The 111,270-nt window shown below is 71.8% G+C and carries 108 protein-coding genes, 1 tRNA gene and 2 pseudogenes (1 of these 111 only partly in view); 54 read left to right on the top strand and 57 right to left on the bottom strand.

Translation table 11 applies throughout. From position 1 onward, the window contains the following. The first annotated feature begins 65 nt into the window (after positions 1-65). The 4 genes from ACFYPN_RS26240 to ACFYPN_RS26225 all read left to right on the top strand — a co-directional run bounded on the left by ACFYPN_RS26240 (position 66) and on the right by ACFYPN_RS26225 (position 1,956). Entirely contained in the window at positions 66-146 is an 81-nt protein-coding gene (locus ACFYPN_RS26240) for an Ms5788A family Cys-rich leader peptide (protein WP_350751515.1), read from the top strand. 163 nt (positions 147-309) lie between these two features. After that, positions 310-1,149 carry a sulfurtransferase gene (locus ACFYPN_RS26235; RefSeq protein ID WP_389301463.1) on the top strand — a complete coding sequence of 280 codons (840 nt, stop codon included), beginning with the start codon at positions 310-312 and terminating at the stop codon, positions 1,147-1,149. A gap of 52 nt (positions 1,150-1,201) precedes the next feature. Beyond that, complete coding sequence (locus tag ACFYPN_RS26230; protein WP_030925040.1) at positions 1,202-1,489, top strand: DUF1416 domain-containing protein; 288 nt, start codon at positions 1,202-1,204, stop codon at positions 1,487-1,489. Positions 1,490-1,683: 194 nt separating this feature from the next. Next, the gene (locus ACFYPN_RS26225; RefSeq protein WP_358759241.1) at positions 1,684-1,956 is read left to right on the top strand and encodes a DUF3099 domain-containing protein; all 273 of its coding nucleotides are present in this window, start codon (positions 1,684-1,686) and stop codon (positions 1,954-1,956) included. A gap of 24 nt (positions 1,957-1,980) precedes the next feature. Here the strand turns inward: ACFYPN_RS26225 and ACFYPN_RS26220 are convergent, their stop codons facing one another. After that, complete coding sequence (locus ACFYPN_RS26220; RefSeq protein ID WP_358759243.1) at positions 1,981-2,343, bottom strand: DsrE family protein; 363 nt, start codon at positions 2,341-2,343, stop codon at positions 1,981-1,983. Between the two features lie 57 nt (positions 2,344-2,400). Between ACFYPN_RS26220 and ACFYPN_RS26215 the strand changes: the two genes are divergently transcribed. The 4 genes from ACFYPN_RS26215 (at position 2,401) to ACFYPN_RS26200 (ending at position 4,929) form a co-directional block, all read left to right on the top strand. Then, positions 2,401-2,568 carry a hypothetical protein gene (locus ACFYPN_RS26215; RefSeq protein ID WP_389301459.1) on the top strand — a complete coding sequence of 56 codons (168 nt, stop codon included), beginning with the start codon at positions 2,401-2,403 and terminating at the stop codon, positions 2,566-2,568. Between the two features lie 283 nt (positions 2,569-2,851). Continuing rightward, complete coding sequence (locus ACFYPN_RS26210; RefSeq protein WP_389301456.1) at positions 2,852-3,424, top strand: FABP family protein; 573 nt, start codon at positions 2,852-2,854, stop codon at positions 3,422-3,424. 50 nt (positions 3,425-3,474) lie between these two features. Further along, complete coding sequence (locus tag ACFYPN_RS26205; RefSeq protein WP_358759246.1) at positions 3,475-3,915, top strand: transcriptional repressor; 441 nt, start codon at positions 3,475-3,477, stop codon at positions 3,913-3,915. 48 nt (positions 3,916-3,963) lie between these two features. Further along, on the top strand, positions 3,964-4,929 hold the full coding sequence (locus tag ACFYPN_RS26200) for a folate-binding protein (protein ID WP_358759248.1): 966 nt from the start codon (positions 3,964-3,966) through the stop codon (positions 4,927-4,929). A 76-nt stretch (positions 4,930-5,005) separates the two neighbouring features. Here the strand turns inward: ACFYPN_RS26200 and dtd are convergent, their stop codons facing one another. Further along, positions 5,006-5,455: a D-aminoacyl-tRNA deacylase gene (gene dtd / locus ACFYPN_RS26195; RefSeq protein WP_389301452.1), complete on the bottom strand. Its 450-nt coding sequence runs from the start codon at positions 5,453-5,455 to the stop codon at positions 5,006-5,008. Between the two features lie 115 nt (positions 5,456-5,570). Between dtd and ACFYPN_RS26190 the strand changes: the two genes are divergently transcribed. Next, the gene (locus ACFYPN_RS26190; RefSeq protein WP_358759252.1) at positions 5,571-6,269 is read left to right on the top strand and encodes an ABC transporter substrate-binding protein; all 699 of its coding nucleotides are present in this window, start codon (positions 5,571-5,573) and stop codon (positions 6,267-6,269) included. Positions 6,270-6,311: 42 nt separating this feature from the next. After that, the gene (locus ACFYPN_RS26185) at positions 6,312-7,301 is read left to right on the top strand and encodes an asparaginase (protein ID WP_389301449.1); all 990 of its coding nucleotides are present in this window, start codon (positions 6,312-6,314) and stop codon (positions 7,299-7,301) included. Positions 7,302-7,322: 21 nt separating this feature from the next. Here ACFYPN_RS26185 and ACFYPN_RS26180 read toward each other — a convergent pair whose 3' ends face one another. Continuing rightward, the gene (locus ACFYPN_RS26180; protein ID WP_358759256.1) at positions 7,323-7,688 is read right to left on the bottom strand and encodes a hypothetical protein; all 366 of its coding nucleotides are present in this window, start codon (positions 7,686-7,688) and stop codon (positions 7,323-7,325) included. A gap of 1 nt (position 7,689) precedes the next feature. After that, positions 7,690-8,196 (bottom strand): TetR/AcrR family transcriptional regulator, encoded by a 507-nt coding sequence (locus tag ACFYPN_RS26175; protein ID WP_358759258.1) that lies wholly within the window; start codon positions 8,194-8,196, stop codon positions 7,690-7,692. A gap of 167 nt (positions 8,197-8,363) precedes the next feature. Between ACFYPN_RS26175 and ACFYPN_RS26170 the strand changes: the two genes are divergently transcribed. From ACFYPN_RS26170 to rox, 3 genes are all read left to right on the top strand, one after another. Further along, positions 8,364-9,617 (top strand): GNAT family N-acetyltransferase, encoded by a 1,254-nt coding sequence (locus ACFYPN_RS26170; RefSeq protein ID WP_358759260.1) that lies wholly within the window; start codon positions 8,364-8,366, stop codon positions 9,615-9,617. A gap of 120 nt (positions 9,618-9,737) precedes the next feature. Beyond that, entirely contained in the window at positions 9,738-10,310 is a 573-nt protein-coding gene (locus ACFYPN_RS26165) for a hypothetical protein (protein ID WP_389301446.1), read from the top strand. Positions 10,311-10,591: 281 nt separating this feature from the next. Continuing rightward, entirely contained in the window at positions 10,592-12,019 is a 1,428-nt protein-coding gene (rox, locus tag ACFYPN_RS26160; protein ID WP_389301443.1) for a rifampin monooxygenase, read from the top strand. A 275-nt stretch (positions 12,020-12,294) separates the two neighbouring features. On the opposite strand, the gene ACFYPN_RS26155 is transcribed toward rox, so the two are convergent. Beyond that, positions 12,295-13,374, bottom strand: a complete 1,080-nt coding sequence (locus ACFYPN_RS26155; RefSeq protein WP_389301441.1) for a MerR family transcriptional regulator — start codon at positions 13,372-13,374, stop codon at positions 12,295-12,297. A 393-nt stretch (positions 13,375-13,767) separates the two neighbouring features. Further along, positions 13,768-14,376, bottom strand: a complete 609-nt coding sequence (locus ACFYPN_RS26150) for an SMI1/KNR4 family protein (protein WP_389301438.1) — start codon at positions 14,374-14,376, stop codon at positions 13,768-13,770. A gap of 411 nt (positions 14,377-14,787) precedes the next feature. Here ACFYPN_RS26150 and ACFYPN_RS26145 point away from each other — a divergent pair, with 411 nt between their 5' ends. Continuing rightward, complete coding sequence (locus ACFYPN_RS26145) at positions 14,788-15,207, top strand: NAD(P)-dependent oxidoreductase (RefSeq protein ID WP_389301435.1); 420 nt, start codon at positions 14,788-14,790, stop codon at positions 15,205-15,207. A 315-nt stretch (positions 15,208-15,522) separates the two neighbouring features. Here ACFYPN_RS26145 and ACFYPN_RS26140 read toward each other — a convergent pair whose 3' ends face one another. Further along, positions 15,523-16,215 carry a TetR/AcrR family transcriptional regulator gene (locus ACFYPN_RS26140; RefSeq protein ID WP_389301432.1) on the bottom strand — a complete coding sequence of 231 codons (693 nt, stop codon included), beginning with the start codon at positions 16,213-16,215 and terminating at the stop codon, positions 15,523-15,525. A gap of 58 nt (positions 16,216-16,273) precedes the next feature. Between ACFYPN_RS26140 and ACFYPN_RS26135 the strand changes: the two genes are divergently transcribed. From ACFYPN_RS26135 to ACFYPN_RS26120, 4 genes are all read left to right on the top strand, one after another. Further along, complete coding sequence (locus tag ACFYPN_RS26135; protein ID WP_389301429.1) at positions 16,274-17,392, top strand: FAD-dependent oxidoreductase; 1,119 nt, start codon at positions 16,274-16,276, stop codon at positions 17,390-17,392. Between the two features lie 267 nt (positions 17,393-17,659). Beyond that, complete coding sequence (locus tag ACFYPN_RS26130) at positions 17,660-18,157, top strand: helix-turn-helix transcriptional regulator (protein ID WP_358759278.1); 498 nt, start codon at positions 17,660-17,662, stop codon at positions 18,155-18,157. 18 nt (positions 18,158-18,175) lie between these two features. Beyond that, positions 18,176-18,847: a hypothetical protein gene (locus tag ACFYPN_RS26125; protein ID WP_358759280.1), complete on the top strand. Its 672-nt coding sequence runs from the start codon at positions 18,176-18,178 to the stop codon at positions 18,845-18,847. Positions 18,848-19,041: 194 nt separating this feature from the next. After that, positions 19,042-19,377 carry a DUF2516 family protein gene (locus ACFYPN_RS26120; RefSeq protein ID WP_358759281.1) on the top strand — a complete coding sequence of 112 codons (336 nt, stop codon included), beginning with the start codon at positions 19,042-19,044 and terminating at the stop codon, positions 19,375-19,377. Here ACFYPN_RS26120 and ACFYPN_RS26115 read toward each other — a convergent pair. The 3 genes from ACFYPN_RS26115 to ACFYPN_RS26105 all read right to left on the bottom strand — a co-directional run bounded on the left by ACFYPN_RS26115 (position 19,359) and on the right by ACFYPN_RS26105 (position 23,279). Then, positions 19,359-20,876 (bottom strand): SpoIIE family protein phosphatase, encoded by a 1,518-nt coding sequence (locus ACFYPN_RS26115; RefSeq protein WP_358759283.1) that lies wholly within the window; start codon positions 20,874-20,876, stop codon positions 19,359-19,361. The genes ACFYPN_RS26120 and ACFYPN_RS26115 overlap by 19 nt on opposite strands. Positions 20,877-21,197: 321 nt before the next feature. Next, complete coding sequence (locus tag ACFYPN_RS26110; RefSeq protein WP_358759285.1) at positions 21,198-22,265, bottom strand: NlpC/P60 family protein; 1,068 nt, start codon at positions 22,263-22,265, stop codon at positions 21,198-21,200. Positions 22,266-22,496: 231 nt separating this feature from the next. After that, positions 22,497-23,279 carry a class I SAM-dependent methyltransferase gene (locus ACFYPN_RS26105; RefSeq protein WP_389301423.1) on the bottom strand — a complete coding sequence of 261 codons (783 nt, stop codon included), beginning with the start codon at positions 23,277-23,279 and terminating at the stop codon, positions 22,497-22,499. A 273-nt stretch (positions 23,280-23,552) separates the two neighbouring features. On the opposite strand from ACFYPN_RS26105, the gene mshA reads away from it, so the two are divergent. The 3 genes from mshA (at position 23,553) to ACFYPN_RS26090 (ending at position 27,211) form a co-directional block, all read left to right on the top strand. Next, the gene (gene mshA / locus ACFYPN_RS26100) at positions 23,553-24,929 is read left to right on the top strand and encodes a D-inositol-3-phosphate glycosyltransferase (RefSeq protein ID WP_358759289.1); all 1,377 of its coding nucleotides are present in this window, start codon (positions 23,553-23,555) and stop codon (positions 24,927-24,929) included. 89 nt (positions 24,930-25,018) lie between these two features. Next, complete coding sequence (locus ACFYPN_RS26095) at positions 25,019-25,531, top strand: YbjN domain-containing protein (RefSeq protein WP_358759291.1); 513 nt, start codon at positions 25,019-25,021, stop codon at positions 25,529-25,531. Positions 25,532-25,633: 102 nt separating this feature from the next. Next, positions 25,634-27,211 (top strand): hypothetical protein, encoded by a 1,578-nt coding sequence (locus ACFYPN_RS26090; RefSeq protein ID WP_389301420.1) that lies wholly within the window; start codon positions 25,634-25,636, stop codon positions 27,209-27,211. A 40-nt stretch (positions 27,212-27,251) separates the two neighbouring features. Here the strand turns inward: ACFYPN_RS26090 and ACFYPN_RS26085 are convergent, their stop codons facing one another. Continuing rightward, entirely contained in the window at positions 27,252-28,238 is a 987-nt protein-coding gene (locus ACFYPN_RS26085) for a phosphotransferase family protein (protein WP_389301551.1), read from the bottom strand. 284 nt (positions 28,239-28,522) lie between these two features. Between ACFYPN_RS26085 and ACFYPN_RS26080 the strand changes: the two genes are divergently transcribed. Continuing rightward, a complete protein-coding gene (locus ACFYPN_RS26080; protein WP_389301418.1) occupies positions 28,523-29,332 on the top strand; it encodes a hypothetical protein in 810 nt (269 codons plus the stop codon). Between the two features lie 140 nt (positions 29,333-29,472). Here ACFYPN_RS26080 and ACFYPN_RS26075 read toward each other — a convergent pair whose 3' ends face one another. The 5 genes from ACFYPN_RS26075 to ACFYPN_RS26055 form a co-directional block, all read right to left on the bottom strand. Further along, positions 29,473-29,715: a hypothetical protein gene (locus ACFYPN_RS26075; RefSeq protein ID WP_358759298.1), complete on the bottom strand. Its 243-nt coding sequence runs from the start codon at positions 29,713-29,715 to the stop codon at positions 29,473-29,475. Next, complete coding sequence (locus ACFYPN_RS26070; protein ID WP_358759299.1) at positions 29,712-29,960, bottom strand: hypothetical protein; 249 nt, start codon at positions 29,958-29,960, stop codon at positions 29,712-29,714. Before ACFYPN_RS26070 ends, ACFYPN_RS26075 begins: the two co-directional genes overlap by 4 nt. 197 nt (positions 29,961-30,157) lie before the next feature. Beyond that, positions 30,158-31,126, bottom strand: coding sequence for a hypothetical protein (locus ACFYPN_RS26065; protein WP_389301414.1), 969 nt, complete (start codon positions 31,124-31,126; stop codon positions 30,158-30,160). Beyond that, positions 31,123-32,388: a glycosyltransferase family 4 protein gene (locus ACFYPN_RS26060; RefSeq protein WP_389301412.1), complete on the bottom strand. Its 1,266-nt coding sequence runs from the start codon at positions 32,386-32,388 to the stop codon at positions 31,123-31,125. The genes ACFYPN_RS26065 and ACFYPN_RS26060 overlap by 4 nt, the downstream gene beginning before the upstream one ends. Positions 32,389-32,631: 243 nt before the next feature. Beyond that, positions 32,632-33,393: a phosphoglyceromutase gene (locus ACFYPN_RS26055; RefSeq protein ID WP_266706002.1), complete on the bottom strand. Its 762-nt coding sequence runs from the start codon at positions 33,391-33,393 to the stop codon at positions 32,632-32,634. Positions 33,394-33,663: 270 nt separating this feature from the next. Here ACFYPN_RS26055 and ACFYPN_RS26050 point away from each other — a divergent pair, with 270 nt between their 5' ends. Next, positions 33,664-35,079: an MDR family MFS transporter gene (locus tag ACFYPN_RS26050; protein ID WP_389301409.1), complete on the top strand. Its 1,416-nt coding sequence runs from the start codon at positions 33,664-33,666 to the stop codon at positions 35,077-35,079. 121 nt (positions 35,080-35,200) lie between these two features. On the opposite strand, the gene ACFYPN_RS26045 is transcribed toward ACFYPN_RS26050, so the two are convergent. Both ACFYPN_RS26045 and phoU read right to left on the bottom strand, forming a co-directional pair. Continuing rightward, entirely contained in the window at positions 35,201-35,350 is a 150-nt protein-coding gene (locus tag ACFYPN_RS26045; RefSeq protein ID WP_266705998.1) for a hypothetical protein, read from the bottom strand. A gap of 227 nt (positions 35,351-35,577) precedes the next feature. Beyond that, complete coding sequence (gene phoU / locus ACFYPN_RS26040) at positions 35,578-36,255, bottom strand: phosphate signaling complex protein PhoU (protein WP_358759306.1); 678 nt, start codon at positions 36,253-36,255, stop codon at positions 35,578-35,580. A 196-nt stretch (positions 36,256-36,451) separates the two neighbouring features. On the opposite strand from phoU, the gene ACFYPN_RS26035 reads away from it, so the two are divergent. After that, on the top strand, positions 36,452-37,714 hold the full coding sequence (locus ACFYPN_RS26035) for an ATP-binding protein (RefSeq protein ID WP_358759308.1): 1,263 nt from the start codon (positions 36,452-36,454) through the stop codon (positions 37,712-37,714). Next, a complete protein-coding gene (locus tag ACFYPN_RS26030; RefSeq protein WP_275493488.1) occupies positions 37,711-38,391 on the top strand; it encodes a response regulator transcription factor in 681 nt (226 codons plus the stop codon). The genes ACFYPN_RS26035 and ACFYPN_RS26030 overlap by 4 nt, the downstream gene beginning before the upstream one ends. A gap of 99 nt (positions 38,392-38,490) precedes the next feature. Here ACFYPN_RS26030 and ACFYPN_RS26025 read toward each other — a convergent pair whose 3' ends face one another. Continuing rightward, complete coding sequence (locus ACFYPN_RS26025) at positions 38,491-39,132, bottom strand: DUF461 domain-containing protein (RefSeq protein ID WP_389301404.1); 642 nt, start codon at positions 39,130-39,132, stop codon at positions 38,491-38,493. A gap of 795 nt (positions 39,133-39,927) precedes the next feature. Between ACFYPN_RS26025 and ACFYPN_RS26020 the strand changes: the two genes are divergently transcribed. The 7 genes from ACFYPN_RS26020 (at position 39,928) to ACFYPN_RS25990 (ending at position 47,703) form a co-directional block, all read left to right on the top strand. After that, on the top strand, positions 39,928-40,410 hold the full coding sequence (locus tag ACFYPN_RS26020) for a CarD family transcriptional regulator (RefSeq protein WP_003953493.1): 483 nt from the start codon (positions 39,928-39,930) through the stop codon (positions 40,408-40,410). Between the two features lie 647 nt (positions 40,411-41,057). Next, positions 41,058-41,894, top strand: a complete 837-nt coding sequence (ispD, locus tag ACFYPN_RS26015; RefSeq protein WP_389301403.1) for a 2-C-methyl-D-erythritol 4-phosphate cytidylyltransferase — start codon at positions 41,058-41,060, stop codon at positions 41,892-41,894. Continuing rightward, positions 41,884-42,453: a 2-C-methyl-D-erythritol 2,4-cyclodiphosphate synthase gene (gene ispF, locus ACFYPN_RS26010; protein WP_389301400.1), complete on the top strand. Its 570-nt coding sequence runs from the start codon at positions 41,884-41,886 to the stop codon at positions 42,451-42,453. The genes ispD and ispF overlap by 11 nt, the downstream gene beginning before the upstream one ends. A 164-nt stretch (positions 42,454-42,617) precedes the next feature. Beyond that, a complete protein-coding gene (locus tag ACFYPN_RS26005) occupies positions 42,618-43,022 on the top strand; it encodes a PPOX class F420-dependent oxidoreductase (RefSeq protein ID WP_358759315.1) in 405 nt (134 codons plus the stop codon). A 216-nt stretch (positions 43,023-43,238) separates the two neighbouring features. Continuing rightward, a complete protein-coding gene (gene cysS, locus ACFYPN_RS26000; RefSeq protein WP_358759317.1) occupies positions 43,239-44,639 on the top strand; it encodes a cysteine--tRNA ligase in 1,401 nt (466 codons plus the stop codon). Between the two features lie 130 nt (positions 44,640-44,769). Continuing rightward, entirely contained in the window at positions 44,770-45,726 is a 957-nt protein-coding gene (rlmB, locus tag ACFYPN_RS25995; RefSeq protein WP_358759319.1) for a 23S rRNA (guanosine(2251)-2'-O)-methyltransferase RlmB, read from the top strand. A gap of 321 nt (positions 45,727-46,047) precedes the next feature. Further along, on the top strand, positions 46,048-47,703 hold the full coding sequence (locus tag ACFYPN_RS25990) for a DoxX family membrane protein (RefSeq protein WP_358759321.1): 1,656 nt from the start codon (positions 46,048-46,050) through the stop codon (positions 47,701-47,703). 258 nt (positions 47,704-47,961) lie between these two features. Here the strand turns inward: ACFYPN_RS25990 and ACFYPN_RS25985 are convergent, their stop codons facing one another. The 3 genes from ACFYPN_RS25985 to ACFYPN_RS25975 form a co-directional block, all read right to left on the bottom strand. After that, positions 47,962-48,678: a nucleotidyltransferase family protein gene (locus ACFYPN_RS25985; protein ID WP_358759335.1), complete on the bottom strand. Its 717-nt coding sequence runs from the start codon at positions 48,676-48,678 to the stop codon at positions 47,962-47,964. Positions 48,679-48,766: 88 nt separating this feature from the next. Then, positions 48,767-49,180 (bottom strand): hypothetical protein, encoded by a 414-nt coding sequence (locus ACFYPN_RS25980; RefSeq protein WP_358759323.1) that lies wholly within the window; start codon positions 49,178-49,180, stop codon positions 48,767-48,769. A 358-nt stretch (positions 49,181-49,538) separates the two neighbouring features. Then, positions 49,539-50,675 (bottom strand): sn-glycerol-3-phosphate ABC transporter ATP-binding protein UgpC, encoded by a 1,137-nt coding sequence (locus ACFYPN_RS25975; RefSeq protein WP_358759325.1) that lies wholly within the window; start codon positions 50,673-50,675, stop codon positions 49,539-49,541. 190 nt (positions 50,676-50,865) lie between these two features. Between ACFYPN_RS25975 and ACFYPN_RS25970 the strand changes: the two genes are divergently transcribed. Further along, positions 50,866-50,940 (top strand) — tRNA-Thr (locus ACFYPN_RS25970). A 16-nt stretch (positions 50,941-50,956) separates the two neighbouring features. Here the strand turns inward: ACFYPN_RS25970 and ACFYPN_RS25965 are convergent. The 3 genes and pseudogenes from ACFYPN_RS25965 to ACFYPN_RS25955 form a co-directional block, all read right to left on the bottom strand. Further along, positions 50,957-51,284, bottom strand: a pseudogene (locus tag ACFYPN_RS25965) (hypothetical protein); the annotation flags it as partial. Beyond that, entirely contained in the window at positions 51,221-51,577 is a 357-nt protein-coding gene (locus ACFYPN_RS25960; protein WP_389301562.1) for a hypothetical protein, read from the bottom strand. The gene ACFYPN_RS25960 and the pseudogene ACFYPN_RS25965, both read right to left, overlap by 64 nt. A 1,196-nt stretch (positions 51,578-52,773) precedes the next feature. Continuing rightward, a complete protein-coding gene (locus tag ACFYPN_RS25955; RefSeq protein ID WP_358759514.1) occupies positions 52,774-54,651 on the bottom strand; it encodes a BTAD domain-containing putative transcriptional regulator in 1,878 nt (625 codons plus the stop codon). 160 nt (positions 54,652-54,811) lie between these two features. Here ACFYPN_RS25955 and ACFYPN_RS25950 point away from each other — a divergent pair, with 160 nt between their 5' ends. The 3 genes from ACFYPN_RS25950 to ACFYPN_RS25940 all read left to right on the top strand — a co-directional run bounded on the left by ACFYPN_RS25950 (position 54,812) and on the right by ACFYPN_RS25940 (position 57,638). Next, positions 54,812-55,786, top strand: coding sequence for a UbiA family prenyltransferase (locus ACFYPN_RS25950; protein ID WP_358759513.1), 975 nt, complete (start codon positions 54,812-54,814; stop codon positions 55,784-55,786). 128 nt (positions 55,787-55,914) lie between these two features. Then, the gene (locus ACFYPN_RS25945; RefSeq protein WP_358759511.1) at positions 55,915-56,994 is read left to right on the top strand and encodes an ATP-binding protein; all 1,080 of its coding nucleotides are present in this window, start codon (positions 55,915-55,917) and stop codon (positions 56,992-56,994) included. Continuing rightward, positions 56,991-57,638 carry a response regulator transcription factor gene (locus ACFYPN_RS25940; protein ID WP_358759509.1) on the top strand — a complete coding sequence of 216 codons (648 nt, stop codon included), beginning with the start codon at positions 56,991-56,993 and terminating at the stop codon, positions 57,636-57,638. Before ACFYPN_RS25945 ends, ACFYPN_RS25940 begins: the two co-directional genes overlap by 4 nt. On the opposite strand, the gene ACFYPN_RS25935 is transcribed toward ACFYPN_RS25940, so the two are convergent. The 19 genes from ACFYPN_RS25935 to ACFYPN_RS25845 form a co-directional block, all read right to left on the bottom strand. Further along, complete coding sequence (locus ACFYPN_RS25935; RefSeq protein ID WP_389301391.1) at positions 57,632-59,293, bottom strand: DHA2 family efflux MFS transporter permease subunit; 1,662 nt, start codon at positions 59,291-59,293, stop codon at positions 57,632-57,634. The genes ACFYPN_RS25940 and ACFYPN_RS25935 overlap by 7 nt on opposite strands. Before the next feature lie 267 nt (positions 59,294-59,560). After that, positions 59,561-60,712, bottom strand: a complete 1,152-nt coding sequence (locus ACFYPN_RS25930; RefSeq protein WP_358759505.1) for a hypothetical protein — start codon at positions 60,710-60,712, stop codon at positions 59,561-59,563. Then, complete coding sequence (locus tag ACFYPN_RS25925) at positions 60,709-61,392, bottom strand: hypothetical protein (protein ID WP_389301388.1); 684 nt, start codon at positions 61,390-61,392, stop codon at positions 60,709-60,711. Before ACFYPN_RS25925 ends, ACFYPN_RS25930 begins: the two co-directional genes overlap by 4 nt. After that, on the bottom strand, positions 61,392-63,707 hold the full coding sequence (locus ACFYPN_RS25920; RefSeq protein ID WP_389301385.1) for a beta-ketoacyl synthase N-terminal-like domain-containing protein: 2,316 nt from the start codon (positions 63,705-63,707) through the stop codon (positions 61,392-61,394). Before ACFYPN_RS25920 ends, ACFYPN_RS25925 begins: the two co-directional genes overlap by 1 nt. A gap of 11 nt (positions 63,708-63,718) precedes the next feature. Further along, entirely contained in the window at positions 63,719-64,762 is a 1,044-nt protein-coding gene (locus ACFYPN_RS25915; protein ID WP_358759500.1) for an aminomethyl transferase family protein, read from the bottom strand. Between the two features lie 29 nt (positions 64,763-64,791). Continuing rightward, on the bottom strand, positions 64,792-66,759 hold the full coding sequence (locus ACFYPN_RS25910) for a GNAT family N-acetyltransferase (protein WP_358759498.1): 1,968 nt from the start codon (positions 66,757-66,759) through the stop codon (positions 64,792-64,794). Between the two features lie 66 nt (positions 66,760-66,825). After that, positions 66,826-67,347 carry a 3-hydroxyacyl-ACP dehydratase FabZ gene (gene fabZ, locus ACFYPN_RS25905; protein ID WP_358759496.1) on the bottom strand — a complete coding sequence of 174 codons (522 nt, stop codon included), beginning with the start codon at positions 67,345-67,347 and terminating at the stop codon, positions 66,826-66,828. Beyond that, positions 67,344-67,640 (bottom strand): acyl carrier protein, encoded by a 297-nt coding sequence (locus ACFYPN_RS25900; protein WP_266706315.1) that lies wholly within the window; start codon positions 67,638-67,640, stop codon positions 67,344-67,346. Before ACFYPN_RS25900 ends, fabZ begins: the two co-directional genes overlap by 4 nt. A 35-nt stretch (positions 67,641-67,675) precedes the next feature. After that, the gene (locus ACFYPN_RS25895) at positions 67,676-68,428 is read right to left on the bottom strand and encodes an SDR family NAD(P)-dependent oxidoreductase (protein WP_358759494.1); all 753 of its coding nucleotides are present in this window, start codon (positions 68,426-68,428) and stop codon (positions 67,676-67,678) included. Further along, entirely contained in the window at positions 68,425-69,453 is a 1,029-nt protein-coding gene (gene sbnB, locus ACFYPN_RS25890; RefSeq protein ID WP_358759492.1) for a 2,3-diaminopropionate biosynthesis protein SbnB, read from the bottom strand. Before sbnB ends, ACFYPN_RS25895 begins: the two co-directional genes overlap by 4 nt. Before the next feature lie 52 nt (positions 69,454-69,505). Next, a complete protein-coding gene (gene sbnA / locus ACFYPN_RS25885) occupies positions 69,506-70,519 on the bottom strand; it encodes a 2,3-diaminopropionate biosynthesis protein SbnA (protein WP_358759490.1) in 1,014 nt (337 codons plus the stop codon). Next, positions 70,516-72,822, bottom strand: a complete 2,307-nt coding sequence (locus tag ACFYPN_RS25880; protein ID WP_389301378.1) for a lantibiotic dehydratase — start codon at positions 72,820-72,822, stop codon at positions 70,516-70,518. The genes sbnA and ACFYPN_RS25880 overlap by 4 nt, the downstream gene beginning before the upstream one ends. After that, entirely contained in the window at positions 72,819-74,057 is a 1,239-nt protein-coding gene (locus ACFYPN_RS25875) for a PLP-dependent aminotransferase family protein (RefSeq protein WP_389301375.1), read from the bottom strand. The genes ACFYPN_RS25880 and ACFYPN_RS25875 overlap by 4 nt, the downstream gene beginning before the upstream one ends. A gap of 5 nt (positions 74,058-74,062) precedes the next feature. After that, a complete protein-coding gene (locus ACFYPN_RS25870) occupies positions 74,063-74,317 on the bottom strand; it encodes a phosphopantetheine-binding protein (protein ID WP_358759485.1) in 255 nt (84 codons plus the stop codon). Further along, on the bottom strand, positions 74,298-75,839 hold the full coding sequence (locus ACFYPN_RS25865) for a class I adenylate-forming enzyme family protein (protein ID WP_389301372.1): 1,542 nt from the start codon (positions 75,837-75,839) through the stop codon (positions 74,298-74,300). Before ACFYPN_RS25865 ends, ACFYPN_RS25870 begins: the two co-directional genes overlap by 20 nt. Beyond that, positions 75,826-76,776 carry an ACP S-malonyltransferase gene (locus ACFYPN_RS25860; protein ID WP_358759481.1) on the bottom strand — a complete coding sequence of 317 codons (951 nt, stop codon included), beginning with the start codon at positions 76,774-76,776 and terminating at the stop codon, positions 75,826-75,828. The genes ACFYPN_RS25865 and ACFYPN_RS25860 overlap by 14 nt, the downstream gene beginning before the upstream one ends. A 266-nt stretch (positions 76,777-77,042) precedes the next feature. Continuing rightward, positions 77,043-77,834, bottom strand: a complete 792-nt coding sequence (locus tag ACFYPN_RS25855) for an ABC transporter permease (RefSeq protein ID WP_358759479.1) — start codon at positions 77,832-77,834, stop codon at positions 77,043-77,045. After that, positions 77,831-78,787 carry an ABC transporter ATP-binding protein gene (locus ACFYPN_RS25850; protein WP_358759477.1) on the bottom strand — a complete coding sequence of 319 codons (957 nt, stop codon included), beginning with the start codon at positions 78,785-78,787 and terminating at the stop codon, positions 77,831-77,833. The genes ACFYPN_RS25855 and ACFYPN_RS25850 overlap by 4 nt, the downstream gene beginning before the upstream one ends. A gap of 615 nt (positions 78,788-79,402) precedes the next feature. Next, the gene (locus ACFYPN_RS25845) at positions 79,403-80,653 is read right to left on the bottom strand and encodes a sensor histidine kinase (protein ID WP_389301368.1); all 1,251 of its coding nucleotides are present in this window, start codon (positions 80,651-80,653) and stop codon (positions 79,403-79,405) included. A gap of 211 nt (positions 80,654-80,864) precedes the next feature. Between ACFYPN_RS25845 and ACFYPN_RS25840 the strand changes: the two genes are divergently transcribed. Genes ACFYPN_RS25840 through ACFYPN_RS25830 form a run of 3 tightly spaced genes read left to right on the top strand, consistent with a single transcriptional unit; the run spans position 80,865 to position 84,409 of the window. Beyond that, complete coding sequence (locus ACFYPN_RS25840) at positions 80,865-81,119, top strand: hypothetical protein (protein WP_358759473.1); 255 nt, start codon at positions 80,865-80,867, stop codon at positions 81,117-81,119. Beyond that, complete coding sequence (locus ACFYPN_RS25835) at positions 81,116-81,868, top strand: ABC transporter ATP-binding protein (protein WP_358759472.1); 753 nt, start codon at positions 81,116-81,118, stop codon at positions 81,866-81,868. The genes ACFYPN_RS25840 and ACFYPN_RS25835 overlap by 4 nt, the downstream gene beginning before the upstream one ends. Before the next feature lie 3 nt (positions 81,869-81,871). Next, positions 81,872-84,409 carry an FtsX-like permease family protein gene (locus ACFYPN_RS25830; RefSeq protein WP_389301364.1) on the top strand — a complete coding sequence of 846 codons (2,538 nt, stop codon included), beginning with the start codon at positions 81,872-81,874 and terminating at the stop codon, positions 84,407-84,409. A 207-nt stretch (positions 84,410-84,616) separates the two neighbouring features. Here the strand turns inward: ACFYPN_RS25830 and ACFYPN_RS25825 are convergent, their stop codons facing one another. Further along, complete coding sequence (locus ACFYPN_RS25825) at positions 84,617-85,123, bottom strand: GNAT family N-acetyltransferase (protein ID WP_358759468.1); 507 nt, start codon at positions 85,121-85,123, stop codon at positions 84,617-84,619. 265 nt (positions 85,124-85,388) lie between these two features. On the opposite strand from ACFYPN_RS25825, the gene ACFYPN_RS25820 reads away from it, so the two are divergent. Next, positions 85,389-86,048, top strand: coding sequence for a response regulator transcription factor (locus ACFYPN_RS25820; RefSeq protein WP_358759466.1), 660 nt, complete (start codon positions 85,389-85,391; stop codon positions 86,046-86,048). 199 nt (positions 86,049-86,247) lie between these two features. Then, the gene (locus ACFYPN_RS25815) at positions 86,248-86,742 is read left to right on the top strand and encodes a DinB family protein (protein WP_358759464.1); all 495 of its coding nucleotides are present in this window, start codon (positions 86,248-86,250) and stop codon (positions 86,740-86,742) included. A gap of 413 nt (positions 86,743-87,155) precedes the next feature. Here ACFYPN_RS25815 and ACFYPN_RS25810 read toward each other — a convergent pair whose 3' ends face one another. Further along, the gene (locus ACFYPN_RS25810) at positions 87,156-87,743 is read right to left on the bottom strand and encodes a hypothetical protein (RefSeq protein ID WP_389301360.1); all 588 of its coding nucleotides are present in this window, start codon (positions 87,741-87,743) and stop codon (positions 87,156-87,158) included. A gap of 105 nt (positions 87,744-87,848) precedes the next feature. After that, positions 87,849-88,553, bottom strand: coding sequence for an SDR family oxidoreductase (locus ACFYPN_RS25805; RefSeq protein ID WP_358759462.1), 705 nt, complete (start codon positions 88,551-88,553; stop codon positions 87,849-87,851). 79 nt (positions 88,554-88,632) lie between these two features. Here ACFYPN_RS25805 and ACFYPN_RS25800 point away from each other — a divergent pair, with 79 nt between their 5' ends. Beyond that, positions 88,633-89,007, top strand: a complete 375-nt coding sequence (locus tag ACFYPN_RS25800; RefSeq protein ID WP_358759460.1) for a helix-turn-helix domain-containing protein — start codon at positions 88,633-88,635, stop codon at positions 89,005-89,007. 762 nt (positions 89,008-89,769) lie between these two features. Next, on the top strand, positions 89,770-90,018 hold the full coding sequence (locus ACFYPN_RS25795) for a hypothetical protein (protein ID WP_358759458.1): 249 nt from the start codon (positions 89,770-89,772) through the stop codon (positions 90,016-90,018). A 210-nt stretch (positions 90,019-90,228) separates the two neighbouring features. On the opposite strand, the gene ACFYPN_RS25790 is transcribed toward ACFYPN_RS25795, so the two are convergent. After that, on the bottom strand, positions 90,229-91,380 hold the full coding sequence (locus ACFYPN_RS25790; protein WP_358759456.1) for a hypothetical protein: 1,152 nt from the start codon (positions 91,378-91,380) through the stop codon (positions 90,229-90,231). Between the two features lie 110 nt (positions 91,381-91,490). Between ACFYPN_RS25790 and ACFYPN_RS25785 the strand changes: the two genes are divergently transcribed. Then, complete coding sequence (locus ACFYPN_RS25785; RefSeq protein WP_389301356.1) at positions 91,491-91,898, top strand: RidA family protein; 408 nt, start codon at positions 91,491-91,493, stop codon at positions 91,896-91,898. A 100-nt stretch (positions 91,899-91,998) separates the two neighbouring features. Here the strand turns inward: ACFYPN_RS25785 and ACFYPN_RS25780 are convergent, their stop codons facing one another. Further along, a complete protein-coding gene (locus tag ACFYPN_RS25780) occupies positions 91,999-93,252 on the bottom strand; it encodes a cysteine desulfurase-like protein (protein WP_358759452.1) in 1,254 nt (417 codons plus the stop codon). Between the two features lie 206 nt (positions 93,253-93,458). On the opposite strand from ACFYPN_RS25780, the pseudogene ACFYPN_RS25775 reads away from it, so the two are divergent. Next, positions 93,459-93,881 (top strand): annotated as a pseudogene (locus ACFYPN_RS25775) (AAA family ATPase); the annotation flags it as partial. A 182-nt stretch (positions 93,882-94,063) separates the two neighbouring features. Beyond that, a complete protein-coding gene (locus ACFYPN_RS25770; RefSeq protein WP_358759450.1) occupies positions 94,064-94,330 on the top strand; it encodes a hypothetical protein in 267 nt (88 codons plus the stop codon). A gap of 49 nt (positions 94,331-94,379) precedes the next feature. Here the strand turns inward: ACFYPN_RS25770 and ACFYPN_RS25765 are convergent, their stop codons facing one another. The 3 genes from ACFYPN_RS25765 to ACFYPN_RS25755 form a co-directional block, all read right to left on the bottom strand. Next, positions 94,380-95,039, bottom strand: coding sequence for an HAD-IA family hydrolase (locus ACFYPN_RS25765; RefSeq protein ID WP_358759448.1), 660 nt, complete (start codon positions 95,037-95,039; stop codon positions 94,380-94,382). Positions 95,040-95,104: 65 nt separating this feature from the next. Further along, positions 95,105-96,526 (bottom strand): FAD-dependent oxidoreductase, encoded by a 1,422-nt coding sequence (locus tag ACFYPN_RS25760; protein WP_358759446.1) that lies wholly within the window; start codon positions 96,524-96,526, stop codon positions 95,105-95,107. A 65-nt stretch (positions 96,527-96,591) separates the two neighbouring features. After that, positions 96,592-97,290: a rhomboid-like protein gene (locus tag ACFYPN_RS25755; RefSeq protein ID WP_358759444.1), complete on the bottom strand. Its 699-nt coding sequence runs from the start codon at positions 97,288-97,290 to the stop codon at positions 96,592-96,594. A gap of 35 nt (positions 97,291-97,325) precedes the next feature. Between ACFYPN_RS25755 and ACFYPN_RS25750 the strand changes: the two genes are divergently transcribed. The 4 genes from ACFYPN_RS25750 (at position 97,326) to ACFYPN_RS25735 (ending at position 103,234) form a co-directional block, all read left to right on the top strand. After that, a complete protein-coding gene (locus tag ACFYPN_RS25750; protein WP_389301351.1) occupies positions 97,326-98,285 on the top strand; it encodes an aminoglycoside phosphotransferase family protein in 960 nt (319 codons plus the stop codon). A gap of 259 nt (positions 98,286-98,544) precedes the next feature. Next, positions 98,545-101,784: a TIM-barrel domain-containing protein gene (locus tag ACFYPN_RS25745; protein ID WP_389301348.1), complete on the top strand. Its 3,240-nt coding sequence runs from the start codon at positions 98,545-98,547 to the stop codon at positions 101,782-101,784. 193 nt (positions 101,785-101,977) lie between these two features. Then, the gene (locus ACFYPN_RS25740; protein ID WP_358759439.1) at positions 101,978-102,460 is read left to right on the top strand and encodes a GNAT family N-acetyltransferase; all 483 of its coding nucleotides are present in this window, start codon (positions 101,978-101,980) and stop codon (positions 102,458-102,460) included. Positions 102,461-102,586: 126 nt separating this feature from the next. Continuing rightward, on the top strand, positions 102,587-103,234 hold the full coding sequence (locus ACFYPN_RS25735; RefSeq protein WP_358759528.1) for a pentapeptide repeat-containing protein: 648 nt from the start codon (positions 102,587-102,589) through the stop codon (positions 103,232-103,234). A 57-nt stretch (positions 103,235-103,291) separates the two neighbouring features. On the opposite strand, the gene ACFYPN_RS25730 is transcribed toward ACFYPN_RS25735, so the two are convergent. The 3 genes from ACFYPN_RS25730 to ACFYPN_RS25720 all read right to left on the bottom strand — a co-directional run bounded on the left by ACFYPN_RS25730 (position 103,292) and on the right by ACFYPN_RS25720 (position 105,937). After that, positions 103,292-103,789: a hypothetical protein gene (locus ACFYPN_RS25730; protein WP_389301345.1), complete on the bottom strand. Its 498-nt coding sequence runs from the start codon at positions 103,787-103,789 to the stop codon at positions 103,292-103,294. A gap of 100 nt (positions 103,790-103,889) precedes the next feature. After that, the gene (locus ACFYPN_RS25725; protein ID WP_389301342.1) at positions 103,890-104,630 is read right to left on the bottom strand and encodes a response regulator; all 741 of its coding nucleotides are present in this window, start codon (positions 104,628-104,630) and stop codon (positions 103,890-103,892) included. Further along, on the bottom strand, positions 104,627-105,937 hold the full coding sequence (locus ACFYPN_RS25720; protein WP_389301338.1) for a sensor histidine kinase: 1,311 nt from the start codon (positions 105,935-105,937) through the stop codon (positions 104,627-104,629). Before ACFYPN_RS25720 ends, ACFYPN_RS25725 begins: the two co-directional genes overlap by 4 nt. 475 nt (positions 105,938-106,412) lie before the next feature. Here ACFYPN_RS25720 and ACFYPN_RS25715 point away from each other — a divergent pair, with 475 nt between their 5' ends. Both ACFYPN_RS25715 and ACFYPN_RS25710 read left to right on the top strand, forming a co-directional pair. Next, positions 106,413-107,054 carry a heme-binding protein gene (locus tag ACFYPN_RS25715; RefSeq protein ID WP_389301335.1) on the top strand — a complete coding sequence of 214 codons (642 nt, stop codon included), beginning with the start codon at positions 106,413-106,415 and terminating at the stop codon, positions 107,052-107,054. 165 nt (positions 107,055-107,219) lie between these two features. Then, positions 107,220-108,686, top strand: a complete 1,467-nt coding sequence (locus ACFYPN_RS25710) for a M1 family metallopeptidase (RefSeq protein WP_389301332.1) — start codon at positions 107,220-107,222, stop codon at positions 108,684-108,686. Between the two features lie 119 nt (positions 108,687-108,805). Here ACFYPN_RS25710 and ACFYPN_RS25705 read toward each other — a convergent pair whose 3' ends face one another. Further along, on the bottom strand, positions 108,806-109,381 hold the full coding sequence (locus tag ACFYPN_RS25705) for a TerD family protein (protein WP_328720996.1): 576 nt from the start codon (positions 109,379-109,381) through the stop codon (positions 108,806-108,808). 318 nt (positions 109,382-109,699) lie between these two features. Between ACFYPN_RS25705 and arfB the strand changes: the two genes are divergently transcribed. Beyond that, complete coding sequence (gene arfB / locus ACFYPN_RS25700; protein WP_389301330.1) at positions 109,700-110,125, top strand: alternative ribosome rescue aminoacyl-tRNA hydrolase ArfB; 426 nt, start codon at positions 109,700-109,702, stop codon at positions 110,123-110,125. A gap of 112 nt (positions 110,126-110,237) precedes the next feature. On the opposite strand, the gene ACFYPN_RS25695 is transcribed toward arfB, so the two are convergent. Next, a complete protein-coding gene (locus ACFYPN_RS25695; RefSeq protein ID WP_389301547.1) occupies positions 110,238-110,759 on the bottom strand; it encodes a flavin reductase family protein in 522 nt (173 codons plus the stop codon). 490 nt (positions 110,760-111,249) lie between these two features. Between ACFYPN_RS25695 and cdgB the strand changes: the two genes are divergently transcribed. Further along, positions 111,250-111,270: the start of a diguanylate cyclase CdgB gene (cdgB, locus tag ACFYPN_RS25690; protein ID WP_389301327.1), read on the top strand. 1,635 nt of this gene lie beyond the right edge of the window; only the first 21 of its 1,656 coding nucleotides appear in the window; its start codon is at positions 111,250-111,252; its stop codon lies off the right edge, out of view.

The following is a 111,270-nucleotide window of genomic DNA, read 5'->3' as shown; positions in this document are numbered from 1 at the left end:
CGATACCGTCTCATCATCCGACATGCCGGTGACATCCCCGCCTCCGGCTCCCTACGATCGGACACATGAAGCGACAGGCGGACCTCACGAAGCGGCGGGCAGTAGACCTGTGCCGCGTCGCCGCCATGCTCTGTCGCCCCTTCTGAGCAGGACGTTCCGTACCGTCCCGCTTCCCTCCGGCCCCTCGACCGTTGAACCGTCGGGGCCGGACCGTGCTCCCGGTGCACGCCCACGCCCGGCGTCCGCGTGTCACCCGCAGCACTCTTCACTCCGCATGACACCGCCGCAGACTGCCCCGGAGGAGAACACATGAGCCGCAGCGACGTACTGGTCGATGCAGACTGGGTCGAAGCCCACATCGACGACCCGCAGGTCGCCATCGTCGAGGTCGACGAAGACACCTCGGCGTACGAGAAGAACCACATCAGGAACGCCATCCGGATCGACTGGACGAAGGACCTCCAGGACCCGGTCCGCCGTGACTTCGTCGACCAGGCCGGCTTCGAGAAGCTCCTTTCGGAGAAGGGCATCGCCAACGACACGCTGGTGGTCCTCTACGGCGGCAACAACAACTGGTTCGCCTCGTACGCGTACTGGTACTTCAAGCTCTACGGCCACGAGAACGTCAAGCTCCTCGACGGCGGCCGCAAGAAGTGGGAACTGGACTCCCGCGACCTGACCGACGCCGTCCCGGCGCGCCCGGCCACCGCGTACAAGGCCAAGGCCCAGGACGAGTCGATCCGCGCCTACCGCGACGACGTCGTGGCGGCCATCGGCACCCTCAACCTGGTCGACGTGCGGTCCCCCGACGAGTTCAGCGGCAAGCTGCTCGCCCCGGCGCACCTCCCGCAGGAGCAGTCGCAGCGTCCCGGCCACGTGCCCGGCGCCCGCAACATCCCGTGGTCGAAGAACGCCAACGACGACGGCACCTTCAAGTCGGACGACGAGCTCAAGGCCCTCTACGAGGACGAGCAGGTCGACCTCTCGAAGGACACCATCGCGTACTGCCGCATCGGCGAGCGTTCCGCGCTGACCTGGTTCGTCCTGCACGAGCTGCTCGGTCAGGAGAACGTCAAGAACTACGACGGTTCGTGGACCGAGTACGGCTCCCTCGTGGGCGTGCCGATCGAGCTCGGCGCCAACAAGTAACCGGCTCCATCCCGTCATTCGCAGGACCCCCGACCCAGAAGGACTGAACACCATGTGTGGAGCAAAGGCCGGCGGCCCCGACGCTTCGACCATCAAGCCCGGCGAGACGACGATCCAGGGCAGCGTGACCCGCGACGGCGAGCCCGTCACCGGATACGTCCGTCTGCTGGACTCGACCGGCGAGTTCACCGCCGAGGTCCCGACCTCGGCGACCGGGCAGTTCCGCTTCTACGCGGCCGAGGGGACCTGGACGGTCCGCGCGCTGGTCCCGGGCGGCAGCGCCGACCGCACCGTCGTCGCGCAGACCGGTGGCCTCTCCGAGGTCGCCATCGCCGTCTGAGCGAAGTGAGCCGCTGATCGGTGCGGCGCCCCGGCGAGAGCCGGGCGCCGCGCCTTGAGGCAGGGCCGGAGGGCCGTACCCCAGGGGGTTGGACGCCACCTGTGACAGAAGGGGTACGGCCCTTCGCGCTGCCCGGACGGTGAGCGATCCGACGGGATCAGTCGGAACGGGGCCTTCCGGCCTATCCTGGAGGTATGTACGCCCGGCGCCGGCGCGGCTACTTCCTGCTGATGGGCGGATGCGTCGTCCTCTTCGTGTCCGCCTGGGCCTTCGTACGCCTCTGGTCGGTGCCGGTCGCCGTCGGGATGTGCGTGGTCGCCATGGTCATCCCGCCGATCGCGGCGATGGTCGCCAACCGCCGCGGCCCCGAAGACCGGTGGTGGGACGAGTACCCCTCCGGCGACCCGAAGTCCGACGAGTGGTGGGACGAGCTGGACGACAGGAAGCGTCGCCGGTACGACCGTTGAGCCCCGACGGAGGGTGACGGTCCGTCAGTACACCAGTGCCTGGGCGTCGTCCGCCATGACCTCCTGGACGAACACCTGCGCCCCTGCGATCCGCACGCCCTCCAGGACGTCCCGCTCCGTGATGTCCCGCCTCGCCGCGCACTGGGTGCAGAGGGTGATCCGGCCGCCCGCCATGATCGACTCGATGAGATCGGGCAGCGGTGCGGCGTGCGGGAGTTCGAAGTCGGCGGCACGGCCGGGCAGGGCGAACCAGGCGGACTCCCCGGTCAGCCAGAGCGAGACCTCCACCCCGCTGGCGACGGCGACCGCGGCCACCGTGAACGCCTGCGAGCACCGCTCGGCGGAGTCGGCCCCTGCGGTCACCTTGATCACGAGCTTCTTCGGCATGTGCCGAACTGTAACCGTCCGCCGTGCAACCTCCCCCGTGACCTGTGGGTCAGGCGGGTGCGCAGGGAATGGAACCCGCGCCGGGAGTCTCAGGAGCACGTCCGGGTCGCGTACGTCATCGCCGGGGACACCCTCGCGATGGTCGAGCAGTCCCGGGGCGGCGGGGAAGCGGTGAAGGTGCCGTTCCAGCAGACGCTGATCCTCCAGGACCAGCTGTCGGGCTGAGCCCGGCCCGGTACCCGGTCGAACCGCCGGGTACCGCGAGGACCTGAACGAGAGAGCCGGGCCCCCACCCACTAGGCTGGGGCCCGGCCCTGTATTGGCGCCATTGCCGCCATTCGCTCGTTACGAGGAGTCCCCGTGCTTGAGGCATTCTTCACCACCCTGCTGATCCTGGTCTGCGTCGGCGTCCTCGCCTTCGCCGCGGTGACCGTGAAGAAGCTGTACCAGGGCCAGCGCTGACCCTCGTCCACCTCCGCCATTCCCTCACAGATCGCCTGAGCCGCTCATGATCTCGATTCCGTCCGACCTCCACCGCGACCTCGTTCCGCTGGCTTTCCTGCTGGGCAACTGGGCCGGCGCGGGCGTCGCCGACTTCCCCGGTGACGAGAAGTGCAACTTCGGCCAGGAAGTCTCCTTCAGCCACGACGGCCGCGACTTCCTCGAATACGTCTCGCACTCCTGGGTGCTCGACGCCGAGGGCAACAAGGTCCGGCCGCTGGAGTCCGAGTCCGGCTACTGGCGCATCGACAAGGACCGCAAGGTCGAGATCGTCATGATCCGTGACCAGGGCGTCGTCGAGGTCTGGTACGGCGAGCTGGCCGACACGAAGCCGCAGATCGACGTCGTCACCGACGCGGTCGCCCGCACCGCGGCCTCCGGCCCGTACAGCGGTGGCAAGCGCCTCTACGGCTACGTGAACAGCGACCTCATGTGGGTCGGCGAGAAGGCCACCCCCGACGTCGAGCTGCGCCCGTACATGTCGGCGCACCTCAAGAAGGTCGTCACGCCCGAGGAGGTCGAGGAGATGGCGAAGAGCCTCGGCGACCTCCCCGACGACGGCATCGCCTTCTTCAAGTAGGAGTCGCCGCGAGGCAGGGGCGCCGCGCGGGGGCGCCGTACACTGGGCCCGTGGTATCCACCGACTGGAAGACCGACCTCCGGCAGCGCGGTTACCGGCTCACGCCGCAGCGACAGCTCGTGCTGGAGGCGGTCGACGCGCTGGAGCACGCGACGCCCGACGACATCCTCTGCGAGGTGCGCCGGACCGCGTCCGGGGTGAACATCTCCACGGTCTACCGGACCCTGGAGCTCCTGGAGGAGCTCGGGCTGGTGAGCCACGCCCACCTCGGCCACGGCGCCCCCAGCTACCACCTGGCCGACCGGCACCACCACATCCACCTGGTCTGCCGGGACTGCTCGGACGTCATAGAGGCGGACACCGAGGTGGCGGCCGAGTTCACGGCGAAGCTGCGCGAGACCTTCGGCTTTGAAACCGATCTCAAGCACTTCGCGATCTTCGGCCGGTGCCGCGACTGCGCCGCCGGGCCGGAGCGTGACAACGCCGAGTAGGCGGCGCCCGGCCCCACGGCCGTACGGCGCGCGCCGTAGGCTGGTCGCATGAAGAGCCCCTTGCTGTCCCTGCCCGGCGCCGTCCCCGCCGAAGGCCGCGACGAAGGTGTCGCCGCGCACTACGGCGACCTTTTCCGCGAGCAGCGCGCCCTCGCCGGCGGTGACGGGTTCGTCGACCTGTCGCACCGGGGTGTCGTCACCGTCTCCGGCGACGACCGGCTGAGCTGGCTCCACCTCCTGCTCACCCAGCACGTCACCGATCTCGCGCCGAACCGGGCCACCGAGGCGCTGATCCTCTCGGCCAACGGCCACATCGAGCACGCCCTCTACCTCGTCGACGACGGCACCACGACGTGGATGCACGTCGAGCCGGGGACGCGCGAGGACCTGGTGGCGTACCTGGAGTCGATGAAGTTCTTCTACCGGGTGGAGGTCGCCGACCGCACCGAGGACTTCGCCGTGGTGCACCTGCCGGCCGGTTCCATCACCGAGGTGCCCGAAGGGCTCGCGGTGCGCGAGGAGCCGCACGGCCGTGACGTGTTCCTGCCGCGCGCCGACCTGGAGACGTACACCGCAGGGACCGGACCGGCCGCGGGCATCCTGGCGTACGAGGCGCTGCGCGTGGAGGCGCACCGCCCGCGCCTGGGCTTCGAGACCGACCACCGGACGATCCCGCACGAGCTGGGCTGGATCGGCACGGCGGTCCACCTGCAAAAGGGCTGCTACCGGGGTCAGGAGACCGTCGCGCGCGTCCACAACCTGGGGAAGCCGCCGCGCAGGCTCGTCTTCCTCCACCTGGACGGCAGCGAGGTGCACCTGCCCGGCCACGGCACTCCGGTCCGGCTGGCCTCGGACGGGGCGGAGGGCCGTCAGCTCGGCTTCATCACCACCTCGGCCCGGCACCACGAACTCGGGCCGATCGCCCTCGCGCTGGTCAAGCGGAACGTCGCGGTCGACGCGGAGCTGCTCGCCGGGGACACCGCCGCCGCGCAGGAGACGATCGTCGAGCCGTAGGGCCGAGGGCCGTAGCCGTAGGGCCGTAGGGCCGTCGAGCTTCCCCGGCTTGTCAGACCTCGATGAGCGGGGCTCGTCAGACCTCGATGAGCAGGGTGAACGGGCCGTGGTTGGTGAGCGTGACGCGCATGTCCGCCCCGAACCGGCCCGTCTCCACCCGCGCCCCGAGCGCGCGCAGCTGCGCCACCACCTCGTCCACCAGCGGCTCGGCGACCTCACCGGGGGCGGCGGCGTTCCAGGTGGGGCGGCGCCCCTTCCGGGCGTCCCCGTAGAGGGTGAACTGCGAGATGACGAGAAGCGGTGCGTTCACGTCGGAACAGGACTTCTCGCCCTCCAGGACGCGCACCGACCAGAGTTTCCGGGCGAGTTGTGCGGCCTTCTCCGGGGTGTCCCCGTGCGTCACGCCGACCAGCACGCACAGGCCCTCGCCCATGATCTCGCCCACGATCCCGGTCTCCGGGGCGGCTTCCGTGCCCTCGGACACGGAGACGCTCGCGCCCTCCACTCTCTGTACCACTGCACGCATACAGACCAACCTATCTTGGGCTGAACGGGTACAGAACCCCTGCACCGGCCCCGTACGGAGTGGCACGATGCACGATGTCGGTGTGCCGACGCACCGGTCGAGGGGACTGAACAGTATGAGTACCTATGGAACGGGACAATCTCCCGGTGCCGTACCGACTACGCCCACCACCGTGAGGCCGCCCGTGCAGCGGAGCGTACCGGGACCGGAGAGCGGTCCCGGGGCAGGGGCCGCGGTCGCTCCGGTACGTGCGGCGCTCCCCGCCGCCTCGGCCGGCTCCGTACCCGAACAGGGCGCCGCACACCCGGGCCCCGAGGGGCTCGGGGCGGTCCGTCCGCAGGCCGGGTTCGGCGGGCTCCGGCTTCCGGCGCTGCGGACGATGCGCCGGGACGCCCAGCGGGACGAGGCCGATCTCAGTTACGTACGCCGACTGGTCCAGGGGCGCATCGACATCCTGCGGGCGGAACTGGCCCGTCGGCAGGCCCCGGAGTCCCCGGTGGTGGACCGGCTCCCGGAGATCCTCGCGGACGCCCCGTCGCGGCACCGCACCTCCGCCCGCCACGTCACGCTCCGCACGCCGCGCGGCGACGAGTACCGGAGGCTGGCCGCGGAGACGTTCGCCGAGGTGGAGCTCTCCGACCTCGAAGCCCGTACGGACGAGGAACTGCACACCGCGATGGGCAGGCTCGTCGGCTACGAGAAGCAGGTCTCGCGCCGCCGTCACCAGCTGCAGCGCACGGCGGACGAATGCGGCGCGGAGATCGCCCGCAGGTACCGTGACGGAGAAGCACAAGTAGACGACCTGCTCGCCTGAGGCGATCCTTCCGGGAGCGGGTCCAGCTCCCGGAAGGCCCTCATGACCAGCAATGAAGCCCTCGCCACCCCCTCCGGCTCCGGCGCCCCGCCCGCCGGCCCGGTTCTCGCGGAGGTCGTCCGGTCCGGGTTCCTGGAGGGCCGCCACCGGGGCTCGCTGGTGCTGCTGGCGGCCGACGGCAGCGTGGAGTACGCGCTCGGCGACCCCGCGGCGCCCGTCTTCCCCCGCTCGTCCAACAAGCCGATGCAGGCAGCCGCGATCCTGCGGGCCGGTCTCGACCTGTCCGGCGAACGGCTGGCCCTCGCCGCCGCGAGCCACTCCGGGGAGGACTTCCACCTCGCGCTCGTCGCCACGATGCTGGCCGAGCACGGGCTGAGCCCCGCCGACCTCCAGACCCCGCCCGATCTTCCGCTGGACCCGGTGGAGGCGGAGGCGTACCTCGCGTCCGGCCGGGTCAGGGAGCGGATCACCATGAACTGTTCCGGCAAGCACGCCGCGATGCTCGCCGTCTCCGCGCTCAACGGCTGGGACACCGCGACCTACCTCGACCCCGCGCACCCGTTGCAGCGCCTGGTGCACCAGGTGATCGAGGAGGCGGCGGGCGAACCGGTCGCCTCGGTCGGTACGGACGGCTGTGGCGCACCTCTGATGGCGATCGGGCTGACCGGGCTGGCGCGGGCGTTCCGCTCCTTCGTCCTGGCGGAGCCCGGTACGGCGGAGCGCCGGGTCGCCGACGCGATGCGCGCCCACCCGGAGTACGTGGCCGGCACCCGGCGGCCGGACACCTGGCTGATGCGCGAACTGCCCGGAACCCTCTCGAAGATGGGCGCCGAGGCCGTGCAGGCGCTGGCGCTGCCGGACGGCCGTGCGCTGGCCTTCAAGATCGACGACGGTGGCACCCGGGCACTCGGCCCGGTACTGGCACGCGCGCTGGAACTCCTCGGGGTGGACGCCCCGGTCGTGGCCCGCGTCGGCCGGGCGCCGCTGATGGGCGGCGCGGCGGAGGTCGGTGAGGTGCGGGCGGCGTTCTGACGCTGCGGGGCCTGGTTCTGGTCAGTCGCGGGTGATGGAGTGTTCGACGAGTGCCACGGTGGCCCGGGGGTCCGCCACCTCGATGACCAGGCGGTCGTAGGTCTCGGCGTCGGCGAGTTCGATGACGACCGCCTTGTCGGGGTTCCTCACGTCCCAGAAGAGGCGTTCGCCGTGGCGGATGAACCGGCCCGCGGTGATGACGCGGGGGAGGTTGGTGCCGCCGACCCGGATCCCCTTCGGTTCACGGGCGATACCGGGGTCGTGGGTGGCCCCGCGCACATGGGCGAGGGGGATCTCCAAGCGGCTCTTGAGGCTCCAGAGCTTGTCGAGGCCCTCGATTTCCGCGATCAGCAGGCCGCGTTCGCGGTCGATGGAGATCAGGGCCATGTCAGTGCTCCTTGGGAGTGGTGGGCTGGGTGCCCGGTGTGCTGGGCCGGGCGCGCAGGCGCAGCCGGGCACCGAGGACGGTGGAGGCGGTGTGCGGGGCGTCGTCGCCGTGGGAGGGGCGCAGGGCTTCCTCCAGCGCGGTGATGCCTTCGGCGACCAGCGCGGCGACCTCGGGGTCGTGCGGGGCGCGTTCGGCGGCGGCGAGGAGGAGGAGCCCGGCGGCCGGGCCGTTGTCGAACGAGCCGATCGCCGTCGACAGTGCCCGCGCGGGGTCCGTGACGGTGGCGAGGGCGGCGGTGGCCGGGTGGATCTCGTGGTCGAGGTGGTTCCGCAGCACGGTCAGATGGAGACTGCGCTTGGAGCCGAAGACCTTGTAGAGGCTGCCTCGGTGGATGCCGGTGGCGGTGACCAGGTCATCGACCGAGGTGCCCTCGAAGCCATGGGTGGCGAAGAGGGTGGCCGCCGTACTGACGGCCTGATCGGTGTCGAAGGCGCGGGGTCGTCCCATGACCAGGAGCGTAGGCGTAAGAGAACGATCGGTCAAGAATGAGCGTTCCTTTACGGAGGTGCTCCGGCGACGGGGGCGTCCGTAGCCAGGCTCTCCGGTGCGGAGGCGGCGCGGTGGCGGGCGAAATGCGGGAGACAGGGCGGAGCCCGCCGCCTAGCGTGGGCGGTATGGGCCTGGACATACGAGTGATCACCGCGACCGAGTTCCCCGCATGGCTGAAGGCCGTCCGACGGGGGTTTCTGGAGAGCTCGATGGAGGGTCTGGAGCAGGATGCGGCGGTGAGGCTGGCGCGCACCGACCTCTCACGGGTGCGGGGTGCCTTCGACGACGGGCGGTGCGTGGCGACCTTCCGCTCGTTCGCCCAGGAGCTGACGGTGCCGGGCGGCGCGCACGTCGCGGTGGACGCGATCAGTGGGGTGACGGTCGCCCCCACGCACCGCAGGCGGGGCCTGCTGAGCCGGATGATGGCGACGGACCTCGCGGCGGCGAAGGAGCGCGGCGAGGTGGCCGCCACCCTGATCGCGGCCGAGTACCCGATCTACGGGCGCTTCGGCTTCGGCCCCGCCACCTCGATCACCGAGTGGGAGGTGGACGTCACCCGCTCCGGCCTGGACCGCCACGACCCGCTCGCCGCCGCCCCGGACGGCGGCCGGATCGAATGCGTGGAGGCGGAGGACGTGACGAAGCTGGGCCCGGAGATCCATGCCCGGCTGGCCGCCCGGCAGCACGGTGTCGTCGACCGGCCGGCCTCCTGGTGGACCCGGCACACCGGTGTCGAGGTGCCGGCGGTGGAGAAGTGGACCGAGCCCTTCTACGCCCTGTACCGCTCCGCCTCCGGCGAGCCCGAGGGCCTGGTCACGTACCGCGCCGACGACAAGTGGGGCGACCGCAAGCAGCCGCTCAACACCGCGACGGTGAGCCAGCTGATCGCGGCCAACCCGGCGGCCGAGCAGGCCCTCTGGCGGTTCGTCTGCTCGATCGACTGGATCACCACGGTCCGCACCGGTGGGCGCGCCCCCGACGACCTGCTGCCGCTGCTGCTGCCCGACCCCCGCGCGGCCCGGGTGGTCACGCACGCGGACTGGCTCTGGATGCGGGTGCTCGACACCGCGCGCCTGCTCGCGGCCCGTACGTACGCGCAGGAAGCCACGCTCGTCCTCGACGTCCGCGACCCCGCCGGCCTCGCGGGCGGCGTCTTCCGCCTGGACGCCTCCCCGCAGGGCGCGGAGTGCGTGCCGGACACCCGGAGCGCCGATCTGACCCTGGACGTGCGGGACCTGGCCGCGGTGCAGCTCGGTGACGAGTCGGTGGAGCGGCTGGTCGCCCTGGGCCGGATCGAGGAGAACCGCCCGGGAGCCGCCGCGCTGGCGGACCGCACCTTCCGTACGGCCCGCCGGCCGTGGTGCCCGGACATGTTCTGAGCGGATGCCCGCGCCGGGTCACCGGGCTGGCGTGGCGGTGACGGCGGGGGCGGCTGAGGTGGCTGCGGGTGGCGGGGCGGCTTCGCGCAGTCGGCGGGTCCGGGCGGTTATCGTGCGGGCGTGAACGCTCCGGAGCCTCGATCCCCGCTTCGACCCCGGCGTCGGCCTCTGCTCTTCCTCGATGTCGACGGCCCTCTCATCCCCTTCGGTGCGACCCCGCAGGAGCTGCCGGGCGGGTATCCGGTGTACCGCTCGTCCTCCGGGCGGCCGGAGGACGACGGGAACCCGCTGCTGACCAGGATCAATCCCGCGTACGGGCCCCGACTCCTCTCGCTGGAATGCGAGTTGGTGTGGGCGACGACCTGGATGGCGGAGGCGAACCGCGTCGTCGCGCCGTGGCTCGGGCTGCCGCCGCTTCCCGTCGTGGACTGGCCGGAGGACGTGGACGACGCGGACCAGCGGGGCGGTCTCCACTGGAAGACCCGCACGCTCGTGGACCTGGCGGCCGGGCGCCCCTTCATCTGGGTGGACGACGAGATCACCGACATCGACCGGCGCTGGGTGGCCGGTCACTGCGCGGGGTGCAGGCTTCTCCACCGCGTCGATCCCCGACGCGGCCTGGCGGAGACGGACTTCGCGGCACTCGCGGAGTGGGTGCGCGCGGTCGGTGGCGGCGGCTGCGGTGGCGCGTAGGCCGGGTGCGTACGGCTCGCCCTGCTGCTCGTTCGGCTGCGCGCCCGGCTGCTCGTTCGGCCGCCCGGAAGGCGTCCCGCCTGCGGAAACAGCGAAGGCAGGAAGAGGACACTCTCCCTGCCACTCTCAAGATATAGCGCACCGGGGGGCTTGCGGCAAGGCCCCCCGTGTACCGCAGAATCGCCACTTCCACCGCTCTGGGCGCCCCTCCGGGCGTCGCTTCCGGCGGTGGTCCGGCCGGGGTGAACCGGCATCGCTTCTTCTCGTTCACTGGAGTGCTCATGACGGACGTGATCGTGGTCGGCGGCGGACCGACCGGTCTGATGCTCGCCGCGGAGCTGCGGCTGCACGGTGTGGGGGTGGTGGTGCTGGAGAAGGAGTTGGAGCCCACCCGGCAGTCCCGCTCGCAGGGTCTGCACGCGCGCAGCGTCGAGGTGATGGATCAGCGCGGGCTGCTGGAGCGGTTCCTCCGGCTCGGCACACAGGTCACCTCGGGCGGGTTCTTCGCCGGACTCGGCAAGGTCTGGCCCGAGCACCTGGACACCGCGCACTCGTACGTACTCGCCATCCCGCAGGCCACGACCGAACGCCTGCTGGCCGAGCACGCCGTCGAGCTGGGTGCCGACATCCGGCGGGGCCACGAGGTGGTCGGGCTGAGCCAGGACGACCAGGGGGTGACCGCCGAACTCGCGGACGGTACCCGACTGCGCTCGCGCTACCTCGTCGGCTGCGACGGGGGCCGCAGCGTGGTGCGCAAGCTGCTCGGGGTCGGCTTCCCCGGTGAACCCGCCCGGGTCGAAACGCTGTTGGGCGAGTTGAAGTTGGAGTCCACCCCGGCGGAGGTCGGCTCGGTGGTCGCCGAAGTCCGCAAGACGCAGCTGCGGTTCGGGCTGATGCCCCTCGGCGACGGGGTGTTCCGCGCCATCGTGCCCGCCGAGGGCGTGGCCGAGGACCGTACGTCCGGGCCGACCCTGGAGGAGTTCAGGCAGCGGCTGCGGCACTTCGCCGGAACCGACTTCGGTGCGCACTCACCGCGTTGGCTCTCCCGCTTCGGAGACGCGACCCGCCTGGCCGAGCGCTACCGGACCGGCCGGGTGCTGCTGGCCGGCGACGCGGCACACATCCATCCGCCGACCGGGGGGCAGGGGCTCAACCTCGGCATCCAGGACGCGTTCAACCTGGGCTGGAAACTCGCCGCCGAGGTCAACGGCTGGGCGCCCGAAGGGTTGTTGGACAGCTACCACTCCGAGCGGCATCCCGTGGCCGCCGAAGTGCTCGACAACACCCGTGCGCAGATGGTGCTGTTGTCCACCGACCCCGGCCCCCGGGCGGTGCGCCGACTGCTCTCGGAGCTGATGGACTTCGACGTGGTGAACCACCGGCTGATCGAGAAGATCACTGCCATCGGGGTCCGTTACGACCTCGGCGAGGGCCACGCCCTCCTCGGCAAGCGGCTGCGGGACGTGGACCTGAAGCAGGGGCGCCTCTACGGCCTGATGCACGCCGGACGCGGCCTGCTGCTCGACCGGACCGGCCGGCTCTCCGTCGACGGCTGGGCGGACCGCGTCGACCACGTCGCCGACGGCAGCGACGAACTGGACGTGCCCGCGGTACTGGTACGCCCGGACGGCCATGTGGTCTGGGTCGGCGACGCCCAACGGGAACTGCGCGACCGGCTCGCCCAGTGGTTCGGCGCCGCCACCGGGTGAGGGTGGGGAGGGGGTGGCGTACGCTTCGCGGTCATCGTGAGCGACCGGGTTTCCGGCGGGGTGCGTGTACGGCCTACGGGCCACTTCGGTGGTGGCGTCGAAGGTCGATGTGCCGGGCGATGCGCCCGGTGCCGTCGCGCGGCTGACGCGCCCCATGCCCTTCCGGTGCGTCAGCCGCGGCGGAGGAAATCCTCGCCGACGCCGGTACTACGGGCGAGGCCCGACCGTGGAGCGGGGGTTCTCGGTCCCGGTCGCCGCACGCGTTCCGGTCCGGTTCAGCCGAGTTCGTCGACGTCGGCGACCACGCAACTGACGTTGTCGGGCCCACCGGCTCCGTTGGCGAGGGCGACAAGTGCGAGGACCGCCTCCTCGGGCTCGCGGCTTTCGGAGAGCACCCGGTGGATCGCTCCGGTCGGCACCACCGCCGAGAGGCCGTCGGAGCAGAGCAGGTACCTGTCTCCTCGTCGGGCGTCGTGGAGTCGCACGTCGGGGGTGGCGTCGGCACCCTGGCCCAAGGCGCGTACCAGCAGCGACCGTTGGGGGTGTGAAAGGGCCTCCTCCGGAGCGAGGCTTCCCTCGTCGAGCATCGACTGCACCACGGTGTGGTCATGCGTGATCTGGAAGAGTTCTCCGTCCCGGAGGAGGTGTGCGCGGGAGTCACCGATGTGGACGAGGGCCAGTCGCGAGCCGGTCCAGAGCATCGCGGTGAGCGTGGTGCCTCCGTCTGCGTCAGTCGAATCCGCTTGCTGGGTGGCGTCGTTGACGGTTCGGGCCGCCTGTTCTGCGGCGTCTCCGAGGACGTTGAGGAGGTCACCGACCGGGATGCTCTCGGTCTGCAGGTGCTTGAGGGCCTCGACGGCGGCGGCGCTCGCAGGTGCTCCGTGACTGCCGAAGCCATCGGCCACGGCGAGCAGGCGCGGTCCGGCGTACGCGGTGTCCTGATTGCTCTCACGGATCAGGCCCCGGTCGGAGAGGGCGGCGTAACGGATGGTGAGGGGTTCGGCGATCGGGGACATGGTGGGGTCCTTCCCGGAGAGGTGATCGACGAGGAACGAAGCGAGGTCCCGCCGCGCGGCTGTGTCGGCTTCGACCTGCGCCCAGAACACGCGGATCTCCTGGGCTGCCGCAACCGCGTCCAGCGCGCAGACCCGCTGGATGCGGGCGAGGGGCATTCCCAGCCGCCGGAGCCACGCGACCAGCCGGGCTCGCTCCAACTGCTCCGGCGCGTAGAACCGGTAGCCGGATGCGGGGTCGACGTGCGCGGGTGGCAGCAGCCCGAGTTCGTCGTAGAGACGCAACGCCTTCGGCGACAGCCGGGACGCCTTTGCGAATGTCCCGATGGTCAGCAGCCCCATGCTCGTTCCTCCTCGTGCCGGGCGTGTTGTCCGGCACCACCGATGCTGTGGGCTGCCCCAGGGGGAAGGTCAACCAGGGGTTTGGCCCGACCCGCGGGCGCTCTCCCCGTACCTGCGCGCCGGGCGGTGCAGCCCGGTCCGGCCAGGGCTCCCGGCCCACCCGTCGGTCAGGCCGTACGTACCGCCATCAGCAGCCCGCTCGACCACGCCAGGCGGACGCACCGGAAGTCCTCGCGCCGGTCCAGCGCGGCCAGCAGACGGCGTGCGGAGAGCCCGGTCTCGCGGGGGTGGTCAAGTGTGTGGAGTGATGGCGGATTTCGGGCCGTACCGCGTCGTCGGTCAGGACGCCGGCACCGTCGACGAGCCGATCCGGATGGGCGGTAGGACGTGTGTTCAGTGGTCTGCCGCTTCCCACACCAGACCGCCCGCCTCGTCCACGAGAGCGACACACGCCTTTTCCGTGCCGCCCATGGCGGCGTGCCGGAGCAGGGCGGGCGTCCCTGATTCGAGAGCGGCAGCGATGTCCCGGAGCATGGACGTCACCGAATCCCACAGCGGCACTCCGAGTACCCATGTCTCGTGGTCCCACAGGAGAACCGCGCCGTAGGAATCACCGAGCCGTAGGTCGACGACGAGCCCGTCACCGCCAGGACTCAACGCGATCGGCAGGAACGACGGAAGGAACCGCGGTTCTGGCTCGCCGTTCGCGTCGAACGAGGCCCCTTCCTCTTCCGCCACCTGCAACCAGATCTCTCTCGTTTCCAGGGCTTCCTCCACGTCCACCGGAGCGAACGATCCAGGGATCCAGTAGTCCGCGCGGACGCGATCCAGCATCCACCAGTCGTGCACTTCGGTGGGGAGTGCTGTCCCGAGGCGCGACTCGATCGCACGGAGCCACCCCTGGTCCGTAGCAGCCCTTACCGGCGTCCGGTGGAGACGCTCTTCGAACCAGGCTTCGATACGGTCCCACGACTTCCGCACTCCGTGATCAATCGAGGTCATGGTCGGAAGTTTCTCAGGAAGGGTGGACCGGTGCGTTTCCGCGCCGGCGAAGGCGGCCCCGGTCGGACGAGCAAGTCGGCCGTGAGCGACGGGCGGCCCACCGGGACTCCCTACTCCGCAGCGAGGAAGGTCCGGACATCGGCCGTCAGGGAAGTCATCCGCCCGCCGGCCTCCAGCCAGGTCGTCATGTAGGTGCGGTATCGGGCAGGGCTTTGGCACGCAGGTAGGGCGGGTCAGCGGTTTCTCGCGGCCAGTTCCTCCACCGCAGTAGGGTCCAGGAAACTGGGGAGGGGGATCAGGTGGAACGGATGCGAGTCCTGTTGTTGGACGCGGCTCCTGGCCAGTTGCTCGACCGGGAGCTGGAGCGTCTGCTGGGCCACGGGCTGGCCGTCACGCTGAACCTCCGGCGGGATGATCGGTCGGTCGGAGCTGGCAGCGATGCGGTCGGGATCGATCCTGCTCAACACCGCCCGGGATGGGATCGTCGACGAGCAGGCGTTGGCCGACGCACTGGGCGACGCGGAACACCCCCTCGCGGCGGCAGCCGTCGACACCTTCGAGCACGAGCACGCCACCTTCGCCTCGCCGCTCTTCGGCCTGCCGAACGCCCTGCTCACCCCGCACCTTGCCGGGATGACCAAGGCCGCCATGGCTACGGCGGCGATCCGATGCGCGGACCACATCGCAGCCTTGCTCGCCGGACGCCCGGACGGTGTGCCCGTGGTGACCGTCGAGACGGAGCTGATCGCGCAGGGCCATGAGGCAGAAAGCGTTCGCGGGAGGCCCGGCCGAACGGGCAAGGAATCCGGGTTCCTCGCGCGACGCCCGTAGGCCAACCCCTGGAGGCGTCGCCACGCAGGTCGATGGGGACTCGTTCACTTCGCCGAGCAGATCCAGCGGGGAATCCTCGCAAGCACGGGGAACGGACACTTCGCGGCCGTCCCAGAAGATCTGAAGGGATGAGGTGTCTCCGAGCTGGGCCTTGTCAGTTCTGCTGGGGCGGTTCCGAAGCCGGGCGGTCCAGTGGATCTGCGCGGTGGCGAGCCGGCGTGTGGGCGAGCTGGGACGGTCCCACTTGTTCTGTCGGACGGCACGGCCGCGTCCTGGTGTTTTCGGTTCTGGTGGGACTCGTCCTGTAGGACGTCGTCACGCCGACGGCCCGGTGAGTTTGGCGGCCACGGCGTCGAGGACCCAGTCCAGGCCGATGGTGAAGGATGTCTGAGCGTCCACGTCCGTGCCGTCGTACACAACCCTGGACAGTGCCGGGAAGCGACCCGTGGCCAACATGCTCGTCATGTGCGGACCGTGGGCGCGCTGCCAGTCGTGCTTGGACAGGCCCGTGACGCGCTCGGCCCGCAGGTTTGCGGTCTCCCGCCTGATCGCACCGATGGAGTAGGCGTTGACCATCTCCACGGCGCGCATGACGGTGTCGATGTCGGTGAGGCTGTCGAAGGCAGACAGCGTGGCCTCGGCCACGGCGAGGCCGTTCGGACCCATGACCGGGCGACCGCCGAGCAGATCGGCCAGCCATGCGTGGCGGAGAGCGGCCTTCCTGGTGCGCTGGGCGAGGACGCGCAGCGCCTCCCGCCAGTCACCGGGCTGTTCCTCGGGGAGGATCTCGGCCTGGACCTCGTCCACCATGAGGTCGAACAGCTCCTCCTTGCTGGAGATGTATCTGTACAGCCGCATAGGGCCCGCGTCCAGACGGGCGGCCACCTTGCGGACCGACACCGCCTCCAGCCCGCCCTCGTCGGCAAGCGCGATGGCGGCGGCGACGATCCGCCCCCGGGCGAGCGGCACGGGTTGAGTCGGCGGCTCAGGCCGGTCCCAGACAGTCATGGTCACACCGTACGCAACCATTGCGATGCGATGTAACGAGGAAATACAGTGTATCGGCATGAGACACCGAATCGCAGTGGTCGGCAGTGGTCCTGCCGGCCTTACTTTCGCCCGCGTCCTGCACCGCCGTGGCCACCCCGTCACCGTCCTCGAACGCGATTCCGCCCCCGACACCCGCCCCCCGGGCGGCACGCTGGACCTGCAGGAAGGGCTGGGCCAGCTCGCTCTGGACAAGGCGGGGCTGCTGGCGGAGTTTCAGATGCTGGCCCGTCCCGAGGGGCAGGCCATGCGCATCCTGGATACGGCCGGGACCGTCCTGCGAGACTGGCAACCCGGTCCGGATGACCGGGCCAATCCCGAGATCGACCGCGGACAACTCCGCGACCTGCTGCTCGGCCCTCTCGACATCCAGTGGGGGTGGAGCGTAACGCAGGTGGTGCCGGGGCCCCGGGACGGCGTAATCGTCCACTCCGCGGACGGGCGACAGGAGACGTTCGACCTCGTGGTCGGCGCGGACGGCGCCTGGTCGCGGGTCCGCCCGGCAGTCTCGCCGGCGACACCGCACTACACCGGCGTCACCTATGTCGAGACCTCCCTCGACGACGTCGACACCCGCCACCCCGACCTCGCCCGGCTGATCGGTGACGGCTCCATGGCTGTGTACGGCGTGAACCGAGCTCTCGTCGCCCAGCGGAACAGCGGCGGCCACGTCAAGGTGTACGCCCAGTTCCGCGCGCCGCTGGACTGGCACACGCACCTGGACCTGGCCGATGCCGAGGCCGTGCGGTCGAGCCTGTTCGCCCTGTTCGACGGCTGGGCCGCTCCGTTCCTCGACCTCCTCCGTCACGGCACCGCTTTCGTCCACCGCCCCCTCCATGTCCTGCCTGTGTCCCACACCTGGACCCACATCCCCGGGGTGACGCTCCTGGGCGACGCCGCGCACCTGATGCCCCCTTTGGGGGCGGGCGCGAACCTCGCGATGCTGGATGGCGCCGAACTCGCCGAGGCCATCGCCACCGGCCCTGAAGATCTGGACGAGATCGTCCGCGCCTTCGAGGAACACATGTGGGCGCGGGCCGGCAGGTGGGCGAAGATCACGGCGGCCGGTCTGGAACGCCTCGTGAGCCAGGACCCCGCCGAAGCTCTCGCTCTCTTCGACCAGGTCCAGCCATCCTGACCGCCCAGTGCGAGAGCACCAGCACCAACGGCTCGCCCCGGCTTCACGGGACGGTACGGCGCCGTCGCCGTCCCTTCCGGCAGAACCGCCGTCAGGGGCCTGTCGCGGAGCGCGACCCTCAACCCGCTACCGCCACTGGTCCGATCGTCCTCGCGGGACGGTGAGGCGACAACTTCGCCCCAGGCTCAGCAGGCTCCGCGCGACACGCACCACACTTTTGCAAGCAACCGCTTGCAATTGTTAGCAGCTTCGCCGCATCATCGAGTCATGGCATCACTCAACGTCGGCAACCTGGGCGAGTACCTCCGGGAGCAGCGCCGTAGCGCGCAGCTCTCGCTGCGGCAGCTCGCGGATGCCGCCGGGGTGTCCAATCCGTATCTCAGCCAGATCGAACGCGGCCTGCGCAAGCCCAGTGCGGAGGTGCTCCAGCAGGTTGCGAAGGCGCTGCGGATCTCGGCCGAGACGCTGTACGTACGGGCCGGGATCCTGGACGAGCGGGAGCGGGACGAGTTGGAGACGCGGGCGGTGATCATGGCCGATCCGTCGATCAACGAGCGGCAGAAGAACGTGCTGCTGCAGATCTACGACTCGTTCCGCCGGGAGAACGGTTTCGTCCCCGATTCGGACGTTTCCGCTGATACGGATATCGATACGGACACCGATACCCCTCACGGGGCCGGCGTGGGAGACCACGACACCGCGAGCGCCCGCGACCCCCGTACGTCCGGGGGCGGCGATGCCGCAGACCCTCACAACGAACCTTGATCCGGGAGGACCACAGTCATGGCCATCACCGATGACCTGCGCAAGACCCTCACCGACCCCACCCCCCTCTACTTCGCCGCCGGTACGGCCGAGCTCGCCGTGGAGCAGGCGCGCAAGGTGCCGGGGCTGATCGAGCAGCTGCGGGCCGAGGCGCCCGAGCGGTTCGAGGCGGTCCGCAGCACCGACCCCAAGGCCGTGCAGGAGAAGGTGTCCACGCAGGCCCGGGAGGCGCAGGCCAGCGTCCAGGCCAAGGTCACCGAGGTGATCGGCTCGTTCGACACGGACCTGCGCAAGCTGGGTGAGACGGCGCAGGACCTGGCGCTGCGGAGCATCGGCGTGGCCGCCGAGTACGCGGTACGGGCCCGTGAGGCGTACGAGAAGGTCGCCGAGCGCGGCGAGCAGAGCGTGAAGGCGTGGCGCGGGGAGGCGGCCGACGAGATCGTCGAGATCGCCGCCGTCGTGGAGGCGGACACCAAGCCCGCCGCGCCGAGCCCCGCCGCGAAGCCGGCGGCGGCCCAGCCGGCCCCGGGCGCCGTGAAGCCGGACGCCGTGAAGCCGGCCGTGGTGAAGCCGGTGGCCGTGAAGCCCGCTCCCGCCGCCGAGCCGGCCGAGGCGAAGGCCGCTTCGGCGAAGCAGGCGCCCGCGCCGCGCAAGGCGACGGCGAAGAAGTCCACACCGCCCGCGAAGTAGCGGAGCGAACCGGGGCGGGCGCCGGAAGGGCGGCCCGCCCCGGCGTTCGCGCCACGGGCCGGGCCGGCGACTCGTTTCACCCAGGGGCGTGTTCCCGCGTGGAGCGGGCATCGTGACCCGTGGCCCGTCCGTCGTTTCGGTACGGTTGTCGCAGGTGCCGGAAGGCGCTCACCCACTACGAGGCGGTGCACACCATGCTGCTCAGCGGATTCCACACATTCGTCTGGCTGCTGTACATGCTCATGCTCGTCCTGGCCGTGCTGGCCCTGGTCTTCGCGTCCCTCGCGCGCGAGGACGCCTACCGGGCGTCCGACAAGAAGACGAAGAAGTTCTGGGTGATCCTGCTCGCCGCAGCCGTGGTCGTGAACCTCTTCGTGCCGGTGCTCTTCCTGGTCCTCGCGGCGACGGTCGCGTCCATCGTGTTCCTGGTGGACGTGCGGCCCGCGCTCAAGGCGGTCTCCGGTGGCGGCAACCGCCGCGGCGGGTCCAGCAGCGACGGACCGTACGGCCCCTACAACGGCGGACGCTGAGCGGGTACGACAGGCGCAACAGGCACGACGGGTACGACAGGCACGACGGGCGGTGCCGCCGGAGCGGCAGCCGACCCGGCGGACGACGGCACGGGGTGGGTTCGCACGGCGAGCCTGCCCCGTTCGCGCGTCCGGTCCCGCTCGCGGTCGCGCGCCCGGTCCTTGTCCCGGGTCCTGTCCCGGTTCTCGTCCCGGTCGCGGGAGAGCAACAGGACGGCCACGTCGTCGGTGAGTTCGCCGCCGTTCAGCTCCCGCACCTGGGCGACCGCGGCGTCCAGCAACTCCTCGCCGCGCAGCCCCTTGGTCAGGTGCGCGTCGACCATGGCGACCATGCCGTCCTGGCCGAGGCGCTGGTTGCCCTGGCCGACGCGGCCCTCGATCAGCCCGTCCGTGTACATCATCAACTGCCAGGCGCCACCCAGCTCGACCTGACGTCGTGGCCACCGGGCGCGCGGCAACAGCCCGAGCGCCGGTCCGCCGTCGTCGAAGGGCAGGAGGCGCGCCGCGCGCCCCGCCCGGGAGATCAGCGGTGCCGGGTGTCCGGCGAGGCAGAGCCCGGCGCGACGGCCGTCGGGGGCGATGTCCACGGTGCAGAGGGTCGCGAAGATCTCCTCGCTCTGCCGCTCGTGCTCCAGGACCTGCTGGAGCGTGGAGAGCAGTTCGTCACCGCAGAGCCCGGCCAGCGTGAGGGCCCGCCACGCTATGCGCAGCTCGACGCCGAGGGCGGCCTCGTCGGGGCCGTGGCCGCAGACGTCGCCGATCATCGCGTGCACGGTGCCGTCCGGCGTGCGGACGGTGTCGTAGAAGTCGCCACCCAGCAGCGCGCGGCTGCGGCCGGGGCGGTAGCGCGCGGCGAAGCCGAGGTCGGAGCCGTTCAGCAGCGGGGTGGGCAGCAGGCCGCGTTCCAGACGGGCGTTCTCCTGGGCGCGCAGCCGGGACTCGGTCAGCTGGTGCTGGGCGATGTCCGCGCGCTTGCGCTGTACGGCGTACCGGATGGCGCGGCTCAGCAGTCGGGCATCGAGCTCGTCGCGGAAGAGGTAGTCCTGCGCACCGACGCGTACCGCCTCCGCCGCCAGTTCCGCGTCGTTCTCGGCGGTGAGTGCGAGCACGGCGTGCCGGGGCGCGATCCGCAGTACGTGCAGGAGCGCCGCCAGCTCATCGGCGCGCCCGGAGCCGTCTTCGCCGTCCACCGGCGTGTCGGCCGTGGGCGCGGACGCATGGGCGGACGCGGTGCCGCCGGTCGCCGTGGGGCGTGCGCCGGTGCCGCCGGGCAGCGAGAGGTCGAGCAGGATGCAGTCGACGTCGTCGGTGAGGAGCCGGCCCGCCTCGGTGAGGTTGCGGGCGGTACGGACGCGGACCCGGGTGCCCGCCGCCGCGGGAAGGTCCGGGAGGGAGAAGGTGCCCGTGGGGTCGTCCTGGATCACCAACAGGGTGAGGTCGGCTCCATTGGTGGTCTCCGCAGCGGGTACGCCACGCTGCTGAGGTACGGGTGCGGGCATCGGCTTCCGGGTTTCCTTCCCTCCCCCCGAGGGCGCGGGCGGGACGACGATCGACGACCTGCCAGACCGGGACCATAGCGGTCGGCGGGGCGGGAGCGGAATGGCGCCGCGGGACACGCCGGAGTCAGGTGCGCAGTCATAAGCCGCGTCCTGGCACGGATCCGGCGCGATGAGCCCTCCGGCCGGGCACGTGAGCCATGACAAACATCACGCGGGCGCGTACGCGTGGGGGGAGTGGGTCACACGCCCCCGCACGGGCCGGATCGCGCGCCGGCGCGCGACGGTACGACGAACGCCGGAGACCCCGCCGAGGGACGACTCCTACGCGTCCGGCCGCACCACGCCGAGGATCTCCATCGAGCCCGCCCCCGTCAGAGTGACGTTTCGCCCGGGGCGCGGGGCGTGGACCACCATGCCGCCGCCGATGTACATCCCGACGTGGGTGGCGTCGCTGTGGTAGATGATCAGATCGCCGGGGCGCATCTCCCCGATGGCGATGTGCGTGAGCTGGGCCCACTGCTCCTGCGAGGTACGGGGGATGGGCCGCTTCGCCGCCGCCCACGCCTGCGACGTGAGCCCGGAGCAGTCGTACGAGTCGGGTCCCTCGGCTCCCCAGACGTACGGCTTGCCGATCTGGGCGAGCGCGAACTTCACGGCGGCCTTGCCGCTGGGGCTCGCCTCGCGGTTGATGTCCTTGAGGGCGCCGGAGCTGAGCCAGGAGGACTGGGCGGCTGCCTGCGCCTGCTTCTCCAGTTCGAGGAGGCGGGTGCGCTCCTCCTTCTCCAGCCGCGCTTCGAGCTTCTCCGCCTCGTCGATCCGGGCGTTGATCTCCGTCTTCGCCCGGGCCTGCTCGACGCGACCGGCCTCCAGCTCGTCCCAGTTGACCTGCGCGTCCTCGGTGTACAGCTCCAAGTCGGCCTGGGCGCGCGTCAGATCGGCCAGCACGGAGTCGGAGGCCTGCTCGCTCTGGCGTATCTGGTTGAGGCCGTAGAGGAAGAGCCGGGGGTCACTGCTGAGGACGAGCTGGGTGCCCGGTGGCAGGCCGGCGTTGCGGTACTGCTCCCGGGCCTGGGCGCCGGCCAGGTCCTTCAGCCGGGCGATCTTCTGCCGGCCCTCGTCGATGGCGCGCCCCAGGTCGTCCAGCTCGGCGGTCTGCTTCGCCACCTGCTTCTCGGCCAGGTTGTACGCGTCGGTCGCGGCCTCGGCCTTCCGGTACAGCAGGTCGATCTCCTCGCGCACCTCGGCGAGGGACTTCGTGCCGGGGGGCGGGGTGGCCGGAGTGGCCGAGGGGACCGGCGCGGGGGCTGCCCAGGCCTGCACCGGGGCGGAGAGTACGGCGAGCGCGCAGACCACCGTGAGTGCGGCTGCGGCACAGTGACGTCGTTTCACGGACGAACTCCCCCTCCGGCACCTTGGAGCAAAGGCCCGATAGCACTCATATGACTGACCGTCAGTAACTTCCCGGCAACGTCGCGATCGTGCCATGCCGTCCCGAAAAGCAACAGGGGGGCCGGAAGAAGGGCGCGTCACAAGCCCGCGACGACCGCACGCGGGACGTGCCGCACGCCGCACGTCCCGCACGCCGCACGTCCCGCACGCGGCGCGGCGCGCCACCCGGGTTCAGCCGCCCGGGCGCAGCGCCTTCCAGGCCACGGTGAGTTCGCCCTGGCGCCAGCGGCGTACGTCGTCGCGCACGGGCCAGACGGCCGCGAGCGAGCGCGCGGCGGCGATCCAGCGCTGGCGTGCGCCCAGGGAGGCGTACGGGGCGGCGGTCGCCCAGGCCCGGTCGAAGTCGCGGAGGAAGGCGTGCACCGGCTCGCCGGGCACGTTCCGGTGGATCAGCGCCTTGGGGAGGCGCTCGGCGAGGTCCGAGGGCCGGTCCAGCGAACCGAGCCGCGCGGCGAACGTCACCGTGCGGGGGCCCTGTGGTCCGAGCGCCACCCAGACGTGCCGGCGCCCGATCTCGTCGCAGGTGCCCTCCACCAGCAGCCCGTCCGGGGCGAGCCGTGCGCACAGGCGCTCCCAGACCGCGGCGACCTGGTCCTCGTCGTACTGGCGCAGCACGTTCGCCGCCCTGATGAGGGCCGGCGGCTCGGCGAGGGGGACCTCGAAGCCGCCGTGCCGGAAGGTGAGCCCTTCGCGCGCGTACGGCCGTGCCGCCGCGACCCGCTCCGGGTCGATTTCGACGCCGACCACGCGGGTGTGCGGGGCGACGGTCCGCAGCCGGGCGAGGAGTTCCACGGCGGTCCAAGGGGCGGCGCCGTAGCCGAGGTCCACCGCTACGGGGGAGTCCGCGCGCCGCAGCGCGGGGCCGTGCGTGGCGGCGATCCAGCGGTCCATGCGGCGGAGACGGTTGGGGTTGGTGGTCCCGCGGGTCACGGTGCCGATGGGGCGCTGGTGCATGAGGTTGAGCGTACGTGGCGGGGCGGGAGCGCCGCGTACGTGGCGGGGCGGGCGCGGGGCGACGCGGTCGGGGGGCGGTGCCCGCGAAGGACGGTGACTGCGAGACGCAAGGGGCAGAACGACACCTCCGGCAAGGAAAGGCGCCTGAGGTTGACACACCAGGGCAACGATTTGGCAAAGACGGAAATGAATCGGGCGCGGTCCGCTGTTCCGCCTGCGAGGGGATGACTGTCCCCTTCCATGGCATGCCCCGAGCGAGGAGGTCCGGACGACGTGAGTCGTGACGTCTCCCGTCCCGGCGCCGGTCGCGTGACGCCGCGCCTGCGGTTCCCGGGTGGTCGCGGCAGCGGACTGGCGGCCGGGTTCACCGGCGGGCACCGCAAGCCGCGCAGGGTCGCGATGCTCTCCGTGCACACCTCGCCGCTCCACCAGCCCGGTACCGGTGACGCCGGCGGCATGAACGTCTACATCGTGGAGCTGGCCAGGCGCCTCGCCGAGATCAACATCGAGGTGGAGATCTTCACCCGGGCCACCACCGGCTCCCTCCCCCCGGCGGTCGAGATGGCTCCCGGGGTGCTGGTCCGGCACGTCGACGCGGGGCCGTACGAGGGACTCCGCAAGGAGGACCTGCCCGCGCAGCTCTGCGCCTTCACCCACGGTGTGATGCAGGCGTGGGCCGGCCACCGCCCCGGTTACTACGACCTCGTGCACTCCCACTACTGGCTGTCCGGCCAGGTCGGCTGGCTGGCCGCCCAGCGCTGGGGCGTCCCGTTGGTCCACGCCATGCACACCATGGCGAAGGTCAAGAACGCTTCCCTGGCGGAGGGCGACACCCCCGAACCGGCCGCCCGGGTCATCGGGGAGAGCCAGATCGTCGACGCGGCGGACCGGCTGATCGCCAACACGGCGGAGGAAGCCGACGAGCTCGTCCGCTTCTACGACGCCGACCCGGCTTCCGTCGCCGTCGTACACCCCGGCGTGAACCTGGAGCGTTTCTGCCCGGCCGACGGGCGGGCCGCCGCGCGCGCCCGGCTCGGGCTGCCCCAGGACGCGCTGATCCCGCTCTTCGCCGGGCGCATCCAGCCCCTGAAGGCGCCGGACGTGCTGCTGCGGGCAGTGGCCGTACTCCTGGAACGCGATCCGTCGCTCCGGTCCCGGATCGTCGTACCGGTGGTGGGCGGCCCCAGCGGTACGGGCCTCGCCAAGCCGGAGGTGCTCCACAAGCTGGCGGCCCGGCTCGGCGTCGCCGATGTCGTACGGTTCCAGCCGCCGGTCGGACAGGACCAGCTCGCCGACTGGTTCCGGGCCGCGTCCGTGCTGGTCATGCCCTCGTACAACGAGTCCTTCGGGCTGGTCGCCATAGAGGCCCAGGCCGTCGGTACTCCGGTCGTCGCGGCGGCCGTGGGCGGGCTGCCGGTGGCGGTGCGGGACGGCGTGAGCGGCTTCCTGATCCCGGGGCACGACCCCGAGGCGTACGCGCTGGCGCTCGAGAAGTTCGTCCGCACGCCGGAGCTCGTCGGACACATGGGCGCCGCCGCCGCCGCGCACGCGCAGTCCTTCGGCTGGGGGACCGCCGCCGCCGCGACCGCCGAGGTGTACACCGGCGCGATGCAGGACCACCGCCGCCGGGTCCGCTCCCGCCAGGGCTGAACGCCCGGCACCGCCCCTCACCGGCCACGCACCGTACCGGTCGGTAGCCGGTGCGGGTGCGTGGGCAGCCGCTGTCGTACGCTCGCACCATGGCTGAGGCAGCGGACGAAGCGGCAGTGGCGCGGATCATCGAGGAGACCCTCGGTGACGCCGGCCTGGAGTGGGAGAGCCCGGAGTCCGGCAACTACGTCGTGAAGCTCCCCGGCACCCGCAAGCTCTCCACCACGTGCTCGCTGCTCGTCGGCAAGCACTCCCTCTCCCTCAACGCCTTCGTCATCCGGCACCCCGACGAGAACGACGCGGCGGTCCACCGGTGGCTGCTGGAACGCAACCTCCGCCTGTTCGGCGTGAGCTACGCGGTGGACCGGCTCGGCGACATCTACCTCGTCGGCAAACTGCCGCTCGCGGTGGTCACCCCGGACGAGCTGGACCGGCTGCTCGGCTCGGTGCTCGAAGCGGCCGACGGGGCGTTCAACACCCTGCTGGAGCTGGGCTTCGCGAGCGCCATCCGCAAGGAGTACGCCTGGCGGATCTCGCGGGGCGAGTCCACCAGGAACCTCGACGCGTTCGCCCACCTGACCCGGCGTACGGACACGGACTGACACCGGGGCGGCCGGGCGACCGGGCGACTGGCTGACCGGGCGCCCGGCTGACCGGGTGCCCGCGCGTATCCGCAGGTCCGGACGGCGTGTCATCCCTGCCCCATGGGGCAGACGTTCGTGGTCAGCGACCCGTCTGCCCGGAGCGACCGCGTGCACAGTCAGCCCCGCCCCGCCGCGCCGCGCGGTTTCCACTGCGAGCACACTCCGGGCGGGAGCCGGGTTCTCGCGCTGGTGGACCACGACTCGGCCCCCTCCTCCCTGCACGCCGTCCTGAGCTGCCGCAGGCCCGAACTCGCCCACGAAGCCGCCCGCCTGCTCCAACGGGCACTGCACGTCGCCGCCGACGCGTGGGACGCCGGCCCGCTGGAGGAGCTGTGCGGGCGGTTGCCGGACGAAGCGGCGGATTCCCTGCGTACCGCGGTCGGCCGTGCCCTCGCGGGTGCCTGGCCGTCGAACGGGGGCGACACGCCTGAGTGGGGGCCGCCCCCGGAGCGGGCGGCTCCGGGGTCGCCGACGCCACTCGCGCGGCCGGACGGTGACGGGCACTGGCTGCGGGCTCCGCTGGACGCCCGGCTCGCCGATCTCGACGGCCCGGTCTTCCGGATCGCGCTGCTCCGGGAGTTCCATGTGCACGACCGCCGGGCGCTGCTCAACGCCGCCGCCGACGAGGGCTGGGAACCACTGCCGGCCGACCGGCTGGGCTCCCACGACCCCGAGGACCTCATCGGCGCCACCCTGTGGCTCGCCGAGCGCGGGGGCGCTGTAGCGGGGGCGGACACCCTCGCCGACCGCAGCCAGGCGTACCGGTTGACCGTGGAAGACGGGGACGAGGTCGCGGGCTGGAGCCGGGAGGAAGTGGTGGCGGACTTCGGTTCCGGCTGGCACCGGCACGGGAAGCCTCCGCGGGCCGGGCTCGTGGCGGACCTCAAGGAGGTCGGGCAGCACGCGGAACGCCCCGACTTCGCGGCGCTGTTCGAGGTGGAGGCGCCGCACTGTACGGACCCGGAGTGTGAGCAGGAGCGCTGCCGGTGGCAGCTCACGCCCCGTACCGCCGCGGCCCTATACGAGGCGCTGCGACGACTGGCCGGCGACGCCCGCGACCACGCGGAGGCGCTCGGTGACCGCCCGCTCGCCCTCGGAGGGATCGGCGAGGGGGCCGGGTTCTTCACCCGCCTGCCGAGGGTGACCTTCGGCGCCGACGCGGAGTGGCGGCAGCGGTTCGTGCGGGCGGTCGAGGACATCGGGAGCGACCTGGAGAACGGCTGGTGGCCCGAGCCCAGCTGCACCGCCGAGGAGTTGGCCCTGCACCTCGCGATCGAGGACGCGCGCGCCGCCGTGGAGGCGCGGGCGGCGCGAGAAGGTCGGGCGCCGGAAGGCGGGACACTGGAAGAGCGGGCCGCCACGGGCTTCCCCGGTGACGTGGGCCGCCCGGCCCACCGGGACGACGACGACTTCGACGGGTGCGCCGAGATGTTCTTCCAGGACACCGATGTGCTGATGCTCTACGACGCCGGTCTGGACGGCGTGGAGGACCCGGAGGACGAGGTCAACCAGCGGCTCCACATCGGCGACCTCCGGCCGTCCGTCTGGTTCGAACCCTTCCTCAACGTGGCACCCCGCGAGACCGACGACACGGAGCCGGAGCCCGACCGCGAGCGCCGGGACGGTGGACGCCCTTGAGCGGCTCCGGCGCGTAGCACACGGTGCCGCGCGCCGGGTTTCATGCCCGCGTACGAGTCGCTCCCTCCGCGTCGGCGAGCGCCGCCACGAGCCGGGGCCCGACCTCCGCGCGGAGCCAGCCCAGCTGCTCGGCGTCGTAGCCGCGGGGCACCGCCTCCGCCAGCATGATCAGGTAGAGGTAGACGCTGTACAGGGCGATGCGGAGCCGTACGGACGGGGTGAACTCCGCGTCACCGCCCCCGGCGGCGTACCCCGTGAGGAACGCCGTGTCCTCCGCCAGGTCTTCGAGCAGCGCCAGGGAGACGAAGTCGGCCACCGGGTCGCCCCAGAACATGCGCTCCCCGTCGACGACCCCGCCCAGGCGGCGGTTCCCGGGCTCGCCGTCGACCAGCAGATTGCCGTCCCACAGGTCGAAGTGGACGAGCGCGGGCCGGGTGACGTCGTCGAGGGCGTACGCGGCCCCGGCCAGTACCTCCCGTACGCGCGCCGAGGGGACGGGGAGCCAGGCGCCGAAGGCGTCCGCGTCGGCGAGGACCGCGTCCGTCATCGCGGAGAACGCCTCCCGCCAGGTCGCGGCGAGCGGTCCCAGAGGGGCGGCGGGATAGCCGAAGCCGTCCGTACCGGTCACGGCGTGGAATCCCGCCACGACCCCGCCCAGTTCGCCGCGGAGCCGTAGCCGCTCCTCGGCCCGGAGCGGGTCGGAGACCGAGGTCCAGGGCTGCCCCGGACAGCGGGTCATCAGCAGGTACGGGCCGCCCGTCGCGGCGGGGGCGAGCTGGGCGCGTACGACGTCGGGGACCCGGGGGTCGGCGGCCGCGCGGTAGAAGGTCGCCTCGTTGACCAGCAGGTCGCGCTCGTAGCCGAGACCGGTGGGGTGCGCGGGTGGCGTCTTGAGGACCCACGCGCGGCCGTCGGTGAGGGTGATCCCGGTGACGGTGTTGTACGTCCCACCGGTGAGGGGCTCCAGATCGAGGATGTCCCCCGCGGTGATCCCGGCGGCGCTCGCGGCAGCCCGCAGGTCGGTCATGGAGCGGTCACCGGCACCGGTGGAGGCGCGCTCGCACTCCGTCGGTCCTTCGGTGGGGGAAATCCGCTGCTCCGAGGGGTCGCGAGACATGAATGCTCCCTTATCGGTCGGTGAATTCACAGGGTGATCACAGTGGAATCACAATCACGGGAGGGGAGGAAGGGAAACCATGGTCGAGCAAATTTTCGACCATAAGGTGTGGATGACTGCGACGATCCTGCCGAGTCCGGTGTGAACTGGTGGCCGAGCGAGGGTTGTTGCTCCCGAAATAGGAGAAATGAACCATGCGCGCTTCCCTCGTCCGCCGTTCCGCCCTCGCCGCTTCCGTCGCCTCCCTGGTCCTGCTGGCTTCCGCCTGCGGCGGTTCGTCGGACGACTCGGACAGCAAGAGCGAGGCCCCGAACTCCTCGAAGTCGGCGCCCGCCGCCGCCGAGCAGAGTGACGTCAAGGCATTGACCGCCGCCGAGCTGGAGAAGGCCTCGCTGGCCGACGGCGATGTCGCGGACCACAAGATCGAGAAGGCCGGCGCCCAGGACATCCTGAAGGCGGCGGACGTCACCTCCGACAAGGCCGAGTGCCTGCCCTTCGCGCACGCGCTCTTCGCGGTGCCCCAGGGCAAGCCGGTCGCCTCGACCGCCCGCACCGCGACGACAGAGCCGAAGGCGTCGGACGCCGACACCTCCGGTGACATGTCGGACAAGGACATCGACGACGCGATGAACGCGTCGATGGACGTGAGCTCCACGATGATCGACCTCGCCTCGTACGAGGGGGGCGACGCGTCCGACGTGGTCACCGCCGTCCGCAAGGCCGCCGCCGCCTGCACCGCCGGCTTCACCGCCACCGTGCAGGGCGACGCGCAGAAGCTCTCAGGGATCACCGAGGCGAAGGTCGCCGGCGGCGAGGAGGCGGCAGCGTGGAACATGGTCGCCGAGCAGGAAGGCACCAAGATCCCCTTCGGCCTCGTGGTGGTCCGTCAGGGCAGCACGGTGACCACGTTCACCACCATCAACATGGCTGCGGCCCTGGGCAAGGACGTCAAGCTGGAGCAGCCGACCTCGGTCGTCGACGCGCAGGTCAAGAAGCTCTCCTGACCCGAGGTCGGGCCTCGGGCCGGACCGCGGGTCGGACACCGGGGCGGCCCGGTCGTGACGCGCGCAGGCGTCCCGGCCGGGCCGCCCTGCCGTACGCCGGCACCGCCCTCGTACCGCCCCGTGGTCCCGGCCAACCGGGTTCAGGGCAGCGGTACGAGGCGGACGACGGTGACCGTGAGCACCGACCCGGAGACGTAGTACAGGACGATCGCGCCCGCCACCGTCGCCTCGCGTCGGTCGCGTTCGTCCTTCACCGCCGTGGAGCCGTGGCCGTACGGCGCCCGCCCCAGGGTGCGGGCCATCTCGGCACGGAACGGTTCGGCGTCCCGCATCTTGGCCAGCGTGTCGTCGGCCGGCGGGGCGTAGGAGATACGGAAACTCAAGCCACGCTCCGCCTCTCGGCCTCGTCCCGTGCCAGTCGGTCCAGGATGCGTTCGGCCTCGGGATCGGGAACGGCCTCCAGCATCCAGTGCCGCATCACCGCGTGGATCTGCTGCACCCCCGCCTCGTTGAGGGCGCGGTCGAACTCGTCGCGCCTCTCGTCGGGGAGCGCGGCGCGGATGGCCGGGATGCTGTTGGGCACCTCCACCTCGGTACCATCGACGAAAGTCTTCAGAGACTCGCCCATTCTGCTCTCCCCGATCTCCTTGCTCCCGACGAGCGTTGCCGTTCCTGTCGGCAGGAACCGGCGCACGTCCGCGCGAGGGGCGCCATGACGGGCGCCCCCCACGGTAGTGGCTGGAGAAGCCAAGTACACGGGTGCGTCCACTCCTTCGGCGGTACGGCAGCCGGGCCGGACGGCGCCCTCGCGACACGGGCGGCGGCTCAGTCGACCGTCACCTCCACCGACAACTCGTTGTCCAGCGTGTAATAGGTGCGTGCGGTCAGCCCGTTGAGAGTGACCGCCGGGTGGACGAACACCTTCTTGCGGTCCGCGACATCGTCCAGCAGCCGTCCCACCCGGATCGGCCGCGCGCCCGTACCGGTACGGACGAGTACGTCCCAGACCCCCGGGCCGCCGTCCGGCGTGTCCACCAACTGCTTTTGAGTGAAGGTGAACCGCACGCCGTCCGGCCCCTCCGTGTGCACCCCGGTCTCGCGCACCTCCCCGGGGCGGCCCCGCAGACGCAGCACGGCTGCCGCACCGGCGTTCGTTGTGGTGCCCGTCGTGGCGTCCGTGCCGGTGCTTGTCGTGGAGCTCGTCGTGGCGCCGAAGAGGCGTGCCCGCACCGTCGTGGAGTCGGCGCCCACCTCGATGCGGTCCACCTCGGCGTGCGCGGTCCGCAGCCAGGTCCGTACGGCGAGGGTCCCGTCCGGCGTGGCGAACGGGACCCGCACCGCGAGCGGCAGCGGTGTCCGCCCCGGCACCCGGCCGGCCAGCAGCGCCCGCAGGTCGCGTACGCCCGCCAGCAGGGGCGTACGCTCCCCGTCCGGTGCGGGCAGCACGAAGAGGTCCCACCGCCCCTCCGCCAGCGCCGGTTCCGGGGCGAGCACGGCTTGCCAGCATCGGCCGGTTGCGTCGGTGGACCCTTCCGGCTCCAGGTCGAGCAGCCGGGTGGTGGACTCGGGCTTCCCCTTCGGCGGGCGCAACCGCATGAGGAGTCGGGGGCGTTCCGCCGTACGGAGCGCGAGCCGCACCTCCATCCGGCCGTCCCCGTCCACCGTGCAGTCGGCGCGCGGGAGTTCACCGGCACCTGCCCCTGCCCCGGCCCCGGTCCTGTCGCCGGGCCCGGTCCTGGAGTTCACGCTGCCCGGCGCCGGATCGGTGCCGTCCGTGACCTTGATCTCCGTCATCGCCGCTTCGCCTTCCGTACGGTCTTCAGCAGGGTGCGTGCCGTCGCGTCCAGGGTGTCCCGGGCGGCGTGCCCGCGCGGGCCCAGCGCGAGGGCCGCGCCGGTGACCGGTGCGGCCGGGCGCCCGGCCGCACGCGCGGCGGTCAGCTCGTCGAACAGGGCCTCGGCCCGGGCGACCACCGGACCCGGGGCGTACCGGCGGGAGTTCTCCAGCGCGGCGCGGCCCATCCGGCGGCGGAGGTCGTCGTCGCGGACGAGGTCGAGCAGCGCGCCGGCCAGCGCGTCCCGGTCCCCGACCGGTACCAGCCGGCCGTCCTCACCGGGCCGGATGATCTCGGCGGGCCCGTGCGGGCAGTCGGTACTCACCACGGGGAGACCGCAACGCATCGCCTCGACGATCGTCATGCCGAACGGCTCGAAGCTCGACGTCGCCGCCGCGATCGACCCCTTGACCCACTCGGCCTCCATGGGGGCCGCGGCGCCCATGAGGAACACGTTGTTGTGCAGGGCGAGTTCGTCCACCAGGCGACGCAGCCGGTCCTGTTCCTCGCCCCGGCCGTAGATCCGCAGCTGCCAGTCGGGGCGCTCGGCGGCGACCTTGGCGAACGCCTCGATGAGCAGGTCGTACCGCTTCACCCGCACCAGCCGCCCGGCCGCGACCACCACCCGGGAATTCCCGTCCGCAGGCGGGAGCGAGGGGTCCGGCACGCTGTTCGGCAGCGCCTCGACGCGTACCCCCGGAAGCCGCATCGTCCGCCGGTAGGCAGCGGCGTCCGCGTCGGTGACGGTGGTCAGCGCGTCCAGCCGCCGGTACGCCCGGCGCAGCACGCGGCGCAGCGCGGGCGGGTGGCTCTCCACCGTGAGGTGCTCCTGCCCCACCCGCACCGTGCGGTCGGGGGCCTGGAGCGCGAGGTGCACATTGAGCCCGGCCCGCGTACCGATGGCGACGTCCGCGTCCGTCCCCGTCAGGAACTCGGCGATCCGCTGGTCCGTCAGCGCGTTGTACTGCCCGTACCGGTACTCGGCCCGCGGAAACGCCGTCGACGGCCGGCCGAAGAGCGGGTGGTCCTTCTCCTTCCGCAGGTCGATCAGCGGACGCAGCCTGATGCGCGGGTCGAGCGTGAACGCGGGCGTGTCCCGGTGCCGGTTGACCGAGACGATCTCCACCTCGTGCCGCTCGGCCAGTGCGTGGGCCAGGTTGAACGTGGTGGAGATCGTCCCCCCGATGCCGTACGCGTTGTGGATGAGGAAGGAAATCTTCATGAACGGCAAGACAGCGCCGGGCGCCCGGTAGTTGCGGCCGTTACTCCTTCGTGAAGGGCGGGCACGCCCGATCGGCCCAAGCGGCGGGTCGCGGCGGTACCGTCTTCGGGGAGGTGGGGGGCGGGACGCCACGCGGGTCCTAGGGTCGCTGACAGCCCACTGACGCGGCCCACCGACAGTCCGCCGCAACGACAAGGCCCCCACTCGCGAAGGAATCGCAGGTGGGGGCCTCGGTGTGCGTGCTTACTTCTTCTTGCCCTGGTTCTTCACGGCCTCGATGGCGGCCTTCGCCGCGTCCGGGTCGAGGTACGTGCCGCCCGGCTTGACCGGCTTGAAATCGGCGTCGAGCTCGTAGACGAGCGGGATGCCGGTGGGGATGTTGAGGCCCGAGATCTCCTCGTCGGAGATGCCGTCCAGGTGCTTGACCAGGCCGCGGAGGCTGTTGCCGTGGGCGGCCACGAGGACGGTCTTGCCGTCGAGCAGGTCCGGGACGATGCCGTCGTACCAGTACGGCAGCATGCGGACGACGACGTCCTTGAGGCACTCGGTGCGCGGGCGCAGCTCGGTGGGGATCGTCGCGTAGCGCGGGTCGGCGCTCTGCGAGAACTCCGTGCCGTCCTCCAGGACGGGCGGCGGGGTGTCGTAGGAGCGGCGCCACAGCATGAACTGCTCCTCGCCGAACTCGGCGAGGGTCTGGGCCTTGTCCTTGCCCTGGAGCGCACCGTAGTGGCGCTCGTTCAGCCGCCAGGAGCGGTGGACGGGAATCCAGTGGCGGTCGGCGGCCTCCAGCGCGAGCTGGGCCGTGCGGATGGCGCGCTTCTGGAGGGAGGTGTGCAGGACGTCGGGGAGGTACCCGGCGTCCTTGAGCAGCTCACCGCCGCGCACCGCTTCCTTCTCGCCCTTTTCGGTGAGGTTCACGTCCACCCAACCGGTGAACAGGTTCTTCGCGTTCCACTCGCTCTCGCCGTGGCGGAGGAGGATCAGCTTGTACGTCGCGTCGGCCATGAGCCCGAGCGTAATCGAACCTGGACCCCCTCCGCGCGTCCGGCCACTGGACGGACAAACAGGTACACAGGCGAGCGGTGAGGGGCGCACATGAGGGGTTCTCGCGGGGAGGACCGGGCCGACGATTGACGGCAGCCGTCAAACGAGTGGCGACCGGGGAGCCGTCCTTCGTAATGTTCGATCCGCTGCCGTACCGCTTACCGGGCCTTACCGGGCGGACCCGTGCGGCATTCGTCCCGCACGTGTTCCAACTGCCCTGGGAGTCCCCGCATGTCCGTCGCCGGTCTACGAAGAGCCGCGCGCGACGCGGTGTCCGGGATGCCCCGGGAGTTCTGGTGGTTGTGGACCAGCACCCTGGTCAACCGGCTCGGTGCGTTCGTCGCCACCTTCATGGCGCTCTACCTGACCCTGGACCGGGGTTACTCGGCCTCGTACGCCGGTCTGGTGGCGTCGCTGCACGGCCTCGGCGGAGTCATCTCCTCGCTCGGCGCCGGGGTGATGGCCGACCGGCTCGGCCGGCGGCCGACCATGCTGATCGCGCAGGTCTCGACGGCGCTCTCGGTGGCCGTGCTCGGGTTCATGGAGAACCCGGTCGCCATCGCGGGCGTCGCGTTCGTCGTCGGCATGGCGAGCAACGCTTCACGCCCGGCGGTCCAGGCGATGATGGCGGACATCGTCGCGCCGAAGGACCGGGTACGGGCCTTCTCGCTGAACTACTGGGCCATCAACCTCGGCTTCGCCGTTTCGTCCACCGGGGCGGGGTTCATCGCCGAGTACAGCTACCGGATCGGCTTCCTCGTGGAGGCGGTCCTGACCCTGTGCTGCGCAGCCGTCGTCTTCCTGAAGGTGCCGGAGTCCAAGCCGGACCACGCCCCGGCGGCCTCCGCCTCCGGCGGGCGGACCACCGGGCCGGTCGGGGTACGGCTCACGGACGTGCTGCGGGACGGACGGTTCATGGGGGTGGTCGGGCTCTCGTTCATGGTCGCGCTGATCACCCAGCAGGGGTACGTGGGCCTGCCGGTGGCGATGGGCGCGGACGGGCTCACCAGCTCCGACTTCGGCACCGCGATCGCCGTCAACGGGCTGCTGATCGTCGTCCTCCAGATCCCCCTGACCCGCTTCATCGAGCGTCGCGACCCACGTCAACTCCTCATCGTCTCGACGCTCTTCGCCGGGTACGGCTTCGGGCTGACGGCCTTCGCGGGCTCGGTCGCCGCGTACGCGCTGACGGTGTGCGTCTGGACCCTGGGCGAGATCGTCAACGCCCCGACCCAGTCCGGACTGGTGGTGAAGCTGTCGCCGGCCCACGGGCGGGGCCGCTACCAGGGGATGTACTCGATGTCCTGGTCGGTGGCGGCGCTGGTCGCCCCGCTGATGTCCGGCGTCGTGATCGACCACTGGGGCGCGTCCTGGCTCTGGATGACCTGCGCCCTGCTCGGCACGGTGACCGCCCTCGGTTACTGGCTGCTGATGCGGAACCTGTCGGCGGGGGAGGAGGCGGGCGACCGGGTCGCGAAGAACGGCGTGCAGGCCGTACCGCTGACGGCTGCCGCACCTGTGAAGGCCGCACCCGTGCAGGCCGCACCCCTGACGGCCGTACCCGCGACGGCCGTGCCGCTGGATGCCGTACCGGCAGCGGAAGCGGCGGTGGCCGTCGAGGCGCTGCACGCCCCGGAGCGCTGCTGACCCGGGGGCTGGGACGGCGCACCGCGGGACCGCCCGCGACGGCGCCCGCCCCGCGGAGCCTGCCGGCTCCCCGCGCGGACGCCATCGCGGCGTCGCTCGCCGTCCTCGGGACCGGGGCCGGTCAGCCGCCGCACTGACAGGGCGAACCGGACTGGCAGCCGCAACCGCAGCCGGAGCCGCAGCCGCAGGCGCCGAGCACGGTCAGGCGCACCACTTCGGTCGGGGTCTCCTGCTCGGGGTCGGGCAGGGGGGAATCGGCCGCATGTGCCATGAGGTCCTCCTCAACGCGTACCACCGGCCGCGCTCCGAAGCCGCCACCGGTGTCGTACGCCCGGTGCGCACGACAGGGGCGTACGGGCTCGGCCCGGCCCCCGTCCATTGCATGCCCAGCCGGGCGGGCGCATCAACGGCGCACACGCGCAGGGATTGCCGTGCTTCTTCCCCCCGCCCGACCGGGCGGGGCCGTACGGGATCGTCCGTCCGCCCCGCCCGCGCCGGTTACGCGCCCTCGACCGAGGTCGGGGCCTGGAGTTCGTCGGCGTGCTCGCCCGTCACGAGGTAGACGACGCGCTTGGCGACCGAGACGGCGTGGTCGGCGAAGCGCTCGTAGTAGCGGCCGAGCAGGGTCACGTCGACCGCGGTCTCGATGCCGTGCTGCCAGCGGTCGTCCATCAGGTGCTGGAAGAGCGCACGGTGCAGCAGGTCCATCTCGTCGTCGTCCTGCTCCAGCTGGAGGGCAAGGTCGACGTCCTTCGTGATGATCACCTCGGCGGCCTTCGCCATCAGCCGCTGCGCCAGCTGTCCCATCTCCAGGATGGTCGCGTGCAGGTCGTGCGGAACGGCCTTCGCCGGGAAGCGGAGCCGGGCCAGCTTGGCGACGTGCTGGGCGAGGTCGCCCGAGCGCTCCAGGTCGGCGCTCATGCGGAGCGAGGTGACCACGATCCGCAGGTCGGTCGCGACCGGCTGCTGCCGGGCGAGGAGGGCGATGGCGCGCGCCTCCAGTTCGTGCTGGAGGTCGTCGACCCGCTGGTCCGCGGCGATGACCGTCTCCGCGAGAGTGAGGTCGGCGTCGAGCATGGCCGTGGTGGCCCGTCCGATCGCCGACCCGACGAGCCGGGCCATCTCGACCAGGTCCTCGCCGATCGAGTCGAGTTCCTCGTGGTAGGCGTCGCGCATGGAAGTCCCTCTCCAGTCCTGATGGCCGGGGTCTCTGGCTCGAACCCCACGCTCCCACGGTGAGGGGGGAACGCGTCGGAATCGGTCCGCCGAAGTGAACCACCCCCATACCCTCGGTGAACTCTGGGCGACGAGTGTTCGAGCAGGCACTCGTATGGCTGTGAGAGCGTGCGCATCGACGCATAACCTGGACGACATGGACGTGAACGCGGCGGTCGCCGCAGCAGCCGCGATCGCCGGGCTGTGCACCGGTGTGATCGCGATGCTGGCGTTCCGCTGGAGCGAGCGAGAGCTGAAGAAGCCCACGCGCGCCTCCCTGCGGCCCGACACCAGTGCCACCCTGCCCCCCGGAGTCGACACGGTCCTCTCCGTCCTCAGCTCGTCCGCCGTCGTGCTCGACGAGAGCGACGGCGTGGTGAAGGCCAGTTCCGCCGCGTACGCGCTGGGCCTGGTCCGCGGCGGCCGGCTGGCCGTCGACCAGATGCTCCAGATGACCCGGGACACCCGCAGGGACGGCGAGATACGGCAGGTCGAGCTGGAGCTGCCCCGACGCGGCACCGGCCGGGGCGACGCCCTCGCCGTCTCCGCCCGGGTCGCCCCGCTGGGCTCCCGGCTGGTGCTCCTGCTGGTCGAGGACCTGACCGAGTCGCGGCGGATAGAGGCGGTACGGCGCGACTTCGTCGCGAACGTCAGCCACGAACTGAAGACGCCGACCGGCGCGCTCTCCCTGCTGTCGGAGGCGGTCCTGGAGGCCTCCGACGACCGGGAAGCCGTCGAACGCTTCGCGGGCCGGATGCAGATCGAGGCGACCCGGCTCACCAACCTCGTCCAGGAACTGATCGACCTCTCCCGGGTCCAGAACGACGACCCGCTGGAGGACGCCGAGCCCGTCCGGGTGGACGAACTCGTCGCCGAGGCCATCGACCGCTGCCGCCAGCCGGCCGGGTCGAAGGAGATCACCATGGCCGCCGGCGGCACCAGCGACCTCTCCGTCTGGGGCAACCGCGGCCAGCTCGCGGCAGCCCTCGGCAACCTGGTCGAGAACGCCGTCAACTACAGCCCCGCCCGTACCCGTGTCGGGATCGCCGTCCGGCGGGTGACCGGACAGGGCCGGCCCCTGATCGAGCTCGCCGTGACGGACCAGGGCATGGGTATCTCCGAGAAGGACCGGGACCGGGTCTTCGAACGGTTCTACCGCGTCGACCCGGCCCGTTCGCGGGCCACCGGTGGCACCGGCCTCGGGCTCGCCATCGTCAAGCATGTGGCCGCCTCGCACGGCGGGGAGGTCACCGTCTGGAGCTCCGAGGGACAGGGCTCCACCTTTACCCTTCGGCTGCCCGAGTCGGGCACCGTACGGGAACGCACCACCGGCGGCCCACTCCTCGTCAACGGTGACGACGAGGGACCGTTCGAAACAGCTGCTTTTGAACCCTTTCCTGCCCCGGAGGCTCTTCCGTGACCCGAGTGCTTGTCGTCGAGGATGAGGAATCCTTCAGCGACGTCCTGTCCTACATGCTGCGCAAGGAGGGTTTCGAGGTCGCCGTGGCGGCGACGGGTCCCGACGGTCTCGACGAGTTCGACCGCAACGGCGCCGACCTCGTCCTGCTCGACCTCATGCTGCCGGGCCTGCCCGGTACCGAGGTCTGCCGCCAGCTGCGCAACCGCTCCAACGTCCCGGTGATCATGGTCACCGCCAAGGACAGCGAGATCGACAAGGTGGTCGGTCTGGAGATAGGAGCCGACGACTACGTCACCAAGCCGTTCTCCTCGCGCGAGCTGGTGGCGCGCATCCGCGCGGTGCTGCGCCGGCGCGGCGAGCCGGAGGAGATCACGCCGGCCGCCCTGGAGGCGGGCCCGGTCCGGATGGACGTCGACCGTCACGTGGTCACCGTCTCCGGCGGCAAGGTGGACCTCCCGCTCAAGGAGTTCGACCTCCTGGAGATGCTGCTGCGGAACGCGGGCCGCGTGCTGACCCGCATGCAGCTCATCGACCGGGTCTGGGGCGCCGACTACGTGGGCGACACCAAGACCCTCGACGTCCACGTGAAGCGGCTGCGCGCCAAGATCGAGCCCGACCCGGGCGCCCCGCGCTACCTGGTGACGGTCCGCGGCCTGGGCTACAAGTTCGAGCCGTAAACCGGTGGACGGCCATCGGGCGGACGGATGAGCGAAGGGCGCCTCCCCTCGGGGAAGGCGCCCTTCACTCGTTGGGCCACGAACGCGGTGGAGCGGAGCTCACTCGGCGGCGGGGGACGTCTCGCCGCCGGCCGGGCTCGCGGAGGCGTCGGGGCTCGCGGAGGCGTCCGGGGACGCGGAGGCGTCCGGGGAAGCCGAGGCGTCGGGCGACGCGGCGGCGGAGGGCAGCGCGCTCGGCCCGAAGCCCTCGAAGTACGAGCCGGACGGGACGACGAGGGCGCCGATGGCGATGTCGCCGCTCTCGCTGAGGCGGAAGACGACCTGCTCGACGTTGCCGTCCTGGGTGGCCTGGCGGCCGTGGGCGATGACGGCGGAGGCATTGCCCTCACCGCCGAGGATCACCTTGCCGCCGGCCGGGACCACGAGCGGCCCGCCGCCCTTGGCGGCGTGCAGCTTCACCTCGGTGCTGGACCGGGGCAGCGTGATGGCTTCCAGCGTCTCGTCCTTGGTGCCCTGGTTGAACACGGCACCGGTGACCACGGCGGGTCCCTCGGCGTCGTGCTCGGGCTGGGTGACGACGTTCACGTTCTGGATCTTGATGTCGCCGACCGAGGTGGCGGCGTTGTCCGGCCGGACCTGGAGCGTTGCTGCGTTGTTGCCCGCGGCGCACGCGGACAGCGAGGCGATCGAGATCACGAGGGCAGTGGCGGCGAGAGCGCCGTGTCGAAGGCTGCGGCTCACGGCGGCGGCAACTCCTTGAACGTTCGGTTTCTGCGGACTACGGACGTGGTGCGCAGGTGCACTGCACGACCGCGCAGGGCGGCGGACCGAGTGACGTAAAGCCGCCCTAAGGGTGTGTCAGCGGCCTTAGGCTACCGAGCCGCCGCTCGCGCCTCGCACCCGACCCGCCCCTTTGCCCCACGGCTCTTCGCCACGAGCCGCGAGCCGCGAGCCATGAGCCGCGAGCCGCGAGCCGCGAGCCACGAGTCGCGAGCCGGTGCCCCGACCGGCTCCGGCCCCCCGGCCGCGTCCGGGCCGGCCTCTCTCCGGGCAGGGTCGGCGTGACGGGCACTCTCCGGCACCCGGCGTTCACATAACACGAATGATCGATTTTCCCGGCGGTGGCGCATTCGTCGGCGGAAAAGCGTGAGGCCGTTGTCGGGCTGTTGTCGCCCTCGTTGTCGTCGCGGTTGTCATGACCGTTGCGAAGAGCTGCTTGATCAATTTCAATGAGTCGGCGAAACTCCGTCGATCGTGTGATCGATCTCCGAACGTACGGAAGAATGTACGGCTCCCCGAATCCGGCAAAACGGGATCTTTAACCCGTTCGGACAGAGTTCCCGGGTGCGGGAACAGCGCGTTTCCGGCCGGTCGTACAACGGCTCCGACCTGCGAATACCGTCTCGATGAAGGCCCGCGCAGCACGTTCCGGATGCTGTTGTCAAGCCCCGAGATATGCCCTGACCTGCGAAAACGCCATTCAGGAGTCGCCGTTCTCGTGTTACCCTGGATAGCCACGGAAGGGGTACCTGTCACATGACGTTCAAGGTTGGCGACACCGTGGTCTATCCCCATCACGGGGCCGCGCTGATCGAGGCTATCGAAACTCGCCAGATCAAAGGCGTGGACAAGACCTACTTGGTGCTCAAGGTCGCCCAGGGCGACTTGACGGTTCGTGTGCCGGCGGACAATGCGGAGTTCGTAGGCGTGCGCGACGTGGTCGGGCAGGACGGGCTGGACCGGGTCTTCGAGGTGCTGCGTGCACCGTACGCCGAAGAGCCGACGAACTGGTCTCGTCGTTACAAGGCAAATCTGGAGAAGCTCGCCTCTGGCGATGTCATCAAGGTCGCGGAAGTAGTGCGTGACCTGTGGCGTCGCGAGCGCGAGCGCGGACTCTCCGCCGGAGAAAAGCGCATGCTCGCCAAGGCCCGCCAGATCCTGGTGAGTGAGCTCGCTCTCGCGGAGAACACGAACGAGGACAAGGCCGAAGCCCTGCTTGACGAGGTTCTCGCGTCCTGAACCGGATCACACCGGTCCTACGAATATGCCGTGGTGCCCGCTGACCAGCCGTGATGAACGGCGAGTCCCCGGGCGCTGCGGCATGTTCGCGTTCTGGCCGAAGCCCCGGACTGGTGTCCGTCGGGGGTGACCGTGTTCCGGACGCGTGCGCGGTACGGGCATGATGCGTCTTCTGCTCACGCCGGAACCTTTCATGCCCCCGCAATGCCCCGCACCCCCGACTTCGGGTCTCGGCGCGCGGCTCTCCGGTACGACGGGTTCCGATGCGGCGGAACCCGCCGCACCGGATTCACCCGGGGCGGCTGCCGGACACCCGGCGCTTTCAAGATTCTTTTTCGGCCACCGGGATGCGGCTGAATTCAGCCGAATACCCGGTGGTGATCGCGCCGGGCCCCTGTGCTGCGGGAGGACCCTCGGTGCCGCTACGGGGCAGACCCTGCCGTGAGGGGTACTAGCGTCCCTCTCGGCCGGTCGACGCACCGGCCGCCCCGCGCCGCCGCCACGACTCGCTCGACCGGGTCACGGAAGGGGTCCGGACCGAGGCAGGCCGTACGGCGGCTCGCCCCGTGCCCTACCCACGTCGGCCGTGGCAACAAACCTGCCGAAGCTTCGGAGTGCAACCGATGTCACCCACGTCACCGCCCGACATGCCACAGCCCCAGGGGCCACAGCCCCAGGGGCCACAGGCCCCCACGGCCGCGCAGGCGCCCGCCGCAGCCGCCCCGGGCGGAGGTTCCGCCCGGCCGGAGCGGCTTGGGCGGACCGCCGCCGTCGTCCCGGCGGCCGGCCGGGGAGTCCGGCTCGGCCCCGGCGCGCCCAAGGCGCTGCGCGCACTGAGCGGGACGCCGATGCTGATCCACGCCGTGCGGGCGATGGCGGCCTCGCGCGCCGTCTCGCTCGTCGTGGTGGTCGCCCCGCCGGACGGCGCCGCCGCCGTGAAGAACCTGCTCGACACGCACGCCCTGCCCGAGCGCACCGACTACGTGGTGGTGCCCGGTGGTGAGACCCGCCAGGAGTCCGTCCGCCTCGGCCTGGAGGTGCTGCCCGAGGACGTGACCACGGTCCTGGTGCACGACGCGGCCCGACCCCTCGTGCCGGTCGAGAGCGTAGACGCGGTCATCGAGGCGGTCCGCGGCGGCGCCCCGGCCGTGGTGCCCGCCGTGCCGCTCGCCGACACCGTCAAGGAGGTCGAGCCCGCCGCGGTGCCGGGCGTCCCGGAGCCGGTGCTCTCGACCCCCGTACGGGCCAGGCTGCGAGCAGTCCAGACCCCGCAGGGCTTCGACCGGGAGACGTTGGTGCGGGCGCACGCGACCGTGGTGTTCGACGGCGAGGGCGCCACCGACGACGCGGGCATGGTGGAGCGTCTCGGCGAGCCGGTCGTCGTGGTGCCCGGCCACGAAGAGGCGTTCAAGGTGACCCGGCCGCTCGACCTCCTGCTGGCCGAAGCGGTACTCGCACGCCGGAGGGCGAACGATGGTTTCTGAACAGCACCCCGAGCAGCACCCCGAGCAGAACCCCCAGCACCACCCCGACCGGCGTCCCGACGCGCAGCACGGCCCCCGCCCCGTGATCCCGCTCGTCGGGATCGGGACCGACATCCACGCCTTCGAGGAGGGCCGCGAACTCTGGTGCGCCGGCCTCCGGTGGGAGGGCGAGGGCCCCGGTCTGGCCGGGCACTCCGACGCGGACGTCGTCGCGCACGCCGCCTGCAATGCCCTCTTCTCCGCCGCCGGCCTCGGCGATCTGGGGCAGCACTTCGGCACCGGACGCCCGGAGTGGTCCGGCGCCTCCGGCGTCACGCTGCTGACCGAGGCGGCGCGCATCGTGCGGGCGGCCGGCTTCGAGATCAGCAACGTCGCCGTGCAGGTCGTCGGGGTACGGCCCAAGATCGGCAAGCGCCGGGAGGAGGCCCAGCAGGTGCTCTCGGCGGCCGTCGGCGCGCCCGTCTCGCTCTCCGCCGCCACCTCGGACGGCCTCGGCTTCACCGGGCGGGGCGAGGGCATCGCGGGGATCGCCACCGCGCTGGTCTACCGAGCCTCCTGAGCCCGGTCCCTCGGGGGGCCGCGTCCCGGGCCCGCCCCACTCCTCCGACGGGGCGGGTCCGGGGAAGGAATCGAGCGATTGCGTGGTTACGGGGTAGGGGTGAGAGATCACCCATCGTCACAGCCGTCACTGCTGTCACCGTCATTCGCAGGAGGACGTAGGTCATGACCGCCGCACTTTCCGATGAGCTCAAGAACCTGCTGGACACCCCCGTGTTCGTCAACGTCGCCACCATCCAGCCGGACGGCAGCCCCCAGGTGTCGCCCGTGTGGGTGGCGCGGGACGGCGACGACGTGCTGATCTCCACCACGGTCGGCCGGCGCAAGGAGAAGAACCTGCGCCGCGACCCCCGGGTCACCGTGCTGCTCCAGCCGTTCGACGCGCCGTACTCGTACGCGGAGATCCGTGGCGAGGCGACCCTGTCGACCGAGGGTGGCCAGGAGCTGATCGACCAGCTGTCCCGGAAGTACACCGGCAAGGGGTACGCGGACTTCAACCCGGACTCCGCGAACGACGCCGAGCGCGTCGTCGTGCGGATCACCCCGCACAAGGTGGTCGGCAGCATCTGAGACCGGCGGTCGACGGCGACGCCACCGCCCGCGCCGGAAAGTGATTTCCGCGCGGGCGGGGAGGCGCCGCCTCACCCGTCCCACGCTTCCCACCTGCACCCCGTGCCCCACCGCGGCGGCTCCAGGACGCGTCGCGGAGGGTCGTATAGCAGAAAAGTTACCCCGGGCCTCCTCAGAGGTCGCGGGGCACTGGTGCGGGCCTACTACCCTGGAGCCGTGACTATTCGCCTGTACGACACCAGCGCCCGGCAGATCCGTGACTTCGTCCCGCTCACAGCGGGCTGCGTCTCGATCTACCTCTGTGGCGCTACCGTCCAGGCCGCACCGCACATCGGGCACATCCGTTCCGGCCTGAACTTCGACATCATGCGCCGCTGGTTCGCGTACCGCGGCTACGACGTGACGTTCGTCCGGAACGTCACGGACATCGACGACAAGATCATCCGGAAGTCCGAGGAGCAGGGCCGCCCCTGGTGGTCGATCGGGTACGAGAACGAGCGCGCGTTCAACGACGGTTACGACGCGCTGGGCTGCCTGCCGCCCACCTACGAGCCCCGCGCCACCGGGCACATCACCGAGATGATCGAGATGATGCGCGGTCTCATCGAGCGCGGCCACGCCTACGCGGCGGACGGCAACGTCTACTTCGACGTCCGCTCGTTCCCCGGCTACCTCGAGCTCTCCAACCAGAACCTGGACGATCTGCGCCAGCCGTCCGGCGAGGGCGAGACCGGCAAGCGCGACCAGCGGGACTTCGCCATGTGGAAGTCCGTGAAGCCGGGCGAGCCGAGCTGGGAGACCCCGTGGGGCCGCGGCCGGCCGGGCTGGCACCTGGAGTGCTCCGCGATGGCGCACAAGTACCTCGGAACCGCCTTCGACATCCACGGCGGCGGCATCGACCTGATCTTCCCGCACCACGAGAACGAGATCGCCCAGTCCAAGGGGTTCGGTGACACCTTCGCGAAGTACTGGGTGCACAACGGCTGGGTGACCATGGCCGGCGAGAAGATGTCCAAGTCGCTGGGCAACTCCGTGCTCGTCAGCGAGATGGTCAAGGCGTGGCGTCCGATCGTGCTCCGCTACTACCTCGGCAGCGCGCACTACCGCTCGATGATCGAGTACAGCGAGGCGTCCCTGCGCGACGCGGAGTCCGCGTTCGCGCGGATCGAGGGCTTCGCGCAGCGGGTCACCGAGAAGACGGGCGAGTCGGTCGAGCCCGCCTCCGAGGTGCCGCCGGCCTTCGCCGAGGCGATGGACGACGACCTGGGTGTCCCGCAGGCGCTCGCGATCGTCCACACCACCGTGCGCCAAGGCAACTCCGCGCTCGCCGCCGACGACAAGGAAGCGGCGATCGCCCGCCTCGCCGAGGTCCGGGCCATGCTCGGCGTCCTCGGCCTGGACCCGCTCGACCCGCACTGGGCGGGCGAGAGCGACCGGGGCGAGGACCTGCACGGGGTCGTCGACACGCTGGTGCGGCTGGTGCTGGACCAGCGGCAGGGGGCCCGTGAGCGCAAGGACTGGGCCGCCGCGGACGCGATCCGCGATCAGCTGAACCAGTCGGGACTGGTCATCGAGGACAGTGCGAACGGTCCCCGGTGGACGCTGGGACCGCGCTGAGCACCGCTCTCCACCGCGCCCGACCGGCGCGAATGTGCCGCCCGGCCGTCCGGGCGGCACACTTTCACTTGTAGAAGCATTTCTTAAGCAATTCACGAAGCAATCTCTGAAGCAACGAAACAGGTAGGTCATGGCCGGGAACAGCCAGCGCAGGAACCGCCGCACGTCCAACAAGAAGGGCGCGCAGGTCGGCAGCGGTGGGCAGCGACGCCGTGGCCTCGAAGGCAAGGGCCCGACGCCGCCCGCCTCCGCCCGTAAGGGACACAAGAAGAACCGTGTCGCGAACGCCGCCGCCAAGCAGGCCGCGGCCCGCCGCCCCGCCCCCCGGCGCGGCGGCGTCAAGGGCACCTCGGAGATGGTCGTCGGCCGCAACCCGGTCTTCGAGGCGCTGCGCGACGGCGTCCCCGCGGTGACGCTCTACGTCCAGCAGTTCATCGACAACGACGAGCGCGTCCGTGACGCCCTCAAGCTCGCTGCCGACCGCGGCAACATCAACCTCATGGAGGCGCCGCGCCCCGAGCTGGACCGGATGACGAACGGCCTGAACCACCAGGGCCTCGTCCTCCAGGTCCCGCCGTACGAGTACGCGCACCCGGAGGACCTGACGGCCGCCGCGTACGACAACAACGAGGACCCGCTGATCGTCGCGCTCGACGGGGTCACCGACCCGCGCAACCTCGGCGCGATCGTCCGGTCCGTGTCGGCGTTCGGCGGCCACGGCGTGGTCGTCCCCGAGCGGCGTGCGGCCGGCATGACGGCGGGCGCCTGGAAGTCGTCGGCCGGTACGGCCGCGCGCACCCCGGTCTCCCGGGTCACCAACCTGACCCGCGCCCTGGAGGGCTACCAGAAGGCGGGCTTGACGGTTGTCGGCCTGGCCGCCGACGGCGAGCACACCGTGGAGGACCTGGAGCAGCTGGCCGGTCCGGTCGTCATCGTGATCGGCAGCGAGGGCAAGGGCCTCGGCCGCCTCGTGGGCGAGACCTGTGACTACCGCGTCCGCATCTCGATGCCGGGTGGCGCGGAGTCGCTGAACGCCGGTGTCGCGGCCGGCATCGTGCTCTACGAGGTGGCCCGCCGCCGCGCGTGAGCGCCGCAGGGAGTGTCCGGCCGGTCAATGGCCGGTGCGGACCGCCGGCCCGGTACCACGCGTCCGGGCCGGTACGCATGACGAAGACGGCCCCGGGGCCACGCCCGCTCACGCGGGTGGCCCCGGGGCCGTTCTCGTACGTCCACGGCCCTGGGCCGCCGGGGGCCCCTGGACTGTCGGCCGCGCCGCGGGTTCACCGAGGTCAGGGGGCGTTCCGGGCGGCCCACGAACCGGAACGAAGCACTCCACTCCACCTGTTGACGGTTCTCGGACACTTAGACGAGGCCAAGGCAGTGTCCTAACGTCACGTCACTCGGTTAGATGAGTGTGGACACCAGAACGCCTCGGTTCGACGATCAACCCGCCCTGAGCATGACCAAGGTGGACAGCGACCCCGCGCAGGTCATCGTCAACCACGCCAGCTTCCGGGTGCAGCTTCCCCCGGGCCAGCGCGCACGGCTGCGGGGTGCGGCTCCGGTCGGCGCCGCACGCGTCCCGGCGATGAGCGGAGCCGGAGGGCGCAGGCGGGCCCCGGTCGTCTGGAGCGGGAGGTCGGAGCCGGGCGACCCGGGAGCGTCGGGCCTGCTCCAGGCCGTACGCAACTCCTCCACCGGGCACGCGGACGGCCGCACGCCGTCCGGTGCCACCCAGCTCGTCCCGCGCTTGGACGAGACGCAGCCCAACCCGGTGATGCCCACCTCGCCGCGCACGGGCGGCGGTCCGCTCCTCCCGCCCATGCGGCAGGCGACCGGCGCGTACGACGGGAACGGTCCCGCGTACGGCGGCACGAGCAGCGGATACGACGGCAGCTTCGACCGGTACGACGAGAAGTTCGGCGACGACCGGTTCAAGGACGACCGGTACGACGACGACCCGGACGAGGACCCCGAGGTCCGTGACCGGCGGTCCACCGGCGACTCCGTCCGGCACGCCTACTACCCGGGCCGCCGCATGAACCTCGGCGTCGTCCTCTTCCCGCTCCGCGTGGGCCTCGGCTTCATCTCCATCTACGCCGGCATGGGCAAGCTCTGCGACCCCGTCTTCTTCGACGGCGGCGAACGCGGCTCCATGGTCAAGTGGCTGAACTCGCTCCACCCCTGGGCGGCGGCCGAGCCGTTGCGCGACGCCGCCCTCACGCACCCGGTCGGCGCCGGACTCACCGTCGCGTTCCTCCAGGTCGTCGTCGGCGTACTCACCGTCCTCGGCCTCTGGCAGCGGGTCGCCGCCGGCTTCGGCGCTGTGCTCTCCGCCGCGCTGCTGGTGACCGTCAGCTGGCACACCGTCGCCGTCTACGACGCCCCGGACATCCTCTTCCTCGCGGCCTGGAGCCCGCTCGTCATCGCGGGCGCCCCGGTCTACTCGGTGGACGCCCGCCTGGCCGGCGAGGCGTGGCGCCGGCTCGGCCCGCGTTCGGAGATCTGGGAACTCCGCAGCCGGGTCCTGCGGCGTGGATCGGTCCTGGCGAGCGTGGTCGTCGGTCTGACGTTGCTGGTCGGCTCCGTGCTGGGAGGCGCGGTCCGTTCCACCCAGGTCGTCACCGTGCCCGGCCCGAACGAGAAGCCGACCAACCAACTGCCCGGCGTGCCGCTCCCGGAGGAGACCAAGAAGCCCGAGGCGCCGAAGAAGCCGGCCCAGGAGCACACCCCCGTGCCGTCCCGTTCCGTCGTCCCCCCGGCCCCGTCCGCCGGGCGCACCCCCCCGCGCAGCGAGGCCACCGCCGGAGATGCCTCCACCGGTACGGGCGCCGAGCCCAGCGCGACGCAGGGCACCGTCCAGCCGCCCCCGCGGCAGGAGACGCCCCCGCAGGCGCCCCCGTCCGCCAGTTCCGGCCCGTCCTCCTCCGGTTCCACGAGCACCGGAGGCGACGGGGGCGGCGCCACCGGCGGCGACACCTCCGACCCCTCCGGCGGCGACAGCGGTTCCGGCGACTCGACCTCCGGCGGCGGCCGGAACCCGCTCGGCGGCCTCCTCGGCTGAGCGGCACGGCGGTGGGCGCCCGCCCGTAGGACGAGCGCCGACGCCGACCCGGAGAAGAGGTCCCACCGGGTGTGCCGGTGGGACCTCTTCTCCGTGCGGGCCGGTACGAGGCGTGCGACGGGGTCGCGTCCGTACGAGGCGTGCGACGGGGTCGCGTCCGTACGAGGCGTACGGCGGGTTCGCGTCCGTACGAGGCGTACGGCGGGTCCGCGTCCGTACGAGGCGTGCGGCTGGGCGGGGATACGTCAGGGGCCTGGGTCAGCCGGAGTGCGCGCCGAGTTCCTTGGCGGCCTCGGTCAGGTCCTTCGCCGTGTCGATGGCCCGCCAGTACGCGCCCTGCGGCAGCGGATACCCGGCGAGCAGGCGCTCCCGCGCCAGCCGGGGGAAGGTGGTCCGCTCATGGTCGCCTCGGTCGGGCAGCAGCTCCCTGAAGGCCGGGGAGAACACGTACACACCGGCATTGATCAGGTACGGGGACGGCGGCGACTCGATGAAGTCGGTGATGTGCCCGAACGCGTCCGTCTCCACGGCACCCCACGGAATGCGCGGCCGGGCCAGGGCGAGCGTGGCCGTGGCATCGCGCTCCGCGTGGAACGCGGCCATCTCGCGCAGCGAGAAGCGGGTCCAGATGTCGCCGTTCGTGGCGTACCAAGGCTGCTCCGGATCGGGCAGCCGGGCGGCGGCGTACTTCAGCCCACCGCCACGCCCCAGGGGCTCGTTCTCGACGACCGTCATCACATTGAGCGGGAGGACGGCCGCATCCAGCCACTCCTGGAGCACCTCGGCGAGATGGCCGCAGGAGATCACGACGTCGGTGACGCCCTCGGCGGCCAGCCAGGAAAGCTGATGGCCGATGATCGGGGTCCCGGTGCCCGGGATCTCGACCATCGGCTTGGGACGGTCATCGGTGTACGGGCGCAGTCGCGACCCCTGGCCACCGGCCAGGACGACGGCCTGCGTCGGATACGTATGCAGCATGCCAGGCACGATATGCCGTGTCGGCCGGTCACGGTCCTGATCGCGGGCCTGTCTGCGGACCTGTCTGCGGGCCTGTCTGCGGGGATCAGCTGAACTGCGCGACGCCCGAGGCGAACGACGTGTCGCAGACCGGCCGCGAGAAGCGGTGCGCACGCGTGGGGCCGTACTGCTCTACGGCCGCCCTGCCGAGCGCCTTGGCGATCGACATGCAGTGCCGGGCGAGCGAGGGGCGCTGCTCCACGGCCCGCTGAAGGTCCGTCAGAGCGACGCCGGGGTCCTGCTCCTTGAGTTCGACGAGCAGCTTCTCGCGCAGGATGTCCTGCGGGGCGAGAGCCTTGGCCTTCTGCGACACGGTCGCCGAGGCCGTGGTCAGCAGCTGGGTGTCCGTGTTGGGCGCCGACCACGGCACGCGGGTGACCGCGAGCGTCCCGGAGAGGACCATGACGACGGGCAGGACGAAAGCGAGGGTTCGGCCGATTCGGCGCGCGGAATGGGTCACGCAGCGAGCGTAGCGTTCCGTGACGGAACGGCGACCTTCCGTCACTCTCACGGGGGAGAGTTCGAGCGCATTTTTCGAATCCGAGGTTGACGGGGAGGGGTGAATTGCCCCGAATGAGGCCGATATTCGGCCGCCGTCAGGGTTCGTCCATGCTTCTGCGCTTCAAACCCATCGGCGGCACGGGTACGGCGGGTGAGTGCTCGCGGCGGGTACGACGACGGCCCCGCCTCCTCATAAGGGGACGGGACCGTCGGTGCGTTCAACTGCCGCTCGGGCGGTCAGGCGCCCACGCGGTCAAGCCGGCGCGGTGGTACGGGTGCGGTGGTGCAGGTGCGGTGGTGCAGGTGCGGCGAACCGGTCAGGCGGTGAGGCGCTCGCCCGTCGAGGTCGCGAAGACGTGCAGCTCGTCCGGGCGCGGGACGACGTGCAGCTTGGTGCCCTTCTCCGGGACGGCGCGGCCACCGACGCGGACCACGAGGTCCTTGTGCTGGCCGCCGACCTCGGCACCGCCGTAGACGAAGCCGTCGGCTCCGAGCTCCTCGACGACGTTGACCGAGACGGCGAGGCCGGCCGGGGCGTCGGCGGAGGCCTTGGAGAGGCCGGTCGCGGCGGCGCCACCGTGCTCGACGATGTCGAAGTGCTCCGGGCGGATGCCGACCGTGACGGTGGTGTCACCGCGGTTCGCGGCGGCGGTGAGCGCCTCGCGGGAGACCGGGACGACGCTGTTGCCGAACTTCACGCCACCGTCGGTGATCGGGACCTCGATCAGGTTCATCGCGGGGGAGCCGATGAAGCCGGCGACGAAGAGGTTGGCCGGGCGGTCGTACATGTTGCGCGGCGAGTCGACCTGCTGGAGCAGACCGTCCTTGAGGACCGCGACACGGTCGCCCATGGTGAGGGCCTCGACCTGGTCGTGGGTGACGTACACGGTCGTGATGCCGAGGCGGCGCTGCAGCGAGGCGATCTGCGTACGGGTGGAGACACGGAGCTTGGCGTCGAGGTTCGACAGCGGCTCGTCCATGAGGAAGACCTGGGGCTCACGCACGATGGCACGGCCCATCGCGACACGCTGACGCTGACCACCGGAGAGCGCCTTCGGCTTGCGGTCCAGGTAGTCGGTGAGGTCCAGCATCTTGGCGGCCTCTTCGACCTTCGCCCGGATGTCGGTCTTGTTCACGCCGGCGATCTTGAGCGCGAAGCCCATGTTGTCCGCGACGGTCATGTGCGGGTACAGCGCGTAGTTCTGGAACACCATCGCGATGTCCCGGTCCTTCGGCGGCAGGTGCGTGACGTCGCGGTCACCGATGCGGATCGCACCACCGTTGACGTCCTCGAGACCCGCGAGCATGCGCAGGGAGGTCGACTTGCCACAACCGGAGGGGCCGACGAGGACGAGGAACTCGCCGTCCGCGATGTCGATTTCGAGCTGGTCCACCGCGGGCTTCGTGGAGCCGGGGTAGACGCGGGACGCCTTGTCGAACGTGACACTGGCCATGCTGATGCTTCTCCTTCACCGGCAGGAACGTGCCGGACGATCCGAGTAAGGGAGTGGAAGGGTCCACTCGGGTGAACCCGACGTGACGCTACCTGGCGTTTTCCGATCTGTCTGTAGTCCAGGCCATGTGAATTTCATGTCCTGGACACACGCCGCATTGGTTACACTGCACGGGCACGCGCCCGCACTCGCCTCCTTAGCTCAGTCCGGCCAGAGCAACGCACTTGTAATGCGTAGGTCGTCGGTTCGAATCCGACAGGGGGCTCGGTGTGAACCCCAGCTCAGATCCGCTCTGAGCTGGGGTTTTGTCGTTCAGCGGAGGTGGCGGCGGTGCGGGGCGCGGCTGCGCGGATGTCCGTGGTCCCGGTTCCCGTCTCCATAGTGGCCTCGGGGGCGGCTGCGGGCGGCGGTACGAAGAACTCGCCCATGCGCCGCATCGCGTCCTTCGGCAGGTGCGACCGCCGCTTCACCGTAGCGCCGGGTCTGGCTGATCTGGGTGTGGCGGAGAATCTCCATGATGGGGTGCATGTCCACGCCAAGTTCATTCATGGTGGTCCCGGCGGTGGGACGGCTTCCGTCGTACAGACGGCGGTCGTCGATCCCGGCATCGGCCGGCGGCCGACCAGGCCCTCGCACTCGTACTCACCTAACTCACCGCCCGCCGGCCAGGCGAGGCCGCTCGCCGCACACTCGTCCGCGACGTTCTGGCAGCCCTCCCCGCCGAGGCGGACCGCATCCTCGCCGACACCGGCTGGCCAGCCCTCGCGGCCCTCGCCGCACTCCTCTCCGACGCCGAAGCACGCGGCCACCAACCGCACCAGCTTCTGCCGGAAGCAGCAGCCCACCACGAGCTCACCACGGCCCGCCAACCCGCCCGCGTCCTCCTCACTCGCATCCAGCACACCGGCCGCAACCCTGTGCCCCACTGCCGAGCCGAAGCCGCCTGGCTCCGGAGCAGTACCGCACGAGGAGTGGGCCGGCAGCCGTCCGTGGCCCAGCCGACGACCGCGCCCGCGCCGCACCCCAATCGGCCGCGACGGTGAGTGTTACCCGGCGGGGGCACAGCGCCGGGGGCGATCAGCGTGCTCGGCCGCGCCGCGAACGGGGGATGGAGACAAGGGCGCGAGGGCGCGAGGTCGATGCAGCCGTCCTTGGCGGTCTATGGCAAGCGCAACTCCCCTGGAGTCTCGCGTTCGATATCTGAAGGCGTCATTCTGGATTGCCCATAGAGTCACTTGTTTTGCATAAGCATGGGATAATTATCGTAGCTCAGTAGGCATCGGAACTGCGCTTTTGTTCGCAGATATTCGGCTAGGTCCAGGTGGAGTGTGTCAATGCTGGGTCGGGAGTCCGAAGCGCGCCCGTTTCCTCCGATCCACCATGAGGATTGAACGACGTTCGTTTGATATAGAAGTGAAGACTTCTCGATATATGGAGGATCGAGGTAGGCAACTACGAGGGAGGGCAGTAGCTGTGGATATTGCTCCGGCACACCTTCAAGTATTTGTGGCCAGTCCTTGCGCCGCACATCCACTAGGCGCCCAAGAGAATGCAGGTGGCGACGTACCTGATTCTCTCCGCAAGCGCATCCGGTTTCCAACGGCATCCGATCGGGTAGTTACAGGCTTGCGCGCGACCTTTACTGGGATCTGAAAGTGTCTTGCTGATCGTGCGTGCTGGAAGCCTCAAGAACTCCCACCATTGCAGGTCACAAGGCACTTCCTCGTTTCGAGAAGAGTTATACACAGGCATCGAATCGTGGATCAAGGCTTAGTCTCATCCGTAGTCTCAACGAGACTCTTCGGACCCCTCCGCGCCGCTGCACTCCGTGGACAGACCAGGTGCCACGAAACGACGAACCAAGAGATCAACGAGTCCACGACCACGCCGCACTGGTTGAAGATCAAGGTGGGGCGTGTTTCGAAAGTGGCGCCGTCCGCCCGGAGGGCGGACAGGCGGGACTTTCGAAATTCGACCCAGGGCTCGCAGAGCCTACTCAGCGCTTCTGGCGACTGCCGCTGGTTTTCCACCGACGTCCTGTGCCGTTCGGTGCCCGCCCGGTCTCTTGCCGTGCCCGGCAGGACAACACCCGCCCCGCTCAGGCCACTGCCGTCAGTCGGGGGGCGGCGTCGTGGGCCGGGAGGGTGAAGGTGTGGGCGCAGTCCCTCAGGAGCGGTGGGATCGCGAGGTGGGCGGGGCTCGGTTCGTCGGCCAGGTTGTGGTCGAGAAGGGTGTCGAAGAGACACTCCACGGCCGAGGGGGCGAGACCGGTGGCGGCGCAAGCCTGCGGAATGTCGTGGACGGCGGCCGGGTGCAGTGCGAGCGTCCGCATGAATTCTTGTGCGTCGTAGGACAGTTGACCGTAGGAGAGGGCCAGGACGGACATCAGGTCGCGGTCTGCCGTGCGCAGGAACGCGGTACGGCCCGCGCTCGTGCGCAGGCGGGCCATCACGTCCGGCACGGTCCACGAAGGGCGGTCGCGCAGGCGGGTCGCCGCGATGCGCAGGGCCAGCGGGTGGTGCCCGCACAGAGCGACCGTCCGATCGAGGGACGAGCCGGCGCAGGAGTCGCCCGCGATGCGGCGGAACAGGGTCTCCGCCTCCGCCGGGGCCAGCGTGCCCAGGGGCAGCGAGAGGGCGCCGTCCGTCGCGGTCAGCTTGCGGCGGGTGGTGATCAGGGCGAGCGTGGCGCCCGTGCCGGGCAGTAGTGGGTCCACCTGGGCCGCGTCGGCCGCGTTGTCGAGGACGAGCAGGGCGCGGCGGCCCGCGAGACGGGAGCGCCACATGGCGCTGCGCTCGGCAAGGCCGGCCGGGAGGGCATCGGCCGCGGCGCCGCCGGAGCGCAGCAGCACGCCCAGCGCCTCCTCGGGGGTGAGCGGTGTGCGCGCCGGACTGAAGCCGTGCAGGTCGACGTAGAACTGGCCGTCCGGGTGGCCCGTGGTGCGGCGGTGCGCGAAGTGGACGGCGAGTGCCGTCTTGCCGATGCCACCCATGCCGTCGATTACGACCGTGCGGGGAGAACCGGCGCTCTGGCCGTCGACGGCCGCAGCGAGCAGTGTCAGCTCGGTGGCACGGCCGGTGAAGTCGGGCAGGTCACGCGGCAGGTAGTTGTCCTGGCCGGAGCGGACGGCGGCGGGGCGGATGGCGGCGGGGCGGACGGTTGCGGGGTGGGTGGTGGCAGGGCGGACGGTTGCGGGGTGGGCGGGGGCGGGCCGGCTGGGCGCGGGCGCCTGGAGCTGCAACCGCGGGGCGTCCGCGAGGATCTCGGCCTGCAGGCGGCGCAGCCGTGGACCGGGTTCCAGGCCCAGTTCGTCGGCGAGCAGTCGGCGGCCCTCGTCGTAGACGGCGAGCGCGTCGGCCTGTCGGCCGCTCCGGTACAGCGCGAGCATCAGGCTGCCACGCAGGGCATCGCGCAGCGGGTGCCTGGCGGCCAGCGCGAACAGTTCGGCGACCAGGGAGCCGGTCTCACCGGCCGCGAGGCGTAGCTCCATCAACTCCTCGACTGCGGTGAGCCGTTGTTCGTCGAGTCCGGCCGCGAATGCGGTCACCGCCGGGCAGTCGATGCCGGCGAAGGCGTCGCCGCGCCACAGGTCGACCGCCGCCTGCAGCAGCCGCATCGCCTCGGCGTCGCGGCCCTCCCGCCGGGCGGCGCGGGCGGCACGGACCCAGTCGGTGAAGAGGTGCGCGTCCACCGCGTCTGCGGGCACGTCCAGGCGGTAGCCGACGTCCACCGTGATGAGTCCGGCACCTTCGGAGCCGGCCAGCGCGGCGCGCAGATCGCGGATCGCGTTGTGCACCTGGTGGCGGGCGGAAGCGGGCGGGTCCTGCCACAGCTCGTCCACCAGGGCGTCCATGGAGACCGCGTAACGCGCGTTCAGCAGCAGAAGAGCCAGAAGCCGGCGGCGGCGCATCCCGCGGAGCCGGACCGGCACCCCCGACTCACGCACTTCCACCGGTCCCAGAACCAGGAAATCCATTTCCCGCACCCCCGACGTTCCGCATCGTGCAGCGTGATTGCGACACTGATGACGCTAGGCGCGCGGGCTCCTCGTATTCAACGCGAGTACTCCCCAAGACACATGGCGTACCTCAAAAGACACACGACGGAACCGGGAATTCCCGCTTTACGTTCCCCACATGACACAGGCCCTTACGCCTCGCCTCTCTCCCTCGTCCCCCTCCGCCTTCACCGAGTTCGACGCCCCGTGGCCCTTCCTCCTCTCGACGGCCCGCACCGTGCGGCTGTGCCTGCGGGAGGCGCGCCCGCTGGTGCAGGTGATGTTCGTCCTGCGGTTCGTCACGGGTGCGCTGCTGACGGCGTCTGCCGCGCACCACCGGCCGGACGCCCCGCACCTGCTGATCGGCGCGGCCGCCTGGTGGGCGGCGACGGTGAGCGTCTACGTCTTCAACGGGGTGAGCGACCTGCGCGAGGACCGGGCCAACCGGTCCCAAAGACCCTTGGCCAGCGGCCGGTTGACCGAAGTGGCGGCCCGGCGGGCCGTGGTGGTGACCGCGCTGGCCGGGCTGCTGCTCAGTTGCGCGGCGGGGTGGAGGGTGGCCGAGGCCACCGCCGTCTTCCTCGCCCTGGGATACGCCTACTCCGCGCCGTCGATCGCCGCCAAGTGCCGTTCCTGGTCGGCCTCCGCGGTCACCTGCGCCGCCGCGGGCACCACCTATCTCGCCGGGGTGGCGTCCTCCGGCAGCGAACTCACAGCCGAGGCAGCCATCTTCGCCCTGGTGCTCTCGCTCGGCGTGGGGCTGATCGCGGCCGTCGCCAAGGACCTGGGCAGCACCCGGGGAGACGCACTCGCGGGCCGGCGCACCCTGGCCGTCATCCGCGGCGATCGCAGCGCCCGGCGCTTCTGCGCCGCCTCCGGCGGGGCGCTGACCCTGGCCCTCGCGGCCGGAGCCCTGTGGGTGCGCGAGCTGCCGCTCGACGCGGCCGCCGCCGCGTTCGCCGTGGGCGCCCTGTGCGTGGCAGGACGCTGCCTGCCGCCCCGGATGAAGGACGACCGTACGGAGAAATCCAACGTGCGTGCTCCGTACAGGAGTTGGATGGCCACCCAGTACGCCGTCCATCTGTCCGCGCTGGTCGCGCTCGTCTTGGCCTGAGCTTCTCGCACCCCTTGGGGAACTCGCCTTCTGATCGCGGGCCCCATACTATGATCGCGCCGGACGGGGGATTGTGGGGAGTCGTGCCGTCCTGGCCCTGACGACTCCTCATATCGAGGGGGCGCACCATGGAACTTTCCGCCGATCCGGCGGCCGACCGGTCCTGTCTGATCGACTCGTCCGTGGTCCGCTATGCCGACGGCCTGCGAGAGGCCGCCAATCCGCTGGTCCTGCGTCCGGAACTGTGGGTCTCCTGCGAGAGACAGGCCCGGCAGATCCTCGACGAGTGCATCGCCACCCTGCACGGCACGCCCGTACCGGTGGCGGCGGAGGCCGAACTGACCTCGATGGCGCTCGGTGTGCAGCGCTCCTTCGAGAAGGTCTCGCCGATCGACTCGGTGCACGCGGCCCGCGTCCTGTTCGACGTGGCGGTCGAGACGATGACCGAGGCCGCCACCCAACTCCCCGCCGAGGTCGCGCTCTCCCGGTTCCTGACCGCCGTACGCATGCTGCACAAGGGCATCTTCGCGCGGGTCAGCGCCGCCGCCATCGGCTACGAGTCGACGACCCTGCACAACGTCGGTCAGGCCAGCACCGCCCGCCGCCACCAGCTCGCCCGCGATCTGCACGACCACATCGGCAGCAGCATCAGCCTGGCGCTGCGCTGCCTCGACCTGTACACCATGGAGCAGGCGAAGGGGGTCACCTCCACCCGCGACCGGCTCCAGGACGCCCGGCAGGCGCTGCGCGACGTGTTCAGCTTCACCCGCACGATGGTCAGCGGACTGCGCGTCAACGAACTGCACGACGGCCTGAAGGAGGAGATCGACGCCTACAGCGCCGCCGCCTCCGACCGGCCGGCCGAAGTCGACTCCCGTATCGACGGCGACGAGTCCTGGCTGCCCGAACAGACTCGCCAGGAACTGTTCCTCGTGGTGCGTGAAGCCCTGCGCAATGCCTTCGCACACGCCAGGGCCAACCACATCGACGTCCTCGTCAGCGTCTTCCCCGACGCCGCGCACGCCACCGTCACCGACGACGGGGTCGGGCTGCCGGACCCGCGCGACGGTGACGGCACCGGCCTGACCGCCATGCGGCAGCGGGTGGCCGCCCTCGGGGGGACGCTGGAGCTGATCAGCCAGCCCGGTCAGGGGACGCGCGTCCAGCTCCGCATCCCGCTGGACGGCACCGGGGCGGGCGGCCGATGAGCGCGGCAGCGGACACCTCCGGCGACATCCGGGTGCTGGCCGTGGACGACCACCGGCTGCTGCGCGAGGCACTGTGCGAACTCCTGGAAATGTACGAGGGGTTGACGGTGGTCGCGCAGGCCGACGACGGGCCGAGCGGCGTACGGATGGCGGGCCTGCACCGGCCGGACCTCGTGCTGCTCGACGTGGAGATGCCGGGGCCCGGCCCGCTCGCCAACCTGCGGGGGATCCGCCAGGCGGCGCCCGAGGCGCGGATCATCATGCTGACGATGCACGACAACCGCCAGCTCATCGACTCGCTGTTGTCCGCGGGAGCCGTGGGCTACCTCCACAAGGAGGCCGACCGGGATGTCCTGGTCGCCGCGATCCGCAGCGCGATGGCGGGCGGCAGGACGATGTTCCTGCCGCGCAAGCCGAGCGGCTCGGGGCCCGAGCGGGAGCCGGCGCCCGCCGACACGCTCACCCTTCGCGAGCGGGAGCTGATGGAGCTGGTCGCGCAGGGACTGAGCAACCGGCAGATCGGCACCCGCCTGGGAATCACGGAGGGCACGGTCAAGCGCCATCTGCGCAACATCTTCGACAAGCTCGGCGCCACCTCCCGGCTGGACGCGGTCAACCGGGTCCAGCCGCTGCGCGGTTACTGAGCCGCGGCGACCCGTGCCGCCTTCTCCCGGCGATCGGCGATCAGCAGCGCGACGGCCGGGGCGAGGGTGAGCGCGTACACGGCGAGCAGCAAGCCGAAGGAATCGGCGAACGCGGCCGGTACGAGCCCGTGATGGGACCGCGCGGCCCGGTCCAGGACGACCGTGACCACGGCGAGGGCGAAGGTGCCGCCGATCCGCTGGACCAGGTTGAGCTGCGTGGAGGCGTCCGGGATGGAGCGCGGCTCGACCGACTCGAAGGCGCGGGTCATGGCCGGCACGATGGTCAGGCCCGTGCCCAGGCCCCGGACCGCGAGCGCCGCGCACAGCAGTACGTACGACGTGCTGGACGACAGGGCGGTCAGCGGCACGGTCGCCAGCATGGTGAGGACGATCCCGATCACGACGGTGGTACCGCCGCCGATCTTCTTCATGATCGGGCGGCAGGCGAGGCCCGCGACGACGACTCCGGTACCACCCGCAGACATCAGCAGACCCGTGGTGACGGCGCTCTCGCCGCGAGCCGACTCGAAGTACAGCGGGATCAGCATCATGGGGGAGAAGAGGACGAAGCCGAGGCAGAAGATGTTGATCGCGGCCGTGCGGTAGACGCGGTGCGCGAACAGGCGAAGGTCCAGCAGCGGTGCTGCGGCGCGCAGTTGGTGACGTACGAAGACGGCGCCGCTCGCCAGGCCCACCACCAGCGGGACCAGGAAGGCGGGGCTGGCGGACAGGCCCGTCTCGGAGAAGGCGTGCACGGCGAGGACGACACCGACCGTGCAGGCGGAGGCGGTCAGCAGCCCCAGCACGTCGAGCGGGCGGCCACCGCCCGGGACGGCCGGGGCGTCCTTGCGGACGCGGCGCAGCGCCACCACCAACAGCACCGCGCACAGCGGGAGGTTGACCGCATAGACCGCCCACCAGTCCCAGGCGTTGACCAGGAGGCCGCCGACGGTGGGGCCGAGCAGCGGGCTGATCAGCATGACGCTGCCGTTCAGCGCCTGCACCTGGCCGAGGCGTTCACGCGGCATGCCGCTGGTGAGCAGGATGGTGGCGACCGGGACGAGTACGCCGGCGGCGGCGCCGGACAGGGCGCGCGCGGCGATCAGTTCGGGGAGTGTCGTGCTGAAGGCGCAGGCGGCCGAGCCGATCGCGAACACGGCGACGGAGGCGATGAAGGTGCGGCGGGTGCCGAAACGGGAGGCCAGCCAGCCCGCGGCCGGCATCAGGGCGACCAGGGCCAGCAGGTAGGCGGTGACGACCCATTGGACCTGGGTGATGGCGCCGAAGCGGGCGGAGGTATCGGCCAGCGAGACGTTGACGATGGTGGTGTCGAGCTGGGCGACGAAGGCTCCGCCCACGGCCACGGCGATGGTGAAGATCGCGGTGCGGGTGGCCGCCGCGGCCGCGGGGTCACGGCCCGCCGCCGGGCCTCGGTCCGTAGCGGAAGCCGCGTCGGCCCCGGAAGCCGCGTCGGCCTCGGGAGCGGCGTCGGCCTCAAGAGCCGCGTCGGTCTCAGGAGTCGGCTCCGCCGGAATGGCGTTCGTCGCGGGGGAAGGGTCCGCCGGGGGTGTCGGGTCCGCCACGGGGGCGGGCTCCGCCACGGGGGTCGGGTCCGCCGCGGGCGCCGGGGGCTCGGTTCTCTGGTCCAGGGACATACGGAGTCGTCCTTCGGGTGGGTGGTGGACCGGACCTCGGGTCCGGTCGGGGACGGGGCTTTCGTGATCGGGTGGGGGCGCCGTGAGCGGAGCGCTCCTGGCGACCCGGCAGGCGGTGTATCAGGTCGGGGAGGGCGGCCACGCCGAGGATCAGCGCGCCGTGCCGAGGCAGGCTTCGTCTGCCGGGACCGGCTCGTCCGCCAGGACCGGGTCGTCCGCCGAGGCAGGCTCGTCCGCCGGAACCGGGTCGTCCGCCGGGGCGCCGGCTCAGCCGGAGCTCAAGGCCTCGGCGATGTCGTCCAGGATCGCCCCGGCCTTCTCCCGGGCACCCGAACGGTCGCGGCAGGCCAGGGTCAGCTCGGTGCTGTCGCCCACGCGGCAGGCGCTCAGGAACATCTCGGCGTACGGGACCAGCATCGGCAGGGTGGAGAAGGAGTGGGCGCGGAAGGCCGGCGTCGAGAAGGCCCGCGGGTCGACCTCGCCGTGGTCGGAGATGATCGCCGTGCAGGGGAAGCGGGTGCCGTCGAACGCGCGGGCCTCGCTCAGGTTGTTGGCGAACGGATTGTCGCGCAGGAAGTCACGGTCGAGGATGGCGACCTCGGTCTTGGAGATCAGGGCGCGGACCAGCGTGGAGTGGACACGTTTCCAGGCGTCGTCGCGGCGCAGGTCGAGGACGAGTTGCGAGGTCAGGTTCGCGGTGGAGCGCGTCGTGGTGTCGTGGCGGCGCAGGTCCACCGGGACGATCAGGCGGCCGGTGTCCGTGGTGAGGTGGCGGGAGAGCGCCGCCGCGGCGCGTGCGGTGACCCCGGACGGGGCGGCGGGCACCCGGCGGCTCAGCCACAGGGGCCGGTCGCCCGCGGGCCCCTGGCCGATGATGGCGGGCAGTCCGGTGAGACGGGTGGCCTTGGGGGCCGGGCGGACGTCGCCCGCCGCCGCGCGGAAGTGCGCGTCGTCCACCGTGTCCGGACAGCCGGCCAGGTCCTCGTCGCGCAGGGCCCGGAAGAGATCCGCGATCCACTGCCGCAGACCGCGCCCGTCGGTGACGATGTGGCTGACCCGGACGACGAGCCGGGTGGTCCCCCCGTCACGGATCAGGCCCAGTTCGCAGACGGGTCCGGTGACCACCGACAGATCGCGGTGGAAGAACGGGTGGTCGAGACCGGTGCCGGTGGGCAGTTCCACGACCTCGGGGGCGGTGCCGTCGGCGCGCCAGAGCGCGCCCCGGCGGCGTACCGCGAGGCCGGGGCTCGCCTCGGTCGCCGCGCGCGAGGCCCGACGCAGCGCGACCGCGTCGAGTGTTCCCTCGCCCTCGATCACCATCTGGATGAGCTGCGGGGTGCCGGTCGCGGCGGCGTTGAGGTAGCCCCGTTCGATCGGGGAGATGCGGCGGGTGTACGGCCGCGCGGCGGTGAGGGTCATTCCTCCTCCAGGTGGTGGAAGCGCACCGGGGCCGGTGCGTCGCAGGCGAGGGCGAGGTGCAGGGGCGGTTCGCCCTCGGGCCGCAGGACGACGGAACGCACCTCGTAGGTACCGGTGTTCGTGGGCCGCCAGCCCGGCTGCCACGGAGGCAGCCGGGTTCCGGCGAAGGTCTCCTTCGTCAGGTGCGAGGCCTTGATGAGCGCCTCGCACTCGGCGAAGTCCCTGATCGTGGCCGGCTCCTCACGCCCGAGCAGGTCACCGAGCCAGCGCAGGGCGTACGGCCGGTCGCGCTCGTCCTGGATGTCCACGCCGATGGCGCGGCCGGCGGGTGCGAAGGCCACGGCGCTGTAGGTGCCGACGTGCGCCACCGAGGCGGACAGGTCCAGGGCGGGCACCGACCAGCGCTTGAGGCTGTCCCGCGCCAGGTCGCCGGCGGTGATCCGGATTCCGTACGTCGTGTCGAGCGCCCCGACGATCAGGGAGCGGCCCGAGGCGGACAGCCGGTGCCCCATCCGGTCGCGGGGCAGCCCGCGGTGCCGGGAGACCAGAACGTTGACCGCCTCCCCGACCGCCTCCCCGACCGTCTCCCCCACCGCCTCCCTCACGGCCGCCGGCCCGTCCGGCGCCAGCGTGTACCCGTTCAGTCCCGGATCGAGGAGCAGTCCCATCAGGGCGCCCATCACGCCTCCGGGTCGAAGACGGCCGCCGCGTAGCTGCCGCCGTACGCGAAACTCGACAGGAGCACGGGGCCGGGGGTGCCGGCGCCGGTGAGGGCTGCGACCAGGCCGAGGGCGCCCGCGCTGCCGTAGGTCTCGCCCAGCAGGGCCTTGGGGGCGAGGACCGGTCGGCCTTCGAGGCCGGTGTGGCGCAGGGCCGCCCGCTGTGCGAGGTCGACCAGGGGGTGGCCGGACGCGGCCGAGACGACCGTGCCGATGCCCTCCGGTCCGAGCTCCGCTTCGGCGAGCGCTGAGCGCAGGGCGCGTCCCCAGGCCGCGCCGTCCCTGGAGATGCGGCCGATGCCGGCCGATTCGCCACTGGCGCCGAAGCCGCGGACCCGCGCCAGGACGTCGGCGCCCCGGTCCCGGGCCGCCTCCCGGCTCTCCAGCAGGATCGCGGCGGCGCCCTCGCTGAGGACGGTGCCGGTGCGCCCACCGGGTACGACGTGCGCGGACCGGGCGTAGCCGGGCAGCGCCGCCTGGGTGGCGAGGGCCTGCTCGGGGAACTCGTCGGCGACCACCACCATGATTCGCTCGGCGGCGCCGCGGGCGATGACCCTGGCGGCGAGCTGGAGCGCGAGCACGGAGCTGGTGCCGCCGTTGGCGATGGTCGCGGTGTAGCCGCGGAAGCGGTGCAGCATCGCGACATGGCCGGCGGCGGCATTGACGACGGTGTTGGCGAACAGGGACGGGTTGGCACCGGTGATGCCCGAGCGCACCACGCCCTCGTGGAACCGCAGGACCGAGGTCACCGGACCGTACCCGGTGGCGAAGACGACGCCGGTCGACTCCGCCACGGCCCGCGACGGTTTGCCGTGCCGGGCGTACAGGTCGTTCACGGCGGAGGCGGCGAGCAGGCTCAGCGGGTCCATGCGACGGGCCCGGCTGGGGTTCGTGCCGCGCGAGGCGGCCTTGATGTCGACCCGGCCGACAGGCACCCTGCCGATGCCGGCGACCTCCTCGAAGGTGTCGAAGCAAGGACGCCCCCCGGCGAAGGCCGCGCTGATCGCCTCGGTGCCGCCCGCCGTTCCGGCCAGGCCGGCGACCCCGGTGACGACGACCTCCTGGACCGCCTCGCGGCGCGGCGGCCTGGAGCCGGTACGGCCGGGCCGGTTGAGGACGACGGAGGCGTTGTTGCCGCCGAACGCGAAGGAGTTCGACACCACCACATCGGGGCGCGCGTCGCGGCCGGTGTCCGGGATGACGTCCAGGCCGTACGGAGAGGCGACGCCCCGGGTGTTGATGGTGGGCGGCAGCGTGCCCCGGTCGATGGCCAGGGTGCTCACCACGGCCTCGACCGCGCCGGCCGCGCCGAGGGTGTGGCCGAGGATCGACTTGGTGGAGCTGGCCGCCGGTATCTCCTGGCCGAACAGGAGCTTCAGCGCCTTGGGTTCGGAGGCGTCGTTGGCGGGGGTGCCGGTGCCGTGCAGGTTGAGGTAGTCCACGTCGGCGGGGGTGAAGCCCGCCGTGTCGAGGGCCTGTGCCATGGCGGCGCAGGCGCCCTTGCCGCTGGGGTCGGGCGCGGTCTGGTGGTAGCCGTCGCAGGACAGGCCGTACCCGCCCAGCTCCGCGAGGACACGGGCGCCGCGCCCCTCGGCTCGCTCCACCGACTCCAGGACCATGAATCCGGCGCCCTCGCCGAGGGTGAGTCCGGTGGAGGCGGACAGCGGCGAGCACGGCTCGGCGTCCAGCGCGCCGAGCGCGCTGAACCCGTAGGCGGACAGCTCCGCCAGCGGGTCGACGCCGCCGCACACGACGTAGTCGACGTCGCCCTTCCACAGCAGCTCGGCGGCGTAGCCGAGGGCGACGGCACTGGCCGCACAGGCGTTGGAGAGGACCACGCGCGGGCCGCGCAGATCGAACTCCGACGCGATGTAGTCGCCCACACAGGGCAGTTGGGAAGCGACAGCCTGCCCGACGTCCAGTCGGCCCTCCAGGACGAAGGTGCGGTGGGTGGCCTCCAGCGTCGGCATGGCGCCGAGGCTGGAGCCCACCACGACGGCCACCCGGTCGCGGTCCACGGTTGCGAGGTCGAGGCCGCTGCCGTGCAGGGCCTCGCGGATCGCGGTGGCCGCGAGCGCGTAGCAGCGGTCCAGGTGGGCGGGCTGCTCGGCGGTGGCCATGCCCGCCCAGTCGGTGAGCAGCTCGGAGGTGTCGAAGAGGGTGTTGGTGCGGATGCCGGTGGTGCCGGCCGCGATCGACGACCAGCTCTTCTCCACGTCGTCACCAGCTCCGGTGATCAGCCCCAGACCTGTCAGGGCAATGTTCGCAGGTGTCATGACCCGGCCTTTCAGGCGATCTTGACGGTGAGGGAGCGGGCGATGACCCGGGGCAGGGTCGCGGTGCGCACCGGGCGCTCGTCGCCCGCCTCGTCCGCGGCGGTCAGCTCCAGTCCCGGCACCCAGAAGGGGTTGTCGAGCAGGGCCAGGACCAGCTCCTCCTCCGGGTTGGCGGCCGGCGCCTGGTGCAGGACGGTGCCGACCTCCTGACCGGCCGCGGTGACCGGCGTACCGGCTGCGAAGCGGCTGCCGACCGGGGCGACGAGCGCGGTGAGGCGCGCCTCGGACCCGGTCGGCGCGGTCAGCTCGTCGGAGCCGTGGAACTCGCCGATCCGGCTCCAGTCGATCATCCAGGCCAGGTCGGCCTCGCCGACGCCCAGTTCACCGAATCCGGCGCTGTACACGCCCATCCCGGCCTCGGTCTGCACCCGGAAGAGGCCGTCCTCACCGATCTCGGCGCCGCCCTTGTCGGCGACGCCCGTGAGCACTGCCTCGTGGGCGGCCTGCGGGGCGTCGGAGAGCAGCAGGTAGCCGTACTCTCCGGTGGTGCCGACGCGGGCCAGGTGGGCGGTGGCGCCGGGAACGTCGAGGGTGGACTCGGTGACGGCGTGCAGGGTCAGGCCGGAGATGTCGAAGTCCACGAAGCCGGCCGCGACGGACCAGGCCACGGGTCCCTCGAAGGCGGTGGCGCCCCAGCCGTCGGGGGAGATCTCGACGGTGACGCCGGCGGAGGCGTCGAACCGGCCGAGGTAGGTGCCGAGCTCGTCGGCCGTGACGGCGGTGCGCGGCAGCAGCCACGACTCCTCGCCGATCTCGAAGTGCAGCAGGATCGCGAACGGCGTGCCGTCGGCGTTCAGCGCCAGCACCTCACGGACCGAGTCGGGCTCCACGTAGTCGGCGGACTTGGCGAGGAAGCCGTCCAGGAAGGTCAGCCGGTCGTCGCCGGTCAGTCTGACCAGCGGGGCGGTGACGCGGTAGGCGCCGACGGCGGTGCGCAGGGTGGCGTAGTCCTCGATGGCGGTACGGACGGCCGGGGCGATGGTGGTGGCGGTCATGATCTGTCGTTGCCTTTCGGGTCGGTGGCTCAGAAGGAAAGGGGTACGTCGTGTACGGAGAGCAGCCAGGAGCTCTCCCGTGCGGCGGACACTCCGCCGACGAGCAGGCCCGACGGCGAGGCGCGCAGCACCAGTTCGTCGTGCGGACCGCCGGCGGGGGCGCAGTGCAGCCACCGCCCGTCGGAGAGCCGGACGGCCGCCCGGCGGGCCCACACCTGGCGGAAGTCACCGGAGTTCAGCTCCCAGCGCTCGCCGTCCGAGTCGAGGACGACGGCCGTCTTGAGCGGCGTCTGCGGGGTGAGCCAGACCACGCTCTCGCGGTCCGTCCCGCCCGCCCGGACGTCGACGCGGATCCCGTCGCCGTCGGCGGCGATCTCCCAGTCGAGGCCGGTTTCCGGGGCGTGGAGGCCGAGCGGGTGCTTCGCCTCCCAGGCGCCGGGGGCAGGCACGCCCCAGCCGAGCCCGGCGGCCCGGTCGTGGCGGCTGTTCTCGTGGGTCACCCACAGGCCCGCGGACCAGTGGGGGTTGTAGCCGTAGGAGCGGGTGCGGGGGTAGGGGCTGCGCAGCACCTTGGTGGTGCCCTCCCGCCAGACGGTGACGCCTCCCGCGGCGGCGTGCGCCTCCAGGCGGCGCGTGGTGTCCGCGCCGCTCGGACGGATGGTGGTGCGCATCCGGGCCACGCCGTCCGCGCCGGGTTCCGGGCGGCGCTCCAGGAGCGTGCTGTGGACCAGCCGCAGGGGGCCGTCCACCGGCAGCGAGACGCGTACGTCCCGCCCCCGCCATGTCAGCTCCGCGCCTTCCTGGACGGTCCGGGAGGCGGCGACGATCTCGGAGGCGTCGCGCACCCCCTGGCCCAGCCCGATCGGGTGGGCCTGTCCTTCGGCATCGGTGAAGACGCCTTGGCGCAGGCCCACGGTCTGGAAGATCCGGCCGGTCGCGGAGCCGGTGCGGGTGAACTCCTGGAGCAGACCGGTGCCGTCCAGGGTGAAGGTGCCGGTGACCGTGGCGTCACCGTCCCGCTCGGTGACCCGCACCCCGCCCTCGACGGGCTCCAGGGTGAGGTCGCGGGGCTCGCCCTCGCGCCAGCCGGCCGGGCGGTCGGCCCGGCAGCTCGGCCAGGTCGAGACGAGTACCGGGCCGCGGTGCCCGGCCACGAGGACGCTCAGCGTGCCGTCCTCCCCGTCCACCTCACAGGTGAGGCCGGACTCGGTGAACCGGTACGGCGCCACTCCGCGCGGGGCCCGCACCTCGTACGGAGGCCGGGTGATGCGCAGCGCCCGAACCGTGCCGTCGGGCTCGATGATGCGGGCCTCGCGCACGGCGCCCCGGTCCACGTCCACGGACGCGTCTATCCGGAACTCGCCGAGCGCCAGGCTGTAGTCGACGGTGCGGACCCCGTCCACCACCCGCACGTCCGAGCGCAGCTCGTCGTCGCGGGACTCGGTGACGGACGCGAAGCTGGTCAGGCTGCCGAGGGCCGCCGTGGCCCGCTCGCCCAGGTCGGCGAGGACGCCGCGTACGACGAGCGGGATGTAGTTGTGCAGCTCCACGTTGCCGTCCTCGCCGGGGACGGCCCGGCCCACCGAGACGCAGCCGACGCGCCGGTAGAGCCGGAAAGCCACGGTGTTGGCCGGGTTGACGGTCAGCCGCAGCACCAGGCAGCCGGTGCGCATCATCCACTCGACGGCTTCGGTGAACAGCCGCCCGGTGACCAAGCCGCCCCGGTGGGCGGGATGGACGAAGAACATGTCCGCGATGAGTTCACCCGCCCGGCCCGAGCGCCGGCCGGTGTTGTGGAAGAGGCCGAACGTACCCACGACCCGATCGTCGTCCTCGGCCACCAGGAACGTCGCCGTCTCCCGCTCGGCCAGCTCGTGGGCGAGTTCGGTGCCGCTGACACCCCCGGCGACCGGGTTGGGGTTGTCGCGGTGACGGTTGTAGAGCTCCGCGATGGCGTGCGCGTCGCCCTCCTGGTACGGGCGGATCGTGAGGGCCATGACCACACCTCCTTCTGTCGGTCTTGTGGCTTTGGTTGGTTGTCTCTCCTGAGAGAGAGGGGGAGTTCAGCCCTTACGGCCGGTGGTGACGACGAGCGTCCCGGCGGCGGCGAGTTCGGTTCCGACGCTCGCCCGCACCTTCACCTGGCGCAGTCCTCCGAGGCGCTGCCCGAGCTTGGCCTCCAGCGTGAGCTGGTCCCCGGGGACGACGAGCCGGGAGAACTTCATGGTGCTGATGGAGCCGAGGTAGCCGACGCTTCGCGAGGCGTCGTCCCCTCCGGTGCCCTCGGCGCTTTCGAGGATCTCCGCGACGTAGACGACGGCGACGAGCTGGGCCATCGACTCGACGATCATCACGCCCGGCATGATCGAGTGGTCCGGGTAGTGCCCGGCGAAGAACGGCTCGTTGACGGAGACGCTCTTGATGCCGCGGCCCGAGACGCCCGGGACGACGTCGTAGGCCCGGTCGATCATCAGCATCGGCCAGCGGTGCGGCAGCATCTGCTTGATGTCGTCGGACGAGTAGCTCAGGGCCTTGCGCACCGGCGCGGGGGCCTGCGTTTCGAGGAGTGTGGTCGCGGAGCTCACGCGGCGGTCTCCCGGTCCTCGATGAAGTCGACGAGGGCGTTGATGGAGCCGAAGGCCTCGAAGTCGTCGTCGCTGATCAGCACGTCGAACTCGTTGTTGACCATGACGACGATCTCCAGCGTGTCCAGCGAGTCCATCTCCAGGCCCCGGCCGAACAGCGGCTGGTTGTCGGAGACGAAGGCCGGCTCGACTTCGAGCCCGAGCCGGTCGATGATCATCGACTTGACCTTCATGTTCTTGCCGAGACGGGCCTCGGCCTGGGTGCGGATGTCCTCGAAGGTGGCGGTGGACATAGTGGGTCTCTCCTGTGAATCGGTTGGTGATGCGGTCAGTTGGGGATCATTCCGCCGTCGACGGTCAGCACCTTTCCGGTGATGTACGAAGCGGCGGACGAGGCCATGAAGACAGCGGCCTGGGCGACCTCGGCAGGGGTGCCGGTGCGGCCGAGCGGGATCACCTGGAGGGCTTCCTTCAGGTGGGCCGGGGGGACCTTCTTGACCATGTCGGTGTCGATGAACCCCGGGGCGACGACGTTGACGCGGATACCGCGCGGCGCCACCTCGTACGAGAGGGTCTTGGCCAGGGCGATCACTCCGCCCTTGCTGGCGGCGTAGTTGGCCTGGCCGGCCCGGCCGGCGATTCCACTGGTGGAGGCGATCAGGACGATGGAGCCACCACTCGCGTACATCTGCTTGGTGGCCTCGCGGGCGGTGAGGAAGGAGCCGGTGAGGTTGGTGCCGATGACTTCCTGCCACTTGGCACTGCTCATGGCCGCGAGGTGGCCGTCGGCGGTCACGCCGGAGTTGAGGACGGCGACCTGGATCGGCCCCCACTCGGTGCGGATCCGCTTGAACATCGCGATGACCTGGGCCTCGTCACCGACATCGGCCTGAACGAGAAGGGCCTCGCGGCCCAGGGCGCGGATCCGTGTCGCGACCGACTCCGCCTTGGCTTCGCTGGAGTGGTAGTTGAGGACGACGTCGCAGCCCTGCTCCGCGAGCGCGAGCGCGGTGGCCGCGCCGATGCCGCGCGAGGCGCCGGTGACCAGGGCCCGGGTGCCCTCGGGAAACAGGATGCTCATGCCCCGACTCCCGCCATGGCGGCGGTGACCCGGTGCGAGCCGGGGTCGAAGCCGTCCGCCTCGCTGCCGATGCCGTCCCGATTGGCCGCCGTGAGGATCGTCCGGGCGACGGCGAGGTCGAGGATGCCGAGACCGAAGGGGGAGAAGACGACGGTCCCCCGGGTCTCCGGTCCCTCGCTCCGGCCGAGCACGGTGGCTATCTCGGCGCCCACGAAGCGGCGGTGCCCCACCTCCTGCTCGGCGCGGTGCAGCGAGGTCCCTTCGCGCATCACGTGCTCGATGTCGTCGACCACGTTGTAGGCGTTCAGGACGGAGTCCGTGCTCAGGTCGCGCAGCGACAGGTGCAGGATCACCTGACGCTCGGGGCGGTCGGGGTGGGCGGCGAGGTCGAGCCAGTAGCTGGAGTCGGTGGTGGCGACGGAGACCGTGCCGGCGCGCAGCGCGTCGTCGACGCCACCGGCCACGAAGCTGATCTCCGGTCGCTCCTGGGCCAGTTGGGCGGCGAAGGTGGCCGCGCGACCGGGCACCGCGTCCTGGACGGTGACCGTGCGCAGCTCCGGGTGGACCAGCACGAGGAAGTCCAGGACGCGCCGGTTGATGGTGCCGCAGCCGATCAGCCCGGCCGTGCGCACCGGGCGGTCGCCGTGCAGGGTGCTGCTCGCGAGGGCGGCCGACGCCGCGGTGCGGGACGCCGATATCTGGCTGGCCTCCAGGACCGCGGTCGGGTAGCCGGTGCGCAGGTCGTTGAGGATCTGCACCGACGAGGCGCGCTGCAGACCCCGCTCGACGTTGGCCGGGAACGAGGAGATCCACTTCAGGCCCATGACGGGCTCGGGTCCGCCCAGGTAGGCGGGGAGCGAGATGATGCGGGAGCCGTCGTCGCCGGGCGGGCGCAGGAACCCGGAGAACGGCACCTCCGAGCGGCCCTGGCCGTGCAGCACGTACGCGGTGCGTACCGCGTCGAGCACGGCGGGGTCGAGGCCGCTGAGCGCGGCGGCGACGTCCTCGCGACCGAGGATTCTCATGACAGGTCAATTCCTCTGCGTGAAGGAGGGGTGGGGAAAGGAGAGCGGGCGGTCAGCCGAAGCGGGACTCCACCCAGGAATCGCTGTAGATCGTGTCGAGATAGCGGTCGCCCCCGTCGGGGAGGATCGCGACGCAGGTGGCACCCGGGGTGATCCAGGAGGAGGCGTCCAGCAGGGCGGCCATGACAGCGCCGGACGAACCGCCGGCGAGGATCGCCTCCTTCGCCAGCAGGGCTCGGCAGCCGCGCACGCAGTCCAGGTCGGTCACCTTCATCACCCGGTCCGCGAGACCGGGACGCAGGAGCGCCGGGACCACCGCCGCGCCGTGCCCGGGGATGGTGCGGCGGTGCCGGCGCTCCCAGGCTTCGGGCGGGCCGAAGATCACGCTGCCCACCGCGTCCACCGCCACCACCTGGGTGGGCAAGCCCTCGGCGGCGATGTACTCGGCGCAGCCGCGCAGCGTGCCGGTGGTGCCGGCAGCCAGGAAGAGGTAGTCGGGAGCCTCGGGGAGCGCTTCGTGGATCTCGCGCATGGTGTGCTGGTGGGCGAGGGCGTTGTACTCGTTGCCGTACTGGTTGGGCCAGTAGGCGTCGGGCACGGTGCGCAGGAGTTCCCCCACCCGCCTGATCCGCGACGGCAGGTACTCACCGGTCTCCGCGTCGCGGTCCACGACCTCGACCGTCGCCCCGTACGCCCGCATGATCGCGGCGTTCTGGGCGGTGGTGCGCGGGTCGACGACGCAGATCAGGTCGAGCCGGTAGAAGTTGCAGAGCTGGGCCAGGGCGATACCCAGGTTGCCGGAGGAGGACTCCACGACGGTGGAGATCCCCGGCATCAACACCCCGGTGGACAGGGCGTGTTCGATCATGGAGCGGGCCGCGCGGTCCTTGATGGAGCCGCCCGGGTTGAACCGCTCGCACTTGCCGTAGACCTGGAAACGCGTGGGCGGGAAAAGACGGTCGAGGGCGACCAGCGGGGTGGAGCCGATCGTCGCGATGATGTCCGGATCGCGGGGACGGGCCGCGGTTGCGGCGCGGGTCGCCGCAGCGGAGGGGGCCACGGTCATTCCGGTACCTTTCTGCTGATCTGCAGCCGGAGTTCGCTGACGTAGCGCTCGCCGCCGGCTCCCGTGAGCCAGGAGTCCCGGGGGTGCGGCAGCGGCTCACTGAGGATCACGGTGGCGTCCGCGTCGAGGCGCCGGGTGCGGCGGACGAGGTTGGCGAAGGAGAGCACGAGGGTGGGGCTGGTGAAGTCGACCAGGGACGGCTTCGTCTCCTGCGGGAACTTCACGAAGGCCTGGTCGGGCAGCCCGCCCGCACGCAGCCAGCGCCGTACGGCCAGGTAGTCGCCCGCCCGGTCGGGCTTGGTGGCGAGCGGGATCTCCGCGGCCGGCACCCGCCAGGTCTCCCGGAACAGGACGAGCCCGTCGAGCGTGACGCGGGGGGCGTGCGGCCGGTCGAGCCCGATCTTGAAAGCGTCCGCGGCGATGATCGACACCGGGACGGCGAGCAGTTCGGCCATGTTCCACTCACGCCCGTCGGGCGTGGTGGCGGTGACCGTGCCGTCCCGCTCGGCCAGGGTGATCGCGGCCGCCGGGTCGATCCGGGACCGGTCGTCGAACGGCGCCCGGGTGAAACCGATGAGCCGGTCACCCGCGCCGATGGGGGCGGGCACCATGCGGCCGCTATTGCGCTTCCAGTCGACCGGGAGCAGCGGTACCAGGCGTGGCGCGCCGATCGCCGCGTTCACCTTGTCGCGCAGGGAGCCGGCGTCACTGGTCCAGTCGAGGAACGGCAGGTCGCAGGTGGCGAGGCAGGCGTGCAGCTCGCCGAGGACGACGGTCAGGTCCCCGTCCGCCTCCCGGACCACCTGGAGGTCGGGGCTGTGCAGGGCGAGATGGGGCGAGCGGACCGGACCGGTGGCGAAGACGGCGCGCGCCCGCCGCTCGACGTCGGCGACCCGCAGCGCGACCGGCTCCACGCCGGCCGGATCGAGATCGAGGACCTCACGCCACTTGCGGGCGAGTTCCCTCGTGGCGGTGTGCACCGGCCGGGCGCCGTCGCCGCCCCAGAACAGGCCGAGCACCTGCGTCCACACGTCGGCGAGCGTGACGGGGGAGCGCCGCGGCGCGGCAGCCCGGACGAACCCGGCCACCTCCGCCTCGACCAGCTCCACCAGGCGGTTGCCGAACCAGTCCGCCGCGTCGGCCACCAGGGCGAGCGGCCGGGCGATCCCGTCCAGGAAGCCGGTGCCGACCTCGACCTGGCAGTCACGCACCGCGTCCTGGTAGCAGAGGGTGCGGCCCGCGTACGCCTTGCCCTCGTCGCGGGAGGCGTCGAGTCCGGTCGTCCGGACGAAGTACGCGTCCAGATCGTCGAGACGCGCGGCGAGTTCGTCGGCTTCGGTGGCGGCGTCGATGGCGTCGCGGTGCCGGTCGAGTTCGGTGAGGACGGTCTCGAAGCGGACGAACAGCTCGGGGTCGGCGACGGCGGCGACCCGCCGTCGCAGAATCCGCTCGGCCCGCACGTCGACCGGGATGTTGGCGTCCCAGCTCAGCACGCGCTGCTTGAGCAGCCGGGTCAGGATCTTCTCGACGCGGGGCCGTGCCCCCTCGGCGTCCCAGCCGTCCTCGCGGACGAGGGCCTCGACGATCGCCGCACCGTTGCGCTCCCCGTCCGCGTGGCCGAGGACCTGCCGGTCCTCCGGACGCAGCCGCGTCACGCGTCCGCCCGGCAGGAGCAGCCGGTCACCGTCGAGGTGGACGTCGGGGCGCGGCAGCGGCGGGAACCACCAGCGGGCGCCGGGCTGGGCGGTCATCCAGTCCGCGACGGCGGCCAGCGCCCAGCGTTCGAAGTACGTACGGCTGCGCGCGACCAGCCGCTCGCCATGGTCCACCGCGAGGCCTCCGGGCGCGCGCCCGACGGACATCCAGGCGGCCGGACCGAAGAAGCCGATGGTCTCGGCCTTCGCGCAGTAGCGCAGCCAGTACATGGCCAGGGTGCGCTCCCGCTGCTTGCGCTTGGACTCCTTGCCCGTACCGGCGGCGAGCGCGTCGAGAACGCGGTAGACGGTGCGGTTCTGCCAGGCGATGGCCGTGCGGACCTTCTCGTCACCGGCGAGGACGGCCAGGCGGCGCGTTTCGGCCGCGCTGTCGGCGAGGTAGGCGGCGGTGAAGGCGTCCGCGTCCCCGCGGTCGGCCGCGTCGGCCGCCGCCGGCCCGCCGAGCAGGTCGAGTCCCGAGGCGGGGAAGCCGGCGCTGCGCAGCAGTCCGACGCCCCACATGTGCCATTCGCTGTCGCCGAGGCGCCGGGTGGGCCGGAAGTCGGCCCAGTCGTGCTCGCGCAGCGCTTCACGGGTGGTGCTGGTCACGCGACCCGCCTCCCGAGGTCCGCGTCGACGTCCCTGTCGGTGCCGGACGCGGTGCCGGTGCCGGCCTCCTCGCCCCGCAGCGCCGCCGCGAGCCGGGCGACCCCCTCGGGGATGCGCTTGCGCGGGACGTTGCTGAAGCAGAGCCGCAGCGTGTCGCCGCACTCCCCGTCGAGCCCGAAGTGGCTGCCGGGGACGAAGGAGACGCCCTGTTCGGCCGCGGCGAGTGCGAAGCGGCCGGTGTCGGCGCCGCCCTCGTGCCGCAACCACAGGTAGAAGCCGCCTTCCGGCCGCTGCCACCGCCAGGGACCCTCGGTTCCCAGCTCCTCCTCCAGCGCGTCGGCCATCAGGCCGCACCGCTCCCGGTAGCGCTCGCGATAGGCGTCGATCAGGCTGTCCCAGCCACCGCGGGCGTGGAACGCGGCGAGCGCGGCCTGGGCGAACGCCGACGGCGACAGCGCCATCACCTCGGTCGTGCGGCGCAGCCGCTCCGCGACCGGCTCGGGCGCGGCGATCCAGCCGCAGCGCAGCCCCGGCGCGAAGACCTTGGAGAAGGTGCCGAGGTAGACGACGTTCGAAGGGTCGATGCCCTGGAGGGTCTGGACCGTGCCGCCGTCGAAGCCGAGCAGCCCGTAGGGGTTGTCCTCGACGATCAGCAGGTCCAGTTCCCTCGCCACGCCGGCCAGTTGGTGTCGCCGCTCGACGGAGAGGGTGGCGCCAGTGGGGTTCTGGAAGGTCGGGTTGCAGTACAGCATCCGTACCCGCTGCCCGTCGGCCCGCAGTCGGGCCACGGTCGCCCGCAGCTCCAGCGGGTCGAGCCCTTCGGCGTCCTCGGGGGCCCCGTGCAGTCGCAGTCCCGCCGTACGGAACGCGGTGGCCGCGCCCGGGTAGGCGGGGGTCTGGCAGAGTACGGTCTCCCCCGGCGAGGCGAGGCCGAGGCCGATGGCCAACAGCCCCATCTGGGATCCGGCGGTCGGCACCAGGTTCGCGGCGCCGGTTCTGCCGCCCTCGCGGGCCATCAGGTCGGTGATGGCGGAGACGAGGGCCCTGGCCACGTGCGGGGTGCTGTACTGGAGCGCGATCCGGCCGCCGATCCGGGTCAGCCGGGCGAACTGTTCGGAGAGTTCCTTCAGGGGCAGCAGGTCGAGGTCCGGCAGGCCGCCGGCGAACGAGATCAGGTCACCGCCCCGTTCGAAGAGCTGCGGCATCTCGGCCGCGGGTCTTATGTCGGTCCACATGGCGGTCAGCTCCCCGACAACGCGTGCGCGCCGCTCGCCAGCTGCTCGTGCACGAGCCTCAGCAGGCCGGCCGACGAGGTGAGCGAGAGGTCGGCGAGCGCGTCGGGGTCCAGCTCGATGCCGAACCGGTCCTCGACGGCCATCACCAGGGCGACGGTGTGGAGCGAGTCCACGCCGAGATCCACGAGCGGCACTTCGGAGCTGGTGATCTGCACGGCGCATATCTCCTCTACGAGCTGGTCAAACTGCGACTGGTCCATGGGAGCTCCCTGTGAGTGCGGCGGGGACTGTGGTGACGGCCGTGGCGACGGCCGTGGAGGGTGCGGCGGCGGCCCGGAGCAGCAGCGCGACGGCCGCGCGGTCGGGCTTGCCGTTGGCGGTCAGCGGCACGGTGTCGAGCGGGACGATCACGTCGGGAAGACGGGCCGGGTCCAGCAGGCGGGCGAGCGCCGTACGGACCTCAAGCGGGTCGAGATCGGTCTGCACGGCGAGCAGGAGGGGGGCGTCCTCGTCGGCGGGGCGCGGGGCGACGGCGGCGTACACGCCGGGGACGCGCTCGGCGGCGAGCTCGATCTCCGACAGGCCCATCCGCACACCGCGCCGTTTGATCATGTCGTCGTCGCGGCCGACGAAGTAGAGCAGTCCGTCGTCGTCGAGCCGGCCCTGATCGCCGGTGTGCAGCTCCAGGGAGCCGTCGGCGCGGCGCACGTACCGGTTCTGCCGCTCCAGCGGGACCCCCCAGTACCCGGCCATCACGGTCTCGCCCTCGACGACGATCTCGCCGACCTCACCCGGCGGCAGGGTCCGCCCGTCCGGGCCGACCGTCCGTACCCGGGCACCGGGGATGGCGCGGCCCACCGCGTCGGGATGCCGCTCGTAGAGCGCCGGGTCCAGGACGGAGATGCGCTTGCACTCGGTCATCCCGTACATGGAGGCGAAGCCGGAGCCCGGGAAGGCGGCGAGCAGTTCGCGCATCACCGTAGGGCTGGGCCGTGCACCGGTGTTGGTGAACAGCCGGACCCTGGTGGCGCGGCGCAGCTTCCTCTGCAGCAGGACGAGGATCTGCGCGAGCGAGGGCACCAGCGGGACGACGGTGACTCCGTGGCGCTCGATCAACCGGATCAGTCCGAGGTCGCCTGCCCGGTCGGTGAGCACCAGGGCCGAGCCGGTCAGCGTGCACAGCAGGGCCTGGTAGAGGCCGTAGTCGAAGGAGAGCGGCAGCCGGCACAGCACCACGTCGTCGGCGCGGTAGCCGAGGGCCGCGTTGACCGCGAGGACCGCGGCGAGGACCTGCCGGTGCGGGCAGACGACGCCCTTGGGGCGGCCGGTGGTGCCGGAGGTGTAGATCAGCAGGGCGACCGCGTCGTCCGCGACCTCGGCGGTGGTGTGGTCGGCGGGCGTGTGCGCGATCTCCCGTACGGCCCGCTCCACCTCCACGGTCTTCCGGGCGGCGCCGCCCGCGGTGGGCGGGCAGACGGCGAGAGCGGCCGTGCAGTCCCGGACGATGTGGTCGATCTGGGTGTCCGTGAGGTCGGGGTGCACCGGGACGAACACCGCCCCGATGCGGAACGCGGCCCACAGGAGGGCGAGGAAGGTGCGGTCGCCGCCACCGGCGTAGACGACGCGGTCACCCGCGTCCACTCCCTGACCGCGCAGCCAGCCGGCCGCCCGGTCGGTCTCGGTACCCAACTCCGCGTAGGTCAGCGGCCCCTCGGCGTCGACGAGGGCGAGGTGCCCGGGGTGCTCGGCGCGGGCGCGTGCGAACAGCTCAGACACCGGCATGAACGAGGTCCTCCTTCCAGGCGACTGCGGCACCGATCCGGGAGCGCACCTTGTCGAGGTCCCGGGGTGTGGTGACGCAGACGACGGCCAGCTCGGGAAGCTGGCGCTTGAGGATGCCCGCGAGGGTGCGGGCGGGCGGCAGACAGACCGTCACCTCGGGTGCGATCCGGCCGAGCGACTCCAGGCACAGGTCCCAGCGCACCGGCTTGACCACCTGCTCGACCAGCCGGCGGCGGATGTCGTCCGGTTCGCGGACGACCGAACCGTCGGCGTTCGACAGGAGGGACCCGGTCGGCCGCCGGAAAGGTGTCCGCTCGGCCGCCGCGGCGACGGCCCGGCGCGCGGACTCCATGTACGGGGTGTGGAAGGCGCCGGCGACCTGGAGCATCTTGACCGTGGCGGAGGGCGGCGGGGCGGCCACGAGACGCTCCAGGTCCGCCGTGGGTCCGGCCGCGACGATCTGTCCCGGACCGTTGAACGTGGCCGCGTACAGGCCCAGTTCGTCGATGCGGCCGAGTACGTCGGCCTCCTCGCCGCCGACCACGGCCGCCATCGAGGTGGGGACCTCGGCACAGGCCGCGGCCATCGCCCGGCCACGCACCGCGGCCAGCCGCACGGCGTCCGCGGGGTCGAGCACCCCGGCGTACACCGCCGCGGTCAGCTCCCCGACCGAGTGCCCGGCGGCCACCAGCGGGCCGTCCGGCTCGGCCGCGGTGAGCGCCTCATGGGCGAGGAGCCCGGCGGCGACCAGCAGCGGCTGGGTGTTCTCGGTACGGGCGATCTCCGCGGCCGGCGCCTTGCCGCCGAGGTGCACGAGGTCCACATCGGCGGCCTCGGACCAGGCGCGCAGCCGCTCGGCGTGCACCGGGTCGCGCAACCAGCCGGCCAGCATGCCCGGGGTCTGGGAGCCCTGCCCCGGTACGACGAATGCGTACATGAGTTCGAATCTCCTTTCGTAGGGGTGACGTTGACCGGTGCGGGGCCCGGTGTCGGAGGCGGAAAGGTCGGACGGAGGAGAAGAGGAGGCGGTGAGGGGCGGCTAGTGCCGCGCCCGGCAGGCTTTGCCCCGTCGCGGTGGTCGGCACGCGCACTCGCGGCGTTGACCGGAAGCCCTGGTGGCTCCGCTACAAGGACTTCCGGCCGCCTTGTGGTCGCACGCACCGACCACCGCTCCTCAGGGGGCAGACATTGCCGGGCGCGGCACTAGTTCCGGCCGGTGCTCTTGCGGAAACGGCGTACGCCCATGAAGGAGAAGGCCGCGAACCAGGCGACGGTATTGACCACCGCCATCGCGAGGCTGGAGTGCTCACCGCTGAAGGAGTAGCCCTCGGTCAGGCTGTAGCGGGCGAGCGTGGAGACGCCGAACATCGGCGAGTAGCGGGAGATCTCCAGCATGGTGCCGGACAGCGGGATGAAGAGATTGCCGAGGAAGGCGAGCGCGGTCATGGTCAGACCCGGCATGTGCATCACGGTGTCGGGCTTGAGAGCGAGCCCCAGCGTGATGCCGAGGGCGGCGAAGACGGCCGCGCCGAGCCATGCCACCAGCAGGGACGTCACCCACACCGTGGCCGTGGCCTCCACCCCGGTGAACGCACCGAGCACACCCACGACGGCCACCGGCACCGCCGCCATGATCACGGAGGACAGCACCTTGACGAAGAGGTAGCCGGGAGGGGCGAGCGGGCTGAGCGCCATGGTGCGCATCCAGCCGGACGCCTTCTCCACGGAGATGGTGGCCGCCGAGCTGACCGCCGCGGTCCCCGCCCCGTACACGGCGATGCCGATCATCATCCAGGCCGCGAAGTTGCCGTGCGGGAGGGTGGCGTCGGCGGGTTCGGTACGGAAGAGCGCCAGGTAGAGGACGGCCGGCAACAGCAGCGTGAAGATCGTGGTCTGCCGGTTGAAGCGGCGGCGCAGTTCGTAGCCGATGAAGACGGCGTTGACGCCGCTGAACGGCGAGGTCCGCACCTCGCGGGTGGCTGAGGTGGCGCTCATCGGGTGCCCCCTTCGGTACGGCTGTGGTGGGTGAGGGTCATGAATGCCTCTTCGAGGCTGCGCGGGGTGACCTCGATGTCGGTGGCGGACGTCTGCTCGATCAGCAGGCGCAGCAGCGCGTCGGAGTCGGTGGTGTCGAAGTGGTACCGCCCGCCGCGCGGGGTGCACGAGCGGACCAGCGGGGACCGCGCGAGGGAGGCCGCGTCCTGCTCGCCGATCCGCGCCGACACGGTGCGCCCGCTGAGAGCGGACCGCACGTCGGACACCGAACCGTCGACGACGACACGACCGCGGTCGATCATCACCACCCGGTCGGCGAACCGGTCCGCTTCCTCCATGTAGTGGGTGGCGAACATGACCGTCATGCCGCGCTCCGTGTCCTCACGGACGGTGGCCCAGAACTCCCGGCGGGCGACGACGTCCATACCGGCCGTCGGCTCGTCCAGGACCAGCAACTCGGGCCCGGAGAGCAGGGCGAGGGCGAACCGCAGCCGCTGCTGCTCGCCGCCGGAGCACTCCGCGACGCGACGGCCGCGCAGTTGGTCGAGCCCGGCTCGGGTCAGCACCGCGTCGATGTCGGCACCGGGGTGCAGCGAACCGAGCATCCGCACGGTGGCCTCGACGCTCAGGTCGGGCAGCAGCCCGCCCGACTGGAGCACCGCGGCGACCTGTCCGGAGCGCACCGCCTGCTGCGGCTCACGTCCGAACAGCCGCACCGAGCCCTCGTCGGGCCGCGTCAGCCCGAGCAGCATGTCGATGGTGGTCGTCTTGCCGGCGCCGTTCGGTCCGAGGAAGGCCACGATCTCACCCCGCCGGATGCGCAAGTCGATGCCGTCGACGGCGGTGAACCGCTCCCCCTTGGCATCGGTGAACCGCTTCACGACAGAGTCGAGGCTGACGGCATCCGAGGACGTCACCTCCCCGGTCACCTGGCGCGGTCGGGTTTCGATCATCTTCGGGTCCTCACGATCTGGCTGGGGGTGGCCTGGCAGGGGCCACTCTTCCCGGACCGCCTATCCGCCCCTGCCCGCCGGACTATCCGGCCGCTATCGGGACGCGGAGGGGCTGGAGGATCTCGGTGCCGAGCACGAGCGGCGTCGGAACGCACGACGCGGAAGAAGCCGCGTGAAGCGTGAGGGAGCGGGGCCGGCGGGGTGCGGGCGGCGTCCACGCACGCAGAGGGCCCCCGCAGCTCCTTGGGCCTCCCCTCCGGGCTACCCGCCGGCAGCCCGGAGGACTGCCTCACCCGCGCCGGAGGTCTGTACCCCGACACCCCGGCCCGACCAGCCCTCCACCCCTCCACGAACTTCGCGGTGCAGCACCAGGCATGACCGGTCGGCAGTAAGAGGCATGATCCTGCCGGGACTTGTCATGCGGAGGTCTTCGGTTCGAATCGGACAGGCGGCTCACTGTGAACCCCAGCTCGGATCCGCCCTGAGCCGGGGTTCTGTCGTTCAGCGGACGCGACGGCGACGCGGGGAGTGGGCCGCGCGGGTGTCCGTGGTCTCGGTTCCCGTCCTGGGGTTACGTCCCGCGACGGCCTTCATCCGTGCCGGACGGTTCGGGACTCAGGTCCCACAGGGGAGGTCCACCTGCAGGACGGTCGGGCCGCCGGACGGACTGGTCACACGGAAAGTGCCGTCGTGAGCCGCGACCCGGTGACGGATGCCGCCGAGGCCCGAACCGCCACCCTCCTCGGCGCCGCCATGGCCGTTGTCCTCGATCAACAGCCGCAGTCGGCCACCGTGCCCGCGGACGGTGACGGTGGCCCGCGTGGCGCCGCTGTGCTTGGCGATGTTGGTCAACGCCTCGGCCACGACGAAGTAGGCGGTCGTTTCGACGGACGCCGCGCATCGTTCGGGAACGTCGTCCTCGATGCTGCAGGGCACCGGGCTGTCCGCGGCCAGCCCGGACAGGGCTCCCGCCAGCCCCCGGTCGGCCAGCACCGGTGGCAGGATGCTGCGCACCACGGTACGCAACTCGGCCAGGGCCTCTTCCGCAGCCGACTGAGCGCGTTCGAGGAGTTCGTCGGCGGCGGCCGGATCACGGGCCGCCATACGACGGGCCGCGCCGAGCAGCACCGTGACCGACACCAGTCGGTTCTGGGCGCCGTCGTGCAGGGAGCGTTCGATGCGCCGCAGCTCGGTTGCGTGGGCATCCAGGGCTCCCGCACGGGTAGCGGTGAGTTCAGCGACGCGCAGCGACAGATCGGTGTCCGGGCCGGCCGCGAGCAGTGTGCGCCCCGGGGCCGCCTGCAGCCGGGCCATGGCAGGTGACAGGCCCAGGACGATGGCGATCCAGCCCAGGCCCAGCAGGCCCACGGCGATGGCGTCCGGCCAGGACTGGGCGGATCCGAGTCCGATCGACGTGCTGCTCGCGCCTTCGGGGACGAGGCGCCAGTAGAGGGGGAAGGTGCCGTCCCGGACGGCGAACACCGGGAGCCAGAGGCCGAGAAGCCCGAGGGAGAAGCCCAGGGTGGCGTGCCGGATCAGCCAGCGCAGTTCGCGCCGGGTGGTGGGGTCGACGAGGGCGGCTCGCAGCCGTGTTGGCGGCGGATCGGGGGCGATGACCTCGAGACCCCGGCGGGTGAGGCGTTCGCGTTCCCGTGCGGCCAGGGCGTGCAGGGATCGCAGTGCGGCGGGCGCGATCAGGAGCCCCACACCGATCGGTGCGGTCACGGCGGCCAGAGCGAAGAGCACCAGGAGACCCAGCGCCAGGCCGGCCGTGCCGAGGCCGCCGGCGAGTTGTCCGGTCGCGGCGCCGGCTGCGCGCACGGTTCGTACAGCGACGTCCTTCACGGATGTGGTCGGGGTCGCCATCCGTCCTCCCTGGGTCTTTCCGCGCTGCTTCGTCGCGGTCGACCCTATGTCGTCGACCGGCCTGCCGGCCTTGGCGGAGCCCGGAAGTACAGCCTGCTGTACCCCGCTTCGGGCGGCTCGCGGGATCGGCCGCGGGGGGTCCGGCTTCCTAGCATCGAAAGCGGATCAGAACACGACGACGGATGCCCCAGACGAGCCCCGGAGGACCCCCATGACGCAGCAAGACCAGTACCGCCTGAGTAGCACCACGGCCCACGGCCCGGGTCGCCGGGCACCCGACCCCGGTGGAGCCAACAGCGTGGACGCCGTTCGTACGCTGCTGTGGGCGGCGATCGTGCTCAGCGCGGTCGTGAACATGCTGGCCTCCTACAGCGCTGCCGGCACCTGGGTGCTTCTCGTCTGTGGCGGGGTCAGCGTGCTCGCCGCCGCCACTCTGGTCGTGCGTGCCGTGCGAGGGCGTCGATGAGAACCGCCGTCGCCGTGACCACCGGCCAAAAGGCACCCGCCATCGCGCTGGCGCACGTCGCCAAGACCTACGCCGGAGGCGTACGGGCTCTGGACGACGTGTCACTGACGGTGGAGCCCGGCACGTTCCTCGCGGTGATGGGGCCTTCGGGATCCGGCAAGAGCACCCTGATGCACTGCGCCGCCGGACTGGACTCCCCGACTTCGGGCAGTATCCGCATCGACGGGCAGGAGATCGCGCAACTGAACGAGACCCGGCGCACCGAACTGCGCCGTGAGCGCGTCGGTTTCGTGTTCCAGGCCTACAACCTGATCCCTTCGCTCAGCATCGAGGACAACATCACGCTGCCGCTGCGACTGGCCGGCCGGCGCCCGGACCGGGACTGGCTGCGGACGCTGACCGAACGGGTCGGCCTCACCGACCGGCTCGCCCATCGTCCCGCGGAACTCTCCGGCGGCCAGCAGCAACGGGCGGCTGTCGTCCGCGCCTTGGCAGCGCAGCCGGCCGTCGTCTTCGCGGACGAGCCGACCGGCGCACTCGATCTGCGCAGCGCTCAGCAGGTGCTGGATCTGCTGCGCGCGCTCGTCGACGAACTGCACCAGACAGTGGTGATGGTCACCCACGACCCGGCCGCGGCGGCCCACGCGCACCGCGCACTGGTGATGGCCGACGGCCGGGTGGTCGAGTCCCTCGATCAGCCAACCGCCTCGCGGCTGGCCGAGCGTCTCGTGGCGTTGGGGGAGCGGTAGACCATGCTGCACCTTGCCTGGCGCATGGCCGCCCACCGCATCACCGCGCTGATCGCCGTGGCGTGCGCGGTCCTCGGCGGCGCTGTGATGATCACCGGGACCGGTGTGCTGGCCGAGTCCGGACTCCGCTCCCACCTGCCACCCGGACGGCTCGGCGGTGCGGACGTCGTAGTCGCCGCCGACCAGGAATACCACACGAGCGGTGACCTGCCGCTCGCACTGTCCGAGCGCGCCGCGATTCCGACGGCGCTCGTAAAGCAGCTGGCGGCACTGCCCGATGTCACCGACGCGGTCGGCGACATCGGTTTCCCGGCCGCACTGCTCGACGCGCGCGGTCAGGTGGTGCCGCCTGCCGAGGACCCGCGGGCAGCGGGACACGGATGGTCCTCGGTGAAACTGCTGGCGCGGCCGCGCGTCCAGGGCCGGCCGCCGGCAGGCGTGGACGAGATCGCGGTAGCTGCCGGAACGGGGGCCAAGGTCGGTGAACGGATCCGGGTCGTGGCCAACGGCCGGCCGGCCGCTCCCTACCGGGTCTCGGCAGTGGTCGACGCACCCGGCGCCGGCGTGTACTTCGCGGACGGAACGGCCCTGCGGCTCGCCCGTCGGGACGTGGGGTCACGTGCCAGCACCGTCGACCTGATCGGATTGCGCGTCGCACCCGGCAATGAGCAGCAGGTCGCTGCGAGGGTCCGTGACCGACTGGCCGCTACCGCTACCGCTACCGGGTGGAAAGTCACCACGGGCACCGAGCGGGGTGAGGCGGTAGCGCCCGGCGTGGGTTCGGCACGCTCCCTCCTCATTCTCATCGCCGGCTCGCTCGGTGGGATCGTGCTGCTGATCACCGGCTTCGTGGTCGCCGGCGCCCTGGGGGTGACGATCGCCGGGCAGCGCCGCGACCTGGCGTTGATGCGGGCCGTCGGTGCGACGCCGAAGCAGATCCGACACCTGGCCGCCGCACAGTCGACCGTCGTCGCGGCCGTGACCCTGGTGCCGGGAGTGGCCCTCGGCTATCTGCTGGCGGGCCAGTTCCGGCAGATCCTGGCCGACCGCGGCGTACTCCCGGAGGAACTTCCCCTCACCATCGGCCCGGTCCCCGCGCTGGCTACGCTGCTCCTGGTAGGAGCTGCCGTTCAACTGTCGGCGCGGTGCGCAGCCTGGCGTACGTCCCGCATGCCCGCCACCGAAGCGGTCGCCGAGTCCCGAAGCGAACCGCGCCGTCTCTCGCCGACACGCACCCTCTTCGGCGCCCTGCTGATCCTCGCCGCGAGCGTGCTGTCGGCGGCACCCTTGCTGTCCCGGTCCGTCGTGGGAGCCTCCGCCACGTCCATCGCGGGCATCATCGCCGCGATCGGCCTGGCCCTCTGTGGCCCGGCGCTGGTGAAGCACGCCGGCGAGGCGGTCGTCCGGCGGCTGCGGCCCGGGGTGGCGGCACCGACATGGCTGGCCATGTCCAACGTGCGCGCCTACTCGCAGCGACTGTCGGGAGTCGTCACCCCGCTCGCCATGGGCGTCGTGTTCGTCCTTACGTACGCGCTCACGCAGACCACGGTGCTGGCCGCCACGTCCGACGACACCCGCGCCGGCACCCTCGCCCAGTACGAGGTCAGCGCGCCGGGCTTGGGCGGGTTGCCCTTGAACACCGTTTCCGGGCTGCGAAAGGTGCCGGGGGTGCGGGCGGCGGTACCGGTCGGCACGACCCCGGTGGTGTGGGAGTACCGGCAGTTCGGCGAGACCACGCCCGAGCAGGCCTCGGCGATGGTCCTGACGCCCGACGCGGGTGATGTCCTCGACCTCAAGGTCCGGAAGGGCGCTCTCGGGCGGCTCGCAGGATCCACCATCGCCGTCAGCGACGAGGCGGCCCGCACACAGGGCGCCGGGCTCGGGAAACATGTGCGTCTGGTTCTGGGCGACGGATCGCGCGTCGAGGCCGAGGTGGTCGCGGTGTACGAGCGGAGCCTGGGGTTCGGGCCGGTGATCCTTTCCCGCGACCTGACAGACGGACACACCACGACAGACCTCGACCAGCGCGTCCTGGTGCGCACGGACGGCACGCCCGCCACCGGGCAGCGCCTCACCGCGTTCGCCGCCAGTCGCTCCGGCCTGGCCCTGGCGACCACGGCACAGGGCGCGGGCGACAAGGACACGCCGCCCGAGGTGTGGATCAACCTGGCCGTCATCGTGGTGCTGCTCGGCTACCTGCTCCTGAGCATCGCCAACAAACTGGTCGCCGCCACCGCCCAGCGCCGGGCGGAGATCGCTGCTCTGCGCCTGGTCGGCACGACACCCCGGCAGATCCGCGCGATGATGCGCCGCGAGGCTGCGGTGATCGCGGCGGCCGGACTCGCCTCAGGGCTGCTCTTGTCGGCACTGCCCCTCGGCCTGCTGGGCCAGGGCTACCTCGGCCACCCCTGGCCGGCGGGCCCGGCATGGTTGCTGCCGGCCGTAGTGGTGACGGTCGCGCTGACGTCCTTCCTCACGGTCGAACTGCCCACCCGACACGCTTTGCGCACACCACCCGCGGACGCCCTGCGCACCGCGTGAGGCGTCCCTGGGCCGTGTCTGACCATTCCCGCCGGGCGGGGGCGCCAGCTCGTGTTCGCGCCCCCGCAACGGCACCCCTTCGCTCCTGCCTGCGGGGGCGGCGTGCCCGGGCCGCCCCCGCGCCCGGCCTCGCCACCGCCGACTTGTCGCTTTTCTGCGGCGCCGGTGGATGAACGACGCCGGCCGCGCCCGGCAGAAGAGGCGGGCCTACGCGGGGTCGTCGGGCACCCTGAGCTGCAGTGCGGGGAAGCGGGGGGCCGTGAAACCCAGGTCCTGGTAGAGCGCCTGGCCGCGCGAGGTGGCGTTGAGGTTGACGACCCGTACCGGCGTCTCCGTGCCGAACCAGGTAAGCAGCGCCTCGAGACAGGCCCGCGCGTGGCCGCGGCGCCGGGCGCGGGGGTCGGTGCTGACGTTCTGGACATGGCCGTGCAACCCCGTGGGGTTGGTGGGGCCGGGGGCGTGGTGGTCGCAGGAGCCGACGGCACTGCTGACAACCCCGAGCAGCGGATCCTCGACGACGAAGGCGGCGAACTCGTCCTCGTCGGCGAGCCGACGGGCGAACCAATGCGTGGCGGTCTCGCGCCAAGCCGCGTCGGCCGGGCCCACGGGCATCCCCATGTCCTGGAGCATCAGCGCACGAAGGACGACCAGGGCTGCGGCGTCGCCGGGGCCCGCGCGTCGCACGACGGAGGAGGCGGGTGTGTCAGTGCTCATGCCGTTATTGTCGCCCGGGCGGTGGCGGGCCCGGGCGGCACCCCCGTCCACCGGACCCCCACCACGTACGACCTCACCGGCGCGCTGGGCCGGGTCACCCGGCACACCAAATACGCTGGTTCCGGACGGGCTTGGGCGGGCAGCGTCGTCGGCCACACCCCTGACGACCGCCGTGCCGGCGTAGGGCACAGCGCGGCGGCGCACGACGGTACGCTCACCGTGGGCAGCGCACCAGGCGGCCTGAGCACTTGGAAGTGGAACTCTCATGCGGATCGTGATTGCCGAAGATGACGCGTTGCTGCGTGAGGGTCTGGCGCTCCTTCTGCGAGCAGAGTCGCTCGACGTCGTCGCCACTGCCGACACGCCCGAAGGCGTACTGGCAGCCATCGACGAGCACCGACCCGACATCGCCATCCTCGACGTACGGATGCCGCCCACTCACACGGACGAAGGCATCCAAGCCGCCGTCGAAGCCCGGCGCCGCCATCCCGGGTTGGCGGTGCTCGTCCTGTCCGCGTACGTGGAGCAGACCTTCGCCACCGAACTCCTCACCGGCGGAGTCACAGGGCTGGGTTACCTGTTGAAGGAACGGGTCGGACGCGTGGAGGAGTTCCTCGATGCCCTGCACCGTGTTGTGGCCGGCGGCACCGCCATCGACCCCGAGGTCGTCGCTCAGTTGTTCAGCCGGTATCCGCAGGACGCCCGCCTGAAAAGGCTCAGCCCCCGCGAACGCAGCGTACTTGGCCTGATGGCCGAGGGACTTGGCAACGGTGCCATCGCTCGGCAGCTCGTCGTCACGGAGGGAGCAGTGCACAAACACATTCGCAGCATCTTCGCCAAACTCGACCTGTCACCGACCGATCATGTCGATCGGCGGGTGGCAGCCGTCCTGCGCTACCTGGAGGAGGGCCGCCGCCCTCACTGAGCGGCGCAGTCGCGGCGCAGTCCGGCCGACCAGGGCATCAACCTGGTTCTACGCGGTGCTGGTTCGTGAAAGATCCGTGCCCACGGTCGGTAGTCGCTCCCGGGACGTCCACTCGCCTCTGCGGGGGTGCTTCCGGACGCTCCCGCAGTGACCGGGTTCCCCTCCATCGACGTACGGTGCAGCACTAGGGTATGCAGTCATGGACTTCCGAGCGACCACCGACCCCGCTACCTTCCCTGCCCCGCTGCGCGAGCAGTTCGAGACGTTCCTCGATGAGCACCGGGCCGCCCTCCACGCCAGTCTGGACGGGCTGACCGAGGAGCAGGCCCGGCGGTCGCTGGTGGCGTCGAAGACCACGCTGCTGGGGCTCGTCAAGCACGTCACGTTCGTGGAAAAGGTCTGGTTCGACGAGGCGATCACCTGCCGACCGCGTGCCGAGATCGGTATTCCGGACACGCCTGACGAGTCCTTCGACCTGGACCACGGCGATACCGTCGCCTCGGTGCAGCTCGCCTACAGGGAAGCCTGCGAGGCGTCGCGGAAGGCCTCCGCGGAGCTGTCGCTGGACGATGTCGTACGGGGAAACCGGCGCGGCCCGCTGCCGATGCGCTGGATCTTCCTCCACATGCTGCGCGAACTGGCCCAGCACTGCGGCCACGCGGACATCCTGCGCGAGCAGATCCAAACCGTCTAAGGGCTGTCCCGCAATGCGTGGTGGATCAGTGCGCGGCGTCGGATGCGGTGCATCGCAAGGCGGAGGGGCGTCCGCATATGGATGTATGGGGACGTTCCGACAACGCGGCGAGGTGCCGTAGCTGTCGTCGCGCACCCGCCAGGAACTGCGGAACGGCCCTTAGGCGCAGGCGGACCGGCAGAGGACGTGGCCGGTGTGCGGTGGGCGGAGTACACCACCGCCGAGGGACCCAAACTGCTCCGCAACGGCGTGACACAGGAGCAGTTGGCCGAGGCTCCTGAATGGCGGCGCGGCCCGGCGCTTTGACGAGGTCGTCCGTGGCCGAGTTGTTGACCGAGCACGATCCGCAGGCCGTGCGCGCACTGCTCAACGGGGGCGCCCTCGGTTACTGCTCCGGCCGTGGATCGTGATCCTTACGGCCTCGGACCGTCCGGAACGCAGGCTGACCGCTTCTCGTGCGTGCCGGGCTCCCCGTGCCGCTGTCCCAGGCTCCCCGTGCCCGCTCTCAGCCCGTCGCGGACGACCGCACGGGCGCGCTTCGCGGACTCCGGGTGGCTGTCCAGGTGTTCCAGCATGCGGCGGGTGCCCACCAGGAACGCCGTCAACTCCGGCACCTCCAGGTCACGCCGCACCACACCGGCCCGCTGGGCGCCGTCGAGGAGCGTGGTGAGCACCTCACGCATCGTGCGCCCGGCCTCGGAGGTTGCGGCACGGACATCGACTCCCGCGTCCGCGAGCGCCGAGGCGAAGGCGTTCTTGGCGGGAGACTGATCCAGTACCAGGTCGAAGAACGCGAAAAGAGCCTGCGCCGGCCCGGTCTCGGCCCTCAGGCGTAGCCCTTCCTCGGTCAGCCGTTCCAATCGCCGGACGAGTACCGCTTCCCACAGGAGCTGCGCGCCCGGGACGGCCTGATCACCGAGACCCGCGACTACCACGACCACCTCACCTTCGTGGCGGCGGACGGACGCGCGAGCCAGTTGCTTGCCGCGCTCGACCGGCAAGGGTGACTGATGCGTGGCGGCAGGTCGGGCTGGTCCACGCGCGAGGCACGACAATCGTGACCCGCTCCCGCCGCGCGCGACCGAGCGCGCGCGGCGGGAGCGGTGTCAGGCGAGTTTGTGGCGCGCGCCGCCCTCGACGTGGATGGTCTCGCCGGAGACGAACCCGGCGTCCAGGAGCCACATCACCGCGTCGACGATGTCGTCACTCTCCCCGTGCCGTCCCGCCAGGGTCCCCGCGGCGCTCTTGCTCAGCAGGGCGCTCTTCCCGTCACCCAGGCGGTCCCAGGCGCCCGAGTCGATGAGGCCGGGCGAGACGGCGTTGACGCGTACCGGGGCCAGATCCGCCGCCAGGTGGCGCACGGCGTAGTCGACCGCACCGTTGGTGACCCCCTTGACGAGCGACCCGGGTCCGGGGCGCCATCCGACCACACCGGAGAACAGCACCATCGACCCGGTCGGGCGCAGTACCGGCGCGAAGTGCTTGGCCACCAGCATCGGACCGATCACCTTCGCCGTGAACGCGGCCAGCAGCTTCTCGCGGTCCAGCTCGGCCGCGCGCACGTCGTGCGGCGCCGAACCTGTCGTCACGATGTGGTCGACGCCGTCCTTCAGCCGCTCCGCCGCGGCCGCGAGCGTCGATTCGTCCTGGAGGTCGCACCGCACCGCTGTGGCGCCGATCTCGTCGGCCAGCTTTTCGGCCGCGGCCAGGTCGCGGGCGCCGATCACCACGTCGAAACCGTCCTTGATCGCACGCCGCGCGATCGCCGCGCCGAGTGCCCGTGCACCGCCGATGACCAGGATCCGCTCCATGGAACACACTCCTTCTCGTAGGAACGGATCCGACGGTATAGATTCGATACCGGTATCTTCAACGCAACCGGAGGCGGCCATGGGCAAGGCGTACAACGTGATGGCGGCGACGTGTCCGAGCCGCACGGTGCTCCACCGGATCGGCGCACGCTGGACCGTGTTCGTCGTCAACGCCCTGGACGGCGGGCCGCGCCGTTTCACCGAACTCAAGGGGCACATCAGCGGCATCACGTCGAAGGCCCTGACCGAGACCCTGCGCTCCCTCGAGGCGGACGGCCTGATCAGTCGTCACCAGTACGACGAGAACCCGCCCCGCGTCGAGTACGCCCTGACACCGCTGGGCCACTCCCTGCTCGTGCCGCTGCGCGCGGTGCGGCGCTGGGCCGAGGAGCACGTCCCGGAGATCGAGCTGGCCCGGTCCCGCCGGTCGGGCGCCGATACGGGTGCCGGCTGAGAGGCGTTTCTCGTCGATGGGTTTGGGAGTCCGCGGAATTGACGACCGGAGCGGTGATCTCGTTTTCGAGGGCGAACCTCCTGAGCGGGACGTAGATCTTTTCGCGGCTCTCGCATGAGGCACGAGAGGGCGTGCGCGGAACATCAGGTTCCCCTCTGAATCTGCCGGAGAGTCTTGTGCGGGACTTCGGCCAACCGCAGGATCATGGATGCGAGAGGGGATCGGCCGCCCCCGGACGCAACGACTGTGGGGGGAATCGAGATGCGCACATCCAGAAGGGCGAGGTTCACTTCCGAGGGCACTGGCGAGGTGGGCCTTGCCGTCATCGGAAGCATCGAGGGCAAGCACGTCGGTTGCGGTCCCGAAGGTGGGAGGAGGACGCCGCACCGATCATCGCGAGGCACCGACGGCCAAGCCGCCTCAAGGACCTCGGGGGCAGCGCCGCCGACGAGTTACTCCTCCTACGCGCCGTGCGAGGGGTGAAGGAAGATGAGCCGTCGGCCCCTGCTGGGAATTGCGCTGTTGCCTGCGATCCTGCTGTCGGCGCTCATGGCGTGCACAGCCGGAACACCAGATTCAGCGGCAGGTGGTTTTGGGGCCCCGCGACCTGCAGAATCGACTCTGCCCGAGTCGGAGAATGCTGCCTCGCCTCCTGTGTCCATAGCGCCTGAGCTGGACAGCGATGAGAACCTCGTCGCCCAACAGGGTGAGACCCGGGGCGGAAGTTCGGTCGAGTTCGCCAAAGGGGAAAAGGGAGATGCCTTGACCGTCGCAGTGCGGTGCGAGGGCAAGGGGAAGGTTCTCGTCAAGGTGAAACCCGCAGGAGTGGAGTTCTCCCTCGAATGCCTCCTGGGCGAAGTCACCACCACTTATCACCAATTTGCGGTTCAGAGCGCCGAAGGCAAGGGGGTCGCTTCGGTCCAAGCTCCTTCATCGGTTCGGTGGTCCATGACCATCGGCCGTGGCGAGGCCGCCGGCACGGAGGCGGAGGACGCCGACCCGTTGGCGTGATCTCTTCCCCGGTCTCTCGCAACGACCCGCCGGGAGAGCCGGTGGCGCGTCGTGGCTGTGCACAGCCTGCGGTTCCGGGCCCCGCGCGCAGTGGACTCCGGCGTCGGTGGACGCCAGGAGGACGAAGTCGGGGAGTACGGCCGGGCCGCGTCCGGCTCCCCGGCCACCGCGCCTCCGCCTCCGCGCCCTCGCGTCCGCCGCCGCCCCCGGTCACGTACGCGTGGCCCGCCCGCACCGCGCGTCATGGGCGTCGTCGGCGCCCCGAGGCTCGGTGAGATCGTCCACGGGGACACTCCGGTCGTACGGGTCGGTAGCGGGGCCGGGTGCCTCGTCCGTGTCGGCGCGCTCGTCGGCGAACTCCGGCATGAGGTAGCCGCGGTGGGGGTCGCAGCCGCCGTTGGTGGTGAGTGCGGTGTACGAGACGAGGGAGAAGGTCCCCGCGTCGGTCCGCACCTTCGCCGGGTCGTCCCAGCTCATGACGGTCTCGCGGCGGACGATCGTACGGGCGACCTCCGTGCTTCCGGTGGCGGCGCGTACGAGCGGGTAGACGTACGTGATGTCCGCGGTCACTTCGAGGGCGCCGCGCTTCCCCTCCGCGAAGGTGACCCGCCCGCGCGTCTTCACCACGTCACCGGCGAGGCGTACGCGCGACGGCTCGAAGCGACTGAACAGCAACAGCGGGTCGTGGTCCTTGTCGGGCGACCGGAAAGAATTGGCCAAGTAGTCCTGCATGTCCGCCTGGTGGGGATTGATCTGGGCGATCGCGGCTTCCGGCCGTTCGCCGCGCAGGGTTGCCGGGTCGAGGCTGGCGGTGACGAGGAAATCCCGCGTCCTGGCCAGTGCGTCGGCGACCTGGGCCTTGGTCATCCAGCCGGTCGCCCTCGCGGCGGGCAGGTGGATTCCCGCAGCCCCGTCGCGCCATGTGGCGGCGGGCGACCCGCGGAACGGCTCGTCCGGTGTGGGGAGTTCAGCGTCGCCGTCGGAACCGGGCGGTGCGGTCGGCCGCGCGGTCTCCTCGGCGAGCGGGGCGGTCGCGACCGTCCCGCCGCCGTCGCCGGAGAAGTCGCCCGTGAACCAGCCGGCCACCCGGTTCGGGGCGACCGCCGCGACCACCAGGGCGACGACCAGCAGGGTTCCGACCGCGTACCAGACCGTGCGGCGGCGTCTGGGTGCCGGTTGGTACGCGCGCCAGGCATCGGGCCTCTCCGGCGCCTCGGTCAATCGACGGGTGACCATCCGCGCCCTCGCGGACGGCTCCTTGGGGGCGTTGCGCACCCCTGCCTCGGACTCCTGGAGGAAGCGTTCCCACTCCTCGTCCGGTATGGACGCCCCGTCACTCACGCCGCCCTCCCCCTTGCTCACGCCACTCTCCCCCTTCGCGCGCCCGGTCCACCCGGGGCCGCTCCGATGTCCGCGCATCATCACACGGGCCAGTGACACGAGTTGTCGGCGGCCGGGGGAGGATGCCGGGCATGGACACGCACTCGCACCTCACGCACATCGCCGCCCCCGAAGGAGTCGCTCCCGCCACGGGTTACACGCACGTCGTCACGGGCCCCGGGCAGTGGGTCGCGATCTCCGGGCAGGTCTCCCTGGATGAGAACGGCGAGGTCGTCGGGGCGGGCGACCCCGAGGCGCAGGCGCGACAGGTCTTCGAGAACCTGCGCCGTTGCCTCGCGGCGGCCGGGGCGACGTTCGCGGACGTGGTGAAGCTGACCTACTTCGTCACCGACGTCGCGTACCTGCCGGCGGTTCGCGCGGTCCGTGATCTGTACATCGACGTGGAGCGCCTCCCCGCCAGTTCGGCGGTACAGGTGGTCGCCCTGTACCGGCCCGAACTGGTCATGGAAGTCGAGGCGTTCGCGGTGGTGAAGCCGTAGGGGCAGAAGTCGCGGGGGCCGAAGCCCCACGCCCCACGTCCCACCCCCCACGCCCCACCCCCCCCACGCTCCACGCCCTCCCGCCCAGCCACCCGTCCGCTCAGGCGCGGGCGGGTGTGGTGGTGAGGTAGTCGGCCAGGGCGGCGAGGAGCAGGTCGACGTCCTCCTCGCTGCTGTACGGCGCCAGGCCGACGCGCAGGCCGCCCCCGTCGCCGAGGCCGAGGTGGCGGGAGGCCTCCAGGGCGTAGAAGGAGCCGGCGGGGGCGTCGACACCGCGTGCCGCCAGGTGGCGCGAGGCATCGGCCGCGGACCGGCCAGGGAAGGTGAGCAGCAGCGTCGGGGTGCGCAGGGCGGCGCGGGAGTGCACGGTGATGCCGTCGAGTGCGGCGAGCCCGGTCTCGACGCGTGCGCGCAGGGCGTCCTCGTGGGCCTCGATCACCTCGAAGGCGGCGATCAGACGTTCCCGCCGTCGGGTGGTGGCCGCAGGAGTCGTGGACGCGGGCGTGTCCGCGGCCGCGGGCGCCAGCGAGGCGAGGAAGTCCACGGCCGCACGGGCGGCGGCCAGGAACTCGTAGGGCAGGGTGCCCAGTTCGAACCGCTCCGGGACGGCGTCGGTCGACGGGAGGAGCTTGTCGGGGTGCAGGGTCTCCAGCAGCTCCGGGCGGCTCGCGAGTACGCCGAGGTGCGGGCCGAGGAATTTGTACGGGGAGCAGACGAGGAAGTCCGCGCCGAGGCCGGCGAGGTCGACCGAGGCGTGTGCCGCGAGGTGTACGGCGTCCACGTGCAGCAGGGCGCCCGCGCGGTGCACGAGGCCGGCGATGGCGGGCAGGTCGGGGCGGGTGCCGATGAGGTTGGACGCGCCGGTGACGGCGACCAGCCGCGTACGCTCGCTGAGCGCGTCAGCGATGTGGTGGAGCGTCAGGTCTCCGCTCGCCGGGTCGAACTCGGCCCAGCGGACCGTCGCCCCCGCCGCCTCGGCGGCCTGGATCCACGGGCGGATGTTGGAGTCGTGGTCGAGGCGGCTGACCACCACCTCGTCATCCGGGCCCCAGCCCTTGGCGAGGGTCCGCGCGAGGTCGTAGGTGAGCTGGGTGGAGCTGCGTCCGAAGACGATGCCGCGCGGGTCCGCCCCCAGCAGGTCCGCGAGGGCTGAGCGGGCGCCGGCGACGATGGCCTCGGCGTTGCGCTCGCCCTCGTTCTGGGTGCCCCGTACGGCGAGGGGGTGGGCCAGCGCGTCGACGATGGCGTCGATCACCGGCTGCGGGGTCTGCGTGCCGCCGGGGGCGTCGAAGCGCGCCGAGCCGGACTTCAGGGCGGGGATCTGCGCGCGGACCGCGTGGACGTCGTAGGACATGCGTGCTCCGGAGGGGTGGGCGGCGGGCCCGCAGGCCCGGAGGCGGCGTACGGGTGCTGCCCCGGACACCGATAGTGCCTGGTGGGGGTGGTGATCGCGAGGCCGGGGCGGGCCGGGGCGGTCGGAGTGCCCGGAGCGCCTGGCACGCCTGGGAGGATGACGGGCGCGCGGAGACGCAGGGAGCGGTCCGCGGAGAGGGCGACACCATGTGGAACGGAAACGACCCTGCGCATTCGTCGGCGAGCGGGGCCCCGGCCCCGGCGGTGGGCCCCGTGGTGGGCACCGCAGCACCCACACCCGCCGCGGCCGAGGTGCCCGGCGACGATCCCGGGCAGGCCGTCGTCCCGCCGGCCCCGGCGGGTGGCACGGTCGTGCTGCTCAATGGCACCTCCAGCTCGGGCAAGTCGAGCATCGCCCGGGAGCTCATGGCGACCCTCCAGGGCAGCTGGTTCCATCTGCCCGTGGACGCGTTCCACGCGATGCGCGGCGGGAGCGCCCTGCCGGAAGGAGGGCTCCAGGCCGAGATCGACCGGACGGTCAAGGGATTCCACCGTGCGGTGGCCGGGATGGCCGCGGCGGGGAACAACGTGGTGGTCGACTGCCCCCTCAGCCGGCGCTGGCGGCTGCTCGACCTGCTCGCGCTGCGAGGGCCTGTGTGGGGTTGGCTCGCGGCGTCGCGGGGCCGGGCACGTGCGCTCGCGGCGTTGCCGAAACGCCCTGGTAGCTCCGCTACCCGGGCGCTTCGGCGCCTTGCGATCGCACGCACCCGGCCCCGCTCCTTCTTCCGCGCGACAACCCCACACAGGCCCTGGTGCCGCAGGACACCGTGCTGGTGGCGGTCCGCTGTCCGCTGCCGGAACTCGAGCGCAGGGAGGCGGAGCGCGGGGACCGTACGCCGGGACTGGCGGCGCTGCAGTACCCGGTCGTCCACGCGCACGGTCCGCACGATCTCGACGTCGACACGGCGGAGCTTCGCCCCGGCGAGTGCGCCCGGCGCATCGCCGAGTTCCTGGTGGCCCGCCCGCGCCCCACGGCGTTCGAAGCGCTCCGGCGTACGTATCTGCCGGTGTCCGCCTGACCGTCCGCAGGTTGCTTGGCGCGCGGTGCCTTCACGCGCGCTCCGCGCGTCAGCCGGCCGCCAGCAGTCCGGGCAGGGCGCGCATGTCGTCGAAGACGACCGTGCCGGGGCCTTCGAGGCGGGCCGCCGGGGTGAGGCCGCCGCTGTAGCCGAAGGCCCGCATGCCGGCGGCACGGGCGGCGGCGACCCCGTAGGCGCTGTCCTCGATCACCGCGCACCGCGCCGGGTCCGCCCCCAGGGTCCTCGCCGCGTGCAGGAAGAGGTCGGGGGCGGGCTTGCCCCGGGCCACGTCGGAGGCGCTGAAGACACGGTCCTCGAAGTGGTGGCTCAGGGCGGTCGTGGTCAGGCTGCGGCGGATGGAGCGGTGGGAACCGTTGGAGGCGAGGCAGTACGGGGTGGTGAGCGCGGCCAGCACCTCGGGGATGCCGTCCACGGGGGTCAGTTCGGCGAGCGCCGCGTGGTACAGGTGGGTGTAGGGCTCGTCCCAGTCGTCGGCCAGCGGCCTGCCGATGCGCTCCTCCACCGCGGCCCGCAGCACCTCCGTGGAGGAGCCCACGAACCGCTCGATGATCTCGGCCTCGGTGAACGGCGCGCCCACCTCCGCCATGACGACCGCGTCCACCGTGACGTAGATGCGCTCGCTGTCCACCAGGACACCGTCGCAGTCGAAGATCACCAGGTCGAAGGGGTCGGCGCGGTTCGCGGTCATGGCGGCAGCCTAAATCGGAAGGACCTGCGGCGGTAGCGCGCGCAGGTCACCGGGGCGCCGCGTGCTCAGTGCCTCCCCGCGATCCGGTCCGCCACCCGGGCCAGCGGGTCGGAGTCGGCGCGCGAGGACGCGGTCTCCCGGCGGTCGGCGGCCCGGTACGCCGCGTACATGCCGTGGACGCCTAGCCAGCGCAGCGGTTCCGGTTCCCAGCGGCGCACCCGGTGGTTCACCCACGGCAGCGCGGTCAGCTCGGTGGGGCCCGCCTGCCCGGAGTCCTGCTGGATCAGGTCGCGCAGGGTGCGGGCCGCGAGGTTGGAGGTGGCGACGCCCGAGCCGACGTACCCGCCGGCCCAGCCGAGGCCGGTGGAGCGGTCCAGGGTGACCGTGGCGCACCAGTCGCGCGGGACGCCGAGCACCCCCGACCAGGCGTGGTCGACGGCGGTCCCGGCCGTGGCGGGGAAGAGGCGGACGAGGAGCCGGCGCAGTGCCTCGACCGTCGCGGGGGCGGTGCGCCCGTCGTCGTCGGTCTTCGAGCCGAAGCGGTACGGGACGCCGCGCCCGCCGAGGGCGATCCGGTCGTCGGCGGTGCGCTGGGCGTACAGGTAGGCGTGCGCCATGTCGCCGAGGGTCTCGCGGCCCTCCCAGCCGAGGGTGGACCAGAGGTCGGCCGGCAGCCGTTCGGTGACGATCATCGAGGAGTTCATCGGGAGCCAGGTCCGCCGGTGGCCCTTGACGCTCGCGGTGAACCCCTCGGTGCAGCGCAGGACGTACGGGGCGCGGACCGTGCCGTACGGGGTGACGGCGTGCTTGGGGCGGATTTCGGTGACCGGGGTCGACTCGTGGACGGTGACGCCGAGCGCCTCGACGGCCGCCGCGAGCCCGTTGACCAGCTTCGCCGGGTGGAGGCGGGCGCCGTGCGGGGTCCAGGTGGAGCCCACCGCGCCGGTGACCCTGATCCGTTCGGCGGTCTCGCGGGCGCCGCGCAGCACCCGGTCCCGCTCGCCGAACGCGATCTCCACGGAGTGGTAGTCCTTGAGCCGGGCGAGCTGCGCCGGGGTGTACGCGACTTCGAGGACGCCGCCCCGGTGGATGTCGGCGTCGATCTTCTCCTCGGCGGCGACCCGGACGACCTCCCCGACCGTGTCGTTCATGGCCCGTTGGAGCCGTACGGCGGCCTCGTGGCCGTGCAGTCTCGCGTAGCGGTCGCGGCCGGCGATGCCGTTGTAGAGCCAGCCGCCGTTGCGGCCGGAGGCGCCGTACCCGCAGAACTTCGCCTCCAGCACGGTGATGTTGAGAAAGGGGATGGCCTTCTTCAGGTAGTACGCCGTCCAGAGCCCGGTGTAACCCCCGCCGACGATGCACACGTCGGCGTGGGTGTCGCCGGGCAGGGGCTCGCGCGGGGCGGGAATGCCCGCCTGGGCGAACCAGAACGATATGCCGCCGTCGGTGGTGTCCCGGCGGGACCCGGCGGTTCTGTCGCTGCTCATGCTGCCTCTGCCGTCAGGTGCGTGGGGGACAGCACTCACGGGAAGTGCCGCTCGATGCGGGGAGATTACTGGGCCGGGGCCCGCCCCGTCTCGCGGGGGCGGCGTCCGCCCGGCGGATGGGCCGGACGCCGTGCCGGGTCGCGTGGTCCGCGGACCAGCGGGTAGCAGGCCAGTCCGGCGAGGGCCGCCGTGAAGCGGCCGAGGTCGGTCACGTCGGGACCGGCGCCCAGCGGGACCCCGCAGAAGACGAGGACCGCGAAGGCGTACGCGTACCGCCAGACGCGCGGCAGCCGGTACGTGAGCACCGCCGCGACCCCTGCGAGCCCCTGATCGGTGGCGTACAGCAGGGAGTTGGCCGCGGAGTGGGGCGCGTGGCCGTGGCGTGCCGCCCAGAGCAGTACGGCCTCCGCGAGCAGCCCGGCGGGCACGTACGCGACGGCCACCACGGCGCACCACCGCAGGGTCCCCAGCCAGTGCTCGGCGGGCGCGTGGAGGACGGTGAAGAGCACCGCGCAGAGCACCCAGTGCCCGCCCTCGGGAAGCCACAGCAGACCGGCGAGGACGATGCGGAACGGGCGGTCCCCGAGGGCGTGCAGATCGGTGGGCGCGGGCAGCCGGACGAACTCCTCGGCCGCCGGAAGCAGCGGACCCAGCAGGTGGGCGGTGACGAGGAGGACCGTCAACCAGACGTACGTGCCCGGGGCTCGGGCCGTCCAGCCGCCGATCGCGGAGGCGACGGATGCTGCGGGGCGGTTTCGCTCCATGGTCCCGATTGACGCACGGTCCTACGATCGGGGGCGTGATCGACATCCCCGAAGAGCTGATCGCCACCCAGACCATGTTCCACGGGGCGGCCGGACGGGCGTTCACCGACGCCCTGCCGGAGCTGGCCGCCCGCTACCTGCGGGAGTGGGGGCTGCGCGTCGACGGCCCGCCGATGTACGGGATGTGCGCGCTGGTCCTCCCGGTCGTCCGGTCCCCCGGGGACGCGGACGGGCCGCACTGCGGGCTCACGGAAAACCTCCCGCACGGTCTCCCGGCCGCCCTCAAACTCCAGTTGCTGGACGAGGAGTCGGCGGGCGAGGCGCTCGCGCTGCGGGCGTGGGGCGAGGCGGGAGCCGGGACGGTCGCGCTGCTCGGCCACGACCCGGAGACCGGAGCGATGCTGCTGGAGCGCCTGGACGAGAGCCGCCCGCTCTCGGCGCTCCCCGACAGCCGGGAGGCGGTGGGCGTCCTCGGGGAGGTACTGGCCCGGCTGGTGGCGGTTCCCGCGCCGCAGGGGCTGCGCACGCTCGCGGACATGGTGGCGCGGATGCTGGCGGAGGCGCCGCGCGTCCTGCCCACGCTCGCCGACGACCGGGAGCGGCGGCTGGTCGCGGACTGCGCGGCGGCCCTGCGCGAGGTGGCCGGCGCACCGGGCGACCGGCTGCTCCACTGGGACCTGCACTACGACAACGTCCTGGCCGGCCGGCCGGGCACGGACCGCGCGCACGAGTGGGTCGCCCTCGATCCGAAGCCGCTGGCGGGCGATCCCGGGTTCGAGCTCTTCCCGGCCCTCGACAACCGCTTCGAGCCCGAGGAGATCCTCTGGCGCTTCGACGCCCTGAGCGAGGCACTGGGCCCCGGATACGACCGGGAGCGGGCCCGTGCGTGGACGCTGGGCCGGATTGTGCAGAACGTGCTGTGGCACAGCAGGTCGGGCGCGCACATCCTCGCCCCGGACCACGCGGAGATCGCCCGGCGGCTCCTCGGCCGGTGACGGCCGGTCACCACACTGCGACTCGACTGCCTCCCGCGTCGGTCACCCGTCGGCCCGTCCGTCGCACCCGCGAACTCGCCCCGGAGTGCGCACCGTTATGGACACCGCCCGAGACGTCGTGTTCTCCTGCATGCCGAGTGGTTGATGTGCAACGTGAGAAAAGTGGTCGGCGCGCGGCAGGACGAGCCGTGGTCCGGTGTCCACAGGAACGGAGTTGGGTGTGAAAGCCGCATCGAAGAGCCGTGGCAGAAGTCCACGTGTGCGCCGGAGAGTGGGTGCCGTCGCCGCCCTGGCCGTGGCCGCGTCAACAACCCTGACCGGCGCGGGAACCGCAACCGCCGGTGGTGGTCATGGCGTTCGGATACCGGCCGTCATCTCCGGGGACGCCCGCTTCGAGATCCTCTCGCCGACCCTCGTCCGTACCGAGTACGCGGGCGACGGGAAGTTCACCGACGAGCCGACCTTCAACGCGATCGGGCGGGACGGATTCACGCCGACCGCCTACACCGCACGGACGGAGAACGGCTGGCTGACCGTTCGGACGAGCGCCATGACCCTGCGCTACCGGGTCGGCTCCGGCGCCTTCGACGCCAAGAACTTCTCCGTCCGGCTCGACGCGGGCCAGGAGCCGGTGACCGCCGCCCCCTGGCAGCGGCTCGTCTGCACGCTCGGCGCGCTCTGCGAGGCGGAGGACCTCCGCCTCGAAGGTCTCGGCACGGCGTCCGACCACCGCGACCACACCGGGGCCGCCTTCGCCGCGGGCTTCGAGGCGACCGGCAGCTCCGTCTCCACTGACATCGATGTCACGACCAGCGGTACCTACCGCTTCGCCCTGCGTTACGCCAACGCCCAGGGCGGCGACGGCAAGACGGAGACCCGCACCCTCTCGCTCTCGGTGGACGGCGGCGCACCGCAGAAGGTGGAGCTGCCGGCCACCGCGAACTGGGACACCTGGGCCAGGGCCGCCGCGCAGGTGAAGCTCACCGAGGGGCCGCACACAGTGGCGCTGACCCGGACCACCTCGGACTCCGGTTCGGTGAACCTCGACAGCGTCGCCCTGCTCCCGGCCGACGACGACTCGTACCCCTCCGCGGCCACCACGGCCATCAAGGACTGCCTCTACGGCACGAGTTGCGAGGCCGAGTCGGCCCGGCTCGGCGGCTCCGCCACCGGCGCCCTGGACCACCAGGGGTACGCGGGCAACGGCTTCGTCGCCGAACTCAACCAGGGATCGAGCCTGGCCACCCACCTGGTGGGCGTCCCCGCCGACGGCGTCTACACGCTGCGGGTGCGGTACGCCAACGGCCAGGGCGGCGACGGGCTCCACCGCACGCGCACCGCCTCCGTGGTGAGCACCGGCTCGGCGGCGGGATCGACCGCGTCGACCGCGACCCTGGAACTGCCCGCGACCAAGGACTGGGACGACTGGCAGACCGCCACCGTCCCCGTCACCCTCGAGGCGGGCACCAACGACATCACCCTCGGCTGCCCGGACGGCGCGAGCTGCCACATCAACGCGGACACTCTCTCCGTGACCTCCCCGGAGTCGCCCGCGCCGCAGCCGCACCTCGCGCTCGGCGGCTACCGCCGGGGCCTGGACGGCGTGAACGGCGACAGGGGGACCCCCGTCACCACGCCGGGCCTGCTCAGCCAGGACGGCTGGTACCTCCTGGACGACTCTCCGTCCGCCCTCTACGACCTGAAGTCGAAGAAGGTCCGGCCCCGCCCCGGGCACGGCGGCTCCCCCTACCAGGACGGTTACGTCTTCGGGTACGGCCACGCCTACAAGCAGGGCCTCACGGACCTCGCCACCCTGACCGGGCCGCCCGCCCTGCTGCCCACCTGGGCCTACGGGGTCTGGTACTCCGAGTACATCGACCGGACGGCCGCCGACTACCAGGACACGATCCTGCCCGCGTTCCGTGCGGAGGGCGTACCGCTCGACGTCCTGGTGACCGACACCGACTTCAAGGCCCGTGACACCTGGCGGGGTTGGGAGATCGATCCGGCGAAGTTCCCCGACCCGAAGGGCTTCTTCGACTGGTCCGAGGCGCAGGGGCTGCACAACACGCTCAACACGCACCCGAGCATCCAGGGTTCCGACCCGCAGTTCGCGCAGGCCCAGGCGACCGCCAAGGGCAAGCTGGTCAAGGGCGGTTGCGGCAGTGACTGCTATGTCTTCGACTTCGGTGACGCGGACCAGCTCCAGGCGTACATGGACCTGCACCGGACCATGGACCATCAGGGCGTCGACTTCTGGTGGCTCGACTGGTGCTGCGACTCCTCGCAGTCCTCGCTGGCCGGGGTGACCCCGGACGCGTGGATCAACCAGAGGTACGCCGACGACTCCGACCCGGCCGTCGGCCGCGGCTTCGTCCTCTCCCGCGCCTACGGCTCGCTCCAGGCCGGCGGGTACAGCGGCCAGCAGGCCCTGCCGACCGGTCCCTGGGCGGACAAGCGCACCACCGTCCACTTCACCGGTGACACCCACTCCACCTGGGGCACGCTCCGCTTCGAGGTCGGCTACACCCCGGGTGAGTCGGCGGCGACCGGGATGGCGTCCATCACCCACGACATCGGCGGTCACGTCGACACCACGGGGCTGACCGGTTCGGAGCCGGGCACCAACAAGCTCCCCGACGACCTGTACGCCCGCTGGGTCCAGTTCGGCACCTTCCAGCCCGTCGACCGGCTGCACAGCAACCACAGCGACCGGCTGCCCTGGCAGTACGGCCCGGCGGCCCGCACGTCGGCCGACGCCTTCCTCAACCTCCGCGAGAACCTGGTGCCTTACACCTACACCCTCGCCGAGGAAGCGAACCGTACCGGCGTACCGATCGTCCGCCCGACCTACCTGGAGTACCCGGAGGAGTCGGCGGCCTACGCGGCGGCCGGCAGCGAGTACTTCTACGGCTCCGACGTCCTGGTCGCCCCGGTGACCACCCCCGGTGAGAGCGCCGCCACCGCGGTGTGGTTCCCGCCGGGCAGCCAGTGGACCGACTACTTCACCGGAAAGACCTACCAGGGCGGCACCACGCAGGTCGTCACCACCACCCTCGACACGATGCCCGTCTTCCTCAAGTCCGGCGGCGTCATGCCCACCCGCACCGCGAACGTCACCGACAACGACCGCAACCCGCTCACCGACGTCACCCTCTCCATCGCCTCCGGTGCCTCCGGCTCGTACACGCTGTACGAGGACGACGGCACCACGGCGGCGGAGAAGGGCCGGAGCGCGACGACAGCCGTCTCCTACCGGGAGAAGGGCTCGGTCAGGACCGTGTCGATCGCCGGCGCCAAGGGCTCCTACCAGGGCCAGGTCAAGAACCGCGACTGGACCCTCTCCCTCCTCGGCACCACCCACGCCCCCACCGAGGTCACCGTCCACGGAAAGCGCCTCTCCCGCGACGCGTACCGCTGGGACAGCACCACCAACACCCTCACCGTCACCCTCCCCGGCCGCTCCGTGCACGCGCCGGTCACGGTGACCGTGCGGTAACGCCCGGCGGCGGCCGAATCCATCGGCGGCCCCGCGCGCACCGGGTGACGAACGCTCCGGCGTTCCGTCGCCGCGGTACGGGCGGGGCCGCCGCGGTCCGCCGCCCCGGCGGGACCCTGCCCGCCCCTCGGCCGACCGGGCAGCCACCCCACCACCCCGGCCCCGTCCACGCCGTGCCGTCTACGCTGCCCCCATGATTCGTACCGCCACCCCGGCCGACGTCCCCGCCATCCACGCCATGGTCCGTGAGCTGGCCGATTACGAGAAGGCGCTCGACGAGGCGCAGGCCACCGAGGAGCAGTTGCACGAGGCTCTCTTCGGCGAACGGCCCGCCGCCTACGCCCACATCGCCGTCTCCGACGAGGACGGCGAGACGGTCGGCTTCGCGCTGTGGTTCCTCAACTTCTCCACCTGGCGCGGTGTGCACGGCATCTACCTCGAAGACCTCTACGTGCGCCCCGAGCGCCGGGGCGGCGGCCACGGCAAGGCCCTGCTGACCGAGCTCGCCCGGACCTGCGTGGACCGGGGTTACGGCCGCCTGGAGTGGTCGGTGCTCAACTGGAACACCCCGTCCATCGGCTTCTACGAGTCCCTGGGCGCCCGCCCGCAGGACGAGTGGACCGTCTACCGGCTGACGGACGAGGCGCTGGGCCGGCTGGGCGGAGCGCCCGCATAGCGGGTCGGCCGGGTGGGGCGCGGGGCCGTCGGTCGCATACGCCACGATGGGCCCATGGCAGCGAGCGCGGGCAGGAACAGCAGCAGGGGCACCACCGGGAAGAACACCACCGGCAGGCGCAAGGAGATCGCGGCGGCGCGGCGGCCGGAGGTACGGCTGCCGCCGCTCACCCCGTACGAGGACGCCGAGCTGGAGGCGGACGGCGACTACGACGGCTTGCGGTTCTCCTCCGTGGACCTCGCCGACCAGTCGGGGCGCGGCGCCCGGTTCATGGACTGCGCGCTGGACGGCTGCGCGCTGGACCGTACGGAGCTGGTGCGCGCCCGGTTCCTCGATTCGGTGCTGACCGGCGTGCGGGGTGTGGCCACCGAGCTGGCCGAGGCATCGCTGCGCGACGTGGAGATCGTGGACGCGCGCCTCGGCGGGGTGCAGATGCACGGGGCGGTACTGGAACGCGTGCTGGTGCGCGGCGGGAAGATCGACTACCTGAACCTGCGCGGGGCCAAGCTCACCGACGTCGTCTTCGAGGGGTGCGTGCTCGCCGAGCCGGACTTCGCGGACGCCCGCCTCGTGCGGGTGGAGTTCCGCGACTGCGTGCTGCGGCGGGCCGACTTCAGCAACGCCACCCTGGACTCGGTGGATCTGCGGCCGGCCGCCGAGCTGGACATCGCCCGCGGTGTGGAACGGCTCGCGGGAGCGGTCATCAGCCCGGTGCAGCTGATGGAGCTGGCCCCGGCGTTCGCGGCGCAGATCGGGGTCCGGGTGGAGCCGTGAGCCCGGCGCGCCTGACGCTCAGACGTAACGCTCGGACGTAAGGCTCATACGCGACGCTCAGACGCGCGGGAAGCGCGCCTGGAGGTCCCAGATCACCGGGTTGTCGGCGAGGCCGTCGTGCATGTCGGAGAGGTCGGCGATCAGGTCCTGGAGGAAGTCGCGGGCCTCACGGCGCAGCAGGGAGTGGCTGAAGGTGAGCGGCGGTTCGTCGGCGTGCATCCAGTCGGCCTCGACGTCCACCCAGCCGAACCGGCGCGTGAAGAGCATGCGGTCGCTGGACTCGGTGAAGTCCAGCTCGGCGTACTGCTCCTTGTGCGAACGGTTGCCGCGCGGGTCCGTGTCGACCTGCTCGACGATGTCGCAGAGCGCCCACGCGAAGTCGAGCACCGGCACCCATCCCCAGGCTGTGGACACCTCGCGGTCCGCCTTGGTGTCCGCGAGGTAGACGTCCCCGGAGAACAGGTCGTGCCGCAGCGCGTGGACGTCCGCGCGGCGGTAGTCGGTCTGCGGGGGGTCGGGGAAGCGACGCGAGAGGGAGTAGCCGATGTCGAGCACGGTTCGATGGTGTCATGCCGGGAGCGGGCGGCGGGACGGCCGGGGGACCGGACCGGAGTGACCTGCGGCACCGGGCGGATGCCGGGCCGTCTGCCCTCGATCAGGGCAGCAGGCGTTGCTCGTTGGCCCTGGCGACCGCTCCGGCGCGGGTCTCGACGCCCAGCTTGTCGTAGATGCGCCCCAGGTGGGTCTTGACCGTCGCCTCGCTGATGAAGAGAGCGCGGGCGATGTCCCGGTTGCCCAGCCCTCGGGCGAGCTGCCCGAGGATGTCCCGCTCCCGGTCGGTGAGCGCGGGGGGAGGGGTACGCAGCCGGGCCATCACCCGGTCCGCGACGGGCGGCGAGAGCGTGGTGCGGCCCTGGGCGGCGGCCCGGATCGCGGCGAAGAGTTCCTCGGGGCGCTCCGCCTTCAGCAGATACCCGGTGGCTCCGGCCCCGATCGCCCGCGTGATGTCGGCGTCGGTGTCGTACGTCGTGAGGACGAGCACATGGGGCCCCGTGCCGCGCTCCGCCGTGCGCTCGCGCCCCGCTGCGCCGCCGTTCTCGCCGGGTCCGTTCCCTCCGGATCCGCTTCCGCCCCTGCCCGGTCCGGTGGTGATCCGGCGGGTGGCTTCGACGCCGTCGATGCCGGGCCCGAGCTGGAGGTCCATGAGGACGACGTCCGGGGTCAGCCGGGCGGCCAGTACCACGGCCTCCTCGCCGCTGCCGGCCTCGGCCACGACGTCCAGGTCCGGTTCGCTGCCGAGGAGGGCGAGCAGTCCGGCGCGTACGACGGCGTGATCGTCGCAGACCAGGACGCGTACGGCACGAGGGGGTGTACGGGCGGTCGTACGGGCGCTCATGCGGTTTCCTCCGGGGTGACGGTCTCGTCGCGGGTGGTCCCCGCGGTGGCAGGGAGGGAGTCCGCGCCCGGCAGCGGGATCTCCGCCGACAGGACGGTTCCCTCGCCGGGGGCCGACTCGATGGTGAGCCGTCCGCCGAGCTGCCGCACCCGGGCGCGTATCGCGGGCAGCCCGTGGCCCCGGCCGGTCGCGGTACCGCGTGGCTCGCCGCCTGCCGCCGCCGTGTCCGGGGCGAAGCCACGGCCGCCGTCCGCGACGTCGAGGACCACCCGGTCGTCCAGGTGGGTCAGGGTGAGCGCGGCGGTGGCGGCGCCGGCGTGCTCGGAGACGTTCGCCAGAGCGCCCTGGGCGATGCGCAGCAGCGCCGACTCCACCCGGTCCGGCAGCGGTCTCCGTGCCGTGCCTTCCACGTGGCAGCGCACGGTGGGCCCGTCGGTCGCGGTGGCCCGTGCGGCGAGCGCGCGGAGGGCCGCCTCCAGTCCCTCGCCCTCGGCAAGGTCGGCGGGTGCGAGGTCGTGGACGAAGCGCCGCGCCTCGGCGAGGTTGCGGGCCGCGATGCCGGCCGCCGTACGGACATGGGTGCGGGCGGTGCCCGGCTCGGTGTCCCAGGTGCGCTCGGCGGCCTGGAGCAGCATCTGCTGGCTGGACAGCCCCTGCGCGAGGGTGTCGTGGATTTCCATGGAGAGCCGTTGGCGCTCGGCGAGGGTGCCCTCGCGGCGCTCGGTCGCGGCCAGTTCGCGCCGCGTCCGGACCAGGTCGTCGATGAGTTCGCGCTGCCGTACGGCGAGTTCCTGCTGGCGGTCGGCCTGGCGGCGCACATGGACGAGGACGGCGGTGGCCACGGCCGCGACGGCGGGCGGTGCCAGCACGAGGTTCGGGTCGAAGCCGGTCGCCAGCCGCAGTTGTGCGGCCACCACGAACGCGGTGAGCAGGGTGACCAGGACGAGCGCGGCGCGGGGCGGGAGCAGCCGCAATCCGGTGGAGAAGAGCGGTACGGCGCACCACGCGAAACTCGGCGCGAGGACGACCAGCACCATCCAGACGGCGACGAGCCCCGCGAGCCAGGCGAACCGGCGTGGGGTGGGCCGCGATCCGAGCACCGGACCCAGGGCGTAGACGACGGCGAGGGTCGCGGAGAGCCCGACGACCCACGGGGTACGGGCCTCCCCGGGGTGGCGCATCAGGAACCGGGCGAGCGAGGCGCCCAGCAGCAGGAAGAACGCGGCGTGCAGCAGCAGCGCCAGCCACCGGGCGTCGGGGTCGGGGGTACGCACCACGGACGACCCGGAGCCGGACGGACCCGCCACGGGCTTCCCGGCCGAACCGTCGTCCGCCGGTCCGTGGCGCGTCGGCCGTCCGTCGTGTGCCGGACCGTCGTGCGCCGGCCGTCCGTCGTGTGCCCGATCGTCGTGCGCCGACCCTCCGTCGTGTGCCCGACCGCCGTCGTGTGCCGGACCGCCGTCCTGCGCCGGTCCGTCCGGGGCCGGTCCGGTTCTCCGCCGCACCTCGTACCTGCCTCGCGCTCGCCGCCGTCGGGCTCCCGGCCGTGTGGCGGGCTGCCGCCGCACAGGCCGTGAGCTGGGCGGATGCGCCCATGCCCTCCATGGTGACCCGGTCGGGGCACCCCCGCATCAACCGAACGGCCGACAGGCGAGTCCGCCGGACCGCAGCCGACCGCGAGCCGGTACGACGACCGTACGGGCCGGATTCCGACGGGAGCATCGATACCGGAGCGCCACCGCCGACCGGCCGGGCGCCGCAACGAACCCGGAGGAACCAGCCATGAACGTCACTCCCCCCGTCGCCCACTCGGCATCGTCCTTGACGGCATCGGCATCGGCATCGGCCGCCGCCCCCGCAGGCCGCCGGTTCTCGCTGCGGGCCCGGGTCCTGACCGGTGCGGTGGCCGCCGCCGCACTGGGCGCGGGCACGTTCGGGGCGGTCTCCGCCAGCGCTTCGGCTCCCTCGGCCGCCTCGGCGGCCCATGTCACCTCCTCGGCCGACACCGCGAGCCGGAACCTCCAGCAGACGACCCACCTGACCGTCGCCGCCGCCACGAAGGCCGCCCAGGCCGTGCTCGACGCGGCGCAGAGGGAGAACCAGCGCGTCTCGGTGGCAGTCGTCGACCGTAACGGCACCACGATCGTCAGCCTGCGCGGCGACGGCGCCGGGCCGCAGTCGGCCGGGTCCGCCGAGAAGAAGGCGTACACCGCCGTCTCCTGGAACGCCCCGACCTCCGAGCTGGTCGGGCGCCTGGACCAGGCTCCGACGCTGAAGGACATCCCCGGCACGCTCTTCCTCGCGGGCGGCGCTCCGGTCCAGCTGAAGGGCGCCCCCGTCGCGGCGATCGGTGTCGCCGGCGCCCCGAGCGGCGACCTCGACGAGAAGTTCGCCCGCGCGGGGGTCGCCGCCCTCACCCGGTGACCCCCGCTCCTGTACCGGCCCCCGGGCCCGCCTCCGCGCGGGGCCGGGGCCGCCCCGTGCCCGGTACATAGGATCGGCGCCGTGAAACCGCGCACCCCCGCACGTCGCCGGCCCTCCGCTCCTCGGCTCCCCGAGTCTGCCGCGCGCCTTCTGTGCCCCGCGCCCGTGCGGGCCACGCGCGTCGCCGCGCTGCTGCTCGCCTGCGCCGTTCTCGGCGGTACCGCTTCGGCCTGTACGGGCGCGGGGGCCGGGGTGTCCGGGACGCCGGGTGCGGCGGGGCTGCGCGATCCGTACTTCCCGAAGCTCGGGAACGGCGGCTACGACGTCACCCACTACGACCTCCGGCTCGCCGTCGACCGGAGCGCCGGGCACCTGACGGGCACGGCGACGATCACGGCCCGCGCCACCCAGGACCTGAGCGCCTTCCACCTCGACCTCGTCGGGCTCGACGTCACCGGGGCGACCGTCGAAGGGCGCCCCGCCGCCGTGAACCGGGCGGGCGGCGAGCTGGTCCTCCGCCCCGACGCGGAGGCGGCCGACCACCTCCGCAAGGGCCGTACCTTCGAGACGGTCGTCCGGTACTCCGGTGCGCCCCGGACGCTGACGGACGCGGACGGCACCCACGAGGGGTGGCTGCGGACGGTGGACGGGGCCGTCGCCCTCGGCGAACCGGCGGGCGGCCCGACCTGGTTCCCCGGCAACCACCACCCGAGCGACAAGGCCACCTACACCGTCGCGGTCACCGTCCCCGAAGGGCTCACGGCCGTCTCCAACGGCGAACTCGTCTCCCACCGCACGAGCGGCACGGGCACGGGCAACACCGGCACGAGCCACACCGGTGCCCGGACCGTCACGTACACCTGGCGCACCACCGAGCCCATGGCGAGCTATCTGGCGACCGTCGCGATCGGCCGTTTCCGTACGGAGGAGTCCCGTACCGGCGACGGCCTCACGGTCTTCACCGCCGTGGACCCCGGGGTGGCGGCGGAGGCGGAGCCGGAACTCGCGCGCGTTCCGCAGATCCTGGCGTGGGAGGCGGAGAGGTTCGGGCCGTACCCGTTCCGTTCGGCGGGGGCGATCGTGGACCGGGCCGAGGACTCCGAGTACGCCCTGGAGACCCAGAACCGGCCGTACTACCCGGGCCCGCCGACCGCCGGTCTCCTCGTCCACGAGCTGGCGCACCAGTGGTTCGGCGACTCGGTCACTCCGGCCGACTGGCAGGACATGTGGCTCAACGAGGGGTTCGCGACGTACGCGGAGTGGCTCTGGAGCGAGGAGCACGGGGACACCCCCGCGGGGGAGAGCTTCGAGGATGCCTTCGCCGACGACGCGAACTGGGCCTTCCCGCCCGCCGAACCGCCGACCGCCGCCGAGATCTCGGAGCCACCGGTGTACGGACGCGGCGCCATGGTCGTGCACCGGCTACGGCTCGCGGTGGACGACGACGCGAAGTTCTTCGCGCTCCTCAGGGGCTGGACCACGGCCCACCGGTACGGCAACGCGTCGACGGAGGAGTTCACGGCCTACGCGGAGAAGGCGACGGGGCTGGACCTGTCCCGGCTCTGGTCGGTGTGGCTGTACGGCGACGGGCGCCCGGCCGACGCGACGGCTCCGGATCTGCCCGCCCGCTGACCGGACCGCTGACCGGACCACAGGCCGGACCACAGGCCGGACCGCTCAGGGCCTCCACCGCGTGCGCGGGAGAGGCCCTGAGCGTGGTGCGCCCACTGCGCGGGCGGGTGCGGGTCGCGTCAGAGGTTGACGCCGAAGTCCTGCGCGATGCCGCGCAGACCCGAGGCGTAACCCTGGCCGACCGCGCGGAACTTCCACTCGGCGCCGTTGCGGTAGAGCTCGCCGAAGACCATGGCGGTCTCGGTGGCGGCGTCCTCACTGAGGTCGTAACGGGCGATCTCGGTGCCACCGGCCTGGTTGATGATGCGGATGAAGGCGTTCCGCACCTGGCCGAAGTTCTGGCTGCGGTTCTCGGCGTCGTAGATGGAGACCGGGAAGACGATCTTGTCCACGTCGGCCGGCAGGCCCGCCAGGTTGACGTTGATCTGCTCGTCGTCGCCCTCGCCCTGGCCGGTGACGTTGTCACCGGTGTGGACGATGGTCTGGTCCGGCGTCGACTTGTTGTTGAAGAAGACGAAGTGGCCGTCGGAGACGACCTTGCCCGTCGGGTTCACCGCGATCGCCGAGGCGTCGAGGTCGAAGTCGGTGCCGGTGGTGGTGCGGACGTCCCAGCCGAGGCCGACCGTGACGGCGGTCAGGCCCGGTGCCTCCTTGGTGAGCGAGACGTTGCCGCCCTTGGACAGGCTTACTGCCATGGGAAGTCCCTTTCCTCGTCATGTGCGGGCTTCGTGCCATCACGAAAGCTACCGTCACCCGTCATAACGTGAGCGGGAGGCCACGAGGTTCCAGGTCCCTTTACTTTCTTTGCCGAACTTTCGTCCCGGTACGTCCCCGCCGCCCCGCGCGACGGCCCGCAGCGGCCCAGCAGCGGCCCAGCAGCGGCTCACTGTGGCTCGCGGTGGCTCGCGGTGGCCTGAGGAGGCTCGCAGCGGGCCCGCCGTAATGCCTCCGGACCTGGCGGTCCCGTCAAAAGAAGGTGACGGACCGCCCGGCGGCCGGGGACACTGGGTGTCATGTCCGGGCCCTATGTCATCCGCGGTGCGGTCTCCCTGCCGGAGGCCGAGCTCATGTGGCGTTTCTCGCGGTCCTCCGGGCCCGGGGGGCAGCACGTCAACACCAGCGACACCCAGGTCGAGCTGCGCTTCGACCTCGCCGCCACCGAGGCGCTGCCCGAGGTCTGGAAGGAGCGTGCGCTGGAGCGGCTGGCCGGCAGGCTGACGGACGGGGTCGTGTCCGTGCGTTCCTCCGAGCACCGCTCCCAGTGGCGCAACCGTGAGACGGCCGCCGTACGGCTCGCCTCGCTGCTTGCGGAGGCGACTGCGCCGCCACCCGCGCCCCGCCGAAAGCGCAAGATCCCGCGCGGGATCAACGAACGCCGGCTGCGGGAGAAGAAGCAGCGCGGCGACACCAAGCGGGGCCGCTCCGGCCGGGACTGGTGACGCGAGCCGAGTGCCGCGAACCAGGGGCGCGAGCCGAGTGCCGCGAACCGGCACCGCGAACCGGCACCGCACCGGGTGACGCGAACCGGAAGGCGCGGACTCGCCGCGGGCCTCAGCCCAGCGTCCGGTAGTTGCCCTTGAAGTACAGCAGCGGCTCGACGTCCGCCGGTGCCGCCGTCGTCGGCAGTACCTGGGCCGTGAGCACCCGGCCGATCACGAGGGTGTGATCACCGGCCACGATCCGTTGTTCGGTCCGGCACTCCAGCGTCGCCAGCGCCCCGTTCACCAGGGGCGCCCCGGAGACCCCGCCCCGCACGTGCGGGACGTCCGCGAAGAGCAGCCGGTCGCTGATCCGGCCCTTCATCGAGAACCGGGACGCGATCTGCCGCTGCCCCGCGGCCAGGACGGAGACCGCCCAGAGCGGCTGTTCGGTCAGCAGGTCGTCCATGCGGGAGTCGTTGCGCAGGCTGACCAGCACGAGCGGCGGGTCGAGCGAGACGGACAGGAACGCCGTCGCCGTCATTCCGGCCTCTTCGCCGCGCTCGCCCTCCTCGTCGGCCGGCTCCTCGGCGGTGACCAGCACCACGCCTGCGGCCAGCCGGGCGAGAGCGGCCCGGAACTCGTCGTTGCTCACCCCCTCAGCATGGGGGACGGCATCGGGGCGCGGGGTGATGGTCTCTGTCTGCGGCACACTCGCACGCTAGTCGGGGCCGATGGGGGCCCACATCGGGCCAGGGGACCAGCCGGGACCTAGGTCTCCGGGGTGAAGCTTGCCGGGCGCGGCACCAGGCGTACGACGCATCCGTGCCGGCGCCCCGTGCGCGCCCGTCGGCCGGACGGAAGCCGGTGCATCCCTGGAGGGCGCACGCCGGTAGCGTGGGCGGACTCCCGCGCACCGGTTCTGTGTGCGGATGCGCCGGGGGTGCGCCGGAGTCGATCAGGTGTCCCGGGGAACAAATGGCCGTCCTTTCACGTTCTGTTGTGACATGACTCACAGAGAGCGATATTTAGTTGACCCTGTGTACCGGCTGCGCAGCTCGCTGTGATTCAGTGGCGAGGACACTGCGATAAGTACGTCGATATGACTTCTGGAGTTGCTGTCGAGGTCTCGGGGAGAGCGAGCAATGGAGGCCGAGTCGGAGCCC

Origin of the sequence: Streptomyces sp. NPDC005576, from assembly GCF_042871745.1 — a bacterium.
In the GTDB taxonomy this organism is placed as follows: Bacteria; Actinomycetota; Actinomycetes; order Streptomycetales; family Streptomycetaceae; genus Streptomyces.
This window is presented reverse-complemented; position numbering and strand designations above follow the sequence as displayed.

Bases quoted from the DNA above. Each gene is read 5' to 3' on its own strand.
- ACFYPN_RS26240 (WP_350751515.1), top strand. From the start codon at position 66: ATGAAGCGACAGGCGGACCTCACGAAGCGGCGGGCAGTAGACCTGTGC.
- ACFYPN_RS26235 (WP_389301463.1), top strand. From the start codon at position 310: ATGAGCCGCAGCGACGTACTGGTCGATGCAGACTGGGTCGAAGCCCAC.
- ACFYPN_RS26230 (WP_030925040.1), top strand. From the start codon at position 1,202: ATGTGTGGAGCAAAGGCCGGCGGCCCCGACGCTTCGACCATCAAGCCC.
- ACFYPN_RS26225 (WP_358759241.1), top strand. From the start codon at position 1,684: ATGTACGCCCGGCGCCGGCGCGGCTACTTCCTGCTGATGGGCGGATGC.
- ACFYPN_RS26220 (WP_358759243.1), bottom strand. From the start codon at position 2,343: ATGCCGAAGAAGCTCGTGATCAAGGTGACCGCAGGGGCCGACTCCGCC.
- ACFYPN_RS26210 (WP_389301456.1), top strand. From the start codon at position 2,852: ATGATCTCGATTCCGTCCGACCTCCACCGCGACCTCGTTCCGCTGGCT.
- ACFYPN_RS26200 (WP_358759248.1), top strand. From the start codon at position 3,964: ATGAAGAGCCCCTTGCTGTCCCTGCCCGGCGCCGTCCCCGCCGAAGGC.
- dtd (WP_389301452.1), bottom strand. From the start codon at position 5,455: ATGCGTGCAGTGGTACAGAGAGTGGAGGGCGCGAGCGTCTCCGTGTCC.
- ACFYPN_RS26190 (WP_358759252.1), top strand. From the start codon at position 5,571: ATGAGTACCTATGGAACGGGACAATCTCCCGGTGCCGTACCGACTACG.
- ACFYPN_RS26185 (WP_389301449.1), top strand. From the start codon at position 6,312: ATGACCAGCAATGAAGCCCTCGCCACCCCCTCCGGCTCCGGCGCCCCG.
- ACFYPN_RS26180 (WP_358759256.1), bottom strand. From the start codon at position 7,688: ATGGCCCTGATCTCCATCGACCGCGAACGCGGCCTGCTGATCGCGGAA.
- ACFYPN_RS26175 (WP_358759258.1), bottom strand. From the start codon at position 8,196: ATGGGACGACCCCGCGCCTTCGACACCGATCAGGCCGTCAGTACGGCG.
- ACFYPN_RS26170 (WP_358759260.1), top strand. From the start codon at position 8,364: ATGGGCCTGGACATACGAGTGATCACCGCGACCGAGTTCCCCGCATGG.
- rox (WP_389301443.1), top strand. From the start codon at position 10,592: ATGACGGACGTGATCGTGGTCGGCGGCGGACCGACCGGTCTGATGCTC.
- ACFYPN_RS26155 (WP_389301441.1), bottom strand. From the start codon at position 13,374: ATGGGGCTGCTGACCATCGGGACATTCGCAAAGGCGTCCCGGCTGTCG.
- ACFYPN_RS26150 (WP_389301438.1), bottom strand. From the start codon at position 14,376: ATGACCTCGATTGATCACGGAGTGCGGAAGTCGTGGGACCGTATCGAA.
- ACFYPN_RS26145 (WP_389301435.1), top strand. From the start codon at position 14,788: ATGATCGGTCGGTCGGAGCTGGCAGCGATGCGGTCGGGATCGATCCTG.
- ACFYPN_RS26140 (WP_389301432.1), bottom strand. From the start codon at position 16,215: ATGACTGTCTGGGACCGGCCTGAGCCGCCGACTCAACCCGTGCCGCTC.
- ACFYPN_RS26135 (WP_389301429.1), top strand. From the start codon at position 16,274: ATGAGACACCGAATCGCAGTGGTCGGCAGTGGTCCTGCCGGCCTTACT.
- ACFYPN_RS26130 (WP_358759278.1), top strand. From the start codon at position 17,660: ATGGCATCACTCAACGTCGGCAACCTGGGCGAGTACCTCCGGGAGCAG.
- ACFYPN_RS26125 (WP_358759280.1), top strand. From the start codon at position 18,176: ATGGCCATCACCGATGACCTGCGCAAGACCCTCACCGACCCCACCCCC.
- ACFYPN_RS26120 (WP_358759281.1), top strand. From the start codon at position 19,042: ATGCTGCTCAGCGGATTCCACACATTCGTCTGGCTGCTGTACATGCTC.
- ACFYPN_RS26115 (WP_358759283.1), bottom strand. From the start codon at position 20,876: ATGCCCGCACCCGTACCTCAGCAGCGTGGCGTACCCGCTGCGGAGACC.
- ACFYPN_RS26105 (WP_389301423.1), bottom strand. From the start codon at position 23,279: ATGCACCAGCGCCCCATCGGCACCGTGACCCGCGGGACCACCAACCCC.
- ACFYPN_RS26095 (WP_358759291.1), top strand. From the start codon at position 25,019: ATGGCTGAGGCAGCGGACGAAGCGGCAGTGGCGCGGATCATCGAGGAG.
- ACFYPN_RS26090 (WP_389301420.1), top strand. From the start codon at position 25,634: ATGGGGCAGACGTTCGTGGTCAGCGACCCGTCTGCCCGGAGCGACCGC.
- ACFYPN_RS26085 (WP_389301551.1), bottom strand. From the start codon at position 28,238: ATGACCGACCTGCGGGCTGCCGCGAGCGCCGCCGGGATCACCGCGGGG.
- ACFYPN_RS26080 (WP_389301418.1), top strand. From the start codon at position 28,523: ATGCGCGCTTCCCTCGTCCGCCGTTCCGCCCTCGCCGCTTCCGTCGCC.
- ACFYPN_RS26070 (WP_358759299.1), bottom strand. From the start codon at position 29,960: ATGGGCGAGTCTCTGAAGACTTTCGTCGATGGTACCGAGGTGGAGGTG.
- ACFYPN_RS26065 (WP_389301414.1), bottom strand. From the start codon at position 31,126: ATGACGGAGATCAAGGTCACGGACGGCACCGATCCGGCGCCGGGCAGC.
- ACFYPN_RS26060 (WP_389301412.1), bottom strand. From the start codon at position 32,388: ATGAAGATTTCCTTCCTCATCCACAACGCGTACGGCATCGGGGGGACG.
- ACFYPN_RS26055 (WP_266706002.1), bottom strand. From the start codon at position 33,393: ATGGCCGACGCGACGTACAAGCTGATCCTCCTCCGCCACGGCGAGAGC.
- ACFYPN_RS26050 (WP_389301409.1), top strand. From the start codon at position 33,664: ATGTCCGTCGCCGGTCTACGAAGAGCCGCGCGCGACGCGGTGTCCGGG.
- ACFYPN_RS26045 (WP_266705998.1), bottom strand. From the start codon at position 35,350: ATGGCACATGCGGCCGATTCCCCCCTGCCCGACCCCGAGCAGGAGACC.
- phoU (WP_358759306.1), bottom strand. From the start codon at position 36,255: ATGCGCGACGCCTACCACGAGGAACTCGACTCGATCGGCGAGGACCTG.
- ACFYPN_RS26035 (WP_358759308.1), top strand. From the start codon at position 36,452: ATGGACGTGAACGCGGCGGTCGCCGCAGCAGCCGCGATCGCCGGGCTG.
- ACFYPN_RS26020 (WP_003953493.1), top strand. From the start codon at position 39,928: ATGACGTTCAAGGTTGGCGACACCGTGGTCTATCCCCATCACGGGGCC.
- ispD (WP_389301403.1), top strand. From the start codon at position 41,058: ATGCCACAGCCCCAGGGGCCACAGCCCCAGGGGCCACAGGCCCCCACG.
- ispF (WP_389301400.1), top strand. From the start codon at position 41,884: ATGGTTTCTGAACAGCACCCCGAGCAGCACCCCGAGCAGAACCCCCAG.
- ACFYPN_RS26005 (WP_358759315.1), top strand. From the start codon at position 42,618: ATGACCGCCGCACTTTCCGATGAGCTCAAGAACCTGCTGGACACCCCC.
- rlmB (WP_358759319.1), top strand. From the start codon at position 44,770: ATGGCCGGGAACAGCCAGCGCAGGAACCGCCGCACGTCCAACAAGAAG.
- ACFYPN_RS25990 (WP_358759321.1), top strand. From the start codon at position 46,048: ATGAGTGTGGACACCAGAACGCCTCGGTTCGACGATCAACCCGCCCTG.
- ACFYPN_RS25975 (WP_358759325.1), bottom strand. From the start codon at position 50,675: ATGGCCAGTGTCACGTTCGACAAGGCGTCCCGCGTCTACCCCGGCTCC.
- ACFYPN_RS25955 (WP_358759514.1), bottom strand. From the start codon at position 54,651: ATGGATTTCCTGGTTCTGGGACCGGTGGAAGTGCGTGAGTCGGGGGTG.
- ACFYPN_RS25950 (WP_358759513.1), top strand. From the start codon at position 54,812: ATGACACAGGCCCTTACGCCTCGCCTCTCTCCCTCGTCCCCCTCCGCC.
- ACFYPN_RS25945 (WP_358759511.1), top strand. From the start codon at position 55,915: ATGGAACTTTCCGCCGATCCGGCGGCCGACCGGTCCTGTCTGATCGAC.
- ACFYPN_RS25940 (WP_358759509.1), top strand. From the start codon at position 56,991: ATGAGCGCGGCAGCGGACACCTCCGGCGACATCCGGGTGCTGGCCGTG.
- ACFYPN_RS25935 (WP_389301391.1), bottom strand. From the start codon at position 59,293: ATGTCCCTGGACCAGAGAACCGAGCCCCCGGCGCCCGCGGCGGACCCG.
- ACFYPN_RS25930 (WP_358759505.1), bottom strand. From the start codon at position 60,712: ATGACCCTCACCGCCGCGCGGCCGTACACCCGCCGCATCTCCCCGATC.
- ACFYPN_RS25925 (WP_389301388.1), bottom strand. From the start codon at position 61,392: ATGGGCGCCCTGATGGGACTGCTCCTCGATCCGGGACTGAACGGGTAC.
- ACFYPN_RS25920 (WP_389301385.1), bottom strand. From the start codon at position 63,707: ATGACACCTGCGAACATTGCCCTGACAGGTCTGGGGCTGATCACCGGA.
- ACFYPN_RS25915 (WP_358759500.1), bottom strand. From the start codon at position 64,762: ATGACCGCCACCACCATCGCCCCGGCCGTCCGTACCGCCATCGAGGAC.
- ACFYPN_RS25910 (WP_358759498.1), bottom strand. From the start codon at position 66,759: ATGGCCCTCACGATCCGCCCGTACCAGGAGGGCGACGCGCACGCCATC.
- ACFYPN_RS25900 (WP_266706315.1), bottom strand. From the start codon at position 67,640: ATGTCCACCGCCACCTTCGAGGACATCCGCACCCAGGCCGAGGCCCGT.
- ACFYPN_RS25895 (WP_358759494.1), bottom strand. From the start codon at position 68,428: ATGAGCATCCTGTTTCCCGAGGGCACCCGGGCCCTGGTCACCGGCGCC.
- sbnB (WP_358759492.1), bottom strand. From the start codon at position 69,453: ATGAGAATCCTCGGTCGCGAGGACGTCGCCGCCGCGCTCAGCGGCCTC.
- sbnA (WP_358759490.1), bottom strand. From the start codon at position 70,519: ATGACCGTGGCCCCCTCCGCTGCGGCGACCCGCGCCGCAACCGCGGCC.
- ACFYPN_RS25875 (WP_389301375.1), bottom strand. From the start codon at position 74,057: ATGTGGACCGACATAAGACCCGCGGCCGAGATGCCGCAGCTCTTCGAA.
- ACFYPN_RS25870 (WP_358759485.1), bottom strand. From the start codon at position 74,317: ATGGACCAGTCGCAGTTTGACCAGCTCGTAGAGGAGATATGCGCCGTG.
- ACFYPN_RS25865 (WP_389301372.1), bottom strand. From the start codon at position 75,839: ATGCCGGTGTCTGAGCTGTTCGCACGCGCCCGCGCCGAGCACCCCGGG.
- ACFYPN_RS25860 (WP_358759481.1), bottom strand. From the start codon at position 76,776: ATGTACGCATTCGTCGTACCGGGGCAGGGCTCCCAGACCCCGGGCATG.
- ACFYPN_RS25855 (WP_358759479.1), bottom strand. From the start codon at position 77,834: ATGAGCGCCACCTCAGCCACCCGCGAGGTGCGGACCTCGCCGTTCAGC.
- ACFYPN_RS25850 (WP_358759477.1), bottom strand. From the start codon at position 78,787: ATGATCGAAACCCGACCGCGCCAGGTGACCGGGGAGGTGACGTCCTCG.
- ACFYPN_RS25845 (WP_389301368.1), bottom strand. From the start codon at position 80,653: ATGGCGACCCCGACCACATCCGTGAAGGACGTCGCTGTACGAACCGTG.
- ACFYPN_RS25840 (WP_358759473.1), top strand. From the start codon at position 80,865: ATGACGCAGCAAGACCAGTACCGCCTGAGTAGCACCACGGCCCACGGC.
- ACFYPN_RS25835 (WP_358759472.1), top strand. From the start codon at position 81,116: ATGAGAACCGCCGTCGCCGTGACCACCGGCCAAAAGGCACCCGCCATC.
- ACFYPN_RS25830 (WP_389301364.1), top strand. From the start codon at position 81,872: ATGCTGCACCTTGCCTGGCGCATGGCCGCCCACCGCATCACCGCGCTG.
- ACFYPN_RS25825 (WP_358759468.1), bottom strand. From the start codon at position 85,123: ATGAGCACTGACACACCCGCCTCCTCCGTCGTGCGACGCGCGGGCCCC.
- ACFYPN_RS25820 (WP_358759466.1), top strand. From the start codon at position 85,389: ATGCGGATCGTGATTGCCGAAGATGACGCGTTGCTGCGTGAGGGTCTG.
- ACFYPN_RS25815 (WP_358759464.1), top strand. From the start codon at position 86,248: ATGGACTTCCGAGCGACCACCGACCCCGCTACCTTCCCTGCCCCGCTG.
- ACFYPN_RS25805 (WP_358759462.1), bottom strand. From the start codon at position 88,553: ATGGAGCGGATCCTGGTCATCGGCGGTGCACGGGCACTCGGCGCGGCG.
- ACFYPN_RS25800 (WP_358759460.1), top strand. From the start codon at position 88,633: ATGGGCAAGGCGTACAACGTGATGGCGGCGACGTGTCCGAGCCGCACG.
- ACFYPN_RS25785 (WP_389301356.1), top strand. From the start codon at position 91,491: ATGGACACGCACTCGCACCTCACGCACATCGCCGCCCCCGAAGGAGTC.
- ACFYPN_RS25780 (WP_358759452.1), bottom strand. From the start codon at position 93,252: ATGTCCTACGACGTCCACGCGGTCCGCGCGCAGATCCCCGCCCTGAAG.
- ACFYPN_RS25765 (WP_358759448.1), bottom strand. From the start codon at position 95,039: ATGACCGCGAACCGCGCCGACCCCTTCGACCTGGTGATCTTCGACTGC.
- ACFYPN_RS25760 (WP_358759446.1), bottom strand. From the start codon at position 96,526: ATGAGCAGCGACAGAACCGCCGGGTCCCGCCGGGACACCACCGACGGC.
- ACFYPN_RS25755 (WP_358759444.1), bottom strand. From the start codon at position 97,290: ATGGAGCGAAACCGCCCCGCAGCATCCGTCGCCTCCGCGATCGGCGGC.
- ACFYPN_RS25740 (WP_358759439.1), top strand. From the start codon at position 101,978: ATGATTCGTACCGCCACCCCGGCCGACGTCCCCGCCATCCACGCCATG.
- ACFYPN_RS25725 (WP_389301342.1), bottom strand. From the start codon at position 104,630: ATGAGCGCCCGTACGACCGCCCGTACACCCCCTCGTGCCGTACGCGTC.
- ACFYPN_RS25715 (WP_389301335.1), top strand. From the start codon at position 106,413: ATGAACGTCACTCCCCCCGTCGCCCACTCGGCATCGTCCTTGACGGCA.
- ACFYPN_RS25705 (WP_328720996.1), bottom strand. From the start codon at position 109,381: ATGGCAGTAAGCCTGTCCAAGGGCGGCAACGTCTCGCTCACCAAGGAG.
- arfB (WP_389301330.1), top strand. From the start codon at position 109,700: ATGTCCGGGCCCTATGTCATCCGCGGTGCGGTCTCCCTGCCGGAGGCC.